Origin of the sequence: Marinomonas colpomeniae (assembly GCF_014803385.1) — a bacterium.
GTDB classification, from domain to species: domain Bacteria; phylum Pseudomonadota; class Gammaproteobacteria; order Pseudomonadales; family Marinomonadaceae; genus Marinomonas; species Marinomonas colpomeniae.
This window is the reverse complement of the sequence record NZ_JACYFC010000002.1, coordinates 731,727-847,069: the sequence shown is the minus strand read 5'-3', so window position 1 is coordinate 847,069 and position 115,343 is coordinate 731,727. Positions and strand designations below refer to the sequence as shown.

The window sequence follows — 115,343 nt, the reverse complement described above, 5'->3', positions numbered from 1 at the left end:
GAGATCGGGGGTGGTTATCTTTGGGCTATTCCTTACCCTGTTTGGATCTTCCTATTACTCGCCATTGCTTATCATATTGTACTAAAACACAGTGCCTTTGGACGTCATGTTTGTGCAGTGGGTTCTAATTCAAAAGTCGCTTCTTATTCGGCTATTAAAGTCCGCTGGGTCTATTTTCTTACCTTCCTAATTGCTGGCTTATCAGTAGGTATTGCCGCCGTACTTTTAGCCTCACGTCTAAACTCAGTCAGCCCTGGTGATGCGGGACTTTTTTATGAATTAGATGCCATTGCTGCGGTAGTCATTGGCGGTACCGCATTGTCTGGTGGCAAAGGAACCATATGGGGAACAGTCATTGGCGCCATTATCCTCGGCATCATTAACAACATGCTGAATTTGATGGGCATATCACCTTATTTACAAGGCATGGTGAAGGGTATGGTTATTTTAACAGCGGTGCTTGTCCAGTTTAAAGGCGATCGCTAACAGCTTCGTTTTTCTTCCTATGACCCTTTGATGAAGTTCATAAGAAGTAAAACAAGAATCTGAGGAAAGCAGTTGTTTTCCTCATTATTAAATCAATGTAAAACGGAGAGTATCCATGAAATATAAAAATAAAATCATGAGAGTAGTCGCAGTGTTTACGATGCTTTTTGCCTTTACTGGCACAAGCTATGCGGCCAAATACAAAGTCGGTGTCAGTGTGCCATCTGCCGATCACGGTTGGACAGCAGGCTTACTTTGGTGGGCGAATAAAGCAGTGAAAGACTTAGAAGCAAAAGAAAAAGACATTGAGTTTTTTGTTGTTGCCTCTAGTTCAGGTTCCAAACAAGTCGGTGATGTAGAAGATTTAATGATCAAGGGTATTAATGCTTTGGTCATTCTTCCTCATAACCCAGCGACATTACAAAAAGTCATTGAAGAAGCTTATTCTGAAGGTATTTACACTGTGGTTGTTGACCGTGAATTGGCAACACCCGCTCAAGATGCCTTCATTGCTGGCGATAACTCCGGCCTTGGTCGTGTTGGTGCTCAATGGTTAGCTGAAGAAATGTCTGGTAAAGGCAATGTTGTTGTTATTGAGGGTATGCAAATTCCTATCAATACTCAACGCGTAGACGCCTTTAATGAAGTCATGTCAGCCTATCCAAAGATCAAGATCCTAGATTCTCAACCCGGTGATTGGTCAACTCAAAAAGCATTGGCGGTAATGGAAAACTTCTTACAGAAACACCCTAAAATTGATGCTGTTTGGTGCCAAGATGACGATATGCTAAAAGGTGTTTTAAAGGCCATTGAAGAATCTGGCCGTACCGATATCAAAACTGTATTAGGCGGTGCTGGCTCTAAAGACATCATCGAAATGATCATGCATGAAAACAAAATGGTGCGTGCGACCGTAACCTATAGTCCATCAATGATTGCCTCAGGTATTGCGCTTGCCGTACATGGTGTGAAACATGAAAAACCAGGTTACTTATTTAACTCTCCATCTCGCGTTATTTTAGGTGCTGATCTTGTTACAAAAGAAAATTCGGCTGATTACTACTTTAAAGATGCTGCTTATTAAGAAAGCATAAATAAAACCATTAGGGCTTACCGCCCTAATGGTTGTTACTTTAATCATATAAATATTCTGACTATTAGCCACTGCGCTAAATAGGACTTTTTGTTAATATATCGTTTATTAATAACCCTCTTTAAAAAGGCAATGAATTTGGGCTTCGTTATACATTTTCTCTCTCTGCGATTGGACATTTATGGCTACTGTTAAAGATGTCGCAAAGCTAGCAGGAGTCTCTACTGCAACGGTTTCACGGGCTTTGGCCAATCCAGAAATGGTCTCACCCGTTACTCGTTTAAAAGTAGAAAAAGCCGCTGCGAATGTCGGTTATTCCCCTAACGGTCTTGCTCGCAGTCTGCGCAAAAGTGAATCCAAAACCATTGTTGTCGTGCTACCAAATATGGAAAGCACCTTCTTCTCTGACGTCATTCATGGTATCGAAGCGCTTGCACACAAAAATGGCTACAAATTACTCATTGGCGACGCCGGCAATGAATCTTCACGCCTACGTAGCTACTTTGAACTGTTCGAAAGTAAACAGGTAGATGGCGTATTGTCGTTATCGTCAGATGTGCCGGAGTCTTTGATTCTAAATAGCGCTGGTGAAGTGAAATTGCCTATAGTTATTGCTGGCGAATATTTTTCTGACATTCCGGTTCCTACAGTACATATCGACAACCATTACAGCGCAAAAAAAGGCGTCGAATATCTTATTATGATGGGTCATTACAAAATAGCCTGTATTACGGGGAAAAGAGACAAGCTGATTTATAACGCTCGGGTAAATGGTCATAACGAAATAATGAAAAAGTGGAAACTGCCTATTATTGATGACTATATATTAGAAGGTGACCTTACTTTCATTGCCGGATACAACTTAGGAAAACAATTATTGTCCTTAAAAAATAGTCCCTCAGCCATCGTTTGTCATAGTGATGAAGCGGCGATTGGTGTACTAAAAATAGCAAGAGAAATGAACATTAACGTCCCCGAAGAACTATCCGTAATAGGGTTCGATAATCTTGCATTAAGTGAATATTGCGAGCCAGAATTAACCACTATTAATCAGCCAAGGGAGCTGATCGGTGAAACATCCATGAAGCTGTTACTCGATATATTATCTGGAAAAAAACCGAACCCAGAAATGACCTTACCTACTCAACTAATAGTACGAAAAAGCTCTTGCCCACCACCTATAGAACAGAGATTACAAATCGACCTGTAATGATAAATGGTACGTTAACGTCTTTATAAAAGGATATTTGCTTTGAACCCAACACTTGATCTAAGAAAAGTGCAACGCATCACACTCAATAATGCACAGCTGACAGTAAACATCCTGACCTTAGGTGCCAGTATTCAATCGGTCTATTTAAAAGGTTATGAACACTCATTAGTACTCGGGTCTTCTAAAATTGATGATTACCTTAACGCAACCAAATACTTTGGTGCTGTCGTTGGGCGAGTGGCAAATCGCGTTGCCCATGGTCACGCTCTGATTGACGGAAAAAGCTACAATTTACCGCCGACGTTACCAGAGAAACACCATTTACATGGCGGTGTAAATGGGACGGGCACTAAAGTTTGGTCAATCATTCAGCAAACAGAAGACACGGTTCAGCTACAGACAAAACTCGCACATGGTGAAATGGGTTATCCAGGGAATATGATGGTGAATGTGTTTTATCGGTTACTCGACAGCACCTTAGAAATGGAAATCCAAGCCTCAACAGACCAACTAACGATTTGTAATTTTGCGGGTCACAGCTACATTAACCTTGATGGTGTTGGCTCTATTCTTGATCATCAACTTAGTATCAAAGCCGATCATTATTTACCAACAGACAAAGAAGTGATTCCAACAGGAGAAGTTACTCCTACAGCAAACAGTGCCTTCGACTTTAAACAGCTACGAACAATAGGTCGTGATGATTACCCGGAATTAGACACCAATTTTTGCCTATCTTTAGCCAGTCGTCCAATACGAACGGTTGCGACACTAAAAGCACCATTGACGGGTATCACCTTAAATTACCAAACCACAGCACCTGGATTACAGGTATACGATGGTCGCCATATTCACTTATCGGCAGAATCTAATATCAACTCAGGTGAATTAAACGCTTACGCCGGTCTTGCCTTAGAAGCACAACATTGGCCGGACGCTATCAACCAGCCACACTTTCCATCTATTTTGCTCGCTCCAGAAAATACTTATCAACAAATAACACGATATGCTTTTAACTAATAAAATCGAACCGACTTATCACGGTTCGTTTTATTTAGCGTTACAAAGGTTCCCTTCTTAGCTACACAATAATCATTTAAGTAAGCATCCTATTCCTCAATATTAGACACCTCCGACAACTTTATTTCCGCACTCACACTCAGCTCTAAGCTCTAAGCTCTAAGCTATTTAACTCACAAACTACATACCTAAAAACCCTACACAGACATAAAACTGTCAAAAATCGTTAAACAAAGCTTCACACGAAACAAATAGTATTTCGATCGACAGAAATTAAACACTTTAGGGTTTCGGATGATAAATCAGATATCAAAAAGACAAAAAGACATTCTTGATTTACTAAAAAATCATGGAGGTAAGGTCTCAAGTGCTGAACTAACCGAGCACTTTGATGTGTCTGTTCAAACTATCCGTAAAGAGCTAAACCGACTCAGTGAATTGGCTTTAGTGAAACGAGTTCATGGTGGTATTTGCTTACCGGTACAGAGCAATAATTTGTCTTTTTCCAATCGGCAGATTATCCATTTAGAAGAGAAAAAAGACATCGCAAGAATGCTGATTCAATTCTTACCGGAAGGTTGCAGCATATTTTTAGGCATAGGAACAACACCGGAACAAATTGCCAGACATCTTATTCATCATCCAGGGCTGACAGTGATAACCAATAACTTAAATGCCGCCATTGCTCTATGTGAAAACCCTAACATTCAAACCCACATGGTAGGTGGACGCATCCGCGCTACTGATCAAGATGTTGTTGGAGAAGATGCAACACACTATTTCAGAAAATTCCAGGTCAACTATGGAATATGTGGTGTCGGCGGAATGTCTAGTGCTGGCGACTTACTCGATTTTTCACCGGAAGAATCTCATCTATCTCAAGCAATTTTAGAAAATTGCGAACAACGGATTTTAGTGGCTGACCACCATAAATTCCAACGTAGCGCACCCGTCAAAAGCAGTCACCTTAGAAATATCGACATGTTCTTTACCGACCAGATTTCCACTGAATTAGCCCAGCTTTGTCAGCAACTGGAAGTGAAAGTTGAGTCGAGCAGTAATCAATCTTTGAGGCAACTATGAGTTTTTTAAGTATTTCTAATTTGAGCAAAGACTATGCTCAGCATTGTGTGGTGAACGATATCAGTTTCTCCATTGAGCAAGGGGAATTCATTTCTTTGCTTGGTCCAAGTGGTTGCGGTAAATCCACCACCCTCAATATGATTGCAGGCCTTGAAGTGCCTTCTAGAGGTCAGATTCATCTCGGGCAAAATGACATTACCCACCTTCCTCCAGGGAAGCGAGGCTTGTCTATGGTGTTTCAGTCTTATGCCCTTTTTCCACACCTGTCGGTAAAAGAGAATATTTTATTTGGTTTAAAAGCCCGCCGAGTCGACAAGCAAGAACAATTAAAGCGACTGAAACATGCCATTGAGCTTGTCGGTCTGGAAGAACATATTAATAAAAAGCCAAGTCAGCTATCAGGTGGTCAATGTCAGCGCGTCGCATTAGCAAGAAGCATTGCCTCACAAGCGCCACTTTGCCTAATGGATGAGCCGCTTTCGAACCTTGATACCAAGCTTCGTAATGAAATGCGCAATGAATTACGCCATCTACAAAAGTCCTTAGGTTTGACGGTTGTGTATGTCACCCATGATCAAATTGAAGCCATGAGCATGGCAGACAAAATCATCTTACTTAATCAAGGAAAAGTGGAACAACAAGGTTCACCTGAGAGCTTTTATCAAACCCCTGAATCTACTTTCGTCGCTCGCTTTATTGGTCACCCTCCAATGAATCTTATTACCAGTCATGAGCACATTATTGGTGTAAGACCTGAACACATCGAAGTACAGAATGTAGGTCATAAAGCCAAGATCAAAAACAGTGATTACCAAGGCGCAGCCACTGTTATTAATGTCGACATTATTGACGGCCCTTTTCACGGATCAAAAAACATCCAATTGTCCCTTATGGGTAAACACCAACTAACCGAAGGAAGTGACTTAACCATCAACTGGTCTGAACAAGAGCAACATCTATTTTCCAAATCAACTGGCAAGCGTATTGCCGGTATATAGCATTATCAAAACCAACCAGAAAGGAGCTACTGCAATGCGTACAAACATTAAAAAACTTCTTACTTTAGGAGCAATAGGCCTGAGTTTTTCAGCCTTAGTGCAAGCTAAAACAGAGTTAACCATGTATTACCCTGTGTCCGTTGGTGGCGCGCTAACGAAAGTCGTTGACTCTATTGTCGATGATTTTGAGCAAGAAAATCCTGATATTGATGTAAAAGCCATTTATGCAGGCAATTACAACGATGCTCGAGTAAAAGCGTTAGCCGCCTTAAACAGTGGTCAACCTGCTCAATTGTCAGTGATGTTTTCTATCGACGTCCATGAACTGATGGACCTAGACGCGATTGTTCCTTTTGACGATGTAATCTCTACGTCGGCTGATCGTCAGTGGTTAAAAAGCTTCCACCCTGCTCTTATGGAAAACGGCATTGTGAATGACAAGACCTACGGCATTCCTTTCCAGCGCTCCACAATTGTTATGTATTACAACAAAGACCTATTCCGTGCCGCTGGTCTTGATCCAGAAAAAGCGCCTAGTAACTGGCAAGAGCTTGTTGAAATGGGCAAAAAACTGACCAAGAAAGACAGCAATGGCAATGTTACTCAGTGGGGCGCGATGATCCCTTCTACCGGTTACCCATATTGGATGTTTGGCGCTTTGACGAAAGAAAAAGGTCATAAACTAATGAACCAGGCGGGTAACAAAACCTATTTCGATGACCCTAAAGCCATTGCCGCTCTTGAGTTCTGGAAAGACTTAGGCAACAAACATCAAGTCATGCCGAAAGGAATGATTGAATGGGGAACCTTACGTCAGAATTTCTTAGAAGAAAAAACTGCCATCATGTGGCATTCAACCGGTAACTTAACCGCAGTTAAAAAAGCAGCAAACTTCGACTTTGGCGTTGCAATGTTACCAGCGGATGAAGAACGCGGCTCACCAACGGGCGGCGGTAACTTTTACTTATTTAAAAATGCGACTACGGAAGAAAAACAAGCCGCGCTTAAGTTAGTGAAATTTATGACCTCACCAAAGCAAGCCGCTAAGTGGAGTATAGAAACAGGTTACATGGGTGTCAGCCCTGCTGCGTATCAAACCAAGGAACTGGCTAACTATGTAGAATCCTTCCCACCTGCTGCGATCGCTCGCGATCAATTGAAATACGCAACAGCAGAGTTATCTACACACCAATCTGGTCGTGTCAGAAAGCTATTAGATGATGCGATTCAATCTGTATTAAATGGTCAGCAAGACGCAAAACAAGCGTTAACCTCTGCCCAAAAACAAGCCGATCGAATCTTGTCACGCTACCGTTAAGTCTCGCTAGCGTTGAATACCACTCTGAATACAGCGGGGCTAGCAATAGCACCGCTATTGAGATCATTTATGTTTAAAACCTATAAAGCCCAAGCTTGGCTGCTCTTGGCACCAGCACTTATACTCTTAGTTGCCTTTACCTATTTACCCATAGGCAACACCATTTGGCGCAGTGTTTTTGGTTTTGGCGTACAAATGGGAAATCAAGCCAGCCCAGAAAATTATGCTCGTTTACTCGATGATCCAGTTTTTTGGCAAGTTTTGAAAAACAGCGCTTTATACGCTTTGATCACAGTACCCGCTTCCATTTTCTTCGCGTTAAGCATGGCTCTTTGGGTCAATGGAAAAATCGCTGGCACAGGTTTTATGCGTCTTTCCTTTTTCACACCAACTATGTTGCCGATGATTTCTGTAGCGAACATTTGGCTATTATTTTACAGCTCGGAAATTGGCTTATTTAATGCCGTTTTAGGATGGTTTGGTGTCTCTGGCGTCAACTGGTTAGGCAACCCTGATACCGCGTTATACAGCTTAATGACCATGACTATTTGGAAAGAAGCAGGATTCTTTATGATTTTCTATCTTGCCGCTCTGCAAACCATTTCACCCGATTTATACAAGGCCGCAAAAACGGAAAACGCATCCAGTCTTTATATCTTTAGACGCATTACTTTTCCTTTGCTTATGCCCACCACTTTATTTGTCTTTGTTAACGCTTTGCTGAATTCATTTAAGCTCATTGACCATCTATTCATTCTCACCAAGGGTGGCCCAAATAATGCGACAAATCTCTTGTTGTATTACATTTACGAAAACTCATTTTCTTTTTTCGATACCGCTTACGCATCAGCATTAACGGTGATTTTACTGCTCATATTAATTGTTATGGCGCTCATACAATTTGGCGTGATTGAACGTCGCGTGCATTACTAAATTGCCAGACTATAGAGATTGATAATGAATAAAACACTGACACTTTTATCTTCTAGTATCGCTTGGGTATTGGCATTACTTTGGATTTTTCCTTTGCTTTACGCTTTTTGGGCCGCTTTCCATAGTGCGGAATACACCACAAATTTTGTCTTGTTTGCTCCCTTGGAGTTAAGCAATTTTGAAAAAGCCTGGTCTCAAGCACCTTTTATGCGCTACATGTTTAACACCTTTGCCATCAGTATTTTGACATTGGCAGGTCAGTTAATCGTCTGTACCTTGGCGGCTTATGCCTTAGCTCGTATTAAGTTTCGCGGTCGCGCATTTGTCTTCAGCTTGATCATTATGCAGCTGATGGTGACACCAGAAATACTCATTGTAGAGAACTATCAAACGCTAGCTCAGCTCCATGCCATTGATACGTATTTGGCCGTGGCGATTCCCTATATTGCCAGCGCCTTTGGTATTTTTTTATTGCGCCAAAGTTTTAAATCCGTGCCAATGGACCTAGAAAACGCCGCAAAACTAGAAGGATGTAGCCTTTTACAAATCATTTGGAAAGTCTATGTGCCGCTGGCGAAACCGACTTACGTGGCTTATGCATTAGTTTCTATCAGTACACATTGGAATAATTTCTTATGGCCATTAATCGTCACCAATACGGAAAACAGTCGTCCGCTCACTGTCGGTTTGTCTATTTTCGGTGCGCCTGAATCAGGTGTTGATTGGGCTATTATTTGTGCCGGCACACTGATTTCTATTGCGCCACTCTTACTGATTTTTATTATTTTCCAACGTCAGTTCATTCAGTCATTTATGCATGCAGGAATCAAATAATGCGTCTATTAAGCTGGAATATTCAATCGACCAAAGGCTGTGACAATGTGTTTGATAACGGCCGAATCATCAAAGACATTCAAGACTTTGGTGACTTAGATGTGATTTGTTTACAAGAAGTTGCTCGGTATATGGTGCCGTATAATAATGACGATCAAAAAAGTCTGATTGAAGAAGGTTTTTCGGGTTATCACAGTACTTGGGCAGCGGGGTTTAGTCGTCCTCTCGCCAATGGTAAAAATCAAGAGTTTGGTAACTTAACCTTAGTAAAACAAGGAACTCTTTTAGATAAGCGCATTCATCAGCTACCCAATCCATGTGTTTCTCCCGCCATACAAATACCGAGAAGCGTAGCGGAAACTGTGATCCGTTATAAGAGCACAAGTATCACCTTATTGAATACACACCTTGCCTATCACTCAGAACTAGAATCGACACAACAAATTGACTATTTAACTCAACTACGTGACCAAGTACTCAGCCATAAATTATCAACAACGACTTTAAGTTCATCCGATAACGACGCCTATCATTCTGCTCAAAAGGGCCAACACGTCTTATTATGTGGAGACCTTAACATCGCTTTAAACAGTCCCAAGTACCTAACAATGACGAATGATATGGCTTGGTTAGACTGCGCTAATGTCGCAATAAAAGATGCAAATCATTTAGTTCGACAACCAACTTGTGGCATTTTCGATACAAGCTTATGGCCAGAAGGCGCTCATGTGCGTGACTACTTTCTTTGTTCTTCAGGATTAGACGACAAGATCAAAAACATGGAAGTAAACACCTCAACAATGGCTTCTGATCACCAACCTATTTGCCTCACTCTAGAAGATTAAAATACTGATGAATAACCCTACACAGTTACCAGCAAACCTTACCAACACAATCAAAGTCGTCTTTACCGATGTCGATGACACACTGACGTTAAATGGAGAAATTCCTTTAGAGACGATTCAGGCCTTACATAATTTAAAGCAAGCCAACATTCTTGTTGTACCTGTTACTGGTGCCAGCGCAGGATGGTGTGATTGCCTGCTAAAAACCTTACCGATCAAATACATAATAGGAGAAAATGGCGCTTTCTTTATGGAACAAGGAGACCGCGGTCATACGTTGCTCACTTACTTAAAAGCACCTCACCAAGTACAAGAAGACCTTGAAACGTTAAAAACACTGACCAAGGAACTAAATACTCTTTACCCAGATATCAGCTTTACCCAAGACCAAAACTTTCGCATGACCGATGTGGCATTAGATATCGGACAAGCGGTCAAAGTGGATTTTTCACATGCTAAAGCCGCAACCGAATGGTTAAAAGAAAAAGGCGTAAACGCCAAATTGAGCTCTATTCATATCAACACTTGGATTGGCGAACACAATAAAGCCACCGGAGCGATGGCTTGGCTCAAAGGTCAAAACATTCAGGTTGAGGACACCATATTCATCGGCGATTCAACCAATGACGAAGCCATGTTTCAAACCATTCCGCTATCTGTTGGTGTCGCCAATGTCGAAAAATTCCTCCCGACTTTGATGTATAAACCGACTTATATCACCTCTAAGAACGGCGGTTTGGGTTTTGTGGAATTAGCTAATTCATTGATAACTTGATCAATATTATAAATAATAGGTTATGCGCTATGTGCTCAGTTAACAACTTTAATTAGCTTTCTAACTTACGATATAAGGAACGGAGGCTTATTCCTGCTATTTTGGCGACAGCTTCTTTATCACTATTATGGAAGGTCATTAAATCTGATAAATAACGACTTTCTGCTGTTTTCAAATCAACCCATTCCTTGTCGATGTTATGGATGCCTTTCAAGCCTGATTGTTGTGGTGCGGAAAAATCACCTTGTTGACTTAGTTCATTATCAATATACAAACACTCTTGAATAGTGCTACGTTCAATAAGGTTAGTGTCTGTCAGAATAACAGCTCGATTTAGGATATTACTTAACTCCCTAATATTGCCAGGGAAATTGTATCGCCTTAATACCTGTAATGCGGAATCAGTCAGGTGATATTCTTTGCGTTCGCTTATGCGTTTGAGCAAGGTATTGATTAATAAAGACAGATCATCTTTTCGCTCCCTTAATGAAGGAACATAAATAGGAAAAACGTTAATTCTATAATAGAGATCTTGACGAAAAGTACCTTCTTTTACCATTTGAGAAAGGTTTTTATGTGTTGCACAAACTAAACGAAAGTTGCTGTGCTTAATAGTTGAAGAGCCTATAGGTCGAAAAGATCCTGTTTCAATAAGACGCAATAGTTTCACCTGCATAGAAAGCGGCACATCACCAATCTCATCCAAAAACAAAGTTCCGCCATTGGCTAACTCAACCAAGCCGGTACGATTGTTATTCGCGCCAGTAAAAGAGCCTTTTGTATGGCCAAATAACTCACTCTCAAACAAAGAGTCCGTCAGTCCCGCACATTCTAATGTCACCAACGCATTTTTAGCCCTAGTACTGCCCTGATGCACTGCGTTTGCCACCAACTCTTTACCACTGCCTGATTCTCCCAACAATAGTACCGATGCATTACGACTGCAGACTCGGGTTATTTTCTCCAGCATTTGATTAAACGCTTTTCCATAGCCAACAAGCTTATTACTCACATCCTCAGCACTAGCTGCGGATACTGCACGTAATAACTCAACGAAGAATAACAAGTTGCCTTGATTGTCATGGATAGGCAACATTTCTACATCAACATGCTCTTTGCCTCTTGGGGTTTGATGTATATGTAAAACGCGTTCTTTATGTCCTGTATGAAGGACAGCAGACAAGGGACAGTCCTCACCAGCTTCATCACAAGGAACGGTATAACCATGAGAAACTTCAAAGCAACGTGGTTTTTTTTGCAATGAAACTTCACCAAAGGCCTCACGATAGCGTTGATTAATTGCAAGTATCTGATAATCAATAGACACCAGAATCGCCGGACAGTCGTAACCCTCAAGCATACTTGCTAAAACCTCATAAGAAGGTCCATCAGATACAATCACATCCATAGAAATGCCATATTTGTCAAAAAATTAAGTCAAATATGACAAAACACCTAACATTAGTCAAAACTAATCTAGAGAAAACGATCGATTAGAAATATATAAATCAATAAATTCAATAGCTTAGAATTATTTTTTTATCTTGGCATATTTTCTGCTCTATCTAAGTTAATAAACCGATTTACGGTTACTAATTAACAACTTAAAAAGGGGTTTCAAATAATGACTAACAAGATAACAAAACCTAATGTCGCTGCTTTTTTTGATAAAGACTCTAATACATTCTCTTACGTGGTTAAGGATCCAGATTCATTTAGTTGCGCCATCATAGACAGCGTTTTAGATTTCGACTATGCATCAGGTGGCACTTCTTATAAGGGTGCCGATGAAATAATAGATTATGTGACGACCCAAAAGCTAAATGTCGAATGGCTAATTGAAACTCACGTTCATGCGGATCACCTTTCCGCTGCGCCCTATTTACAAGCAAAACTAGGCGGTCAAATTGGTATTGGAAAACAGATTACAGCAGTACAAGACACCTTTAGCACCGTCTTTAATGAAAGCGCTGATTTTAAACGTGATGGCTCCCAGTTCGATCACTTATTCAGTGATGGTGAACAATATAAAGTAGGTTCAATGGATTGTGTAGCAATACACACTCCAGGACACACACCTGCCTGCTTCACTCACACATTAGGAGACGCCGTGTTCGTTGGCGATACCTTATTCATGCCAGATGCAGGGACAGCTCGCGCTGATTTCCCAGGAGGGGATGCTGGAATTTTGTTTGATTCCATTCAAAAAATCTTAGCCTTACCTGAAGATAATCGTATTTTCATGTGCCATGACTATTGCCCAAATGGCCGTGAATTAGAATATGAAACAACAGTAAAAGCACAACGCGAACAAAACATTCATGTTAAAAGTGATATTAGTAAATCTGTGTTTGTTGATTTACGTGAAGCAAGAGACAAAACATTGGCTATGCCTCGCCTTATTTTACCTTCTCTTCAGGTCAACATGAGAGCAGGACACATGCCAGAACCTGAGGATAATGGCTTGTCTTACTTCAAGATTCCACTAAATGCTTTTAAGTAAATCATGCAGGTAAAAGCCTACCCATTATAAAAAACTAAAAAAAATAATGAGAGAATAGCCATGATACGCAAACAAATTACAGATAAATATTCAGTGTCTGAGCAGATCACCTTAGTTGATGTAAATACTTTAGCAAAGTCTGGTGTGACGCTGATTATATGTAATCGTCCAGACAACGAAGAAGATGGTCAACTGGCATTTGCAGATATTGCCTCTCGCGCAAAAGAGTTAAACATCGGTGCCGTTCACATTCCTTTTGCAGGTGGGAAAATGCAAGCAGCGGATGCTGAGTTGTTCAAGCAAACTCTCGTTGGAGCCCATAACACTCATGCGTACTGCCGAACTGGTAATCGCTCAAGCTTAATTTGGCAAGCGGCTTATCCAGAACAGGCAGAAACACCAAAAATAGAAACAAAGAAGCCAGAATATGATGTCGTTATTGTCGGTGCGGGTACAGCAGGTATTTCTACAGCCGCCAGTTTATTGAAGCGCAAACCAAACTTACAAATCTGCTTGATCGATCCTGCTGAAAGCCACTTTTATCAACCTGGCTGGACACTAGTTGGTGGTGGCGTATTTAAAGCTGGGGAAACTCGTCGCAATATGGGGGACGTGATTCCAAATAAAACGACGTGGCTAAAAAAAGCGGTCAAAACTTTTGTACCAAATGACAATAAAGTCATTCTTGAGAATGACCAAGAAATCACTTATCGCTTTTTAGTCGTTGCTGCAGGAATAAAACTCGATTGGGAAGCCATCGAAGGATTATCAGAAACATTAGGCCGTAATGGTGTCACTTCTAACTACCGTTATGATCTAGCACCTTATACATGGGAGCTTTCAAAGAACCTTAAAAGCGGAAAAGCGATTTTCACACAACCTCCAATGCCGATTAAATGTGCTGGCGCACCTCAAAAAGCGATGTATTTATCTTGTGACCATTGGTTTAAACAAGACTCGCTTAAAAATATTGATGTCTCATTTTACAATGCAGGTGGTGTGATATTTGGTGTATCTGAATATGTGCCAGCTCTTGAAAGCTATATCGAAAAATATCAAATTGATACCAATTTCAGCCACAATCTAGTTAAAGTGGACGGTCCAAATAAACGAGCTTATTTTGCTTCGAAAGATGAAAACGACCAACCAATCATAATTGAAACAAAATTTGATATGTTGCACGTTTGCCCACCACAAACCGCACCAGATTTTATTCGCAACAGTCCTTTAGTAGATGATGCGGGTTGGGTTGATGTGGATAAAGAAACCTTACAACATACCTCTTTTGACAATATCTGGTCGCTGGGTGATGTATCCAATACACCAAATGCAAAGACTATGGCAGCCGTTCGTAAACAGGCTCCAGTGGTTGCACAGAATATTTCTGATGTCTTAGATAATCATAAAATCAGAGCGATTTATGATGGTTATGGCTCTTGCCCACTGACGGTTGAAGTCGGAAAAATTGTCTTGGCAGAATTCGCTTACGGAGGAGTCGTGATGCCAACGTTTCCAAAGTGGCTTAACGATGGCTCTAAAGCAACCACCTTAGCTTGGATCTTGAAAAAAGACATTTTACCTCCTTTTTACTGGCACGGCATGTTGAAAGGGCATGAGTGGTTTGTTAAACCAATCATGCGAAAAGAGTGAGAATATCAAAATGATTGTTGAACGTTTTTTTCCTGCTCTATCTTGGTTAAAAAGCTATAACCGAGTGCAATTTGGTCAAGATGCCACAGCGGCGTTCATAGTCACCATGCTACTGATTCCTCAGTCATTGGCTTACGCAATGCTGGCTGGGGTACCACCAGAAGTTGGTTTGTATTCTAGCATTCTGCCATTAGTGCTTTACGCCATATTTGGTACCAGTTCATCATTATCAGTTGGCCCTGTTGCCGTGGCGTCATTAATGACAGCCACGTCATTGGCGGTCATTGCAGAACAAGGCAGTGCAAGTTATTTAACGGGAGCGATTACACTCGCATTATTATCTGGCGCTATGTTGGTCACCATGGGAGTAATGAAGCTAGGAATGATCACCAATTTACTGTCTCATTCGGTGATCTCTGGCTTTATTTCTGCTTCTGGCATCATCATCGCTTTAAGTCAGCTAAAGCACATTTTTGGCATTCAAGCTCATGGCGACAATGTCGTAACACAATCTCTCAGCATGCTAGAAAATATTAGCCAATTTAATCCAATGACATTTGTTGTAGGGTTATCTGTTGTCACGTTCCTATTATTGGCACGCCGCTATGCCAAGTCGTTTTTCATTATGCTTAAAGTACCTGAAACTTACGCCGCATCTTTGGCAAAAACAGCGCCTATTCTGGGTGTATTATCCAGTTTAGCGTTAGTTTACGTTTATGACTTGCAAGCTCAAGGTGTTGCTATTACAGGAACTATTCCAGCTGGACTACCCCATTTGAGCTTATCTTTGCCTTCGTTTGAACTAATAAAAAGCTTGGCTTTACCTGCCTTAATGATTTCCATCATAGGTTATGTTGAGTCAATTTCTGTAGGGAAAACATTAGGGGCAAAACGCCAAGAAAAAGTTAAACCAAACCAAGAGTTAATCGGTTTAGGCACAGCAAATATAGCGTCCGGCATCTCTGGCGGCTTCCCTGTTACGGGTGGTTTTTCTCGTTCCGTAGTGAACTTTGATGCGGGCGCAGTAACGCAACTTGCCGGGATTATGACGGCCATCGGCATCATGATCGCCTCACTCGTTTTAACACCTATTTTGTACTTCTTACCTAAAGCAACCTTAGCTGCAACTATTATTGTCGCTGTAACAACGTTAATCGATTTCTCTATTTTGAAAAAAACATGGGCTTTTTCTCGCAGTGATTTTTATGCGGTTTTAGCGACTATTGTGATAACACTATTAATGGGGGTAGAAGTAGGGGTCGCATCTGGTGTGGGCTTATCTATCCTATTGCACTTATCTCGCACCTCTCGGCCTCATGTAGCAGAAATAGGCTTGATTGAAGGAACAGAGCATTTCCGTAACGTAAAACGCTATGAGGTGAAGACATCACCCAATCTACTTTGTTTACGCCCTGATGAAAGCTTGTTTTTTGTGAATGCCGCCTTCCTTGAAGACAGTATTCTCGACAGCATTAATCATCGTCCAGATATAGCCGATGTTGTTATCCAATGCAGTGCCGTCAACGAAATTGATTTCAGTGCATTAGAAATGCTTGAAGCGCTCAATAATCAACTCAAAACACTGCATATCAAACTATCGTTTTCCGAGGTAAAAGGCCCAGTAATGGATCATTTGGAATGCAGTGGATTTTTACAACATCTCAGTGGAAAAGTGTATTTAACACAATATCAGGCATTTAATGATCTTGTTAAAAATTCTTAAGAAGGTGGGGCTCTAGCAATCTAGATTTATGCCATCCATAAAGTGATCTTATAGGTGACATAAAGACTCCACTTTAAACCCCATAACAAACCGATGAAGTCAGATTTTTAAGCGCTTTAACTATGGTCAGAGGCACATCAGCACTGGTACTTGGTGTGACCTCAGAAGGTACACCTTGCCAACGAGTTTGTAGTTTTCCTACTTCACTATCAAACGCAATATCTGTGTACATTACAGACTCCATAGGGTCTGCAATTAATTTCACTTTAGTGGAGTCTAATCCCACTGTAGCGAGTGCCAACATAGCGCTAATATTACTACTTTTAGGAAATAGGCTTGCGGATTCTCGTGCAGTGCCTTCAAAGAAACAAGTAGGCACTTTGATAGCATCAAGATCAACAAAGTTTTCCGCTGGCGTGCCCTTCCAAGAGTTCACAGGCTTCGTTTGCGTGATCGAAACATCATTTACTTTAGACAAAGACGCCGCCGACATCCAATCAACGGCAGGTAAAGCACCGGATGAAAGCAAGAGCTTAGAGCCTGATTTTTCTGCTGCCTGAATAAATGCATTCAACACACGATCATCTGTAAAAAGCCCAATACTTGAGACTAATAGATCTATCCCTTTTTCTAGTATTTCGACACCATATTGTGAAAGTGTTTCTTGACCAGCAGCTTCAATAATAATGTCAGGTTTTGTGGCGAAAAATACGTCACTACTGTCTGTGATTAATAATTTAAAATATTCTGATTTATCTGCATTAATTGTTAAATATTTTTCTTTATTTCTACATAAAAGAGAAACCAATTCAGCCTTTCCAACCTCTCCATTTTCTATGCTGTTTGCTACATGTTGACCAATAGCACCCAAGCCAATAATTCCGACTTTCAATTTAGTGTTCGATTTCATTTTAATCCTTTACTGCGCAATAATAACAAGCGCGACATAACATTGAGTACTTACCATTACAGAGGTATTAGATTTACGGTTAAAACATCGCACTAGGAAGCGCCAGACTTAACCATGGAACATAGGTAATAATCATGAGACCGATCAGCATGATGATGAGAAATGGTATGCAGCCTCTGAAAACCTCAAACAAACCCATTTTTGAAATAGTGACCGCGACAAAAAGGTTAAGGCCAACAGGTGGTGTTATCATGCCAACCGAGTAATTCACTAGATTGATAATCCCGAAATGCACAGGATCGATGCCGACTTCTGAAGCGATTGGCGTCATCAAAGGCGCCAATACAATAATCGCGGACGCACTATCCAGAAAAAAGCCAGCCACCAACATAATCACATTAAGTAATGCGGTAATAACAAAAGACGAGTCACTCAAAGATAAAACAGAGTTCGCAAGTAATGAAGGCATACCAATAATCGTTAATAGCCACGCAAAGGCAGAAGCACCTGCGGTGATCAATAACAAAGCACCTGAGGTTAATCCTGTATTTTGTAGGATTTCCCATAAATCTTTCGCGCTCACTTGTTTATAAATCACCATGCCAACAAATAAGCCATAAACACACGCCACCGCAGCCGATTCTGTCGCCGTAAAAATACCGCTATAAATGCCACCCAATAAAATAACCGGAAGCCCTAAACCCCAAGCGGAGCCTTTAAACGCCTCGGTAACTTCCGCTAATGTCGGAAATGGCGCTCTAGGGAAGTCTTTTCTTTTTGAGTACACAGTGCAATACGCGATCAACAAACCGCCCAATAACAAGGCAGGAAGAATACCTGCGGCGAACAATTGACCGATACTTGTCGAGGTGACAGAACCATAAATAATCAGCGCGATACTTGGAGGAACAATGGGTCCTAATGTTCCGGCCGTTGTCAGTAATCCAATTGCAAATCGCTTGCTGTAGCCCGCCTCAACTAGCGCAGGAAACATGATGCTACCAATGGCAACTACTGTGGCAGGACTGGAGCCAGAAATAGAACCAAAAAACAAACAAGATAGTACAGCTGCAGACGCTAAGCCTCCCGGCGCCCAGCCAATAAGGACTTGAGCAAGCTTAATAAGTCGAGTAGATAAACCACCTACTCGCATTAATTCAGCAGCCAAGATAAAAAACGGAATAGCCATCAATGAGAAATTATTTATACCGGAAAACATTCTCATCGGAACAATGGTTGGGTTCATTGTTCCTGTTAATTCCATGGCACCGATAACGGAAAACGCCAGTGATCCATAAATGGGTAAGCCTAATAGCAGCAATAATAAAAACAGCGGAAAAAGGAGCGTTGCCATGTAAAATTCTCTGTATTAAAAGTGGTTAATTAATATGGTCGTTATTGATTGCTATCGTTGTTTCATTGGATTCACCAAATACAGAACACATAATGCCTGCGTATCGAATTACTTGAAAAAACGCCGTAATGGGAATGAATGCATAGATAAAAGCAACAGGGATTCTTAACGCTGGGGATAATTGACCACGAGCCAATGTACCTAAAAACAGAACACCACCGTAATAAAGCAAAGTAAGAGCGAAGAGTGCACCAATAACGGCTGCAATAAAAACAAAGAACTTAATACAAGATTTTGGAATAGAAGACTTTAAAATATCGACCGTAATGTGACTTCCCTTTCTTATTCCTAAGCTGGTCGAAAGAAAACTCATAGAAATAATAAGATATAAAATTGCTTCTTCTGCCCAAAAAATAGAATCGTTTAGCGCATAGCGAAAAAACACTTGAGTAAAGGTAAGAAGCGACGCAACGGCCAAAATACTGGCAATGAGGAAGCCTTCTATTTTATCTAAATGCTTATTGATTTTTTCGAACATTAACGTCTCTTTTTAATGGTTTTTCTGGGAGTGACATTAAGACATTAAGACATTAAGAGACTCTATTTTAAAAATAGAGTCTCTTAGCAATCACTAGTTCTTAATTTCTTGATAAACAAGGTCTAACAAATCAGAAGTAACGGTTTTACGAAATTCTTCATGAACAGGCTTACTTGCTTCAATGAATGCCTCCATTTGAGCTTTAGACAAGGTAGTTACTTGTGTGTATTTCTTAATATTATCCAACGCAGAAGCCTCTAACTCATCCGTCAATGTACGAGACACGCCACGAGCATAATCAAACGCATCCGTCATCACGACTTGTAGGTCCTCTGGAAGAGACTCCCACGCTTGTTTATTCACAATAGTCGCATAACCATGATAAGCGTTAGACGTCAGTGTCATGTACTTTTGAACTTCATAAAACTTCTTACTGGTAATATTTGCAATAGGATTCTCTTGCCCTTCTATTACACCTTGCTGAAGACCGTTATACACTTCGGTGTAGGCCATCGCAGTTGGATTGGCATCAAAGTTACGATACGTACTTAACAAGATAGGCGACTGCATGGTTCTCATTTTGAGACCTTTAAGATCAGTAGGCTCTTCGATAGGACGAACGTTATTCGTCATATGACGGAAGCCAGCGCCCCAAAAATTCACCGCATGCATGTCATGATTTTCTAATGTGTCTAGAATTTTACGACCTGCTGGTCCATCCAATACCTTCATCATGATTTCTTTTGATGGCAACAAGAATGGAAGATCAAGAATTTGGACACGAGGCTCAAAGTTACCCAAAGTAGCAGTAGGCGGCATCGCTATTTGAACCATATTCATTTGTAATTGTTCAATAATTTCAACGTCTCCACCAAGCTTAGCTGCTGAAAGTACGTTTATGTCAATGCGACCATTAGATTTTTCTTTCACTTCTTTAGCAAAAGCTAGGGCTGCCTGTCCATTTGGCGTTTCATCGATTAATACATGTGCAAAGGTAAAATTAAATTCAGCTGCCAATGCAGATGTACTCATTAATAATGCGAGCGCTGCGATTAAAGGTTTTTTCATCATGATATGCCTACCGAGTTGGGTTGATTTTTCTAGATTCTGAGCGTTAATCAGTGCATCTACTTCGAGATAAAAAGTAGGCTTATGCCACCGTAAAGGCAATAGCATTTTATTTACAACAACTGTAAATATTTTTACAATAACTGTTCGATTCCTTCTTTTATAGTGGCAATAAGAAACTCAAAAAGAGCACCAAATCTGTGCAAATACAATTATTAACGCCCTATTTTGGTTGGTTTATAGTATTTCGTCGTATTCTGAACCTTGCTAACACTGATATTTTTTTTACATTAATGAGCATTTCATAACAAGACACTATATGAATAAAAACCTACTAACACCATGATTTCATGAAATAAAATAGCGTTACCTTGATCTCATAAAAAAGGAAAAAAGTGTGAGCGACAACACAGATTTATTAGCTATTAATTGGAATGACCTAAAGTATTTTCTAGCACTTTGGCGCTACAAAAGGCTCTCTTTAGCAGCAACTAAAATCGGCTGTACGCATGTCACCATTGCCAATCGAGTCGAACAACTTGAAAAAGCGATTGGAACAAAACTTTTTTTTCAGAACAGCAAAGGATTTCACCTGACCACAGCGGGAGAGAATCTGATTCCTTATGCAGAGAAATGTGAAAGAACCCTGCGCTTGGCGAATGAAAACTACAGAAACGTACAAGAAATTCGTTCCAAAATCCGCATCGGTGTTACAGAAGGGTTTAGTAATTATTTCCTTTCCAGCCGTTTACCGGCTTGGATTAAAGATCAAGGTATCGACATAGAGCTTATTTCATTGGCGGGTAGTACCTTTATTACCAGCGGCGAAGTCGATATCAGTATCACAATCGGTCCGCAAAAAGGATCGAATATCATTCAGAAAAAACTCACTGACTACACGCTCGGCTTATTTTCAACACAAGACTACTTGTCGAATAATGATCCAATAGAAAAAACGTCCGACCTGTTAAACCATCATTTTATTGGCTACATTGAAGATCAGGTTTTTTCTGATTTATTGAAATACCAAGGTGAAATATCACCAAACCTAAACTTCATCTATAAATCGACAACTATACATACTCAACATAAAGCGGTAAATACAGGGTTAGGTATTGGTATCCTTCCACACTTCGTCGCATACGGAGATCCCAATATCACGCCAGTTTTACCCAAAACACTGCTTCATAGAGAGCTCTGGATATCAACAAGTAAGGATCTTCACAAATTTAGAGATCTGAAGCTTACTTGGGACTTTATATTGAATGCATGTGCAGAAGAAAAGCATCGATTTATGGTTTAATAAAGCTCAACTTCATTCTTAAACAAGCTTATTTCTGAGGTGCTGTTGCATGAAGTTATTCGCTGCCCAAATATCAACCATAGGCTCATGCGTATTGGGTTGTACATGTGCGTATGGAAAAGGACCGAACTCAGGGGTGATGGTAAAACCGGATTGACCTCTGTTTTTTGCAAGGTCGATCACTTTTTGCCATAGTTTTACATGGTTCTCTACATGCCCCGCCCAAAGTTCATCCTGTGGATTGGTAACCTGTGGACCTTCTTCGAAACCGACTCTCGCATGAATATGATGTACGTGAGAAAATATTTTTTCTAAACGTTCCAATTGATCATTCAAATCAGATTCATGGACCACCATCCAATGACTAATATCCAAGTTCAATTTTAATTCTGGTAATGCATCGATGATTCTTTCTGTATCAAATGTACTGAACGTGGGTCTAAATCGATGCGTTTCATGGGTGATGGTTATGTTGTGCTTTTGTTCGAGTTTTAAAGCATTTTCAAATAGACGTAAATTGTCTTTCAAGCTAAAAATATCGCGCCCAGTATGGGAATTAATCAGCACAGGTTCAAACTCAACCGCACGTTCAATTTGAGTATTCATACTTTCTAGATGATCTTCAACCGTGTCACCAGCCGTACCAATACCCGTAATAATGCTCAGCCCAAGTTCAGCATGTGCTTCTCGCACTACATCGGTATCAATATCAAAAAATGGTAAGAACAACTCGGTACCTTGATAACCATCGGCATGAGTGCGTTTTATGAGCTCGTTAAAGTCATGCTCGTTATTGCAGGGTGCTTCCCAAAAAGATTTATGGAAGTTAAGTTTCATTTGAATATTCTCGTATAAGTAAACAGCGTCCAAGTGAACGGTAATTTAACATACCTGCTTATATTCAAATAAAGAATTTGGTCTTTTGTTTTGAACACGATAAAGTGAAAATCAAATAAATGATTTATACACATTGCACGTAAAGGAATATGAAATGGGACTTTGGAATTGCTTCTCCAAAATACAAGAAAATACCAACGATCAAGAAAGCTCTAGCTCCCTTAGCCTCAAACCGCTCACACCTGAATACGACAAAAATCATCACAATAGTTATGTAGACAGAATAAATGCTGCTTTTAAAATCTCAGAAGTGCGTAATATAGCGCTATCAGGAAATTATGGCGTCGGTAAAAGTAGTATTCTTCAAGAGGTAGCAAATCAACACAAACATGACATAGTTGAAATATCTCTATCGACATTAGCCCCCATGAAAACGACTGAGGGCAATACTGATGAAACAAAACTAGAAGAAACAACTACCAATAGAATTCAACAGGAAATCGTAAAACAACTCCTGTATCGATTAGAGCCTCAGAAGGCACCACATTCTAGATTTCAAAGAATCGAGCGATTTAATTTAGTACGAGAGCTCTGTCTTTCACTTGTAATTGGTATCGCAGCAGTACCAATCTTCATATTGATGAGTTGGACGGATAAAATTTCAAAGGCCTTCTTATCGGTTGTCGATTTAGGCCTGTACTCTCATTTAATTATTTTAGCATTCACTATATTAATAGCATTCGGAATTCGATGGTTAACCCATGGTCGTATGCGTATTAGCAACGTATCAGCAGGAGCGGCGACTATTTCATTGGATGATAAATCCGGATCTTATTTCGATCAATATCTTGATGAGATAGTGTATTTCTTCGAAGTATCTAAAAAGAACATCGTAATTTTTGAAGATATAGACAGGTTTGAAGATTCACATATTTTTGAAACGTTACGGTCTTTAAATACGCTTTTAAACAGCGCACCTCAAATCAAAGAAACGATTCGATTTATCTATGCAATCAAAGACAGTATTTTTGATTTGTCGAACTCGAAACAAACCGCAGAAAAGCCACATTCGGCTATAAAAGACGCAGTTCAAGTCTTAGAAAAACTCCATTCGACCATTACAACTATAGAAGACGCTGCTCAAGACGCAGTACAACAAACAGCTCGTACAAAATTCTTTGACCTTATTATCCCTGTTGTACCATTTATTACTCATCGAAGTGCAAGAGACCTTATAAAACAGATATTAGAAGACGAACTCTATAAAAACATCAATCCAGAGCTTATCAAGATTGCGGCTCGTTATGTTCCAGACATGAGACTACTGAAGAATGTACGTAACGAATTCATCATTTTTCGCGAGGAAATTTTTACAGATGACAGCAAACAACTAAATCTAAGCGAAAGTGACCTCTTCGCAATGATGCTTTATAAAAGCACTCATTTAGCGGACTTTGAATTAATTCGTTTAGGAGAAAGTAAACTTGATAAAATTTACGATGCTAGTCGAAAGCTAATAACAGAAAATATAAACCGTATTGAAAAAGAAATAATGCAACATAAAATAGATCTTGAAAATCTATCTCGTAGCAGTATTCAGAAACGAAGTGAACATCTAGGGCTTCTACTAATAACTTATATAAACAGAGTTTTAAAATGCTCCAACCAAGCAACAAGTAGTGGTCAATTAAAGTTAAATAATGAAAGACTATCAATTGATGACTTGAAATCAGTTGATTTTTGGTCTGACTACACTAATCAAAAAGATAAGGCTAAACTTTATTGGACTCCCCATAACTATAATCAAACTTTAACCTTTGAGCTTATAGATATTGAAGAAGCCCTAGGTACTAGCTTGTCTCCTAGTGACTGGAAAGCAGCTGATAAAAAAGAGTTCAGCATTTCAATTGATAAAAAGAAAAATGAATTGGAATTTCTTCGTAGTGCAGATATATATCACATTTTAAAACAGTCAACATTTACGCTAGACGCAAAATCTCTAGATACAATAATTAAAGAAAATCTATCAAAAGAGCTAGCTTACCAGCTTATCAAGTCAGGTTATATTAACCGTAATTTCACTCTGTATACATCAACATTTCATGATGACAACGTATCCCCTGCTGCTCAAAACTTTATCATTCATAATGTTGACCGTAATGTCATGGACGAACACTTTCTACTCACGGATGAAGACATTAAAGCCATAATAAAAGAGTGTGGTCAACAGTCTCTAAGTGAGCCTTGCCTGTATAACATTTCTATTCTGAATTACCTATTAAGGAACTATTCATCAGACACTGATATTATGATTAGAGCTTTGATGCAGTTTGGAGAAAAAGAAAAGCAATTTTTGCAATTATTCCTAAATGGAAAAAATGAATACGTTGAGCTAATCAAAAAGCTCACACCTGAAACGGAAGAAACACTGCATTTCCTAATCAATGGAATAGAGTTAGATGATCAAAAACGACTTAATCTAATCGATTTGTCACTAGAAAATTTAGACTCTGAAACACATTACAACATAGACGATTCTGTTTCAGAATACTTAGAAACGCACTACTCTATGCTATCAACTCTTATAAGACCATCAGATAAAACAATCCCAGAGAATATTACGTACATATTTGCCGACGCTTCAATACGTATTCCTGAGTTAAAACTGTTATCCGAAACTATGCAGCAAGCGTTTGTGTGCAAGAATCTTTATACCATCACTAAAGAAAACTTAATCATCGCACTAAGAAACAATGAAATCCTCGCGCTAGATATTGCTTTAGAAATTAATGAAGACATTTACAACTACCTTCTAACAGATATCAAAGGTTACTTGGATTCAATAAATGGATTTTCCAAATCTGTAAACTCAAATAAACACTTCATAAAAATAATAAAAGATATTTATCATTTCGACCCTGATTATTTAGACGACATAATAAATCAAGCGTCGGATACATGTATTGTTGAAGACCTTAAAGCTGACACAGAAAATACTTGGCAGACATTAGCAAAGCTAAATCGCTTTCCAGCTACGTTTAACAACATCAATAACTACATTAATAGTGTCGGAAGCATTGACGAAAACCTAGAACAAGTTTTAATTAATAGTAAGGAAATATCGCATAATGAACAAATTGAAGAAGAGCATCGAGTAGAACTTGCAAAGAAAATACTTAATGCGAACAAAGCTAAACTTACAAATCAGCTAAGAGTAAAGCTTTCCAATAGCTTGAAGAAATTCAAATATTACATCCCTGCGATAGATCTACCCGTGGAGAAGGGAGAATTATACGCTCTTCTCCTTGGCAACAACCTAATCAGTGATTCAGAAAAATCTTATACGCATTTACTTGAAACAGATTGGTCGACTAGAGAGTCCTACATCCATGTTTCCAAAAAGTTTGTGTCCTACATTACTCCTGAGCTTTTAAAAAGTGACTTAGGACCTCTTCTGAAGAGTAAAAAGATCTCACTAAGCGTGAAGCAATCTATTGTTGAACGTGCGGATGAGTTCATAAATGAATGCAGCAATAATTGCTTAGTAGAATTGGCTAAATTTTCTATTGAACATAATCATAATTTATCTATCGATGTCGTAGAAAAAATGGCTAACAGTCACATTAAAGACAAAGATATCATTCTCTTGTTAAGCCCTCATCTAAATTCTACTATGGACAGTGAACAATTATTTAGAATATTAGGAGCATTAAAAAATAATTACCCTCAACTAATTTCTACAGGTAAAGATAAGCCTAAAATACCTAAAACTGCTGAAAACCAAAAATTAATTAACACTTTGCAAGCGCTTCAAATTGTAAGCTCATTTAAAGATATTGGAGATGGACTAATTCAAATTTTCAAACGTCACAAGTAAGCAGGATTCAGACATAGCTTACATTTTAGCTTTACATGTTAATTATTTAAAAGAATCCCCATAGCGCTCTCACGTTATGGGGATTCCTTTAAAGCTCTAACAAACAATGACAACTAAAACCTAACCAAACTCACAGCCTCTATAATGTCTTTGAGTTGCTGTTTAATAACGGGGAGTTTTTGCTCATCCAGTTCATAACGCCCTTCTTTCAAAACAGCTTCGTTTAGATAGGTAGCTTGAGACAGCTCTAACTGAATCGCGTGGATGTTGTTTTCTGGCTGACCGAATTGACGAGTGATATAGCCGCCTTTAAAACGTCCATTTACCACTTGTGTATAGTGGGGTTGGATGATCTGTGTAGCGATATTTGCTAAGGATTCATGGCAAGATTTGCCTTCGTTGGTTCCCCAGTTGAAGTCTGGTAAAGTCCCTTCAAATAGCATAGGCACTTGTGCGGCGATGCTGTGTGCATCAAACAAAATAGCGTAACCAAATTTGACTTTTAGTCGAGCCAGCTCTTGCTCTATCGTCGCGTGATAAGGCTTCCAGATTTGATCTTTACAAAACAATTTATGTGCATCACCAGGTTCTTGCCCTTGATTGAACACAGGGCTGTCTGCGAATAAAATATCAGGAAACAATCCTGTGGTTTTACTTTCATAAAGCGGTTTGTCGTCATAAGGTCGATTAAGGTCAATCACATAACGAGAGTAATTCGCCTTTATACAACTGACACCTAATGACGTAAAAAAATCATACAGTTCAGGAATATACCAATCCGTGTCTGGCAATATTTTAGCTTGTTTGGATAAGCCAGCGTCCACTTCTGCCGTTAAGTTCAAACCCGAATGCGGCATACTGATAAGCAAGGGAGAATCGCCTTGTGTGAACTCAAACGCCGGTACGGTTAATGGATGATTCATATCACTCTCCTTGCAGCTCTTTTCCTAAATGGACACGATTCTTAACTAGGTTGCCACCTAACCAATAACTAAGTTCGCCCGGGCTTTCAACGTCCCAACAAACAAAATCCGCGACTTTACCGATTTCTAAGGTACCGTGAGTATCGCTCATTCCCAATGCTTTTGCGGCATGTATCGTCGCACCCGCTAATGTCTCTTCTGGCGTTAATCCGAATAAAGTACAACCCATGTTCATCATCAACCGCAAAGACAAGGCTGGCGATGTGCCAGGATTTGCATCCGTGGCAATGGCCATAGGAACACCATGTTGACGTAATAAATCGATTGGTGGTCGTTGCGTTTCTTTCAAGGTGAAAAACGCACCCGGTAACAACACAGCAACCGTGCCAGATTCTGCCATGGCGATCACATCTTCTTCTTCAATGAATTCAATATGATCCGCTGACAAGGCTTTGAATGACGACGCCATGCGCGTGCCGCCCAAAGACGAAAGCTGCTCTGCGTGAATTTTCACTGGTAAACCAAGACTTGCTGCTGTTTTGAAATAACGCGCTACTTGCTCTGTACTAAAAGCGATTCCTTCACAAAAGGCGTCTACGGCGTCGGCCATACCAAGCCTTGCAACTTCAGGTAATACGGTGTCACACAAGAAATCAATGTAGGTGTCTTTGTCATCATATTCCGGTGGCATAGCGTGCGCTGCTAAACAGGTTCGTTTAATCGTGACAGGGTTTTCATTACCTAAAGTGGTCGCCACGCGCAGCATTTTTAGTTCGCTCTCAAGAGACAAACCATAACCAGATTTAATTTCTACCGTGGTCACACCATCGGCCATCAAACTTTTTAAACGACGTGTCGCGCTACGAACCAATTCTTCTTCACTGTCTTCTCGTGTTGCTTTTACAGAAGACGCAATACCACCACCCTGCTTGGCGATATCTTGATAACTTACTCCGTTCAAACGTTGCTCGAATTCACCCGCTCGATTTCCACCAAAGACTAAATGTGTATGGCAATCAATTAATCCTGGCGTAATCCATCCACCATCGAGATTGTGTTCTTCTTGCGCTTGATAAGCGGGAAGGTTTTCTGCTTTTCCTAGCCAAACAATACGACCACCAGCCACGCCTATCGCCGCATTTTCAATCGCACTGTAGCGGCCATCTTTCATGGTCGCGACATTTGCGCCAAGCCATACACTGTCTAAAACAAGTGGCGTATCATTTGTCATTGTAGAAACCTTTTCTAATACCTTTCACTAATAGATTTTTTTACGATGTGTTGCGCGACGCTAAGACGAGGCAAAAGTAGACGAGATAGCGGAGTGTATCGTTATACATGAGCATTTCGAGTCTATTTTTAACAAAGTATTAGCAAGCGCAGTAATCGTTCTGATTATAAGCTTGGGAGCAAACCTTCTGGCATAGTGTCGTTGTGAGCCGCTTCTAATAGAAGCTCATTGGCTTGCTCAATATCAGTCGCAAAATAACGGTCTTTGTCGTAGAAAGGAACACGAGCGCGTAACGTGGCGCGGGCTTCTTCAAGACGTAGCGTCGATTTAAGTGGCGCACGGAAATCCAGTCCCTGTACCGCAGATAGAATTTCAACCGCCAAAATACCACGGGTATTTTCTGCCATGTCTTTCAAGCGGCGTGCCGCAAAGGTTGCCATAGACACGTGATCTTCTTGGTTAGCTGACGTTGGTAAGCTGTCTACTGACGCTGGATGTGCATAGGATTTGTTTTCACTTGCCAATGCCGCCGCCGTTACTTGCGCAATCATAAAGCCAGAATTTACGCCGCCATTATCAACGAGGAAAGGAGGCAATTTACTTAGATTCGTATCGATCAACAATGCCATACGACGTTCTGACAAACTGCCGATTTCAGCAATCGCTAAAGCAAGGTTATCTGCAGCCATTGCCACAGGCTCTGCGTGGAAGTTACCACCAGAAATGATGTCGCCACTTTCTGCGAATACCAATGGGTTATCAGACACCGAATTCGCTTCAATACACAACACTTTTGATGTGCTGCGAATTTGCTCCAAACATGCACCCATTACTTGTGGCTGGCAACGTAACGAATAAGGGTCTTGTACTTTTTCACAACCCTGATGTGATTCGCCTAGTTCGCTGGTCTCACCTAATAAATGACGATACGCCGCAGCCGCGTCGATTTGCGTTTGATGCCCACGAACTTGGTGAATACGATCATCAAACGGACTACGACTACCAAGCGCAGCTTCAACAGAAAGCGAGCCACACACAACAGCAGACGCGAATAAATCTTCCGCTTCAAACAAACCTTCTAACGCAAATGCGGTAGAGGCTTGAGTACCGTTCAATAACGCTAAACCTTCTTTTGGTGCCAAGGTAATAGGGTCAAGACCTGCAATAGACAATGCCGCTTGACCAGAGATAATTTCACCACGGTAACGCGCTTTACCTTCACCCAATAAAATCGTACTCATGTGAGCCAAAGGTGCTAAATCACCCGACGCACCTACTGAGCCTTTTTTCGGAATACAGGGGTAAACTTCTTTGTTGATCAAAGTAAGCAAGGCTTCCAAAACAGTTAGGCGTATACCTGAGAAACCACGCGCTAAACTGTTCACTTTAAGCGCCATAATCAATTTAACGGTTTTGTCTTCCATTAATGCGCCAATACCAGCGGAATGCGACAAAACAATGCTGCGCTGCAACTCATCTAAATCTTCTGGTGCAATACGTGTGTTGGCTAACAAACCAAAACCTGTATTGATGCCGTAAACTGTACGATTTTCAGCAATGACATCATTCACGACTTGGGTGCTAGCATGAATGCCTGGTGTCGCACTTGGATCTAGGCTCAATTTCACAGAACGGCGGCTGATTTGACGTAATTCATTTAGAGTCAATTGACCCGGTTTTATCATTAGTTCAAACATGTTCTCTCCAGTATCTATGCGATGCTCTGCAATCATTTTTTAAGTATATATTCGTTTAAGACATGATCTGTGTAATAAGCGTTATGAGAGTTTTTTTTACGAGGCGCACGGAGCACAGAAACCGGAGTGTATAGTTATACATGAGGATTTCGAGCACCGTGCAACAAAGTAAAAAAGAGTCGCAATAGCTTATTTCGCTTGATCACCAGTGATCATTGGTAAGTTTAAGCCCTGCTCTTTCGCACATTCGATGGCAGTTTCATAACCCGCGTCCGCATGACGCATAACGCCTGTCGCTGGGTCATTATGAAGTACGCGTGCAATACGCTCTGCGGCATCATCACTACCATCACACACAATCACCATGCCTGAATGCTGAGAGAATCCCATACCAACACCGCCGCCGTGGTGTAAAGACACCCAGGTTGCGCCAGACGCTGTGTTTAATAATGCGTTCAATAATGGCCAATCTGATACCGCATCCGAGCCATCTTGCATGGCTTCCGTTTCACGGTTTGGGCTGGCAACAGAGCCAGAATCCAAATGATCTCGACCGATAACAATCGGAGCCGACAACTCACCGCTGCGAACCATTTCGTTAAACGCTAGACCAAGCTTGGCGCGCTGCCCAAGACCTACCCAGCAAATACGCGCTGGCAAACCTTGAAATTGAATACGTTCGCGTGCCATGTCTAACCAATGATGCAAATGCGCGTCGTCTGCGATCACTTCTTTTACTTTTGCATCGGTTTTGTAAATGTCTTCTGGGTCACCAGATAATGCAGCCCAACGGAATGGACCAATACCACGGCAGAATAATGGACGAATGTAAGCAGGGACAAAGCCCGGGAAATCAAACGCGTTTGCTACGCCTTCTTCCATCGCCATTTGACGAATGTTGTTACCATAATCGAAGGTTGGAACACCCATTTTTTGAAAATTCAACATAGCTTGAACATGAGTCGCCATGGTTTTCTTTGCTGCGATCACGATTTCAGCAGGTTGAGTTTTTGCTTTTTCACGATACTCTTCCCAGCTCATTCCCGTTGGTAAGTAACCATTCAATGGATCATGTGCTGATGTTTGGTCAGTCACCATATCTGGACGTACACCGCGCTTTACCATTTCTGGCAAAATGTCTGCTGCGTTACCGCATAAAGCAATGGATACGGCTTTGCCTTCCTCTGTGTATTTTTTGATTCGCGCTAGAGCGTCATCCAAATCCGTTGCTTGTTCATCCACATAACGAGTACGCAAACGGAAATCTATGCGGCTTTGCTGACATTCGATGTTCAATGAACAAGCACCCGCCATGGTTGCGGCCAATGGTTGCGCGCCACCCATTCCGCCTAAGCCTGCTGTCAGTACCCAACGGCCTGTAAGGTTTCCATCGTAATGTTGGCGACCTGCTTCGACGAACGTCTCGTAAGTGCCTTGCACTATGCCTTGGCTACCGATGTAGATCCAAGAGCCTGCAGTCATTTGGCCATACATTGCCAAGCCTTTTGCGTCTAACTCATTAAAGTGTTCCCAGTTCGCCCAATGTGGCACTAGGTTCGAGTTAGCAATCAATACGCGTGGTGCATTGCTGTGGGTTTTAAAAACACCAACGGGTTTACCAGATTGAACCAATAGTGTTTCGTCATCTTCTAGTTCTTTTAGAGATTCAACGATTTTGTCGTAGCTTTCCCAGTCACGAGCAGCGCGACCGATGCCACCATAAACAACCAATTCTTCTGGGTTTTCTGCTACATCAGGATCAAGGTTATTCATCAACATACGCATTGGCGCTTCTGTAAACCAAGATTTCGCTGTCAGCTTAGTGCCTGTTGCGGCCCTTACTTCACCAGCACGAAAACGCTTTTGGTTTACTTCTTGTTGAGTCAGTGTTTGCTTCGCCATTTCAATCTCCTGAAAATATAAATTCAATTAAGATGTATATACAATTAAACACAAGATAAAATCTAAAACTTGTTAAGGCAAGTTTTTTCCCATTTTTTAATACATTTCTTTTCTATATATGAAGAAATAATGGGAGAAAAAGTCAAATTAACGGCTCTTAAAATCTATGCCTACCCATTCAATAAAATCCAGCAATATGAAACACAGAACGTCTTTAAATTATATTTGTATATACATTTATTTTTGCATTACACTGAACCAACAACTTTTTACCGATAACACATCAGAAATAAACCGTTTAGGATTTGACCGCGATGACCCAAACAATAACCAGCACTCATTCTGCCAAACAAGTCTACTTTGCCAAGCAAGCTCTACTTTCTTCCGGCTGGGCGAATAACGTGCTTTTTACAGTCAACAAGGGTTGCTTTGAATCCATTCAACAAGGCCAACAACCTAGCCAAGATGCCACTGTTTTATCTGGCCCAGTGTTACCCAGTTTAGCCAATGTTCACTCGCATGCTTTTCAACGAATCATGGCCGGTGCAGCGGAAGTAAGCTTAAATCCAAATGACAGTTTTTGGAGCTGGCGGGATTTGATGTACAAAATAGTGCAAAAGCTGACACCAGACGATACTCGAATCATTGCGACTCAGCTTTACATCGATATGCTCAAAGCGGGTTATACACAAGTCGGCGAGTTTCATTACTTACACCATGACATTGGTGGCAAGCATTATGGCGAACAAGGTGAAATGTCGAACCAAATGATCTCAGCCGCAGATAAATCAGGTATGGGGCTCACTTTATTGCCTGTTCTGTATTCACACTCTGGATTTGGCGGACAAACACCTAATGCTGGACAGGCGCGCTTTATTCATTCCACTGAAGATTACCTAAAATTGCATCAGGCCTGCGAGACCAAACTAGCAAACCACGCAACCCATAAACTCGGTATTTGTTTTCACTCACTTCGCGCGGTAACTAAACCGCAAATAGAAACTGTATTGGCCAATTTAAGTACTTCTATGCCAATTCACATTCATATTTCTGAACAACAAAAAGAAGTCCAAGACTGTTTAGATTGGAGCGGAAGACGCCCTGTTCAGTGGCTACAAGATGAGATTGGTTTAAGCGAAAGATGGTGTTTGGTTCATGCTACTCACCTTGATCAAAAAGAGCTGCAAGCCATCACCACCAGCAATGCTGTGGCTGGATTGTGTCCAACAACAGAAGCCAACCTAGGCGACGGTATTTTCCCAGCGGTTGAGTTTGAACAAGCCAACGGTCGCTGGGGGATTGGCTCAGACAGCCATGTGAGTTTGTCGATTGTCGAAGAGCTACGGACATTAGAGTATGGCCAACGCCTACGAGATCAAAAACGTAATCGTTTGTATAATTCAACAAACAATCATCCAGAACAATATCGTGTAGGTGACCATTTATTCAAACAAGCCTTGTTGGGTGGGAATCAAGCTTGTGATGTTTCATTAGGATTAACAGAAGGCAATCGTGCGGACTTTATTGTACTTGACGCTAACAATCCGTTTCTTGCCGCCAGCATCAGCTCAGGTGAAAACAACAGCATTCTAAATCGTTGGCTGTTTGCCTCAAATGAAAACCTCGTAAGAGACGTCTTTGTGGCAGGTCTGCAGCGCATTAAAGATTTCCATCATGCACAAGAAGAAAGCAGTCGCCTTGCCTTTATCCAAGTGATTAAAAAGGTGATGTACGATGCTTAAAGCAAACAAAAATTCAAGCATATCGATTATTAAACAAAGCGATTACAAGCGTATGCCATGGAAAAACGGCCTTGGTGAAACACTTGAAATTCATCTAGCGGAAGATGCTGATGGCGTACGTTTTCGTATTAGCCAAGCGGCTGTTGTTGCAGACGGTGTGTTCTCTGACTTCAATACCATGTATCGAACCCTAGTCTTATTATCTGGCAATGGTATGACGTTAAGACACGCCCCCTCGAAAGATATTCAGCAGGATTCAATCATTAAAAATATATTAACAAACATTCTCGATATCGCTCAATTTCCTGGTGGTGTAGAGACTCATGCCACGCTGAAAAAGGGTTCAATTGAAGATCTGAATATCATAGTACGAGAGGCGGACACAAAAGCAGACGTGATATCCTGTTTCGCACCTCATACAATTGAAGCAACTACTCATGAAGAGATTTTATTCGAAGGGTTTTATGCGAATCAGGATTGTATTTTCTCTATCGAAGAAAACGCCACAGAGACAGATTCAGTTACTTTAAACGCTCAAGATTTTATTCAATTTAAAGCAAATAGCATCATGACATTACTGTCAGGCAGTGGCGTTTTTATTCAGGTGCTTTCGCTATCTAAGTAATCACTATTTCTAAAAAATACAGTCTATCTAAAAGAGCTTTAGCTCTAAAAGAACATCTATCGTCCAAAATGACCAAATAACTGGAAGCGAGAGCCTGGGTGCAAAAGTCTTGCGACAGTGACAATATCATCACCCGCCCATGTACGTCGCTTAATCTGTAAGCAGGGTTCATTGGCCGATATTTGCAAACGTTCACACTCTAATTTATTCGGTAAAATCGCTTCGACTAGATGCTCGCCTTCTGTCATTGGTGCTACTTTCATAAGATAAACATAGGGAGTATTGGTCGAGAAATCTTGTTTATCGTATTCTGGAGCAAGGCTTTCATTCACAATTCTTTCTTCAATTTGAATAGGCAGATCATTTTCGAAATGCAAAATTATTGAGCGGAAAATTTTGTGATTGGTACGAGCTCCCAACGCCATTGCCTCTTCTACAGTCGCGTGTGATGTTTCCAATACCAATAATTCAGAACGATGTTTATTGCCACGAATAGCGATTTCTTCAGCAATATTGTGTACTTCAAACAAGGCTGAGTGCGCCTTTTTTTCCGCGACAAAAGTCCCTAACCCTTGGTGCCTAACCAACAAACCTTCAGCGGTTAATTCACGCAGCGCCCTATTGACTGTCATACGACTCATACCAAGCGCTTTAACCACTTCCGCTTCTGACGGAACACGTTGATTTGCTTCCCACTCACCAGAGGATATCTTTAGCGAAATGGCTTGCTTTAATTTGGCATAGATAGGCAGTGGCGTATCTGGCAAATCAGAAAATAAATTTTCTAGCAAAGACGAAGGTTTATTAGTCAAAGTGAATTCCGTTTAATCATTAAGTGAAAGTACATGCTAAGAATTACATTGTATCTCGCATTTACTATCTTAGGTAATATTTGCTTCTGATGCGTTGAGCTAAACCACGTAGAACTCAACTAATACTACCTTTGATGGGTTTAGATTATTAAGAGAAGAGAGAGCCTTTCCTACCATAGATATGGTATTCAAGGCTTTCTGCGTAATTCATTAGAGATTATTTTTTTGAATAATATGTGTAATCTGGCATTAATTCAGAACCTTTTATTTAGCGGATGCTTTTAAAATTTTACTAAGACAATCAATAAACTGTTCATTTTCTTCCTTAGCGCCAATAGAAACACGAATATACTCTTCGTAGCCTTCTTCTAACCAAGGTTTAACAATCACACCATAACTTAACAAACGTTGAGCCAGCTCAACGCCATTCCAATCAGTGGCGAAAAACAAGTAGTTCCCTTTCGACGACTTAGGAGACAAGCCTAAATGAATTAATTCAGATGCCATTTTTTCACGCTCGACATTATTCCAAGCAATGGTTTTCTCTAAATTTTCATGATCATGAAAAGCCGCAATAGCGGCTTTTTGAGCATATCGATTCACATTGAAAGGTGTTCTTAATTTATGAACGTAACCTGCTAATGCTGTTGGATAAAAAACCCCATAACCGATTCGTAAACCTGCCAAAGAGTACGCCTTAGAGAAGGTTCTTAATAGTACAAATGGCTTTCCTGATGCTTTTAATAACGACAACACATCTGGATAATCTTCGTCATCTTTTGCATATTCATAATAAGCTTCATCAAAAATAAGTAATGTCTCATGACTCACACTGTCGATAATGAGCTGGACTTCTATGCTATTAAGACTACAACCAACAGGGTTACAAGGGCTGGCGATAAAAAATAGCTTGGGATTTTCTGTACGCAACATAGTGGTTATTTTGTCGAGGTCAAACTCTAAATCATCCGTTAGGTGAGCAATTAGCATGTTGGCACCACAGGCGACTGGGTAGCTAATATGTAGTCCGAAAGAAGGCACAACCGTCATAACTTTATCGCCAACTTCCACAAAAACCCGCGAAATAATACTAAGCAAGTCTTCTGAACCATTCCCCACCACAATGGAGTCTTCTGACACATCAAGGTCCTGTGCCAGCACTGCACTTAAGACTTTGCAGTATGGATCTGGGTAATGACTGAGGTTATCAGCGCCCAGTAATGCCTTCAAAACGGCAGCAGAAGTCGGAAACGGATTTTCATTACTGGCCAACTTAGCGATTTTTTCAACTTGATACTTTTTTTTCAATTCCTCGACTGATAAGCCTGAATTATAAGCTCCTAACCCCATAACATTTTTATTCACTAGATGATCAACTGACAATGCGCTGCTCATTTTTCCCCACCTATAAAGTAGTCAATAAGAAAGTAAGACTTTCTCATTAGATGTATATACATATTAAAGATATATCTTTATTTACTCTATTTGTCGATTATTTTTTAATAAAAAAATGGATCTTAAAAAAACCTAGAAACACTCGTAGGGCACAGAAAATATAACTAAAAAAATATTGAAGCAACAAAACGTAAGCTAATAAAAAGCGAACCAAAATAGCGCATTGAATCAATCAACCCATCATATCGCACCAGATATATGCGGCATTAATGTCACATGTCATTTATGATTATTTTAAAAAAAAACAAAAAACCTACATCATGGTAATTAAATAAATTTATATGCTATATATTAAAATACATGGCACGATATATGTATATACAACTTAGAGTTTGAATAGCCATAACTTACAAGCTATTTTCAAATGAAGCGTTAAAGAAATACTTTTAATTCGACAGCAAACGTTCGTGTAAATTATTAATAATGGAGATCTCCAACAATGAAAGCCAACAGAATAGTGACACCGTTAAAAATCGCGTTATTTAGTTTAGCTACAACCCTTGCAGCAACTACCGCTCATGCAGATGTTTTATCTGATGTGAAATCCAAAGGTGAGTTAGTCATCGGTACTGAGCTTCAATTCGCTCCATTCGACTTTTTAGTTAATGGTAAACATGAAGGTTTAAACAAAGACTTCTTCACAGAAGTTGGAAAAGAATTAGGCGTAAAAGTCACTTATATCGACTTACCTTGGACAAGCGTTTTACCGGGTTTAGAAGCGAACAAATACGATATGGTTGGTGGTCCCGTGTCTATTACGGCAGCAAGAATGAAGCGTTATAGTTTCTCGAACGCTATTTCAGACGCCTCTGTCGCGCTATTAAAGCGAAAAGGTAATACGAAGATAATGAAGTCTGAAGATATTGCAGATATGAACGTTGGAGCAGGACAAGGCTCTGCACCAGCCGCTCAACTAGAAGCATTTTCAAATACACTGAGTAAACCAGCAAACATCAAACTTTATGTAGATAACAACCAAGCCTACTCTGAAATCATGACTGGCCGCGTTGACGCTGTAGCGAATTCACTACCAAACATTGCGTATATTGCAAGCCAACATAAAAACTTTGAAGTGGTTATGCCTCCTTTCGGCACCGAAGCCTATTCAGGTTATGTTTTCCGTAACGATGACGAAAGCAAAAGCCTAATAGAATCGATCAATAAAATCATGGCTAAAATGACTAAAGATGGTCGTATGGCTGAGATCCAGAAAAAGTGGTTTGGAATCGCTATTGAGTTACCACAAACACCAATCGTGCCAAAAATTTAATTGTTCGCGGAGCTGTAAATGCTAGATTTTTCTACGCTCCTCCCAGCTTTACCTGTGTTATGGGAAGGGGTACAGATGACTGTACTCCTTTCCATCTCAGCTCTGACGTTGGGGTTAATTATAGGTACGATAATGTGTACCGCTCGTTTATCAAACAGCACGCCATTACGTATTTTGACTAAATTGTATGTATCGTTTTTTAGAGGCGTACCTTTACTCGTTCAGTTAATGCTAAGTTATTATTGCCTGCCTTTAATCGGCATCAATACGCCAGCGCTACCGACTGCAATCGTTTGTGTCGGCTTATGTAGCAGTGCTTATATTACGGAGATTTTACGAGGTGGCTTTCAAAGTTTGTCACCGGGCCAAAAAGAATCCGCCATCATGGTTGGCTTAAACCGTCTTCAAATAGTTGCATTTATTGAGCTTCCTCAGGTTATTCGGTTAACCATTCCGGCTCTCATTAATGAAGCTATCATCTTAGTTAAGGCCTCATCATTAATATCCGTCATTGGTATTGTTGAACTGACTCGTGTCACGCAGAATTTAGCCGCGAGTAATTTCCAGCCTTTTGAATTTTATCTTACCGCTGCTTTGGTTTATTTCATTCTAAACAGCACCATCTCTGTGTTAGGCCTGTGGGTAGAAAGACGCATTAACAGTAGGTCAATCGTATGATGACATTTGACGCTCAACTCATCCTTAACCATTTACCCGATATCGCTAGCGGTTTTGGCATCACGATTTTATGTACTCTTATTGCCTGCTTTATCGCCATGCTACTCGGTTTAGTCGTCGCCTTGGGGTTAATGTCTAAGGCAAAAATTCTTCGTTACCCTGTTCGCCTTTATGTAGAAATAATACGAGGTACACCTTTTCTCATCCAATTATTCTTACTCTATTACGGCGGCCCGTCTATAGGCCTTTATTTAGAACCGATTGAAGCAGGCATATTTGCCTTAGCTTGTAATGGCAGCGCTTATTACGCAGAGCTGTTTCGAGCGGGTTTTAACGCGATTCCAAAAGGTCAGTTGGATGCCGCCAAAATTATTGGCTTATCACGACTGCAAATAATAGTACGTATCCAAATTCCACAGATGATGGTCTTAATCATCCCTGGGCTGGTTAATGTATCGATTATTCTAGGTAAAGAAACGGCGATTCTTTCCATCGTTACCGTACCTGAGTTGGCTTTTGTCCTAATCGGTATCGGTGCTGAAACCTACGCCTACGCCGAAACACTAACCGTATTAGCAGTCTCTTATCTCATTTTGGCTGAATTAACATCACGGTTTGGCGGTTGGACAGAAAAACGTTTAAGCAAATATATGGAACGATCAATATGAATAAACAAACACAAGACTCTCCTATCGTTGAAGTTCAAAAAATGAGTAAAAACTTTGGCACCACTCAAGTATTGAAAAACGTTGATCTGAAGGTACAACCTTCTGAAGTAATGTGTCTAATTGGCCCTTCTGGATCAGGTAAAAGTACCTTACTTCGTTGCATAGCTTTCTTAGAGCAATATTCTAGCGGCAACATTTATATTGAAGGCGAAATGCTTGGGTATAACGACGACACGGATATAAGAAAACTAACCTCCACGAACGAGCTTAATCACGTAAGGCGTAATATGGGCATGGTCTTCCAACAATTTAACCTTTGGCCTCATATGACGGCATTGGGAAATGTTACGGAAGCATTGGTCCGAGTGAAGAAGTTAAGTCGACGCGAAGCCGACGAAAAAGGCCATGCTATTCTTAAAAAAGTAGGTCTAGCGGAACGTGCATTACATTATCCAGCACAGCTTTCAGGCGGACAGCAACAACGTGTTGCGATTGCCCGTTCGCTCGCCATGGAACCCTCGGTCATGTTGTTTGATGAACCAACGTCTGCTCTTGATCCAGAACTCGTCGGTGAAGTGCTTCAGGTAATGAAAGATCTCGCGAAAGATGGCATGACGATGATTGTTGTGACCCATGAAATGGGGTTTGCAGCACAAGTTGCCGATACCGTTGTGTTTTTAGATCAAGGGGAAATTCTTATGAAAGGTTCGCCTAAAGAGATATTCCAAGGTGAAAAGCCTCCAAGACTAGAACAATTCTTGAAAAACTACATGGACAGAAATGCATTTTGGGAATGATGTTTGCTTGTCATTTTTCTCATAACAAGTACACAAAAAAACTCTATTTCCTTCCAGTAAATAGAGTTTTTTTACGATGTAAAAACGTTTCAGCGCATTTAACTTCCTGCTTTAGTACTCATAGCCAACACCTCCTCACGACTCAGTTTGCCTGCGACGCAATAAAGATGGTCACCACTTTGAACAAGAGTGTCTCTGCGTTTGATCACAATGACGCCATCACTTTCGAAGGTATGACTTTCAAGCGGTTCGATGAAATTTTGAAGGCCATAAGTACATCCGGCTTTCTGGCCTTTTTCGACCCAGCTACCCAGTTCGTGTAAAGGCTCAAATAAACCGCCATGCGCTGCGGTAATCATGGTGCAATTTGAGGCTATATCGACAAAACACGTCCCAGAACTGTCATTTGGCACGTCAGATAAAAATGGATGATCATGTGCAATCACATCATTTTTCACCAGTACTCTCATGAGCCCTGCCCAACCGATATTAAATGCGGCTGGGCAGACGGTACCAGCTCCGCCCAGTTCACATGAAATAAATGGAACACCCGCTTGATAAGCACTGAAATCGATATCTGTGCCAGCCTCTGTTGGAGGAAGAACCATGGTAAAAGGCGCGCCAAATACTTCCATTAATTCAACATTACGACGATGCAAATCGGGATTTGTATTTGCACATAAAAAACCTGTATTTACGTAGGTTGATGTTGAACCACCTGAGTGAAAATCAACAGCAAGATCAGTAAGAGGAAATAGATGTTGAACGATAAATCCCGCGATGGCTTTGGTAGGGCCAGAATCAGGATCGCCGGGAAACGAACGGTTAAGGTTTCCACCGTCTAACGGTGACGTACGTGTGGCCGCTCTAACGGCTGGGCTATTTAACGCTGGCAGTATAATTAACCGACCATTAATAGATGATGGATCTATTTCTCGAATCAGTCTTCTTAAAATACATTGCCCTTCGTATTCATCTCCATGATTACCTGCGGTCAGCAATACGGTCGGTCCTTCGTCCCCTTTTTGCATTCTTTCTCCTTTTGGCTTTCTTGTTCCTTTTATAATGGCAATAGGAATAGGGATTGCGCTAAAAGCATGTTGATGGCTCGAATAATTAAGGTTTATGTTACCAAACCTTTTACCCGGACTGTCTAAATCTATGTTGCAGTTTAACGGTCCGTACGACAAATTTGTGACGGTGGTGCCCATAATAATACCTTGCCTATGCCAATTTAAAGACGTCCATAAAACGTCATTCGAGCGGATTCAGATAATTCGATATTTGGTTTTGAATTATACGCTAATACCACCAGCATACGAGTAATCGCACCTTCTGTTGGCGTTACTCTGTGCATCGCATTGCGTCCACGAAACATAACTAATGTGCCTGGGCCTGCGTGCAATATTTTACTTTCTCGTTTGCCATCTAATACTTCTGCTACGCCTTCGTAATTCATTTCACCCGCATCCGCATCGCGCATATTTTCTATGTATTCAAACACGCCACCCGCTTCTGGACTCTGAAATAATAAAGTGGTCGCAAAAGAGGATTCATCAAAATGCCAACCTAGCTCTTGTCCTTCACTCGCATAATGCAGATTGATCGACGATAACGGATCGGCGTAGTTATAAAGCTGCTCTTCTCCAAGCACCGCCGCTAGAAACTTACGGAAGTTCTCTGAGTCATAAAGTGTTCTAAGTGGTGAATCAGCAGCAATTTGATCGTCTGTAATACAACCCTTAGACGATTGAACCTGTCTATTACGAGGATGATCTGCAGGGAATTCAGGATCTGACGGTTTAAGAAAAACGTTGTGGCTGTCTTTAGAGTAATAAGCCTGTTCTTTTTTGGCCTCACCTTCTTCAATAACCTGTTTGATGGCCGCTGCAGATAAAAAGTCAGGTAACACTAGAGCACCGTGTTCATCCAACGTTTGCTTACATTTTTGATGAAATGAGACGTCATTAATTGGGTACTTTTGCAGTTGAATTACTTGCTCTAGATCCATTTCAAATTCCTTTATAATTTTACGACTTCGAAAAGAATAAGTTATGGATGACACGATTAATAACGATATATTCTTAGCACATCATTAAGTTATACTTACTGATAAAATATCGCACACAAATAAGACTTATTGACTATGAAGCCTACTCAGTTGCCTCCTTTAGGAACATTAATTGCATTTGAAGCCGCCGCTGAATATGGTAGTTTTGCGAGTGCCGCTAAAAAACTTTTTGTAACGCCCGCAGCGATTAGTCAAAAAATTCAAGTACTCGAACAACACCTAGGCGTAGTGCTGTTTGATCGCTCTAAAATGGGTGTAAAGTTAACCCATGTTGGAGAAAACTATCTTGTATTCGTACAAAAAGGCCTCGAAAAGCTCCGTTTAGGGCAACAGCAAATCAAGCAATTTAGTAACCCAGATGTTTTAACAATTACCACTCTGCCTTCTGTAGCGACAAAATGGTTAATGCCTCATGTTTTGCAGTGGATGGATCTAAACCCGGGTTTAGAAATACGAATTGAAGCTAGTCATAAGAAAGTCGATTTTAACCAATCAGCATCCGATATCTGCATCTGTTTTGGTGATCAAGATTATTTAGGATTCATACAAGAGCGACTTTTCACTGACTCGGTTTCATTAGTGATTAGCCCTACGTTATTAGAATCTGTAGAGCATTCTGATGATGAAAAAGCCTACCTTCAATCCATTTTAAAATTGCCTATGATTCATGTCGACTGGGGCGATCACAATGACAACTTACCTGATTGGAATGACTGGCTAGATGCCGTTGATTTGAATATCACAGCGCCCAATGGAGGACCACACTTTAACCTTTCAAGTATGGCGATAGAAGCCGCTCTACAAAGTAGAGGCTTATTATTAGGCCAGAAAATGCTAATAAACACTGAACTGAAAAGTGGCCAATTAGTGAAACTCTACGATATTAACCTACCCCTTAAACAATCCTATTTTATTGCCTACCCTAAACGCACGCTCAATAACCCAAATGCAGTGGCTTTTATAAATTGGTTAAAATCACGTTAAGAGCAATAACGATCGAGAAAAGTGTATTGTTCAATTTTTTCTTGCTATAGCGTTAGATTACGAGGCAGGTATACGCTCGATTCCACATATAGTAGATGAGATTATCATATCTAAGAAACCGCGATGTATTTCTTAAAAAAAACAAAGAGTTACATACTTTTTTTCCGCCAAAAATTAGGTGTGAAACCTGTAATCCGCCGAAAAGCTGCAGAGAATTTACTAGGGTTAGCGTAGCCAACTTGTAATGCTATCTCTGTGATAAAAACGGATGTGCTAGTTAAAAGGTGTTTCGCATATTCTATTCTTCGAATAGTAAAGTAGGCATATGGAGCAAAACCTGTTGATGCCTGAAATGAGCGAGTAAAAGAACGAACATCTTGCCCTACTAAATCAGCTAATTCCGTTACTCTTATATCATCGCTAAGTCGGCTTTCTATTAAATCTAAAACCCGCTCTAATTTTCTTCTATTTAATGGATAAACTATTGGCTGCTGTGTTTTTTTAGGTTTGAAATCTATCAGTCTGTTTAATAATGTATTGATGCCTTGTTCAAAAAATGCGCCTGATAATCCATGTACTTCTGCATCTCTCCATAATGCGGTCATTACCGCACTTAACAATGGATCATTATGAAGTTTGGATGCTGCAGGAATAAGGTTATCTACATTAATCGAGCCTTCATTTTCTAATATGAATTTATCAAGGTTAATAGCAATGCCTAACATTTGAGTTGTAGGCCAATAACCCGAAGCAATCGTTTTGGGTAATGCTAAAGCAACGGTTCCTGGTCGCAATACACCTTCCAAAGACGGCCCATCCCCTTCTCTTTTCATACGTCCTATATGTCCAGTACAAAGGTTTAGCATTAGAAATGGTGAAGGATTCACTGAAAAGTTACCCTCAGACGCAACAAAATCAGCATGCGCTAATAAAAGACTTCCTTTTTTATCTGAAATAGAAAGTGACGGAACCCCTCCTAAATCAGACATTCGACTATTCAAGTCATTTAATGCAGTCTTTGATGTATTGTTTTTTAACTGATGTAGCATTCATCTCACCTAGAAGTATCCTGATTATGCACAATACTTCGGTCTATTATTAGAATAAATAATGTTGAATAACAGAATACCATTAATGAGAATGATTATCGACAACATAAGATGACATGTATTCTATTTCTACTGTTTATTGATTCAGATCCATTAAAATAGAGGGCTTGACTCCAGCTGAATGGTGAAAATATTCTGCTTTTATACCGTACACATTTTCAAGGTATGAGCGTTGTAGAACCTTTTCAGGCTTGCCTTTCGTTACAATACTTCCGTTATTTATTAAAACTAATTGATCTGAAAAACTAGCCGCTAAGGACAGATCATGAATCACTGCCAATACACCAATATTACGTTTTGTAAGTTCTTTGGCTAAGGACAACACATGATATTGATGAAACACATCGAGACTTGAAGTCGGTTCATCAAGGAAAAGATAGCGCGCTTCTTCTTGTTCATAAGGCATCCACAATTGTGCTAGCACTCTAGCAAGTTGCGCACGCTGTTGCTCTCCACCTGATAGAGTAATGAAAGTACGCTCCGACAGGTGACCTATTTCCATGAAATCCATCACCTCAGAAATAATATTTTGTTTTTTCAGTTTAGACACTTGCTCTTCATATATGGAACAGCCCATTGAAACGATTTCCATCACAGTAAAACCAAACCCAATTTCATAAGACTGAGTCATGACGGCTCGGGTTTTCCCTAATAGAACAGGAGTGAACGAACCAATAGGCTTTTTATTAATAAGTATATTGCCACTAGTTGGGAGAATGTCACCAGAGCAGGATTTCAATAATGTGGATTTTCCAGCTCCATTAGGGCCAATAAGCACAGTGAGCTCATCGGGCTTAATCGTTAAATCAATGCTGTTTAGCAGGTTTTTATTATTAATAGTGACAGACAATGATTGTATTTCAACACTCATAACAAGTTTCCTTTAAATCTAAAATATTAATATCGACTTGCTTGTCTATATAAAACGAATAAAAAGAAAGGACCACCTAATGCACTAGTAACCAAGCCAATAGGAAGCTCTGCAGGGATAATAACAACACGTGCAATCACATCAGTGATAGTTAAAAAGCTCGCTCCGAGCAACATGCTGACAGGAAAAAGAAAACGATGATCTGGACCAATAATAATTCTTACTAAATGAGGAACAATAAAACCAACGAAACCAATCATTCCACTAATAGATACTGATGCACCGACAGCAATAGCAGTAAACAGAAACACTTGTTTCTTGAGCCCTGACACAGAAACACCGAGGTGCTGAGCTTGCGCTTCGCCAAGTAAATACAGATTAAGAGGCTTAGCCAGCCGACTAAGACCAACAAGGCTGATAGAAATTAAAAACAATACAGGTAATATTAATGACCAACCATTTCCTCCTAAATTTCCCATTGTCCAAAAAGTAAGCTCTCTAAGTTCACTGTCACTACTGACTAATGTCAAAATACCAATAAAAGAACCAACAATCGCATTTACTGCGATGCCAGATAACAACAAAGTAATAATGGTGAATTGGCCTTGACGATTACTCACTCTGTAAATAATCGTACAAACACCAAGACAACCAAGCATGGCTCCCAGTGGAAGAGCATAAGAACCAACTAGATCCATGACTTGAGGAAAAATAGAGTCGCCTATAACAATCACAGTTACGGCTCCTAAAGCACCACCACCAGCGACACCAATTAAACTAGGGTCGGCTAATGGATTTCTAAAAAGCGCCTGCATGGCAGCACCGCATATACCAAGAGCAGCACCGACGCCAAGAGACAATAAAGTTCTGGGCAACCGAATTTCAAATAAAATTCGTGTACTTAATGAATTATGCTCAAGTGAAAAACCATGGCTAAAATAAGATAGGACATCACTCATTGAAATAGAGACAGCACCAATAGTTATGGCTAATAATGCTGAAAAAAACAGTAACCCCAAAGTAAAAGGGATCGCCATAATCTGTCGTTTTCTTCTTTGCTTATTCAAAGCTAAAACTTCTTGCATGACTTAGCGCTCTACCATTGATGGCAGATCATCTCGCGGGTAACGAAACTCATAGCCCTCTGGCAAAGGGAAATCCTTATGAATCACAGTACCTAATTCAACAATTGCTTGAGGTGTGCGGGGACCAAAACCAAGGAGATAAATACCATCTATTATATAAACAGCTTTATTCTTCACTGCTTTCATATATTTGAAGTGAGGAAGGTTGTCCATTTGCTTAAATGTATCTTGTCTCCGATTCATAACAATAATTACATCTGGATTTAATTCCAATGCGGACTCTGGAGAAAGCTTTATCCACCCTTCATAATCGGCCAATACATTTATTGCGCCCGCCTCTTCAACCACAGTGTGAGCAGGTGTAGCACGACCAGAAGCAATGGGAGCGCCGTTTTCAAGTGTGAGGAAAAACAACACTCTAGGTGGTGTGTTTTTTGCCGATTCAGGAAGGTGTTGCTTAGCGTAAGCAAGGGCATCAAGGTCAATTTGCATATCCTCTAAAAGCACATCACCTTTGTCTTCAACACCCAGTAACTTCGCAATGTACATAACTTTTTCTTGCAACGTTTTAATTGTGTTATCTTTTTCTATTATGTCTATTTTTACGCCGATCGAGCCTATTTGCTTAAGTGCTTTAGTAGGCCCTGCATCCTCCTCCCCTAGAAGCAAGTCAGGGTTTAAAGAAAGAGCACCTTCTACAGAAATGTTTCGGACATAACCTAATTGAGGGAATTTTTTAGTCTCTTCAGGAAAGTTACTCGTAGAGTCCACTCCAACAATACGACTTTGCTCCCCAAGGCGATAAATGATTTCGGTGATAGAGCCACCAGCAACGGCGATTCGCTCAGGAGTAACTGCATTAACCGCAGAACTAGTCAAAGCAATAAAACAGCTTATAAATAATAACCGATGCACCATCACATTTAATCCAGTAAATCAAAAAAATAAATGATAACCATTACTATTAGTATGTCAACGATATCTCAATATCAGTCCCGCTTATGGAGTATTTTAAACACTTATGGAGTAGCTTGAGACTAACTATCTATTTAATATTAATGATAATTATTATCATTAATATTGGAGATGCCATTAATGCTCAAAAATACTGCACTCATAACGCTATGCTTACCGCTCATCCTTACCTCAGAAACAGCAAGAGCAGAAGAAAATAGCGTAACTCTGTCAGATAAAACCTTTACTTTGGATACCATTGTTGTAAACGCTGGTTTACTCGATCAATCAATATTAGACAGTGCTGAAAGTGTTGAAATATTCAACGAGAACACACTAGAAAATCAGGCTGGATTGACGACTGTTAAAGATGTATTAGAAGCAACGTCTAATGTATCTGTAACAGACGGAACAGGCACTGTCGCTACGGTACGTGGTATTGACGGTACTGGTGCTGCTCAAAACGCAATTGCCCTTTATGCCGGAGGTAGATCGAGATTAAGCTACGAAGTAGACAATAGACCCATGTCTTTCAATGAAGTGGCATATAGTGATATCAATTTATTTGATATCGATACAGTAGAAGTATTACGCGGCCCACAAAGCACTCTAGTTGGTCGAAACGCAATGGCTGGCACCGTAAATATAAAAACAAATGACCCGCTATTTAAAGATGAAACTATTTTGCGAGTAGCCGCTGGAAACTACGATACTCAGCAATTATCTGCCGTCGTAAATAGACCAATAACGGAAGACTCTATTGCTTTTCGTCTTGTCGCAGATTGGACAAGAAAAAGTTCTTCGGTTGAGTATGAGGCTTATGATGGTGTAGACAAACCTGGTCTTTATGAAAGTGTTAATATCCGAGGCAAACTTCTTGTTGCTCCTGAAACAGACAATAATGCAAGATTACTAATAGGCTTATCGCATACCGATTACTCTGGTCCAGCTAACGAAGTTATTTCTGAACCCTATGAAGATAAGGTTTCAAACGCCGTTAATCAGCCTCGACATAATCCTATAACCAACTCAGTTTCTGTGGATTATTCTCAAGACCTTACATCTGCATTTCAATTCAAGTTAAATGCATCAGTAACAGATGTAGACTTCACTCGTACAACCGAAGTGGACAAAACAAATACCACTATTGATACCCGTGAATATGTCTTAGAACCTCAAATCTATTATGATGATGAAAAATTGAATGCCGTGGCAGGGCTCTATTATTACAACGCACGAGAAGAGCAATTTTCAGAACTATTTAGTGTAGGAGACCTGCATTATGAAGACGATACAGATACTTTCAGCGCCTATACCGAAGGCTCTTTCGTCTTGTCAGAAAACATAGCCTTGTCGTTGGGTTTACGTTACGAGCAAGAATCCAGAAAACGTAATGGTGGTGCCTACAGTAGTGGCGTAACAGCTGACGACTTTAGCCACAATGAAGATTATTCAGAATTTTTACCTAAAATTGGCATCAACTGGCACCAATCAAAAAATAACAGCTGGGGGGCCCAAATATCCAAAGGCTATAATGCCGGCGGAGCGGGTTGGACACTTGACTCCAGCACCTATGCGGTTAATGACTATGAGTTCGAAGAAGAAACCTCTTGGACTTATGAAATTTATGGACGACAAACACTTTTAGATGGACGTGTTAGTAGCACACAGAATCTGTTTCATACTCGTTACGATAATCTACAACTGGCCTACAGCACAACTGGCGACTGGGGTAATGATAGTGCGTATTCCATTGTGAACGCTGACAAAGTAAATACCTGGGGATTTGAGCAAGGCTTAACCGTATTTATTTCTGATCAATTCACAATCTCAGGCACCGTAGCATTATTAAATACGGAAGTGGCTAAATTTTCGGAGGACACAAGCTTAGAAAGCAATGAACTCGTTACTGCTCCGACCATTACATCTAGTCTCAATTTGAATTGGCATAAAGATGCATGGCAAGCGAATTTGAATCTACGTTACTCCGACAGTTATTTCACTTACCTATCAAACGAATCTGAATCAGAAACAGACGCTTATGTTGTCGCTAACGCTAAAGCTTCCTACACAATTGGTAACGCTATGTTATTTGCCAGTATAGATAACCTATTTGATAACGATGCAGTGATCTATCAACGCTCAGATTCAGATTCTGCTTATGCAGATTCAGCAGTGCTACTGCAGCCGAGAACTTTCTTAGTTGGTATTCAGTATCAGTTTTAACACGGTAATAGGAACGAGAATGGGCTCTTTAACACTCGATCAAACTCATTGGCCTTTGGCACTAACAATCGCACAAGAAAAGTTAACCTTTGAACAACACATCGAATCTTTAGAAGGTTGGAATACCTGGTTTGAGAGAAACGAACCTTTCCATGTCATTAGGTTTTATGCAGATAAAGCCTCTCTTGAGCAAGCTTCTGGTGTCGGTAAAGCGACACTAGAATGGATGAAAAAAGGGGCGGATATAAAGTTTCATACTCTAGTGAAAAGTATGTCAATTATTGTTCCTCCTGATCAATATCATCGTATGAGCAAAATGAATGTACCCAAGGTCTTTGGAATTCCAGGTGGTATTTTCCCTTCACTTGAAGAAGCATTTATATGGCTTAGTGAGTCACCCGATGACATTGATTTATCTGGAATTAAAGGAGATTGGAAGAGCGCAGTAAAAAAAATGATTGAAGCTCTATAACAATATTAAGCAAGATCGTCAGATATCAAAATCCCCTATTAGATTACTCATAGGGGATTGTTCCTATTATCTTTCTATAACTAAGTTATGACTTAAATGAGTCAACAAAAGACTAAATTAAAGAAGAGTTGTTGGTCACGGCCAAAAAGCGTCGAAAAATCATCACCGAGTACATTAAGAAAGTACAAAAATCCAGCCTGAATTAATCGTAGTGTTCTTATTTTTATTAAGTGGCTATAGTTATTGTATCTCGATCACTACACCATTTTATGGTGCTGAATTTTCCAAGGTTCTCGGGACATTCTTTTACTTCAGAATGTTTTTTACGCTCTTCTATTATTTTTTATAATTCTCCAAGTCTTCATTGCCCCCTTCTTTTGCAGAAAATCATTCATTTCATTTCTTGATCACAAAGAGAAAAAAACACAAAAAAGAGAGTAACGTGATTGAAAATGGTGAGTAGCTATGAAGTGTCGAGATATGCACTTTACATTTTTAGAAAGTAAAATAAATGGTACGCCCGAGAGGATTCGAACCTCCGGCCTTCGCCTCCGGAGGGCGACGCTCTATCCAGCTGAGCTACGGGCGCATGACTGTGGCTTTATGTGTTGTAGTTCGATTCACGAGCTACAAAGCCAAGTGGAATTGGAGTGCGTATTCTAATGGAATACACGCAGGTTTCCAGTGATTAATCACAGAAAGTATCAGATAACCGGTATTTTTATATCTGCTTATGTCATTTACCTTGTTGAGGAAGTCGAGGATAATTCTTTTTTACTTTTTCCTCCTTTATTTCCATAAGGAATGTTTAGACATGCAGTTCCAACAGGTTATTTTCAGTCAGATAGCAGTTTGTGTTCTTGCTTTTTTCGCTATGGGTTCCAGCAGTTTTGTATTAGCGGAACGTTCTGGTGATAAGGTGTTTAATACCTATTGTATTGCCTGCCATATGAGCGGTGTTGCTGGTGCGCCTAAGTTTGGTGACAAAGCAGATTGGCAATCACATATCGAAAAAGGTATGGAAACGTTATTAGCTAATGTGACTAGCGGCATTAATGCCATGCCGCCAAAAGGTTTGTGTTTTGATTGTAATGACGACGAAATACAAGGTGCTATCCAATACATAATAGACAACAGCCAAAACTAATTCGTTTGGCTTTTATTGGGTCATTCGTTAGTCATTTAACATCGCTTTTAACGCTGACAAAGAAGCTTGTCCTCGCTCTTTTTTAGCCGTTTCTCCTTCATCACCTCGCCCTTCCCAAATAAGATCTTCTTCTGGTAATTCATCCAAGAATCGACTCGGTAGACAGTCGATTTCTTCACCGTATTGTCGACGTTTAGCCGCCATGGTAATGCATAAGGTTTTCTTAGCGCGAGTGATACCAACATACGCCAGTCGCCGCTCTTCTTCTATATCGTCGTTTTCAATACTGTTACGGTGAGGGAGAAGTTCTTCTTCACAACCGATTAAAAAAACGTGAGGGTATTCAAGACCTTTTGAAGCATGGAGCGTCAGTAGCTGTACTTTATCTTCGTCTTCATCTTCTTCTTGACGCTCTAGCATATCAATCAATAGAAGCTTACTAATGGCTTGATCTAAGCCTGCTGTTTCATCTTCTTCCCACGCGGATTCCATCATGCGTTGGATAGAATCTAATAAGAAACGTACGTTTTCTATTCGACGTTCAGCCGCCTTGGTCGATGAGGTTTGTTCCTGAATCCAGCCGTAATAATCCATGTCATGAATCATTTGTTCAATCACAGGTACGGGGGAAGCGCCTTCTAAACGTTTGCGTAAAGTAGACATCCAACGTTCGAATTCTTGTAGGCTTTTCAACGAGCGCCCTGTGATCTCTTCTTCAATTTCTTTGTAACCTGACGCTTCAAATAAGCTGACGCCATGTGCAGTGGCAAGGTTACCAACTTTTTCTAATGTCGCAGGACCAATCTCTCGGCGCGGCAGGTTCACAACTCGCAAGAAAGCGTTATCGTCTGACGGATTCACTAAAAGACGAAGATACCCCATTAAATCTTTAATTTCGGCTCGAGAGAAAAACGAGGTACCGCCATTCATTTTATAAGGAATACGATAAGCCTGTAACTTAATCTCTAATAAGCGCGCTTGGTGATTGCCTCGATACAAGATAGCAAAATCACGATATGGAATATCATGCCGCAAATGCCGAGATTGAATTTCAGCCGCAACGCGTTCTGATTCTGAATCTTCGTTTCGTGTCACCATGACTCGTATCGGGTCACCAATACCAAGATCACTCCACAAGGCTTTGTCGTATACGTGGGGATTGTTAGCGATCAGGGTATTAGCCGCTTTCAAAATGGTTTTTGTTGAACGATAATTTTGTTCTAGTTTGACAAGTTTTAAATTCGGGTAATCAACAGACAAGCGTTCAAGGTTTTCAGGTCGAGCACCACGCCATGCATAAATCGATTGGTCATCATCTCCTACCAAGGTGAAGCAGCGACGATAACCTGCAAGCAAGCGGATCAATTCGTATTGGCTGCCATTGGTGTCTTGGCACTCATCCACCAGCAAATAACGAACCTTCTTCTGCCAGCGTTCACGCAAATTTTCATTGGCCATCAATAAACTAACAGGCAAGAGTATTAAGTCATCAAAATCTACCGCGTTGTAAGCGCGCAAATAACGCTGATATTGTGCATAGACTTGCGCCGCCAATAAGTACTCTTCTGTGTCCGCATTGGTCATGGCTTCTTGTGGTGTGGTTAGGTCATTCTTCCAATTCGAAACCGTATTTTGACAATAAGCCGCGGAATCAGTTTGTCCGTTAAATTCTTTATCTAAAATCTCTTTGATTAAGCTAAACGAGTCTTGAGAATCGAATAAAGTAAAACCTTCTTTTAAACCAGCCAGTCTGTATTCTTTACGAAGAATACGTAAACCCAAATTATGGAAGGTCGAGATGCTCAGGCCTCTACTTTCTTGCTTGGACAAAATACTCACAACCCGCTCTTTCATTTCTCGGGCGGCTTTGTTGGTAAAGGTTACGGCAATAATACTGTTGGCTTTATAACCGCAGGTTTGAATCAAATAGGCGATTTTAGTGGTGATTACACTGGTCTTTCCTGAACCTGCCCCGGCTAATACAAGCAAAGGTCCATCGATCTGTTTAACGGCGTCTAATTGACGTTCGTTCAAACTACGAAGACGTTGAGATATGGATGGAAGCGGTTCACTCATGAAAAGACTCGGGATAAAAAGAGGATTAGAAAATACAACTAAGTGTACCCGACATTTATTCGGCTAGCACGAACAGAACGAGATGGATTCACCCTAAAAAAACACAACAACGAAAGGCAAAAATAAAAAAGGGATGCACAAACGGCATCCCTTTTACTTACTGAGTCTAATAGATTTTATTCAGAGGTATCTTTAGTAATTGGTCGACGACTCCAATAACTCGCCAACAAAGAGCCTGAGATGTTGTGCCACACACTGAAAAGAGTGCCTGGTAAAGCCGACATAGGCGTAAAAAATTTAACTGCTAAAGCAGCGGCCAATCCTGAGTTTTGCAAACCTACTTCAAAGGCAATAGTACGGCAAACTTTAGCATCAAAACCTAACAAGTAAGTTACCCAGTAACCCAGAGTCAAGCCAATCGCATTATGTAGAATAACGGCTGCGGCAACGATTAATCCCACTTCAACCAGTTTAGAAGAACTTAACGCTACAACGATCGCAATAATCAACACAATCGCAAACATAGAAATGTATGGAAAAATCGGTTCAGCTTTACGAACAAGCTTAGAAAAAAGCGTATTAATCACCACACCAGCGGCAACAGGAAGCAATACAATTTTAAACAAGCTAATCAACATAGATATCACAGGAACATCGACGCTTTTCCCGATCATCAAAGACACAAGAAAAGGTGTTAATAACACACCGATTAAGGTTGAAATAGCTGTCATAGAAATCGACAAGGCTGTATCACCTTTTGCTAAATAACACATAATGTTGGACGACGTTCCGCCTGCAACACTACCTACTAGTAACATACCGATCGTCAATTCCGTATCAAAACCAAATATCATCGCAATACCAAATGCAGTAATAGGCATGACTAAAAACTGCAGTAATACACCAACACCAACAGCCTTGCTGCTTTTTAATACTTTTTTAAAATCCGTTGGATGTAAGGTAAGACCCATGGCTAGCATGATAACCATAAGTAATGGAACGATTTGTGTTTTTAGCCCAACAAATAAATCTGGCTGAAAAAAAGCAAGTGCAGAAAGCAAGATTGCCCAAAGAGGAAAAAGCTGGATAACCATAATATAAAACTCCATTTATGCGACGCGAATTTGACCTTAATCAACCAAACCGAATGCGCAATGTTTATTAATTATTATTAGTCCACTCAAGATTATTAACGATGGTTTTGAACAAACGACCGCATGAGAAAAGAGATCTCAAACATAAGCCATAAAATGGGAACAAGATTGTAACGAAATGAAAACGGTTAAAATAGTTTTTATCAAATTAAGAAAGAATCATGACGAATCCAATGCATTAATAGAAATTACTGGCGACGCCTATTAAAAGATCGTTATGCTGATATCAGCACAAGACAATCACGCTTTACTGAATAAATACGTTCTAAAATATGAATCACGAGACATCAAAATGACGGATAACAAAATAGCCATTATTGGCGGTGGACTCAGCGGTCTCTATGCCGCGTATTTACTTGAGCAGCAAGGCATAACAGATTACGTTCTGCTGGAAGCTCGCGATGTTTTGGGTGGACGTATCAGCAGTGCTTCTATAGGCAGCGCATCAACTACAGACGGTGCATCAGCTACAGATAAGGTTGATCTTGGCCCTACTTGGTTTTGGCCAGATTTCCAACACCAATTGGATTCATTAATTGCAGAATTGGAGCTAGAACGTTTTAACCAATATGACACTGGCAATATGGTTATTGAGCGCTCACCTCATGAAGCACCCGTTGTAATGAGAGGATACGCAACTTCTCCACCATCAATACGATTAATAGGTGGCATGGAAGCACTGATTCACAAACTCCACTCAAAGCTTAGTAACACTCAGATTCTGCTTGGCAAAACAGTCTCTTCCATTCAAAAAACAAACAAGAATATAGAAATCTGCTTTCAAGACACAGCAGACCCAGATGTTATACATTCTACGTTTGTGCAATATGTTCTATTAGCAATACCACCTCGTTTGGTTGAGAACAATATTGATTTCGTTCCCGCACTGCCTAGCTCTTTAGCAAGCCAGTGGCGTAACACGGCAACATGGATGGCAGGGCATGCAAAATATATCGCGGTTTACGATACGCCATTTTGGCGAGAAGCAGGATTGTCTGGAAGCGCTCAAAGCAGACTCGGTCCCATGGTAGAGATTCACGATGCTTCTATGCCAAACGAAAGTGCTGCCCTATTTGGTTTTATCGGCGTTCCAGCAACAGCTCGTAAAAGCCTAACGAATGACCAACTAAAAGCTCACTGCCTGAATCAACTTATTCGATTATTTGGAGACCAAGCCTCAACGCCCAAATTAACCGTATTAAAAGACTGGGCTCAGGATCCATTTACAGCAACATCTCTTGATTTTGATGAAGCAGGTCATCATGGCAGCGCGCCAGAAATGATGGCAACAGACAGTCCGTGGCAAGGAAAATTAATAGGGATTGGCAGTGAATGGTCCGCTCAATTTCCAGGTTATGTTGCAGGTGCGATTGAAGCCGCAACAGCAGGCGTTTCAGAATATATCCATCAGACGACGCAGGCTGAAAAGTAAAAAGCGGTATTAAATCCGACTTACTGTTTGTTAATCAGCAAGCCGGCTACTTCCATTAAAAAACACCTCGTTTAATACAACTAAATACGTTTTCTCTTTTTAAAAGATAACTATCATAAAGCTTACACATTACTTGAACGATTGCTCAAAATAAACATTGAACAAGTGTTCAACTGAATCTATAGTGATCGCAACTTCAAGGAACAAAAGTTCCGATTGAACAAATTTCAACTTAGATAAGTAGAGAGAATTATTTATGTCAAACTTCAAAATCCACACAATCGAATCCGCTCCAGCAGACAGCAAAGCCATCTTAGAAGGCGCGAAAGCTCAAATGGGAACTATCCCTAATCTTCTAGGTACAATGGCTGAATCACCAAGCACTCTTAAAGCTTACAACCTTCTAAATGAGCAATTCACAAATTCTTCTTTTAATGCAGAAGAGTTAACCGTTGTATGGCAAACCATTAATGTTGAACATGAATGTCATTACTGTGTTCCAGCACACACAGCTATTGCTCATTCAATGAAAGTGGATGCGGCACTAACGGATGCTTTGCGCAATGGCGAAGCAATGCCAACAGCGAAGCTACAAGCGCTTCATGATTTCACATTGAGCATTGTTCGCAATCGTGGCAATGTTTCTGAAGACGATCTAAAAGCATTCTTCGCAGCGGGCTACGCACAACAGCAAGTTCTTGAAGTCATCCTTGGCCTGTCTCAGAAAGTGATTAGCAACTACGTTAACCATGTTGCGAAAACACCTGTAGACCCAATGTTTGAATCTTTCGCTTGGTCTAAAAAATAAGCTCTAAGAAATAAGCTCTAAAACACACGAATAGAAATACACGAAACAAGCTTGTTTCTTCTATTATTGAAGAGACAAGTTTTCGTTTATTAGCTGCGTCAATTTTTTGATAAAATCTAATAATCTTACGCAACATCTTTAGGAGTGATGATAATGGAAAACCAATACACACCACCAAAAGTCTGGACTCATGATGCTGAAAGTGGCGGTAAATGGGCCAGTGTAAACCGCCCTACATCAGGCGCGACTCATGAAAAAAAATTGCCAGTTGGTGACCATGCTTTACAGCTGCATTCATTAGCAACACCAAATGGCCAGAAAATCACCATCATGCTGGAAGAGCTTTTAGCATTAGGAAAAGACGCAGAATACGACGCTTTCCTTATTAATATTGGTGAAGGTGATCAGTTTTCATCTGGCTTTGTAGAGATCAATCCCAACTCCAAAATCCCAGCACTTGTAGATAAAGCGAATGGCAGTGCGGAACCTATTTTTGAGTCCGCTTCTATTCTGGTCTACCTTGCTGAAAAATTTGGTGCATTGCTGCCAGAAAGTGGCGTTAAACGCACACAAGTAATGAACTGGTTATTTTGGTTACACGGATCAGCACCTTATTTAGGTGGCGGCTTTGGGCACTTTTACGCTTATGCGCCAGAAAAATTTGAGTATCCGATCAACCGTTTCACGATGGAAACCAAACGCCAATTGGATGTTTTAAACAAGCAATTAGCGAAACACGAATTCCTTGCTGGTGACGAGTTTAGTATTGCCGACATTGCTACTTGGCCTTGGTATGGCAATCTGGTTCTCGGCAACGTCTACGATGCACAAGAGTTCCTTCAAGTAGAAGAGTACACCCATGTTTTACGTTGGGCGAAGGCAATCGAAGCCCGTCCAGCCGTACAACGCGGTCGTATTGTTAACCGGAGCTGGGGTGAACCTTGGGAACAAGTTCCAAATCGTCACAGCGCGGCTGACATTGATAAAGTGTTAGCACTGAAACCTGAGTAAAACCTAAAGATAATAGAAAAAGTGAAAAGCCAGTAATCTGACTGTTACTTGGCTTTTCATTTTTCAGACACGCTTTATTAAGGCTTTCTCCAAGCTAAAAAGTCACCAGTAAAAAATGAGCCATGAGTAAACAAACAAAATTTAATCGCGACGACGTGATCGAAAAAGCCAAAAATCTCTATTGGGAAAAAGGCTATCACGCAACGTCCATGAGAAACCTGCAAGACGTCATAGATATGCGCCCCGGTAGCATTTATGCAGCTTTTGGCAGCAAAGAAAATTTGTTTAAAGAAGCACTCAATCGTTATGCACAAGAAGGTTCTGATCAGCTTGCCAACAGTATGGCGCAAGAAGAAACAGCGCTAGGCGGTTTGAAACGATTTGTTCGCAATGTGACGCTGTGCAACAAAGACACTGTCCCCAGTGGCATGTGCATGATAGTCAAAAGTGTCGCGGAACTAACACAGGACGACAATCCAGATTTACTTGCCTGCGCAACGGCTATTTTAGAAAGTGTGGAAAGCTCTTTTGCTCTTATCTTCCAACAAGCGATCGATAACGGAGAAATCAGCGAAGATAAAAAACCAGCTGAATTAGCTCGTTATTTACAGGTTCAAATCATGGGTTTAAAAACCTATGTACAAGCAACAAACAATCTAGAAGCCATCGAAAAGCTGATCGATGATGTATTTGCAGGGCTGAGCTAACGCGTCAACGTATCGCCCAGCACTTCCATTTTTAGCCTAGCACTTCCATTTATAACTCAACATTTCAACTTACAACCAATGCCTGCACGGAACGGGCATCACAAGGATAAACACCATGAAAGATAAAATTAAACTGGATATTGTGTCTGATATCGTGTGCCCATGGTGCATCGTAGGTTACAAACATTTAGAAGCCGCCATTGATGAATTAGGCCTGCAAGATAGAGTTGAAATCGAATGGCAACCGTTCGAACTGAACCCAAATATGCCAGCACAAGGCGAGAACTTACGTGCTCATGTATTACGTAAATATGGCGCGACACGTGAAGACAGTGACAAAGCTCGGGCAAACATAAGTGGTTTTGGCGCTGAATGTGGCTTTAAGTTCGATTACTTTGAAGAAATGAAAATGGTAAACACTCGTGACGCACACAGTCTTCTCGACTTCGCTCACGAGCAAGGTTTGCAGCATGAGTTAAAACAGCGCCTATTTTCTGCCTTTTTCACCGAGCATAAAGACATCTCTGATCATTCTGTGCTTTTGGCTGAAGCTGAAACTGTTGGCCTAAATCCAGAGCAAGCTAAATTAGCTATAAATGATACTGACCGCCGTGATGCTATTGAAAGGCTTGAAAGACAGTGGCAACAACAAGGTATTTCAGGTGTACCCACTGTTATTTTCAACCGCAGTAGCGCAATGACAGGGGCTCATCCACAAAGTAGCTATAAAGACGTGTTGAAAGAATTGGCTGGGCTCTAAATTAATCAATAAATAAGAGCCGAGCGAACTAGTCCATTGCAGGAAGATAAATCTCACTGCAATGGTTCACTAACCTTACCAAGAAGGTCTAAACAAGATGAATAAAGCTCGCAACATCGACGTACTGCTTTTTGACGTAAATGAAACCTTGCTGGATATCACAACGCTCGAACCTTTTTTTCTTCGTGTGTTCAACGATCCATCTGTGTTAAGAAATTGGTTTGCCGAACTTGTTCTTTATTCTCAAGCCATAACGATCTCAGGACTCTATGAACCTTTTGGTAGTCTAGCTGTTGGTACATTGAACATGATCGGAGCTAATCACAATGTTTCAATTTCCGACGATGATGTGAAAGAATTCAAAGCATTACTCACTAATCTTCCACCACATCCTGATGTGATACCGGCTTTAGAACGTTTGCAAACGGCAGGCTTTCGTTTAGCCACTCTGACAAATTCTGCACCCACGACATCACCTACATTATTAGAAAAAGCAGGGATTAATCATTTCTTCGAACATCAATTTAGTGTCGATACTGTACGTGCTTTTAAACCTCATCCAGCGACTTATCATCATGCAGCACAGGAGTTTGGTGTTGATCTAAATAGAATATGTCTTGTTGCCTGTCATTTATGGGACACGATAGGCGCGCAAGCAGCTGGTTGTTCTGGCGCTTTTATCACTCGCCCAAACAATAATATGTTGATCGCCGGCAATGTGCCTCAACCTAACTTTATCGCTGAAGATATTATGAATCTTGCAGATCAATTGCTCGCAGTTAAGAAGACGCTGCCATAGCAAGGGTCTTCTCCATTTTCCTGTAACTTAACGATTCCATTAAGTGTGCTCTCGTCACATTCGAATCGCTTAAATCCGCTAAAGTTAATGCCACCTTTAACACTCGGTGGTAAGCCCGCGCAGAAAGTTTTAAGGCCTCCAACGCTTGTTGCATAAAATATTTGTCGTCATCACTTAGTGCACAAATACTTTCTAACTGTCGCCCACTGAGTAAAGCATTTTGTACTCCTTGTCGCGCTCTTTGTCTGGCAACAGCGAGCTCAACCCGTTGCCGAACAATTGCGCTGCATTCGCCCTCCTCTTCTGCGTTTACTAAAATAGTAGATGGCAGCGGCGGCACTTCTACGTGTAAATCAATCCGGTCTAAAAATGGCGCAGATAATTTTTTAAGGTATTTCTGGCTGGCGCTAGATTGGTAGTAGTCTTGTCCACCAGTGTAGGCTTCATTACTGGCATTCATCGCGGCAACTAACTGAAATCGAGCTGGAAAAGTAACCTGTCCACGGGCTCTGGATATATGTACCTCTCCGTTCTCTAACGGCTCCCTTAATACTTCCAATACTTTGCGATCAAACTCTGGAAGTTCATCTAAAAATAAAACGCCACAATGAGCCAAAGACGCTTCTCCAGGTTTAGGAACGGAACCCCCTCCTACTAGCGCAGCAGCCGAACAAGAATGATGAGGTGAACGAAAGGGACGTTCAGACCAATACCAATCTAGCCCCATTTTTCGTCCTGCAACAGATTGGACAGATGCAACAGCCAAGGCTTCTTGCTCTGTCATCGCTGGCATAATACTGGGTAATCTTGAAGCCAGCATGGTTTTTCCTGTTCCAGCAGGACCGATAAAAAGTAAGTTATGGCCACCAGCAGCCGCCACTTCTAATGCTCGTCTTGCCTGATATTGGCCTTTCACATCACGCATGTCTTTATGATCTAAAGGTAAAGGCTCTGGTGGCTTAGAGACGCAAGTAGGTAATTTAGCTAACTTTAAAAGATGTGCTGTCACTTCGGTTAGATGCTTGGCAAATACAGCATCACTTTCCACCAGAGCGGCTTCTTGTTGGTTATCTTCTGGTAAAATAAGCTGTCGATTAGATTCGTGACAAGCAATAGCAGAGGGCAATAAGCCTGGAATACCGCGAATGTCACCAGATAGCGCAAGCTCGCCGATAAATTCAATGTCTCTCAAATTTAACTCGCCTAATTGACCTGATGCAACCAAAACGCTGATAGCGATCGCAAGGTCGTAGCGTCCACCTTCTTTAGGAAGATCAGCTGGTGCTAAATTAATAGTGACTCGGCGGGTTGGAAACTCAAAATGGCTATTAATTATCGCACTTCGCACGCGATCTTTGGCTTCTCGTACAGCCGCCTCAGGTAATCCGACTATATTTAAGGAAGGCAACCCATTTGAAATATGGGTCTCAACAGTAACTAAAGGGGATGCCACACCCACGCGGGCACGGCTATAAATAGTCGATAAACTCATGATCACTCCTTGATCTTGTTATGTATTTATCATCACGAGCAATCCGGCTCGTTGTTTTCTACGTATTAATCACTTACCTATCAGGTTTTATGTATTAAACAATATATACCCTATAAAAAAAGGCGCTTCAATAAGCGCCTCATATTTCAATTCTTTAGAAAGGTCTAAAACTGACTATGCATCATATAAATCCAAATAAGTTACTTCTATCTAAATGGACATCTACATCGCCAACCCATAAAGAAAAACATTTTATCGTGACTGAGTTGATTCGTGACGAACAAGACAAAGTTATTGAATGTATTATTGAAGCTGTGATCAATAAAAATCAGTATTCACTTCATTGGCAAGCGTTATCATCCACAGATAATTGGAAGCAAGGTTGGAAGTAGTTGGCTCTATACCGCAACCGGCATTATCCACTTATTTTTTTGATTCCGCTTCTAGTTCACTTAAACGTGCTTCTAAAGCAATAAGCTTTGCTCGATATTTTGCTAGCATGGCTTCTTGCACTTCAAACTCTTCACGTGTGACCAAGTCCATCTTTGTTAAGGTATTACGAGCAACTTCGTGTAATTGTGCTTGTATTTCTTCTTTCGGTAATTTACCAAGTGTTTCTGCTGCTTGTCCTAATCCTGTACCTAATTGCTTAATAAATTGGTCTATCATGTCATTCTCATTCGTTGTTTTGCTTATTACTTAATAATACGCTGGTTTACTTAATAGTATGTACAGTATAGAGGTCGATGAAAGGTGCAAACAAGCCATCTTACTCATCAATTTATAATGAATGAGCAAGATTAAAGCTCTCTGCATCCTATAAACGATTAAAAAGAGCATAGTTTTTTACTTTATAGACCATCACTCTGCCTCCTTTCTGTGCAAAAACTCACTATTGTTTGTTTCTTAAAGACGATATTTAGAATATAAAACTAACAGAGTGACTTGAAAACCATGCATTTAATCAATTGAAAGTATGATTCTAGAGGCTTACAGGTCAAAAAAATGCATCCAGAAAACATCATTGCACCAAATTAAAGCAGCAATACAGACTCACCCCAATATACGGCACAAAACAAAGCACACTCACATTCTTTTTAATTCCAAAAAACCAACATAATCCTTACAAAGCCTTACAGGTTAAGGCTGCGCCAATATATGGCACGCATTTTGAATAAAGTCACCTACCTGCGATACACAATAATACTGACTTTTAAAGGAGACAGTGGGTATGAAGCTTATAACTGCCATCATCAAACCATTCAAATTGGATGATGTTCGAGAAGCACTTTCTGAAATCGGCGTTCAAGGTATCACCGTGACAGAAGTAAAAGGTTTCGGACGTCAAAAAGGTCATACGGAACTATACCGTGGCGCTGAATATGTAGTCGATTTTTTACCTAAAGTAAAAATCGAACTTGCTATTGCAGACGACATGACAGACCAAGTAGTAGAAGCTATTACTGGTGCTGCGAACACTGGAAAAATTGGCGACGGTAAAATCTTTATCGTTAACCTAGAGCAAGCGGTTCGTATTCGTACCGGCGAGACTGGTGTAGAAGCAGTTTAATCACTGCTCGAATCTTACAAGCCTTAGGGGGGCGAAACATGCAAGATCAAATTTTTCACTTACAATATGCCATGGACACGTTTTACTTTTTAGTGTGTGGCGCACTAGTTATGTGGATGGCAGCTGGATTTGCCATGTTAGAAGCGGGTTTAGTACGCGCTAAAAACACCACTGAAATTCTAACCAAGAACGTGGCCTTGTTTGCCATCTCTTGTATTATGTACCTAGTTTGCGGTTACTCTGTCATGTACGGTGGCGAGTGGTTCTTAACTGGCATTCAAACTGTAGATGTAAACTCTACTTTGTCTGATTTTGCTGGCCGTGAAGATGGCTTCGAGGGTGGTTCTATCTACTCTGGCGCATCTGACTTTTTCTTCCAAGTTGTATTCGTAGCAACTGCAATGTCCATCGTTTCTGGTGCCGTTGCTGAGCGTATGAAGCTTTGGGCTTTCCTAGCATTTGCTGTTGTCATGACTGGTTTCATTTACCCAATGGAAGGTAACTGGACTTGGGGTGGCGGTTCTGTATTCGGTTTGTTTAGCCTTGGTGATTTAGGTTTCACTGACTTTGCAGGTTCAGGTATCGTACACATGGCAGGTGCTGCAGCAGCATTAGCTGGTGTTCTAGTACTTGGCGCTCGTAAAGGAAAATACGGCCCAAACGGTGAAATACGTGCTATTCCTGGTGCTAATCTACCTCTTGCTACATTAGGTACATTGATTCTTTGGATGGGTTGGTTCGGTTTCAACGGCGGCTCTGTTTTAAAACTTGGCGACATCGCAAGTGCTAACTCTGTTGCTATGGTATTCTTGAATACAAATACAGCAGCTGCTGGCGGCGCAATCGGCGCACTTATCCTAGCTCGCATCTTGTTTGGTAAAGCAGATCTAACAATGCTTCTAAACGGCGCATTGGCTGGTTTGGTTGCTATCACTGCAGGTCCTGATACACCTTCTGCTTTAGGCGCGACTTTAATTGGTCTAGTTGGCGGTATGATCGTTGTTGTTTCTATCCTTACTCTAGACAAACTAAAAATTGACGATCCAGTGGGCGCTATCTCTGTTCACGGTGTTGTTGGTCTTTGGGGCTTGCTAGCAGTACCTCTAACAAACGATGGTACAACATTCGGTGGACAAATCATTGGCGCACTGACTATCTTTGTTTGGGTATTCGGAGCCAGCCTAGTAACATGGTTGATTATCAAAGCCGTTATGGGTGTTCGAGTTACTGAAGAAGAAGAATACGAAGGCGTTGACCTTTCTGAATGTGGTATGGAAGCATACCCAGAGTTCAGCAAGAAGTAATAGCTACACCATTACAAACCAAGCTTTCTAATCTAAAAAAACCCTCGCCTCGGCGGGGGTTTTCTTTTTTCAGCGATTAAAATCAAATTTAATGCGCTCAAAGATGTCACTTTGCTTTACATTCAGTAAACTGAAAGAATAATAAAGAAGAGAGAAATAGCCCCATGGCCAAAGCAAAAACAGCCTTTGTATGTAATGAATGTGGATCTGACTACGCGAAGTGGCAAGGCCAATGCCAAGCTTGTAAAGCATGGAATTCGCTATCGGAGATACGTCTAACCTCGAGTAAAACACCTGCTAGAGTCTCAGCTAGTCAAGACCCTCGCTATCAAGGTTATGCTGGGGCAATAACCGGCATTCAAAGCCTATCCGATGTCGATTTAACAGATGTACCTCGTTTCAGTTCAGGTGCGAGCGAGTTTGACCGCGTACTTGGCGGCGGCTTGGTTCCCGGTGGTGTTGTTCTAATTGGTGGACATCCTGGCGCAGGTAAAAGCACACTGTTACTCCAAACCATGTGCTGGCTAGCGCAACAACAAAGTGCCCTATACGTTACAGGTGAAGAATCTCTACAACAGGTGGCAATGCGAGCTCAACGTCTTGGCCTACCTATGGACAATTTAAAAATGCTGTCTGAAACCAATGTGGAAGCAATTTTAAATACAGCCCAACAACTCAAACCTAAAGTAATGGTTATTGACTCCATTCAGGTTATGCATCTTGATGGTGTGGAATCCGCGCCTGGTAGTGTTTCTCAAGTACGAGAAAGTGCGGCCGTGTTGACTCGCTTTGCAAAACAAACTCAAACGGTCGTATTACTTGTTGGTCATGTAACGAAAGACGGTTCACTGGCAGGACCAAAAGTACTCGAACATATGGTCGATTGCTCAGTGCTACTTGAAGGTTCAGAAGACTCTAGATTCCGTACACTGCGCGGCATGAAGAACCGCTTTGGTGCAGTCAATGAACTTGGTGTTTTTGCCATGCTCGAAAACGGTTTGAAAGAAGTAAAAAACCCAAGCTCTATTTTCTTAAACCGAAGCAATCACCCAACCGCAGGTAGTCTTGTTGTTGTTATTTGGGAAGGCACTCGACCTTTATTAGTAGAACTACAAGCTTTGGTTGATGATTCACCACTTGGCAATCCAAGACGCGTCACTGTCGGGTTCGATCATAATAGATTAGCCATGCTCTTAGCCGTACTGCACAAACATGGCGGCTTATTAACGTCAGATCAAGATGTGTATTTAAACGTGGTTGGTGGCGTCAAAGTGTCTGAAACCAGCGCAGATCTCGCGGCTATTTCCGCTGTAGTATCCAGCTTCAGAGATAGGGTTCTGCCACATGACTTAGTTGTAATGGGTGAAGTCGGATTATCAGGAGAAATACGCCCTGTAGCATCTGGTCAGGAACGTATCAGCGAAGCTGCCAAACACGGCTTCACGAGGGCTGTCGTACCAAAAGCAAACTGTCCGAAAAAGCCAATTAAAGGCATGACAGTGATTGGTGTGGAACGCTTGTCTGAAGCGCTTGATGCGATCTTTGAAAACTAAGCGCTCTTTCGTTAAAGTCAAACAATCTTATATTGGCTGTTAGTCATTGGTAACTGCCATCTTTTCTAGTTCGAAAAGATCCGCCAATGGCTCATCTTCCATGCCATAAGGCAATGCTTTAATGGAATCAGCCTCCAGTCTTTCTTGCCGCGCTTTTATTAAACGCAACCGTCGATGCTTACAAAGATCGAGTACGTGATAGCGAGCTTCATTCGATAATGAAAACCAATGAAAACGCTCATCTCTACTACGTAAGCATCCTTTGCAAAAACCCTTTTTACTGTTTTCGCACACACCTTTACAGGGGCTTTCTATAACAAACAGTTCAATCTGTTCCATATTACCTCCCCTGAAAATAAAGCGTTTTAATATCCATACTTCACTTAATAGATTTTTAGATACCATAACATAAAACAATACTAGGCTAAAAAACGACCTGCTCCTATGCGCTTATTTTCATATTTTGATTTGTGTAATTAGAAGATAAAAAAATGGCCACCTATCACGAGATGATAAGCAGCCAATAAAAAATACTTCTATCACGTAGATAGAAATACCTGGGATCGATATGTAAATCTAACAACAGTATTAAACTGAATTAAAACTTACATGCTCTGTTCGTTATGGAAACGAAAAGCTTTTACCTTCTCGAACACCAGCCGAAGGCCAGCGCTGAGTAATAGTTTTACGTTTTGTGTAGAAGCGCACCGCATCTGGACCATACGCATGTAGATCACCAAACAAAGAACGCTTCCAACCGCCAAAGCTGTGATATGCCACTGGTACAGGCAATGGTACGTTAATACCAACCATTCCAACTTCAATATTATCGGAGAAGTAACGTGCCGCTTCACCGTCACGAGTAAAGATACAAGTACCGTTACCGTACTCATGGTCGTTAATTAACGCCATCGCTTCTTCCATGGTCTCAACTCGAACCACTTGTAGAACAGGGCCAAAAATTTCTTGCTGGTAACTTTCCATGTTTTTAGTAACACCATCAATTAGTGTTGCACCAACAAAGAAGCCATTTTCGTAACCTTCTACTTTTGGGTTACGACCATCAACAACCACTGTCGCACCTTGAGATTCAGCACTATCAATATAGCCGACAACCTTATCTTTATGCTCTTTTGTAATCACAGGGCCGAAGTCATTTGTTTTATCAGAACATTCACCGATTTTAAGCGGTTTCATTGCTTCAACCATTTTGCTTATTAAAGTATCACCTGCTGCTTTACCAACTGCGACAGCAACAGAAAGCGCCATACAACGTTCGCCAGACGAACCAAATGCCGCGCCAAGCAACTGGCTAACTACATTGTCCATATCTGCATCAGGCATAACAATCGCATGATTTTTTGCACCACCAAGAGCCTGGCAACGTTTACCATTAGCACTGGCTTTGCTGTAAATGTATTCAGCAATTGGTGTAGAGCCCACAAAGCTCACTGCTTTTATGCGTTGATCTTCTAACAGAGTATCAACTGCTTCTTTATCACCATTGACCACGTTGAATACGCCAGCAGGTAGACCCGCTTCATGTAAAAGCTCAGCAAGGAACAAAGCAGTACTTGGATCACGTTCAGATGGTTTAAGGATGAAAGTATTACCGCAGACAATCGCCATTGGAAACATCCACAACGGAACCATTGCAGGGAAGTTAAACGGTGTAATACCAGCAACAACACCAAGAGGTTGGAATTCACTCCAAGAGTCAATATTAGGGCCAACATTTTTACTGTGCTCACCTTTCAATAACTCAGGTGCACCACAAGCGTATTCTACATTTTCAATACCACGTTGAAGCTCACCCGCCGCATCGTGACAAATTTTACCGTGTTCAGCGCCAATCAATTCACAAATACGATCAGCGTGTTTCTCTAACAAAGCTTTGTAATTGAACATAACGCGAGCACGTTTTAGCGGCGGTGTATTACGCCATTCTGGATAAGCTGCTTGCGCGACAGTAATAGCTTCTTCAACTGTTGCTTTTGATGCGATGGCAACCTGCTTTGTCACTGTGCCTGTTGCAGGGTTAAAAACATCTTGATTACGCACTGATTCTTGTGACGGTTTACCACCAATCAAATGTCCGATAATTTCCATGAGCACTCCATAATAATTAAGCTAAAACGTTTTTCTCGATGCTTGAGATAAATATAGTCAACAAAAACAATCTGAGATAAAAACAATGTGTATTGACTCTACTATGCCAGAGTAATAGATTATAAATAGTATAATCTATTAACGCTTAGTTAATCATTTACTTAACTAATTAATTTATTTAAATGAAGAGCCATTCAATAAGCAATAAAAATGGGCAAGGTATATAAATGAAGAAGTTTCAAAGTCAGGTAAGCGATGCTGACCTTAGGGTTTTACGCATTTTTCGGACAGTCGTGGAATGTGGTGGTTTTTCGGCCGCTGAAGTTGACCTAAACATTAGTCGTGCGGCCATTAGTATCGCTATTTCTGATTTAGAAACCCGTCTTGGCTTTCGTCTTTGCCAGCGCGGCAGATCAGGCTTTTCCCTAACTAACGAAGGTAGCCAAGTTTACGATCACACCTTACAGCTTTTGTCTTCTATTGAGGATTTCCGTACACATATTAATGCTCTTCATCAACATTTAAAGGGCGAGTTAAACATAGGCATCACAGATAACCTTGTTACCTTACCGCACACACGTATCACCAGAGCCTTGGCTGGTTTAAAAGACAAAGGACCGCAAGTCTCTATTAACATTCGTATGATTCCACCTAACGATGTAGAAAGAGGCGTGTTAGATGGAACGCTGCATGTGGGTATTGTGCCTGATTTAAAAATCCTCAATGGATTAGACTATAGTCATTTGTATCAAGAAGAATCTAAACTCTACTGCAGTGACACACATCCGCTTTTCAATATGGACGATAAAAAAACATCCAAGACAGAACTTAAAAACTTTGATGCTGTTCTCCCTGCCTATGCTCAAACACCAGAAATAAAAACCCAACACCAACCTCTAACAGCCAGCGCCACCGCCACAGACCGAGAAGGTATCGCGTTTCTCATTTTGACTGGTCGTTACATTGGTTTTTTACCAGATCACGTGGCAGAACGATGGATTCGAGATGGTCGCATGCGTGCTATTTTGCCAGCCCAATGCCATTACGTAACACAATTTTCTTCGATAACTAGGAAAGGCGCACGCACCAACCTCGTTTTAGAAACTTTTCTAAAAGAACTCGAAAAAACACAATAATCTTTCTTTTTTATAATTCTTATTTCACAACGCCAACATAAACAAATAACCATGCTAACTCTTAGAGATATTCCATTACGGTAATATCTTTAATATATATTTAAAAATTTATATCCAAGTAGAAGAGATATAAAATACTTTCATCTTACTATTTCCAGATAATTTACGGAGCAATGAATGAATCGCGTAAAGCGCATAAATATGATGGTTGGTTTTGTAGTAACCACAGCGTTATTAATCACTGGCTGTTCAACAAGTGAAACAGATGTCACTGTAGAAAAAGAAATCATTCGTCCAGTCAAACTTCTCGCCATAAAATCAACAGATGCGGTAAATATCCGTCGCTTCCCTGCTGAATTACAAGCCAGTGAAGAAGTCGATTTGGCTTTCCGTGTAGGCGGCCAGATTATCAAGCTAGATATAACGTCCGGACAACGAGTTAATAAAGGAGATTTATTAGCCACTCTTGATCCGACTGACTTTCAATTGCAAATTGAATTAGCTCAAGCAAACCAGCGATTAGCAGAAGCACAATTCAAACGAATTCAGACGATGTTAAAGCAAAATGCAACAACACGTTCTCAATATGACTCTTCAAAAGTGACATTAGATCAAGCTGACAACGCGCTTCAAACCGCAAAGAATCAACTTAAATACACTAAGGTTTATGCTCCTTTTGACGGAGTAATCGCTTCTGTCTATACAGAAAAATTTCAATACGTTGGTGCAACACAAAAGCTGATGCACATACAAAACATCGATAAATTAGAAGTAGATTTTCAAGTACCTGAAAACCTAGTTGTTAGCATTCGTTCAACGAAATTAAACTACGCCCCAAGAGTTATTGTGGACGTTGCTCCTGAAGACACATTATTCGGCATTTATAAAGAACATAAAACGACGCCAGACCCAAACACCAAAGCATATGATGTGACTTTGAGCCTAATACGTGAAGACAACAAAGAGCACACTCTTTTACCTGGTATGACAGCAAATGTTGATATGGATTTAAACCAACTATTAGGTGAAGTAAAGCATTTCACTGTGCCAGTTGAAGCCGTATTACGTCATGAAAACACAACAACAGGACAATCAGAAAGTTCCGTTTGGATTTTCAATGAAAGCACTCAAAAAGTAGAAGCTCGTGCAGTAAAACTTGGTGTTCTACACGGTGACTCTATTGAAATTTTAGAAGGGCTTAAAGAAAACGATCAAGTAGTTACTGCAGGCGTTCACACTCTCACAGATTCAATGCAAGTTCGTCCTTGGACACGTGAGAGAGGTCTATAATGGATATTGCAGCGTATTTCATGAAACGTAAAGTTACCAGCTGGATGGTAACTTTGATTCTACTGATTGGTGGTGCTTTGGCTTTCACTAGTCTTGGTCAATTAGAAGACCCTGAATTTACGATCAAAGATTCTTTGGTCATCACTACTTACCCTGGCGCATCGCCAGAGCAAGTTGAAGAAGAAGTTACTTATCCAATTGAACGTGAGCTTCAGAATTTGCCTTATGTGGACAAAATCAAGTCCACTTCAAAAGCAGGTTATTCAAAAGTTCAAATTACCATTAAAGACACTTATCGCGCCAAGGAATTGAAGCAGATTTGGGACGAAGTTCGTAAGAAAATTCGTGACATTTCAGGTACTTTTCCAAGCGGTGTTAGCACCCCAATGGTGTTGGATGATTTCGGCGATGTATACGGCGTAATGCTTGCTATTCATGGTGACGGCTATCCATATAAAGACCTAGAAAACTACGTTGATTACGTTAAGCGTGAATTGGTTCTAGTGGATGGGGTCGCCAAAGTGAGTGTTGCTGGCGAGCAAAATGAACAGGTTACGATCGAGATTTCACGATCTAAACTAGCAAACATGGGCATCGCGCCTAGCCAATTACAAACATTATTGGCAAACCAAAACAGCGTATCGAATGCAGGACGCGTTAAAGTAGGCAGCGAGTACATTCGTATTAGTCCAACGGGGGAATTCAACGATATTTCTGAATTAGAAAACCTGATTGTTGGTAAACCAATTGATGGTAACTTAATTCGTCTAAGTGACGTTGCTACGATCAAACGGGAATATACTGACCCACAATCTCACCTGGTGAATTTCAATGGTGCAAAATCATTACTGTTAGGCATCTCTTTTTCTTCTGGTGTTAACGTAGTAAAAATTGGTGAGCACTTAGAAACACGCATTGAAGAGTTAAAATACCAGCAGCCAATTGGTATGGAAATGGATGCGATTTATTTCCAGTCAAAAGAAGTGGATCGTTCTGTTTCTAACTTCTTATTGAATCTTGCAGAAGCAGTCGGCATCGTTATCCTCGTGCTATTGATTTTCATGGGCGTTCGTTCTGGTATCTTGATTGGTTTGATTTTGTTGTTGACCATTCTTGGCACTTTTATTGTAATGGATTACTTCAAAATCAACCTGCAAAGGATCTCGTTAGGTGGGTTGATCATCGCGCTCGGGATGCTGGTGGATAACGCCATTGTTGTGACCGAAGGCATACTCATCGGTTTGCAACGCGGCATGACAAAAGTCCAAGCGGCAAGTTCCGTAGTAAAACAAACCAAGTGGCCTTTGTTGGGCGCTACTGTTATTGCGATTACCGCTTTCGCACCGATCGGCTTATCTCCAGATGCGGTGGGTGAATTTGTTGGCTCTTTATTCTATGTATTGTTGATTTCACTATTTTTGAGTTGGATTACTGCGATCACGCTGACACCATTTTTCTGTGACTTATTTTTCAAAGAAACCATTGCAAAAACAGATAACAATGAAGAAGAGCAAGCAAAAGTAGACCCCTATAAAGGTTTCATGTTCACAGGTTATAAATGGCTATTAGACAAAGCCATGCATTATCGTTGGACAACCGTTGTCTTGTTGCTTGCTTGCTTATTTACTTCTGGCTGGGCATTCCAATTTGTGAAACAAGCTTTCTTTCCACCCTCTACCACGCCAATGTTTTACATGGACGTGCAGATGCCAGAAGGCACTCATATTGAAGACACATACAAGAAAGTTATCGCCATTGAAAAAGACTTGTTAAAAGATGAACGTATCGAGTACGTCACATCAACAACAGGTCAAGGTGCTCTCCGCTTTATGCTGACTTACAACGCAGAGCAAACGAACTCAAGCTATGCTCAGTTTATTGTTCGCACTAAAGACAAAGACATCATTCCACAGCTATTGACTGACCTTTACTTCAAAATGAAGGAAGACTATCCAGAGTTAGAAGTGAAATTGCAGCGTCTGCAATTAGGGCCAGCAAGTGGTGCCAAAATTGAAGCACGCATCAGTGGACCAGACCCTAAATTACTACGTCAGTACAGTGCTCAGGTACAAGAAATATATCGTGCAGATGGTGGATTAGAAAGTATTAAAGACAATTGGCGCCAGCAAGTTAAGGTACTTCGCCCTATCTTTAACGATGCTCAAGCACGTCGTTTAGGCATCAGTAAGACAGATTTGGATAATGTGTTGCTAACCAACTTCACTGGTTCTCGTATCGGCTTATACCGTGAAGGCACAGATTTATTGCCTATCATGCAAACCGTTCCTGAAAACGAGCGTTTGTCTATTGACCAAATTAGAGACTTACAGATTTACAGTCCGTCTTCTGGTTCATATGTAACGCTTTCAACCTTAGTATCAGGTTTTGAAACTACGTGGGAAAATCCAATCATCGAACGTCTTGATCGTAAACGTACGATTACCGTTATGGCGGACCCAAATATTCTTGGTGATGAAACCGCTATGGCTGTATTTGGTCGTATTCGTGGCGATGTTGAAGCTATCGAATTACCTCCAGGCTACAGCCTAGAATGGGGTGGTGAATACGAAAGCAGTACAGATGCACAAGCTAACATTTTCAGCGCGCTGCCAATGGGTTACCTGTTCATGTTCATCATTACCGTGTTGTTATTTAACTCGGTTCGTGTGCCGCTGACTATTTGGTTTTGTGTGCCTTTGGCCTTGATTGGTGTATCCACTGGATTACTTGTGATGAACTCAGCATTTAGCTTTATGGCTTTGCTAGGCTTCTTGAGTTTATCCGGTATGACAGTAAAAAATGGTATCGTATTAGCCGATCAAATTAATTTCGAACTTGAACAAGGCACTGAAAAATACGAGGCAATTTTCAACTCAGCTGTTAGTCGTGTGCGCCCTGTTTGTATGGCGGCAGTGACGACTATTTTGGGTATGATTCCATTATTGTTTGATGCATTTTTTGAAGGAATGGCGGTTGTTATTTCGTTTGGACTAGGGTTTGCAACCATTTTAACCTTGATTGCAGTACCTGTATTTTACTCGCTTCTTTTTCGCGTAAAATATCGTTCACACCGTGATTTCTAGTTATTCTATTCACTGAAAAATGAGACGAAGCCTTGTTAAGTTAACACTTCAAGGCTTCTTTTCTCTCTACTTTATAGAGAAGTTTATGCTCCTAAATGACATTTTAAAATTAGACATCAAGCTACTCGTTGCTTTTACTACCATCATGGAAGAAGGCAGTGTTTCTCGTGCCGCTGAGAAGTTAGGGGTTACTCAGCCTGCCCTTAGCAAAAGCTTACAGCGATTAAGAGATGTGTTTAAAGATTCCTTATTTACTCGACAAGCATATGGGTTAACCCCCACAGCACGAGCGGCTGAATTACACGATATGATTCAACCAATTTTAAACTCACTCTCTGAGTTAATGAGTCCAAACGCTTTAGATTTAAAAAATCTAGATCGCCGCTTTAAACTTCGTGTTGATGAAGGAGATTTAGAAAATTTTATCGAACCGCTGTTAGCCTCAATACAAGATGAAGCACCAAACGTAAGGCTGGCGATCACCGCGTGGGGAGACTCACAGTTTGACGAATTAATCTCAGGTCATGTTGATCTTGGCATTATGCGAATAAATGACACACCGGGAAATATTCGCAGCAAACTGGTTGGTCACATGGAAGCATGCATTCTACTTGGCGAAGCTCACCCTTTGTTTCACCAAGAAATGGTGTCATTAAAAGAACTACTTGAGCACAAAGTGGTGAAACCAAATTGGCGCCACAATCGGAACAGCTCTTTTACAAGAACAGAACAAAAACTGAAACAACAGGGCTATATTCTTAAACCGACATTAGAAACAGATAGCCTAATGGCAACCATGCAAGCAGTGAAGCAAGGCATGGCGCTAGTAACATCTCGATCTATTGGTGATTTGTTTTTAAAAATCATGTGCAAAGACAACTGTATGATTCCGGTGAAAATCTTACCTATACCACAGGAAGTCATTGATTTAGATGAGAACGCAGGGCGACTTCCTATTCATATTTTATGGCATGAACGCTTCAATAACGACCTGGCCCATCGCTGGTTAAGAGAACAGATCATTCACTTTATGCGTGAATCACCTTGGATGCATCCACCCAATTGATTTATCTATTAAATGCTCCCTACCTTGCTTTCTCATAAAGACTATCCCTAGTTACGTTCGGCTTTTAACCATTCAAAGCGTGGGATACTCTCTCCATTTATATCGACACTTTCTTTAAACATACTTAACGGTCTAGCCCACCAATCAAACTCACCATACAAGGCTTGATAAATCACCAAGCTTTCTTCAGTTTCACTGTGTTTTACCACACGTTCGACCCAATATTTTGCACCTTTGTAATGCTGATAAACGCCTTTTTTCATTTTTTAACTCTCTATACTTTTAAAAAATCGACTATAACAAGCCAATATCCAGAAATACTTGTCGCTAATTAGAAAGTTTTACTCTTACACCCTTCCTATAACTCAGCAATAATACTGAACACATAATCGCCTAATTAACTGATTTCAGGATTTTTATATGTATCTAGTACGCACTGTGGATTTTGCAGATCTTCCCGCACTAGAACGTCTTGCTCAACAGGCAGGTATTGGCATCACAAATTTTCCAGCAAATAGAGAGCGCTTAAATGATAAAATTGCATCGTCGCGTCGCTCTTTGCAAACAGATGTCATACAGCCAGGAGATGAATCCTACTTGTTTGTTTTGGTTGATACCAGTAAGGATGAAATTGTCGGTTGTTGTGGCATAGACGCTATCGTTGGTAATGATGCTCCTTTTTACAGCTATCGTATTGATGAAGTAGTACACGCTTCACCTCAATTACAAATCCACAATCGTATTCCTGCGCTTTTTTTATGCCATGATTACAGTGGCACTAGTCGACTTATTGCCCTAGTGGTTGATAAAGCTCACCAAAATGCGACGGCTATGGCACTGCTATCCAAAGCTAGATTGCTCTTTATTGCACGTTATCCAGAGCGTTTCACTAAGCGCCTATTTGTCGAATTACGTGGTGAAAGTGATAAACATGGTTATTCGGCCTTTTGGGATGCGCTTGGAAAACACTTCTTTTCCATGGATTTCCAAAAAGCCGATTATCTTTCTGCAATAAGTAATAAACATTTTATCGCTGATTTGATGCCACGCTATCCCATTTACGTTCCAACATTGCCTGAAGCTGCACAGGATGCGATTGGAGTTATACACGAAAAGTCGAGCCAAAGTGCAGATATACTTTTGGAAGAAGGTTTTGAATTTCGTGGCTACGTGGATATTTTTGATGCGGGTCCAACCATTGAAGCTCGTACAGAAAATTTGAATACCATCGCCAATCAAAAATCAGGTAAGGCATTAACACTGACTGAGATATCAAAAGGCGCGATGCACATTGTCTCTGCTGGTCACTTAGAATCTTTCCGAGTGACAGCCGCTCCTGCTGAACCACAAGCTGCGGGGTTAGGCCTAGAGCAAGCAACCCAAGAAAGGTTGGCTGTTTCACCGGGCCATCGCATTCAATGGGCTACACTTTAAACACTGTTTTTATTGTGTATAACAATGTTGTTGTCTTCATTGAAATAACATTATCTAACAATTACACGGCAATTTTACTGGATCTTAGAGGATTACAATCATGATGGTCATACGTCCTATTAATCAAAATGACCTGAAGTCGCTTTATCGACTTGCAGAAAAAACAGGGATAGGCTTTACCTCTTTGGTCGCAAATGAAGCCACTCTACAAAAAAAAATCAATGGTGCCGTACGCTCATTCTGCAAAGAGAATGTTAGCTCACCAACAGACGAAGACTACTTAATGGTGCTTGAAGACACAACCACAGGCGATATCGTTGGTACATGTGGCATATTGGCAACGGTTGGTTTAGAAGAGCCGTTCTACAGCTATCACTTAGGCACAATCACTCATGCATCAAGAGAACTCGGCGTTCACAATGCGGTTCCGACTCTTATATTGAATAACGACTTCACAGGTTTCAGTGAGATATGTACTTTATTTTTAGAAGAAAACTACCGTCATTCTAAAAACGGGCAGCTACTATCTAAAGCGCGCTTTATGTTTATGGCGCAGTTTCCTGAGCGCTTTACAGAGAAGGTCTTTGCTGAAATGCGGGGCGTAAGCGACGAAAATGGCGTATCACCTTTGTGGGAAAGCCTTGGCCGTCATTTTTTCTCTATCGACTTTGTACAAGCTGACGAACTTACTTCCCAAGGCAACAAACAATTTATCGCTGAATTAATGCCAAACAATCCGGTTTACGTCAATTTACTACCAAAAGAAGCTCGAGACGTTTTAGGACAAGTTCATACAAACACTGCACCAGCTCGTCGCCTTTTGGAACAGGAAGGTTTTCGTTACGAAAACTATGTAGATATTTTTGATGGCGGCCCAAGTTTAGAAGCCAGAGTCCAAGACATTCGAGCAGTTCGAGACAGTCGCTTGTGCCTTGCTAACATTGGCCAACCAAAAGGAGCAGGAGAAGGCAGCTATTATCTTGTATCCAACGCTAAAGTGACTGACTTTCGCTGTATCTTAATTCAAAGTTCGATACCGCCAGATACTGCTATGACTTTAACTCAGGAAGAAGCAGACAACCTTTGTATCAAAACCGAAGATTCTATTCGTATCGTTGAATTATCATCTAATTCTTAAAAGGAGTGGTCACTATGAATCAAGCCATATATATCAATGGCCAATGGCTACAAGGCGAAGGCAATATTTTACGTTCTATCGATCCTGCCGATGCCAGTCTAGTATGGCAAGCGAACACCGCCACAGTTCAGCAAGTTGATTTAGCCATTCATGCCGCACGCGATGCTTTTCCAGCATGGGCAAACCGCCCTCTTGAAGAACGTCTTGCTATTATTGATGTCTTTGCAGCCTTAGTAAAAGAAAACAGTGAAGCCATCGCTACCGTCATTAGCCGGGAAACTGGCAAGCCAATTTGGGAAACGCGCACAGAAGCGGCTGCTATGGTGGGTAAAATTGCCATATCAAAACAGGCTTATCATGAACGTACAGGTGAGAAAACCACACCTATGCCAGGCGCAACAGCGAAATTACGTCACCGTCCACATGGTGTCGTTGCGGTATTTGGTCCTTACAATTTCCCGGGACATTTACCGAATGGTCACATAGTTCCAGCACTTATTGCGGGTAATACGGTTGTCTTCAAGCCAAGCGAACAAGCGCCCGCAACATCGGACCTTATTATTCAACTGTGGGAACAATCCGGTTTACCTGCAGGTGTACTGAACTTGCTTCAAGGCGAAAGAGAAACAGGTGTTGCTCTAGCGAATCATCAAGGTATTGATGGCTTGTTCTTCACCGGTAGCCCACAAGTTGGTCACATTCTACATAAAGATTTTGCCGGACATCCAGGTAAAATTTTGGCATTAGAAATGGGTGGAAATAACCCTCTATTAGTTTCTGAAAAAATTGCAGATCAACGAGCGGCGGTTCATGAAATCATTCAATCTGCTTTCATCTCAGCCGGACAACGTTGTACTTGCGCACGCCGTTTACTTTTACCAAAAGGGACTCATGGAGATACCATTTTACAATCACTGATCACAGCAACTAAAGCCTTACGAATCGACCGTTATGACGCTGATGAGCAGCCTTTCATGGGGCCAATTGTTTCAGCACAAGCTGCTGATGGCATGCTACAAGCCTATCAAAAACTGATAAAACTGGGCGCAGAGCCCTTGTTAGAAATGACCCGAGGTGACAGCAAAACTGGCTTTGTCACTCCAGGTATTATTGACGCGACTAACATGCTTGATGATTTACCAGATCAAGAGTACTTCGGCCCTCTACTTACCGTGATTCGTTACGATTCATTGGGTCAAGCTATGACTATCGCTAACAATACTCAGTTTGGTTTATCCGCTGGTTTATTATCAAATGATAAAACCGAGTATGAGTGGTTTTTACAACATAGCCGTGCTGGCATTATCAATTGGAACCGCCAAACTACAGGCGCATCCAGTAATGCACCTTTCGGTGGCACTGGTGCAAGTGGCAACCACAGAGCGAGCGCTTACTACGCTGCTGACTATTGCGCTTACCCTGTTTCAAGTATTGAAGCAGACAGCTTAACCATGCCAGAGAAACTAGGCCACGGTTTAACCATTTAAGTACTAGCAGTGATCAACAATGGACAGAGAAGTTATTATGAATAAAGCAACAGAAGCCAATTTTGACGGTTTAGTGGGACCAACTCACAATTACAGCGGCCTTTCTTTTGGTAATGTCGCTTCATTGAATAACTCAACTCGTGCCTCCAACCCGAAAGCCGCAGCGAAACAAGGCTTAACCAAAATGAAAGCCTTGGCGGATATGGGTTTTGTGCAAGGTGTATTAGCACCACACGAACGCCCACATATTCCTACCCTACGCAAACTTGGCTTCGCAGGTTCTGATACAAAAGTACTAGAACAAGTGACTAAACAGGCTCCTAAATTATTAGCGGCGGTAAGCTCTGCTTCCTGTATGTGGACAGCCAACGCAGCCACAGTCTCGCCAAGTGGAGATACCAGTGACGGGCGTGTCCATTTCACACCAGCAAACTTGATTAACAAGTTCCATCGCTCTATTGAGCATGAAACTACAGGGGCGATACTACAAGCCACATTTAAAGATGAAATACACTTTTCCCATCACAATGCTTTACCAAACGTCGATCATTTTGGTGATGAAGGTGCAGCCAATCACACTCGTTTTTGTGATCAATATGGTGAGCAAGGTATCGAATTCTTTGTTTATGGAATGGAAGCATTTAACCAAGATTCGCCTCGGCCAACCAAATTCCCAGCCCGTCATACTTTAGAAGCGTCTCAAGCGGTTGCTCGCGCTCATGGTTTATCTGATAAACAAGTGGTTTACGCACAACAAAACCCTGCGGTCATCGATGCTGGCGTTTTCCACAACGACGTCATTGCTGTTGGTAATAGAAATACGCACTTTTATCATCAGGAAGCGTTTCTAGATACTGCAAAAATGAAACAAGACTTACTAAAAGCTTGGGGCGACAGAGCATCTCAATTTCATCTTATTGAAGTGCCAAGCAATCGAATATCTATAGAAGATTGTGTTCAGTCTTATTTGTTTAATAGTCAATTATTGAGCCGTGGCGATAACGATATGGTACTTGTGGTTCCGGGAGAATGCGAAAATAATAGCACCGTTTGGAATTACTTAAATGAATTGGTGGAAGGACAATCACCAATCAATGAAATCAAAATGTTTGACCTCAAGCAAAGCATGAGCAACGGTGGTGGTCCAGCGTGTTTGCGTTTACGAGTCGTATTAACGGACGCAGAATGTAAAGCGGTAAATCCATCAACCTTGATGAGCAACACATTATTTGAACGCTTAAACCAGTGGGTAGACAAGCATTATCGCGATGAGTTGAGAGAAGCAGATCTAGCCGACCCCCAATTATTATTGGAAAGCCACACGGCGCTTGATGAATTAACACAAATTCTCAATCTCGGTAGTGTGTACGAATTCCAGAGATAAGTAGAAAAAATTAGGCAATAAAAATGGCGAATAATATTTCTATTATTCGCCATTTTTTCATTTCAAATAAAGTTACTTTAAAAACAAACAATAAGATCTAGTAATTCAAACATTAGGCATTAAAAATGCTCGCCGTTTTCATAGTAGTTTTTGCCTTGATGATCATGAAACAAAACAGCTATATCCTGCCCGCTGTCTACAAGCGGTCGAAATAATTCTTCGAAAATCAATGCAACTTTTTTCTTAATATCATCGCCTCGATCAAACCACAAAACCTCAAAAAATGGATACGCAGGAGAAGCGCCACCCACAGCAAGATAAGTAGTTGATTGATACTCGAGGGTAAAATGAGAATTCGGTGTATCAGTTACTTCCGCTAAATTTTCAATCAGAATGTCCGACACTGTCTCTAATTCATCAAAAGATAATCCACGAACACGGATATGAGGCATACATACTCCTAACTAATAGCTATTCATAATTTACTGATAAAAAATGAAGGTTTTTCAATAATAAAGCATGTCTTATTTCTTAGTAATCATCCACATAATCAAATGAATGACTCTCTACCACCAGATCATCAACCACGATGTCTACACTCCACGTCCCATCAAATCCTGGTAACAATCGCTTACTTGACCATACTCGCCATCTATCGCCACCAATATCAAAGGCAACATCAGCCTGTGCATCGCCATCCAACTTCCATCTATGGACAACTTGACTACCAGACATATCTCGTAAATCAGTGAAAAAATACACATTCTGAATTTCACCATACTCCACTTTTACGGTAGGCCCTATGTCATCAATTGGTTCTCTGTCGATGACATCTGTAGAAAATTGAGCACGAGCAATAGTGCCTTCTGCCCAAGCAGGAAGAGACATCATGGAAATAGATAAAATACTTGTGAAAATGAATCGAGTTAACACTTGCCACATAAAAAGTCCTTTCGTGTCTTTAAGCCAAAGACCAATAAAAATTAGACATCATAAACATAACAGCTCTAACAGCAGCACTTCTATGAATATACCCTATAGATAAATTTAGCTTAAAAAAGCGTAAGAAGAATGAGAGATTTGTGTAATTTTGCAAATTCTCTCATTCTTTATGCTGTATGACTGAAATCTGACAGTAAAAAGGAAGCATTTAAGTGTCTTGACGATTAACCAGTGGAGTAGAAAATGTATATTCCATGTCCCAAGGGAATCGAATCCAAGTATCTTGACTTACTTCGGTGACAAAAGTGTCAACTAATGGTTTACCAGCAGGCTTCGCATAAATGGTAGCAAAATGTGCTTTTGGTAACATTTCACGTACTTTTTGAGCTGTGCGGCCAGTATCAACAAGATCGTCAATTAGGATGAAGCCTTCACCATCACCTTCAACACCTTTCAGTATGTTCAGCTCACCTTGTTTAGTAGCACCCTCACCTTTCTCACCATCTTCGTAGCTAACAACACAAATCGTATCGATTAAACGAATGTCCATTTCTCGACACAAAATAGCAGCAGGAACCAAACCACCACGAGTAATCGCAATAATACCTTTCCAGGGACCTTGCTCGAGTAAACGCCAAGACAGGGCACGTGCATTACGGTGTAACTCTTCCCATGAAACAGGGAAATCTTTTGAATAAGGGGTCATGTGGTTCCTATGATTCTATAAGTGGAAGTTAGTCGTTAGATCAGTCAGCTTACAGCTTCAAAGTGACTCTTTCTTGACTTTAAAATTTAAAGCGTGGATTTTAACGGCATAGGCAACCCTGCCGCAACTAAAGTTACCCGATTGGTCAATTTAGCCAAGGCTTGGTTCATTTCACCCGCTTCATCCGCGAATCGTCGTGCTAAAGCATTCATCGGCATAATACCCAAACCGACTTCGCTGGAAACCAAAACTAAGTCACCTTGAAAATTTTCGACGACGCTTAATAGTGCTAATTTCTCTTTAACTAAACGCGCTTCGTCTTCCAAGCAAAGTAAGTTCGTCAGCCACAAGGTAAAACATTCAACAATCACGGCTTGGTTTGGTGAATTAAGTGAGTTCAAAACATCCGCAAGCGCTAACGGTTCTTCAATCAAACGCCACTCTGCAGGACGATTCTCTTTATGCCGTTGAACGCGCTTTTCCATGTCGTCATCCCACACTTGGGAAGTTGCCACATAACACACTGGTTTACCTGAGGTGGCCACTTGCTCTTGAGCAAAGGCACTTTTACCACTACGAACTCCACCAAGCACTAAATGCTTCATGCTAGCTCTCCTCTTTTGAACTCAATATTTCCCGCACTTTTTAATAACCGAATAAGCGCTCTATCTAGCATTTCCATCTCACCCATTGCAGGCAGTGCTACTCGGATCCAACCTTCACCTAAACGAGTGTGAATGCCAACCTGATGCAACATAGTAAAAACCTGCTTAGCATACTCATCACTGCCTAGATGCCAAGTAATAAATAAGGCATTCAGCGTACTGTCTTGGGAATCAAAAATAGTATTAAATTTCGGCATAACGCGTTCGATAAAAGCAGATTGACGCTGTTTCAGAGAGACAAATGCTTGTGTTTGCCATTCCACATCAGAAAACGCCAAACTCACTAAATGTAAACTTGGTGTCGCCACAGGCCAAGGCCCCATTAAATTTTTTAAAACCTGCTGCCATTTGTCAGCACAAAAAACGAAGCCAACCCGAGCGCCCGCCAAACCAAAGAACTTACCAACCGATCTCAGCACAAATAAAGGCTCAGGCCATTGATCGTTATTTCGTTGAGCCAACAAACTAAGCTCTGGACAAGAATCAACAAAGGCTTCGTCTACGATCAGGCTCGCACCTTGCTGTTCACTATGATCAACCAGAGCAGACAATGTTTCTGTCTTCGCCCACTCGCCTGTCGGATTATTAGGCTGAATGATCACTGCAACCGCAAACGCTTGTTCAAACAAGGAATCAATCGAATCGTAATAAGCCAATTCGAATCCCCACTTTTGCCAAGCAAAAGCGTGTTCTTGGTAACCCATTCTCGGCACAAAAACGATGTTATTTTTTAGTGATCGGCTTGCTTTAATGAGAAGGCTTTCTTTTATTAACAAAGGTAAAGATTCAATAATATGCTGCGAACCAGCTCCAACTGCATTCGGACGATGCCCGTAATACTTTTCAGCGGCATCCAATAAAGCAGTTTGATCAGGTAACGTCATCCAAAGTTCAGGATCTATTGTAGGAACCGGCCAAGGTTCACGGTTACAGGCGGAAGACAGGTCTAACCAATTCAGCGCATCATTGCCTACTTTTCGCTGCCAATAGGCTAAATCACCACCGTGTTTTGGTGAAGCGGCGTTGAGTTTCGAAGGTTTTTTATCTGAAGAAACGTCACCTGAAAAAACTATACTAGAAGACATATAATCAACCCCCACAAATACACGCTTTTATCCACCAACAAAATAGCATCGTTCAAATGTTTAGGCTCTGGTTTATTACTGTCCCCTGACGTTTCATCACTCTCTTCGTCACCAAGAACGGGTCTGGTTTCCGTTTTACCGAAATACTGAGCTTCGCCACCTAATAAAATACCTAAGGCACCGGCACCCGCCGCCATAACTGGGCCAGCGTTTGGACTTTTCCAACGTGCAGAGGCTCGGCGAGAACTGCGAATCGCTTTATGCCAGTTGCCACAAGCTGCGTAGCTGTAAATAACCAATCGTGCTGGCACGTAATTCAAAACATCATCAAAACGTGCGGCAAACCAGCCAAAGTACAAAAGATCTTCGGTTTTATAGCCCCACATGGCATCCAATGTATTCGCTAGTCGATATAACAACACACCCGGCGCGCCGAGTATCAAAAACCAAAAAATCGGTGCAAAAATCGCATCGCTGCCATTTTCTAACACTGATTCAATACCCGCTTTTGCCACGTCGGATTCATTTAGCGCTTTCGTATCTCGACTGACGATATAACTGACCGCGAGACGTGCTTCATCGAGTTTTTCAGGTGTCAGAGGTGAAGAAGATAAAGGCTGATAAATCGCCAACGCATGCTCTCGTAGACTTTGCCAACCAATCGCGAAATACAGCACGACAACAGACAAAAGGTTATCTAGCCAATCAGGTAATAACCAAAACATAGCCAATAAAATAAGCAGCCAAGGCATCACGGCCAGTAACCAAGCCAGAATGCCGCCAATACGTTGTCTTTGTTGATCGGCTTCCAAAGGTAGCTGAGTATATTGACGACAAAGGTCTACCCAGCGACCAAACCAAATAAGCGGATGCCAATTTTTCGGCTCGCCCAATAAGCGGTCAAGCACCAAGGCTGCCAATAAAATTAAACTTGTGGTCGACAATATTCCAAAGAAATCAGTAAAAATACTGTCTGAATGAGAAAGGATCATAAATATAGGTCGTTTTTTCACTTAATAAGATAACAAGGTAAGGTAGAATTCTATCATCTTATTGATTTAAAGCGTGATGAACTGAATGCCAGCTTTTAGTTTAATGGTCCAAGGCACCACCTCGGACGCAGGAAAAAGTACCCTAGTGACAGCACTGTGTCGCTTGTTTGCTCGACGTGGCATTCAAGTCGCACCCTTTAAGCCACAAAATATGGCCTTAAACAGTGCAGTGACAAACGATGGCAATGAAATCGGACGTGCACAAGCCGTACAAGCCTACGCAGCCGGCTTAGAACCTCACGTAGACATGAATCCTATTCTGTTAAAACCAAACACAGACACGGGCGCACAAGTCATTATCCAAGGCAAAGCCATTGGCAATATGAACGCCGTTGGCTATCATGAATACAAGAGTGTCGCCAAAGAAGCGGCGCTAGACTCATATTATCGACTGGCGGCACAATACGACGCCGTATTGATCGAAGGAGCTGGCAGCCCAGCCGAAATCAATTTACGCGCTCGCGATATCGCCAACATGGGGTTTGCAGAAAGCATTGATTGCCCAGTAATCATCATTGCCGACATCGACAAAGGCGGGGTATTTGCTCACCTTGTTGGCACATTGGATTTACTCAGCCAGAGCGAGCAAGATCGCGTCATTGGTTTTGTCATCAATCGCTTTCGTGGTGATATTAGTTTGTTGCAATCCGGTTTAGATTGGTTAGAAAAACGTACAGGCAAACCCGTTTTAGGCGTTTTGCCTTACCTCACAGGTTTCCATCTTGAATCCGAAGATGCCGTCACCAAAAGCCCACTTAAAACTGATGCAGACACGAAACTCAATATCGTCATTCCAATCATGCCACGCACCAGTAATCACACAGATTGGGACGCGTTACGCCTTCACCCCGATGTGCAAGTCACTTTAGTTGGCGCTAACGAAGCCATTCCACCTGCAGACTTGATAATCTTGCCCGGTAGCAAAAGCGTACAAAGTGACCTCTCCTTTTTACGTAACCAAGGCTGGGAAAACTATTTGAACAAACATCTAAGATACGGTGGAAAAATCATTGGGATTTGCGGTGGTTTTCAAATGCTGGGTGAAAAACTGCTGGATCCATTAGGATTAGAAAACCAACAGGCCAATACAGAATCAGCGGGGCTTGGCTTTATTCCAATGGAAACCGTCTTAGAGGAAGACAAAAAACTCAAACAACGCCAAGGAACTCTTAATCTAGACATTTCTAACCTAGATACCCCAAACCTAGACAAGCATATTAGTCAACTTACTGGCTATGAGATTCATTCTGGTGTGTCGCACTTCTCAAATAAAGTAAACCACTTTGCGACCCTAGAAAACGGTGAAGAAGAAGGTTTTGTCTCAGAAGATAACAACATCATTGGCACTTATCTCCATGGTGTATTTGATCACCCAGAAGCACTCAACGCGTTATTAGAATGGGCCGGCGTCAACCAAGCCCATCACTTTGACTACGACCAACTCCGCGACAGCGAAATCAACCGACTCGCCGACAGCACAGAAATGAATATGAACATCGACGAGTTAATTAAAAAATGTAAGACCTTTAACTTGTGACTTAGAGTTTACTCTAAAACATATCCATTAGGGTTGTTGCTTTGCCAGTGCCAAGCATCTCGACACATTTCTTCTAACGACAGTTGTACTTCCCAACCAAGTTCGTCAGCTGCTTTTTGCGGATCAGCATAAAACTCAGCAATGTCACCAGCACGTCGCGGCATAATTTCGTAGGGGATTTTTTTATTAGATGCCTTTTCAAAAGCACGTACTACATCTAATACACTAGAGCCTTTTCCTGCACCTAAGTTATAAGCATCAATGCTTTTCACAGCCTGACTTGCAAGCTTTTCAAGTGCCTTGATATGCCCCAATGCCAAATCCACCACATGGATATAGTCTCTTACACCAGTACCGTCTGGTGTTGGGTAATCGCCACCAAATACACTTAAACTTGACCGTTTCCCCACTGCCACTTGAGTAATAAAAGGCATCAAGTTATTAGGAATCCCGTTTGGGTCTTCACCAATCAAACCACTTGGATGGGCACCTACAGGATTAAAATAACGCAGTAACGAGACATTCCATCTAGGATCAGATACAAAAGCGTCTTGAAGAAATTGCTCGATCATAACTTTTGTTCGACCATACGGACTGGTTGAATTCAGCGGAAAATGCTCTACATAAGGAATCGGATTGTGCTCACCATAAACCGTAGCGGATGAGCTAAATACAAAATCAAAAACATTATGACTTGCCATCACATCCAACAAATTCAAAGTTCCAGTTAAATTATTATGATAATAAGACAAAGGAATTTGAGTGGATTCTCCAACCGCTTTAAGACCTGCAAAGTGAATAACTGCATCAATATCATGGTCAATAAAAATAGAGTCAAGTGCGGCTTTATCAAGTAAATCCACGTGATAAAAATCCACATTTTCACCAGAAATAGCATGAATTCGATTTAGTACTTCCGCATTGGAGTTACATAGATTATCAACCACAACAACAGAATAACCCTGCTGCAACAATTCAACACAAGTATGACTACCGATAAATCCTGTGCCACCTGTTACTAAAATCGTCTTCATACTTAATCCTTTTATTAAATCTTAAAACTATTTAATCTTTTTTATCAGCTTGACAACCTAGTCTACGATACATTTATTAAGTGACTTATCAGGGTGAAGCAATTCTTTTACCTTCATAACGATGTAGTACAATTTGGAAACAAAAAAACAATACCTTCGCCAGTTATGCCTTCGATTTTTTCACAGTAAAATCACTCTGGATTCAAAAGAACATCCTATTAGCAACATGTTTGACATAAGACCTCTCTAAATTAGACATAACAACTTTTATTATGCGGTCAGTCATTTTACAAAGTATTGTCTTCTATCAGATCACTTGTCAAAGCTACACCTGCTTTTATGTCTTTATTCGCCACAGTGCCGATCACGTCGTATAAATACTTAGGAGCCAAACCATAGCCAGGCCGGATACTTCTGATATTGTTATGCGTAAAAAGCTCACCTTTGGCAATATCTTTAACAACATAAAGTGAGCGCCTAAAGATAGCATTACCTTTCTCACTTTCTTTTCGTTCATAATTCACTTTGCCAAGTGCTTTCCAAGCGATTTTGCTGTCTCGGCATAGTTGTATTAATTCTGGTTTTTCTAAAGAGAAACTGTCGTCAGGACCACCGCCACTTCTATTTAAGGTAACGTGTTTCTCTATTAAACACGCTCCCAGAGCCACGGATGTTATCGCTGTTGTATTGTCTATTGTGTGATCTGATAAGCCTGTAAGCACATCAAACCGTGCTGCCATATCAGGTATGGTGGCTAAGTTGTAATCTTCCGATGGGGCAGGATAACCACTGACACAATGCAAGACGATAAGCTCTTTACACCCTGCGTTTTGAGCTGTCTCTACCGCTTCACGAATTTCTTCTTCGCTCGCCATACCGGTGGAGATAATCATTGGCTTACCGGTTTTCGCAACGTATTCAATCAATGGTAAATCAATCGCTTCAAAAGAAGCAATTTTATACGCTGGAGCATCCAGTGTTTCTAACAGATCAACCGCAGTAAAATCAAAGGGTGAACTGAAGATCGTGATGCCTAATTCCTTTGCTTTCTCAAACAATGGCTTATGCCATTCCCATGGCATGTGAGCTTCTTCATATAAGTCATAGAGCGTCTTTCCATCCCACAAGCCACCTTTGATTAAAAACTCAGGGGATTCGCTTTTCATGGTAATGGTATCTGGTCGATAGGTTTGTAGCTTTATAGCGTCCGCACCACACTCTTTCGCCATTTCCATTATTTTGTAAGCATTTTCTATGTTGCCATTATGGTTCGCTGACATTTCCGCGATGATATAAGGGGCGTAATCTGGGCCAATTTTTTTGCCATCGATGGTAATAAATTCGTTCATATGTACCTCATTCTATTGACGGCCGAATATAATTTTCTTCATCTATTTTTATATAACCTGCTCGATGAAAAAGCGCATGGGATGCAGTATTTTCTTTGAGTACCACAGCATTGATACTAATGCTTGGATGTTGCTTGTCTAATAGACTCAAAGCTTGCTTTGCGAACCCTTTACCAAAGTGAGTCGGGGCGATAAAAATAGAAAGAATGTAAGTATTACTCTTGGTCATATCCAAACGGACAACACCCACAGCTTCTAGATAATCTTCGGCTAGATCCACTCTTTCAATGATGTAAAAATAATCGTTTGAATTAGAGACTTTCTTTTCCATCCAAGCCTGATGCTCTGCTAAGCTCGGCACAGATTTGTTTAAAGCATACTGTCTTGTTTCAGGTGCGCACTGCCATTCAAACACTTGCTGCGTATCCTTTAACGAGGCACACCTTAATTGCAATACGTCATCAAAAAGTAGCGCGATATTTTCGACAATACGATCCACGCCTAAGCCATCACATAATGCAAGATTCGTTTTCTTCATCTGATCATAATTAGCCAATAGCTGTTGGTATGCACTCTTTAAATCTTTATCAATGGAGTCTAGATCTATACTAATGGCGGCACCGACATCAGAAAGTTTTTTACAAATGGTAAGTTGGTTATCCGCTAATGCAATGATAATACTGGGTATACCTAAACACGCGCGCTCCCAAGAAGTGGAACCGGGAGCTCCTATAGCCATGTCATATTGAGCCATAAATTCCGCCATATTTTCGACAAAATCAATATGAGTAACCCAATCTTCTTCTTGTTCCGCGACCCCCTTAACTGTTTGATAATGTGGAGCCCGCGCACTTAGCAAAACAGTCACCAAAGGAGGCTCACGGAAGTCTCGCTTCAATGCTTTTAAGACTTGCCATGTTGCATTGGGCGCATCCACACCACCCATTGAAACCAATACTCGAGGTCTACCTTCAAAATCTTTTGATTTAACAAGAGCACCAGTGTGAAGTTTGGCAAAATCAGGATGGATGATGGCGTAGTCAGTCCCAGATAAAACTTGGGAAGTTGGGTTTAAAGGTTTGTATTCATTGGGATTTCTTAATAATGTTTGATCGACGATCAGGTCTGCAGCGTGCTCTCTGACTAAATCATCAATCACCATGATTTTACCGTGAAACTGAGATTTAACGATCTGATGCCATTTGATTCCAATGCCATAATGATCAACAACAACCAAATCCACATGGCTTAACTGTGACATACAATCTTGTGCATCTTGCCACTCCTCAACCTGTAGCCAAGCGGCATAATCGGATGTTGTTTTTGGTTCTAACCAATGCAAGGGCTGACTTAATTCACAGACAGAAAAACCACGTTTTTTAATAAGGCGAATAAGGTCGCCTTTCTGGGGGCGTGTTAGGAAAGTCACCCCATGACCCGCTCTTTTAAGTGCGTCCGCCAAGACCAAACAACGCATTACATGACCACTTCCTATATGCAAAGAAGCGTCAGTACGAATAACAACCTTTAACATTCAATAACTCGATATAAGGCTTCTGCCAGCTCCCAGTCTTCTTGAGTATCGATATCCTGTACTCTTTTACGAGGTAAAAGCACCGCCTTCGAATTTGAACCAAAGATAGGCTCTTTATTTAAAAATGCTTGTGCTTTGCCCCAGTAAAACTGGCCAGCGTCATGGTACGCATCTTCTAAATCCTGTGAGCGAGTATTTAAGTGTTCAGGATGAAACATCTCGACTCTATCTTGCGGATTAATTTTTAAAGCACGTTGTATTGGAAATGCATAACTGGTCGCACTAAACGCGTAACGGACGTTATCGCCAGCAAGTGCAGACAAGCCCTCTTTTATACTTGATGCACTAATGAAAGGAGCTGTGGCATAAATACAACAAGCATTTTCAATATCCATTTGATTTTGCTGACACCAGGTTAACCCATGGGCGATAACATCTAATGTTGTTGCGTAATCGTCAGATATCTCTGCTGGACGCATAAAAGGCACTGTTGCACCATATTGCAAAGCAATGGACGCAATCTCTTCATCATCCGTCGATACCAACACATGATCAAAGCAACCACTCTTTAAGGCCGCCTCTATGGAATAAGCAATCATAGGCTTTCCGTGAAATGCCTTTATATTTTTGCGTGGAATTCGCTTACTCCCACCACGAGCAGGAATGATGGCTATATTCATTACTTACCCATTAAAATATCAGTTAATTTACAGATCACTTCGTCTTGCTGTTCATCTGTCATGCCATGAAACATAGGCAAGGAAATAGCATTCGTGTAGTAACTTTCAGCCTGAGGAAAGTCCCCAAGCTTAAATCCCATTCGCTGATAATAAGGCTGAAGGTGAACGGGAATGTAATGCAGATTCACACCAATACCTTGTGCTCTTAATTCATCAAACACGTATTTATGTGTTTTAGAAATCCTAGACAAATCTATGCGAATAACAAATAAGTGCAGACCCGAATAGGTATTTGGTAATTGATAAGGCAAGGTGATTGGCAAATCATTAAGCTTTTCATAATAGCGTGATGCCAAACGATGACGAGTCGCCACGAACTCTTCTAACCGCGCCATTTGTGAAACACCCAGAGCCGCTTGCAATTCTGTCATGCGGTAATTAAAACCTAACGTAACTTGTTCATAGTACCAACTGCCATGGGGCGTATTTTCCATTAACGATTCATCGCGCGTAATACCATGACTTCTATAAAGCGCCATTTTATTCGCAAGTGTGTCATCATTCGTTAATGCTGCGCCGCCTTCGGCGGTAGTGACTATTTTTACTGGATGAAAACTAAATACCGTAATGTCACTAAACTCACATGAACCGATTGAACTGTCTAGATAACGCCCACCAATGGCATGGGAAGCGTCTTCAATCACCTTGAAACCGAATTCAACCGCCAACACATGAATCGCTTTCATATCACATGGTTGACCACATAAATGCACAGCGACCAATACTTTAGGCAAACGATTTTGTTCTTTGGCTTCAATTAGTTTGAGTTTAAGAGCCTGAGGACATAAGTTGTAAGTTGCTGGATCAATATCAACAAAATCCACCCCTGCACCACAATATAATCCACAATTAGCCGATGCGACAAAGGTAATAGGCGTTGTCCATAATATATCTCCAGCACCTAAATCGAGCGCCAAACAAGCAATATGCAAAGCAGAGGTAGCACTATTCACAGCAAGTGCATAGTCAGCACCCGTTGCATTTTTCAATGCCTTCTCAAAAGCAGGTACCTGTGGACCTTGCGTCAGAAAATCAGATTTGAGCACATCCACAACAGCATCAATGTCTGCCTGAATAATATCCTGCTTTCCGTAAGGTATCATTGAGTCACTCCTATGCTTTAAATGCTGGATCGACATGCTCTTTTACTAACGCACGTAAACTCTCAACCGTTTCCCACTCTGTGTTCGTTCCTGAATTGTATTTAAAGCCAAACGGAACCTTTTGCGCATTATGGTGAGCTAAAAACTGGGCTTCTGAATACATATAAGAAACAGAAGGTAAAATCGCATACTTATCGCCTAAATCAATCGTATTAATTGAGTCAGTTTCTGTCAGCATTTCTTCATGCAGTTTTTCACCAGGACGAATGCCAACGATCTCTGTTTTGCACTCTGGTGCAACCGCTGCTGCAACGTCTAGAATTTTATAAGATGGGATCTTTGGAATGAAAATTTCGCCGCCCAGATGATGACCAATTGCAAACATCACCAAATCAACACCGTCTTGTAATGAGATGTTAAACCGCGTCATTTCTTCATGGGTAATCGGCAATACACCGTCTTCTCGTTTACTTAGGAAAAAAGGAATCACAGAACCACGGGACCCCATAACATTGCCGTAACGAACAACACTAAACTTAATGTCTTTTGAACCTTTGATATTGTTCGCAGCAGCAAAAAGCTTATCGGAAGCAAGCTTGGTTGCCCCATAAAGGTTAATAGGGGCACAGGCTTTATCTGTTGATAACGCGACTACATTCGTAACGCCACATTCCAGAGCCGCACGTATCACGTTTTCAGCCCCATCAATGTTGGTGCGAATGCATTCAGTTGGGTTGTATTCCGCTGTATCAACCTGCTTAATCGCGGCGGCATGTATAATCACATCAACACCTTCACATGCCTGTTTCACACGCTCTTTGTCTCGAACATCGCCAATAAAAAAGCGTAATTGTGGAAATTTAGTAGGAGGGTAGCTTAAACGTAATTCAGATTGTTTGAGTTCATCGCGGGAAAAAACAATAATTTTTTTTACATCGGGATAGCGAGCCAATATGGTTTCGATAAACTGCTTGCCAAAAGACCCTGTGCCACCAGTGATAAGGACCGTCTTATTGTTTAACATTAAAAATCCTTTATTTACAATTAACGGCTAAAAAGACATAAGTAGCCATTTTTCATTATCAACGCGCTAATGACTTATTAAATATTAGTATTAGAGGAATACCATCATAAGGTACAACAAAGTCCTTTGTTTAAATTTTTATGTATTTTATTTTCACCATGACTTAGCGTCCATATCGATCACAAAAACAAACGATAGCATCTTCACCTTTTTATGCTTTCTCGGAACCTTACACAACCACCCCGTGTTCTTCACTGTGTCGATGGATTTTTATATTTAGCTTTTTACCTGCCTTTATTACAATGCGCTTCACTTTATATCGGTGACCAAGGTAAAGAGGCTTTCAGAACCATGACCTCAATTTCCTGAAAACTTTATTTAACCTAGGAGAACACACGACTCAGCCAAAACTGCAAAGTTAAAAAGTGTACTTTGGGGAAGGAACTACTGCCTAATAAACTAAGGTAGGTTCCCTACATGCCTAAATAAAGCAAACAAAGCTAAAAAAACACTACTATCAAGCATTTTATTTCCATAAAATACCACGTCTTTTAGTTTAGTACTCTTTTCTATTCTAATATTTTAAGAACATGTATATAACCGCTCTACTTTTATTGTTTGTATGGTTAGAACATGGTGAATTATATTGAACGTACATTTTTCAAAGGTTGTTTAAGTGATTTTAAGAGAAGTCTTTTTTGTTTTTGTTTGGTTTTTTGCAGGGCTCACTTTTGCAATATCAATTGGCATTCCAAATGGCTATGGAGTTGCGACTTCATTAATATTTATTTCATCCGCTAGCTTAATATATTTGAAACCTAAATTTTTCGAGCTAGAAGATGATGATAAGCGTCTTATTTATGCTTTTCTTGCTTTCGGACTAAGCATGTTTGCTTTTGTTCTAATTGATGGTTTTAGACTAAGAGACTTAGATCGTCCTTCAAGATTCATTCTTGTTTTACCTGTGATGCTACTCTTACTACAAGCTAAAAACCATCAAGTCTGGCTTTGGTATGGCGTTGTCATTGGTAGTATTTTAGGGTTTGGCTTAGCTTATTACGAACGTCAAATTTTAGGCTATCCACGAGCCAAAGGTGGAGAGTACCCTATTATGTTCGGTGATACTGGCATGATGTTGGGAATGTTGAGTTTTGTGGCATCGACTTTTTTTCTATCTCATAAGCGACATTTCTGGTTGGCGCTTTCCTTGATAGGTGGTCTGTGTGGTATTGGAGCATCAGTTTTATCCGCATCTCGTGGTGGGTGGGTTGCACTACCATTAATAGGTTTTTTTATATTTTGGCAAAGCCGCTTCTTATTGAAGAAAAAAACTTGGTTAATAATTGTCTTGATACTAACTACTCTTTTATCTTCTGCCGTCTTGTCTCCAAAGACAGGAATAAAACAACGTATTAATGAAGCTGTTAGTAATATTAATCATTATGGAAATGGTGTTGAAACATCAGTCGGTATGCGTTTTGAAATGTGGAAAGCCGCTTGGTACATGTTTCAAAGGTCCCCTGTTTTAGGTGCTGGTAAGCACAGTAGTATTACCGAAAAAGAGTGGCTTGTAGAAGAGAAACTCATAAACCCTAAGTTAATAAGATTTGGACATGCTCATAATGAATTTTTTAATGCTCTCGGTTACAGAGGAATTGTTGGATTAGCATTTCTTCTAATGGTTTATTTGATCCCATTACGCCTTTTCATGAAGAAAATAAACCAATATAAAGATGATTGGAATATAAAACCCTACGCTATGGCTGGGGCTTTAGTTCCCATGTGCTATATGGATTTTGGATTAACTCAAGTTATGTTTGCCCATAACATTGGTGTGATGATGTATGCATTTCCTATTGTTTATTTTTGGGCGGCTTTACGTTGGGCCGAACGAGAGCGTTTAGGTAAGTGTTAACACCCTCTCCCATTTCAATAATAACCTTTGCCTTAAAGACAATGAAACAAGACAGCTATATCTTGCCTACTATCGTCAACAGTGACGGCAAGACATAGTTTTTTAAAATCAAAGGATTTTTTGTCTAACTTCGTCTCTTTATTATTATCAAAAACTCTTTATTTTTCCGAACCCACTTAAGAACTAACCTGCAATATATCTATTACGCGACTTCTCTTGGCGATGTAATTCGCTTACCTTCATATCTGCGCAATACCACTTGGAAACGAAAACATAGTATCGTTGCTAGTAAGATAAGACCTGCTCCTAGCCCAATATAAAACCCTCTCAATGATAACGTTTCTGACCAAGGACTGTAATGAGACAACCAATACCCAAACGGCATACTCAAACCAAATAAAGACACACCGAAGGCAATCATTGAAGAACGAGTATCACGGAAGCCTCGAAGCGCACCAGTAAAGATGGTTTGCAACATGTCAGGAAATTGATAACAAGACGAAATCAACAAAAGGCTCGCAGCCAATGCCACTACTTCTGCATTGTTACTGAAAATATATGGAATCTCGTTATGAAAATACTGTGTGATCGTGAAGCATACAGAGACATACACAAAGCCCAAGGACACAATTACTCGAATACGTTTTTTAACACCTTCCACGCCTTCTTTTGACATAGCCTTAGCAACAACTATCGCGGTTACCGCACTCATCGCCATCATAGGCGTAAACAAGAAAGAGGTGTAAGACATGATAATTTGACCTCCACCCAGAGCTAAGTCGCCGAAAGACGAAATCAACCAAGTCATAGAAGAAAATAAACCAACTTCAAAAGAAAATGCCAAACCCGCTGGTGCGCCTACGTTGAGCAAAATATTAAATTTTCGAGTGTAACGCCACACCAAACGAGTGAATAAAGGTGATTTATTAATAAATCGATCGTAAACAAAAAAGAATGTAACCGCTAAATACAAAGACAAAGACGACGCTAATGCGGCGCCTTCCGCCCCTAATTCTGGAAAACCAAATTTGCCAAAAATCAGCACATAGTTAAATAAAACGTTTAATACCAACCCTGTACTTGCCACAAAAAGCGGAAAACCAGGGCGGCCTGCCGCTTCAAACAAATTTTTATACGCTGTCATTAAAGCCAACATAGGCAAAGCTGGCGCGAAGATGTACAAATAATTCACGGTGACCTGACGCGTTTCGTCTTCTGTCGCCATCATGCTGGCAAGGTGAGGTAATACAAGAACAACCAATAAGCTCGCCAGTATTCCAAGACCAACAGACAATCCAACCGCTTGTGACATATAAAGGTTAACAAGTTTAGGTTGTCGACCATGTAAATGACGGGTCACCAGAGGCGTAATACCAAATGTTACGCCAATCAAAAAACAACCAACAGGTAACCACAAACTCGATGCCAAACCCACTGCCGCCAAATGCAACGCGCTGTAATGCCCTAGCATGATGGTATCGACCACGCTAATGGACAATTCCAACGTCATCGTCAGTACCATGGGGAACAATAAATGAAGGACTTCTTTTAACACAGGAAAACGCTTAAACACACATCACCGCCGCTTACTAAAAACATCAATCCATAAGTCCTTATCAAGAGGCTTTCCAAGGAAATTTCCCAAGGTAGCTTTCGAAAAAACTTTATACAAAGGTAGGCGCGGTAATTTATCATTTAGAAGCAAATATTGCATCGCTCAATGAGTTTATTTTAATCAAGGCTTTCCCTTGAGTTCGATTGCTTTTAACAAGGAATATCGAGAAAATATAATCTACCTAACCTACTGTCTAGGATGACTTTTTACGTATGACAATTCTCGCTACTCTTGGCCCTTTACTCATCGCGCTGCTTTTTGGTTACTGGGTAAACATCAAATTATTCTCACCTGTTCGTGTCGCAAAATGGTTAGAGCAATTGGTTTACGTCATCTTAGGCTTAATCGGCTTTAGTCTTGGTGCATTAGATAATCTCGCTGAAAAACTGCTTGTGGCTGGCTACCAAGCTGTTGTTATGTTTGTGTTAATCAGCATTATCAGTTTGTCAGGCCTGTATTTAAGTGGCTTGCGCTTTGGCGGCACACACGCTGAACATTTATCACAGAAGCCAAAAAGTAAACAAAGCCATGCCTTAATGGATGCGGTAAAAACCATTGCTTGGGTCATTGCTGGTATGGTGATTGGTATGTTCAGCAAAGATTGGATAACAGGTGTCGACGAACTGGTTACTTATCTTTTGTATTTTCTACTATTTTTAATTGGTTGCCAGCTAAGGCAAGGCAATTACAAATTGCGCAAACTGTTTTTAAATTCTCAAGGTGTGATCATCGCACTGGTTACCATAACTACGACGTTAGTTGCTGGTTGGATTGGTAGTTGGGTATTAGACCTTACTTGGAATCAAGGGCTTGCCGTTGTTTCTGGATTTGGTTGGTATAGTTTGTCAGGAATTTTAATCACAGGTTTAGGCGATCCAGTGCTCGGCACCACTGCATTTTTACTCGACCTTTGCCGTGAGATACTTGCTCTGATGCTTATTCCTTTTCTAGCCAGATTAAACAGCCATATGTCGGTTGGTTACTCCGGAGCAACAGCAATGGACTTCACCTTGCCCATGTTAGGAAAATTTCACGGCGCGCAAATCGTTCCCGTGTGTATTGCCAGCGGTTTTATTATGAGTATTCTTTGCCCAATACTGATTCCCTTATTTTTAGGTATATCATCTTAAGATTACAGATGACTTTTATAGATATAAAATGTCAACATACCGTAAAAACCAACAGATAAACAAAACAGCTTTAGCAAACACCGTCATGGCTGTGTAAATACGATTGTCTAGCAAGAGAAGTGCAGATTAGTCTTGTTTCACGTTTTGTACTTTGTGGAACTTCTTTCTTTTTTGAAACTCAAACAAAGTGTACAGGTGAAGGAGTCGCTTTGATAAAGGGATAACATAAAATTGGCATAAACAACCTACCTTATGTTAGAACAGTATCAACAGATTTGGTTTTACGAAGTACAAAGCGTATATCATTGTTTCTGCTTTGCTTTTGCGCATAAAATACTAATCGAAACAGTATGCAAATCAAATTCGGTCTGAATACTTTAGATCACTAAGTGATAAATCAACAAAATAATGGAACACTTTCTTATGAAAAAAACTCTTATTGCAGCACTAGTTATGTCTTCGGTTTCTGTTGCATACGCAGATGACAGCACCATCACTCTAGATTCAAAAGAACAACGCCTTGGCTATAGCATTGGTACTATGTTTGGCGCTCGTATGGCTCAAGATTTTTCTGAATTAGACATGAAGACATTCATGGCTGGCTTTCAAAATTCCTTCGATGGTACAGAAGGTCAAATGACAATGGATGAAGTAACAAAAACCATCCAAGACTACCAACAAGAGCAAGCAGCGACAGCACAACTTGAACAAGAAAAATTAGCCGCAGAATCAATCGCTGCTTCAGCAGCTTGGTTATCAGAAAAAGAAGCTGAAGATGGCGTGATCAAAACAGAGTCTGGCTTGCTTTATAAAGTCATCTCAAAAGGCGCTGGCGATATGCCAACAGCTGAAGATACTGTAAAAGTGGACTACGAAGGCAGTCTAATTGATGGCACCGTATTTGATAGTTCTTACAATCGTGGAGAATCAATTACCTTCCCTCTTAATGGTGTAATTCCTGGCTGGACGGAAGGCTTACAACTTATGCCTGTTGGCTCAAAATATGAATTATACATTCCATCTGACCTAGCTTACGGCCCTGGTGGAACTGGACCAATTCCAGCAAATGCAGCACTTAAGTTTGTGGTTGAACTACACGAAATTCAAGAAACTAGCGTTGCCGAGTAATAGTTAATTAAACAGTAAAAAAGAGAAGCTAGTATTATGATACTAGCTTCTCTTTTTATAATATTCTGATACCTCAATAACTGACTCAAACTACTGTTAGTTACTCCCACTTTAACAAAGCTTACCATCTAGTTTTTACACAGCTATTTTTCCAATCCATAATGGTTTATCAAAATCATAGATATAAAATTCTTATACAGATTTTTTTGGATAACAAACCAACTATGCTCTATTAACTCGGGTATCAGTACTATGATCTCTAGGTACTTATTTGTTAACATTAAAGCTTATAAAAAAATATACATAATAGACAGAATGAGAATTTAGTGAAAAACGGACCTACATTAAAAGAACACAGCACATCTCTAACCATTATATTAAGGGGTCTAGATGTAACAATCCTATTTTTAGCCGGAACTCTCAGTTTTTGGCTAAAATTTTCTCATCTCGATATGAATATAATGTATAAAAATGTTCTTCTCCTTGGTGTTTTACTTGGAGCTGCTAGCCTCTCTTTTTACGGAGCCTACCGCACATGGCGAGGAGCGCCTTTTAGTTTCGAAATAAAATGCATTTTGAGCTCGACAGTAAGTGCATTCTTGCTACTTATCATTAGTGGTTTTATGACACAGTCTTCAGATTTATTCTCAAGAATTTGGATTTTCAGCTGGCTACTTTCATCTACAATATTAATTTTAGCTTACCGTTTTGCACTACGAAGTACTCTTGGAAAATTAAGGAAAAAAGGCTACAACATTCGAAGAGTGTTAATTATAGGTGATGGAGAGCTAGGGCAAAATGTTGCAAATAAATTGAGTCAGCACTCTGAAATGGGACTTGTTGTAAAAGGCTTTATTAATAACGGAGATAAAACAGCAAAGGATCTATTAGTTAAAAAAATTCCAACATTAGGCGATCTAAATGATATCAATAAATTAATTAATGAGCTACATATAGATCAAGTATGGATTGCACTGCCTATAAGTGAATTCGCATGTATGGAAAAAGTCCAGTCGATATTGGCTACAAGTCCAGTAACTATTCGCATGGTACCAGATATCTTTGGTTTTCAATTACTAAACCACTCCATGACAGAAGTTGCTGGGTTACCTGTAATTAACCTCTCAACATCTCATATGCTAGAAGGAAAAAACCGTCTATTAAAATCAATAGAGGATAAAATACTTTCTAGCATAATTTTAATAGGTATCAGTCCTATTCTGTTGGCACTCGCTATAGGTGTAAAACTTTCATCACCAGGTCCAATTTTTTATAGACAAGAGCGAATTAGTTGGAATGGTCGTTCATTCGGAATGCTTAAATTCCGCTCTATGGCGGAAGATTGTGAAAAAGACGGTGTCACTTGGGGAGGAGCAAGTAGTATGTCGGTAACAAGATTCGGCGAATTCATACGTAAAACAAGTTTAGATGAATTACCCCAATTCCTTAATGTATTAAAAGGTGACATGTCTATTGTGGGCCCGAGACCAGAAAGAACTATTTTTGTGGAGCAGTTTAAACACGAAATCCCAGGGTATATGCAAAAACACATGGTAAAAGCAGGAATTACAGGTTGGGCTCAAATTAATGGGTGGCGCGGAGATACAGATCTAAAAAAACGTATTGAGTATGATCTTTATTACATCGAAAATTGGTCAGTATGGTTTGATATAAAAATTATTTTCTTAACTTTTTGGAAAGGCTTTATTCATAAAAATGCCGCTTAATTCGGCACTTTTATGCGTAAGCTATCGAGTTTCAATATCTCTCACGAAACTAGATATCTTCTTCTTAAAGTTCTCCTTGCTAAAAATTTCAACGTATTCTCTAATATCTGAGGATTTAAAATCATCAGAGCACTCTTCAAATAACTGAACCGCATTATTTAAAGAATTTTCTGTTTGATATTCAAAAAAGACACCTGAAATACCTTCTTTCACAGTTTCTAAAGCACCACCCTTCTTAAAAGCAATAACAGGCCTCCCAGAAGCCATGGCTTCTAACGGAACAATCCCAAAATCTTCCACACCAGGAAAAATAAGCGCCTTGCAATTCGCTAATAAGTATTTAATTTCATCAAAGGGTTTACGACCAAGTATTTCAACGTTATCACTTGCTAATTTCTTAAGTTCCTCAAATTGTTCACCTTCACCCACTACTTTTAGATTGCGACCAGATTGATTAAAGGCACGTACAGCAAGATCAGCCTTCTTATATGGAACTAACTGACCTAAAAGTAAATAATAATCTTCGGGCGCACTATAAGAAGGCTGAAATGCGTCAAAGTCAACAGGAGGGTGAATTACATCTGATTCTCTATGATAAAAACTTTTAATTCTACCAGAGACGAACTCACTATTTGCGATAAAATGGCTAACTGACATAGAACTCAATTGATCCCAACGGCGAATATAATGCAATAATGGCACCATTAATAAACGTTTAAACCAACCACAGCGACTACGATACTCATGATACATATCCCATGCATAACGCATAGGCGAATGGCAATAACATATATGAGGTTGCCCAGGTGCCGGTATAATACCTTTAGCAGGGCCTGATTCACTTGAAATTATTAAATCATAAGAGGACAAATCAAATTGCTCTAACGCAAGAGGCATGAAAGGAAGATAATTCTGATAAAACCGTTTGGCAAATGGGAGACGACTAATAAAGCTTTCTTTAACAGAGTGCTGGCTTATCACGCTATTTTGAAATACTTCAGGTTCATACACATGAGTAAAAATATCAGCTTGAGGATAAAGTTCACACAAAGCCTCTACCACCTTTTCTCCACCACGAGGGTTTAACAACCAATAATGTACAATGGCAACTTTCATTTTCCCTCCAAAATAGGGAGTAACGCTTTATCCCATAACATACGAGATTTATCCCATGAAAATTCTTTCGCTCTAATTAACCCTTTTTCACTCAGGGTTAAACGTAAATTCTTATCATTAGAAATAGACTGTAACGCCATCTTAATGGAATCAATATGATAAGGATCAACTAAAATTGCAGCACCTCCTGCAACCTCTGGCATAGCAGTAATATTCGAAGTTATCACAGGCGTTCCTACCGCCATAGACTCTAAGATAGGCAAACAAAACCCTTCATATAAAGTTACAACAACAGTAGCAAGAGCTCCCTTATAATAATTAGGTAATTCATCTTCATCTATACCCGAAAGAAAAATAACATGACTAGATAGTCCTAAATTATCAATCAATAGATTCAACTCTTTAGTAGGAGAACAAGAAATTAAAAGATCAACTTCACACTGAAGTGACGACTCTGAAAAAGCCTCAATAAGGCTTATCAAGTTTTTATGGGGTTTATTATTACCGATATAGAAAAAATAGGGGCGAGGCCTGGCGATAGGAACTACATCTGCATGATAATAATCATGGTCGACTCCGTTTGGGACAACTGCTATTTTTTCTAAAGGAATATCAGCCCATTCTGCTAATTCTTTACGAGTAAACTCAGAAACAGTAAAAACTAATGGAGCACTTTTAATAGCTCTTTTGACAATGAAATTATAATAAATTTTATTTTTAAAGCTTGAATATTTAGGAAATTTCAAATGCATTAGATCATGAAGCGTAACAATAGCCTTTCCTTTTGAAAAGACAGGAGAATTATATCCTGGCGTAATAAAGAAATCATTCTTCAAAATTATTTTGAAAAGGTAATATATATCCTTTATAGAAAAAACGTCGGATAAATCACCCTTTAAAAAACGGCATTTCTTTAAGCTGTTTGAAGACTTCATTTCTTTGCAAAAACGACCAATACCACCACTTTTTAACCATCTAGTATCAAATACAACGTTTTTTTTCATTAGATATTATACCTGAAACACAACCCATAAAAGCCCAAAGAGATAACTTTAGATAGCTAGATTCAATAGACAATGTAAGAAAAAATACAAAAATTATTATAAATAAAACAGAATTACTGCCTCTAGAAAAATCTTTCAATAAAAGAAAAGATATATATAAACAGAACCCAATAAAACCGGTACCACCTAGAGCTCCCATTTCAGAAAATGCTTCCAAAAAAATATTAATTGCAGGAAGCCCTATGGGGTTAAAAACATCTATACTGATCGAAAAACCTTTTTGAGATTTATAATCTATTAGTGAACTATAATCTATTAGTGAGATATAGTCCTTATTAACAAACCTGTAATTCCCTCCCCCTACTCCTCCAGGAAAATAATCACAAATAAATGCCCAGACTAATTGTATCCTAGGGATTCGATTCCCCATTCTCGAAAAAATTGCTTCAAGTTTATTTTCGGACTCTAATATGTTATTAAGTGTAACTGAAATTAGATTGTCAGGAGAAATAAAATAAAGAATGAACAAAGAAAAAAAACCAATAAAAAAACCAGTAGAAATAATTTTTATTTTTGACTTTAGATAAATGCCTTTATAGAATATAAAAAACATTGTAAACATCAAAATCAAAATCAAAATCAAAACTGCAGATTTGGTAATTAACAAAAGAGCTAGAATAAAGAACAAGTCCTTCAAGTTAAATTTCTTATTGAAGAAATCATGAAAAACGAACCCTAAATAAGGGATAGATGCTATTGAAAAATAAGATGGTTCATAGTAAAAAAAACTGTATCTATAATCATATGTATGAAAAAAAGGAAAAAGAAGCAAACAAAAAACTATCTGAAATCTAAAGCTATATATGTATATTTTTTTTATATTTTCAAAACCATACTGTTCCGATATTACCTTAAAAAATCCGTAAACAAAAAAGAAGTTAAAAACCACCCAAATATTATAAAAAATACCAACATGTGTTTTAGAACTATTTAATAAAGAAAGAGTTCCACCCAGAAAAATTAAAAACAAAAAAAACAATTCGGGAAAAGAAAATAATATTTTTCTCTTCAGTAAAAAAACAACCCCAGACACTGAAAGAAAAATAAAAACAGGCTTTAAATTAACGCCAAAAAAAGAAAGACTAAGTTTATCCGCCCCTAATAAAGAAACAATTAAAACCAAGAAAAAAAAATTAAAAGAATTCACTTTTTATGAAGCTTTTTTAAGAAACTTAAAACTTTTTTTAAAATATATCTTAAAGTACTATCAACAAAATAAAACTCTCTTTTTATAAAATTTAAATTTTTTCTTTGAGCACGAACTTCTTCATCAAAGTTCAACTTGGTATTTTTACCACTTATCCCACCATCAGCATAGTCAACAAGAGTCTCATTTATAAAAAATAGCGTCGAGTGTGGCAAAACTCTCAGCCAAAACTCATAATCCATACGAACTTTAAAAGTCTCATCATATAAGCCATATTGATCAAATAGTTTTTTTGAAATAAAAGAGGCTTGATGTGAAATCATAGATTTTTTATTAATAAATGAAGTATTCGATACTACTTTTTTAGGTATCCTAGAATTTGAAAACCTTGAAAAAGCGGTAACAACATCTGAATTTGAGTCAACAATAGCATGTACGAATTTTAAAAGAGAATTATCATCTATAAAAGAATCTCCTGAGTTCATATAATTTATATAATCACCTTTTACTAATTTAGTCCCTTTATTAAAAGCATCGCTGATACCCGTATCATTCTCACTAATAAAAACATCAATATTATCTTTATACTTTTCAAGTATAGTTTTGGTACCATCACTAGAAGCACCATCAACAACAATATATTGAATATTTTTATATGATTGTTCCAAAATGCTTTTGATCGTCTTCTCTATATTCTCAACATCGTTATAAACAATAGTAATAATACTAATCAGTGGTAAATCCTGATTCCCTATAAAATTCATACTACATTCTCAAATTATCTATATTTTTACAAAACGACTCATAAGCATCTCGAACCCCAATATCCAGCTTAATTTCAGCTTCCCATCCTAATTGACGAAGTCGATCGACATCCATCAACTTCCTCGGTGCACCATCAGGTTTACTTGGATCGGTTTTGATTTGTCCTTCAAACTCAATCACATTAGCAATAGTTTGAGCTACCTCTAGAATAGAACAGTCAATTCCAGTACCCACATTAATATGACTCTGCATCGGTTCCACATGATTACAATAGATTGATTTATCTAAGTTCATTATAAAAACACTAGCTTTTGCCATATCATCGACATGCAAAAACTCACGTTTTGGCATACCAGTCCCCCAAATAGAGACATCACTTAAACCTTGCTCTTTTGCTTCATGTATACGACGAATCAAAGCTGGAATTACATGGCTATTTTCAGGATGATAGTTATCCCCTGGTCCATAAAGATTGGTTGGCATAACACTACGATAATCTACACCATACTGCCTATTATAGGACTCACACAACTTAATACCAGCGATTTTGGCAATGGCATATGGCTCATTAGTAGACTCTAAATATCCGCTTAATAATGCAGATTCTTGCATAGGTTGTTCAGCAAGCTTAGGGTAAATACACGAAGAACCTAGAAACAAAAGTTTTTGCACTCCATGAGTAAAGGCTTGATGAATGACATTCGCTTCTATCATTAAATTTTGATAAATAAATTCGGCTGGATAAGTGTTATTGGCATGAATACCACCAACCTTTGCAGCAGCCAAATAGACCATATCAATATTTTCTTCTGCAAAAAAAACAGCGACTGCGGCTTGATTTGTAAGATCCAACTCTAAGGAAGTACGAGTTATAATATAGCGATAACCTTTTCTTTTCAGCTGTCGAATAATAGCCGAGCCAACCATACCACGATGACCTGCCACAAAGACTCTTGAATCTAGGTTCACCTATTAATTCTCCTGTGCCACAGGTACTTCATAGCCATTCGCTTTCATAAAGGCATGTTGCTTAGCTATTTTAAGATCTGCTGAAACCATTTCAGAACACATTTCTTGCACCGTAATCTCTGGTGTCCAACCTAGCTTTTGCTTCGCTTTACTTGGGTCACCTAATAAAGTTTCTACTTCAGCTGGACGAAAATAACGCGGGTCTATCTGCACCACAACATCACCAACTTTCAACGATGGCGCATTATCGCCTTCGATAGCTGTGACAATAGCTTTTTCATCAACGCCTTGGCCTTCAAATTTCAACTTAACACCTAACTCTTGAGCAGACCATTTGATAAACTGACGAACAGAGTATTGAATCCCAGTAGCAATCACAAAATCTTCTGGCTGCTCTTGTTGAAGCATCATCCATTGCATACGCACATAATCTTTAGCATGACCCCAGTCACGCAATGCATCCATATTCCCCATGTATAAACACTTCTCTAAACCTTGTGCGATATTTGCCAAACCACGAGTAATTTTACGAGTAACAAAGGTTTCACCACGACGCGGTGATTCGTGGTTGAACAAGATTCCGTTACAAGCGTACATGCCATAAGACTCGCGGTAGTTAACCACGATCCAGTAAGCATACATTTTCGCCACAGCGTATGGAGAACGTGGGTAGAAAGGCGTGGTTTCTTTTTGCGGTGTTTCTTGCACTAAACCATACAATTCTGAAGTTGATGCCTGATAAAATTTGGTTGTCTTTTCAAGACCTAGAAGACGAATAGCTTCTAAAATACGCAACGTCCCCGTACCATCGACATCAGCCGTATATTCAGGAGCTTCGAACGATACAGCAACGTGAGATTGAGCCCCCAAATTATAAACTTCATCGGGCTGAACTTCCTGCAAGATTCGAGTCAAGTTGGAACTGTCTGTTAAATCACCGTAGTGCAGTTTCAACTTTGGGTTTGGTTCATGAGGGTCTTGATACAAATGATCAATTCGCTGAGTATTCAACGAAGAAGCACGGCGCTTAATTCCATGAACTTCATAACCTTTTGCTAATAAAAACTCCGCTAGGTAAGAACCATCTTGCCCCGTAATACCTGTAATAAGTGCTTTTTTCATACGACCCTACATATTCATCAAAAATTAATATTGTCAATAAAATAATTTTCATTGAAAAATAGAAAACATTTTATATTTTTTAAAACTTAATCTTCCAAATTATTTGTCACATTTATATAAAAAATTAAAAACTTCTTAACAAGTGTAAAAATTGATTGGCTAAAAACTTTGTTCGTTCCTCAACAGAGGAAGACGATGCAGAAATATCATTAAATTCACTTAGTTCCAAAACCGTAGCAAGTGATTCAGGATCATACTTATCAAAGAAAATCCCGTCCGGAATTTGCTCTAAATGAACATTTAGATTAGACAAAACAATTTTTTTCCCAATGCTTTTACATTCTTCGACAGTTGAACTCCAACCTTCAAAAAGAGAAGGGTTTATAACGACTTCAGAGAATTTCATTAAAGAAAAAACATCTTCATAATTTACAAGCCCTAGAAGTTTAATATTATTTTCAAGTTTATTATTATGAATAAAATCTTTAATTAAATTTATATATTCTGGATCTCGTATATCTTCAAGACTACCAGTACAAACCAAGCAAGGATTCATGCCTTTTTCAAACAATATCTTTATTGCTTCAAATGCTAATAAATGATTTTTATGTTTCCAAAACTGATTAGGAATATAGTAATACTTTTCGGGTAAATTATACTTCAATTGTAATTTGATTTTATCAGACTCTAAGATTTCAAAAAAAACTTTACTTGGCTGAGAAACAAATTGAAGAACATGTCCTTTATTTTTAAATTTTGGTGAAAAATTTTCAAAATCATTTAATGCATCATATGAACTTAAAATCACACCATCACTTTCTTTAATTAATTTCTTAAACATTTTCTCCCTTTTCTTGATCTCATTGGTTGAAAACATATTGGGCAAGTGAACATGTTGGAAATCAGGTATCCAAGATAAAGATTTTATACCTGGAATCCTAGTAATATATGAGTGGGAAACAATATCAATTCTAGATTTTTTAAGTGAAATCCCAAAAATTCGATTAGTTCCTATTATGCGAGATTCAATTTTAGATAAAAACCAAGTAGTAGATTTTCGAGTCAGAACATCCAAAAGGATAATTTCGTTAACATAACCTGTATAAACTGATGTAATCTCGGAGTTATGATTTCTGGGAAGAAAAATAACAACTTCTATCTCTGCGCTTAAATATTTATTTAATGCAAAGAAAAGATTCTTGTAATAATTAACTCCTCCCATCCAACCTTTATCTGACGGTGGAAAAAAACCAACTCTCAACTTACTGCTCATTTGCCCATCCGATATATTCCTCTAAACCTGAATTGAATTTTTTAAAATCAATTGAGACAACAGATTTAATTTTTTCAGCATTTGCCCAATAATATATCGGGTTCCCTTCATTCTTTTCGTTATTAAAATCAATTTTTATTTCAGATAATAACAGGTCACGAATAAAAAAAACGACGGCACTAATACTATATTTAACTCCAGTTCCACCATTAAATATTGAAAACATTTCTTTTGTTTCAAGTAGTGCTTCAAACAATCTTACAACATCATCGATATGGATAAAGTCTCTAGTTTCATCGCCAGTACCCCAAAATTCAACAGATTTATCAGCATTTTTTATTTTACATACAGCATCCCATAGCAACTGCTTTTTTAAGCCAATACCATACACTGAAAAAAGCCTAAGAATTGAAATTTTAAGGTTATATTGTTTAGAATAACTTTCACACAAGTCTTCTGAAAACTTCTTATGATATCCGTAAGGAGAACACGGTTTTCCAATATAATCCTCTTTAATAGGGCTGTCAGCTTGTTCACCTTGTACAGCAGGACTTGAGGGATAAATTAAATGAGCAGATGTATTATATAACCTAATAAATTCAAGTACTTCAAGCGTACCATCAACAGTCTTTTTGTAGTCTAAATACGGATTAGAGATTGATGCGCCAACTGAGCCACTACCAGCACAGTGGACAATAACATCAAAAATTGTTGTAAACTGTTTTATTGCATTTACTGAAATACCTGAATCACACCAATAATCTAAGCCATAATTGCTAAGCTCATTTGATTTTATATAGCCATGACCAATTCCATAGGTTTGGAAGCCAAGGTTTTTAAAATATCTTGCTGTATTAGACCCAACAAAACCTTTCGCACCTGTAATGAGTATTCTTTTCATACTTGATTCATTTTTTTTATCATATCATGCATATCTGAGTTAGTTTTCGACTTATTTTTAAATAAAAAACTTAAACCTGATTTCCTAATAATTCTTTCAATAAAAAATATATATTTAGGTATTTTCTTTTTAGACAGTATATGTAGGTCTTTACCATTAGATGCTAAAAAATAATTATATTTTTTAGCTATGAATTCTAAACTTTTATACGAAAAAATAGACACATGCTGCCCATGCTCAAGACAATAATACCACCACTTATCAGGATGTGGTGCTGGAGTAGACACCAGAGTAGTTGAAAACAACACGAAATCGGTTAACTTAAAAATGGCTTCGATATCTTCTAGAGGGTTAACAAAATGCTCAAAGTTTTCAAATGACGTTACGCCTGCGTAGCGTAACTTATTAATATCGCCCTCAAAACCTCTTGCAACTAAATTATCAGCATATTTATCATACCAATAAAAATCATATCCTTTATCGCGCATCAAGCGTACAAAAATACCATAACCACCACCATAATCTAGAAAGCAATCATTCTTATCGTGAAACAAACCAAAGATTAAAGATGCTACTTTATTGAATTCATGATTGCGAGACATCACCCCTGTATCTGAAACACTCAAAGCCGCAGAATAGGCCTCATCAATCCAGTAAGGCTCTTCTGTTTGCACAAATTCACATTCAGGGCACTGGAAGTACTGAATATCATACTTATTAAGTATCTTTGCATGATGCACAAATATCGTACTAACTCCGCATATTTTACAATTCACATTAAATCTCCGAATTTAGATGTAGCAGCCATTTTCGGCATTATAAAACCTTTTCCTTCCTGCCTAAGGACTTTAATATAGTCGTATTCTAGTGGCATTAAAGCTTCTTTATCAGCATCGAAAAATTCAACACTAACCCACTGCTTAATTTTGAAATCAAAACGCTTTATAACTTTACAAGGGTTACCAACAGCAATACTAAAAGGAGGAATATCTTTAGTTACAACGCTAGCCGCACCAATAATGGAACCATGACCAATAGTCACTGCACCAAGAACATTTACTCCAGCACCAACCCATACATTTGCTCCTATTTTTTGAATATCTCGGTTAGTTGTTCCCGTCAAAATATAAGGTCTCATTGGATCACTATATATATGATTATTGCCTAAAAACTTACAATCATTGCTAGTCATCACAAAATCACTAATAATAATTTTCAAACTTGAGCTCAGAAGATTTCTTCGACCAATATAGCAATTATTACCAATTATTATATGGTCAACATTCTCTTCTTTATCATTGACATTAAGCCAAGTTTGTTCACCAATTAGTGTGTTTGTACCAATCCGTACATGCTGCCACCCTAAAACATGAACACTCTTATCAACATAAGATTTTTTGCCTACATTCTTCTTATAAAATAAAAGGTTAATTTTGGAAATAACAATAAACAAAAGCTGTTTTTGCTGGGCGGTTAAAATCTTCTTAAGAGTTTTTTTCAATTTATTTTTCAATCTACTTAAAAGATTCTGGTTATTTTTTTTCTTTAAAATTTGTTCTACTAATAAACTTATATTTTTTTTAACAATAATATTGTCTGTTAAAATGTAATTAAAACCTATTAAAGGCTTATCTTGTTGTGCATCACCGCAGTGAACACCACTTCCATCATAACCAATATTTTGCACCAATCGCTTAGCAGGATAGAGCGTCAAACCATTTTTTTTAAAAACAGATGAATACCAAGAGATAGCCCAAGAGTCTATTTTATTATGATGCTGTTTAGAAAGCATTTCAGAATAAAAACAACTATCGTTAAAATTAAACCGTTTCCTCAAAGACTCTTTTTGTAGCTGAATAATTAAGTCACCATTCTTGTTATTGAAGAAAGACCATTTATCTTTCCACGTAGCCCAACTCCATGAACTTGTTATAGGGAGAAAATAAGTGCTATCAACGTCAGTGACAACGTCATCTGTAAATGAATAACCTGTAATGCTAAATACGTTTTCATGACCGTTATATTTATATAAGGCCTCATTCATAAATTTCAAAAACTTTGGGCTTGTGACTAAATCATCTTCTAGTACTATTACTGTACCGTAGTCATGCACGACCTTAGTAACACCATCAGTAATCGAGTTGGCTAATCCCCAGTTTTCTTCGCGTTCAATAATAGTAACGGTTTTAAATCCAATTATAGTTATCAAGTAATCACGAACATTTTTTACTTGAGGAAAATCATTATCATTCTTAGACGAATCGGAATAAATAATTAAATGACTATCCTCTGCTAATTCATTTTTTTGCAAAGCTTCAACAGTTTTCTGAGTATGCCAAGGTCGGTTATATACAAATAATACAATGGGAGCCAATGTCATATACAGTCCAAAATCGATGATAAAGATGTTCGTGATATAGCTAGATCTGACACTATATAATCAGGTGTAATATAAGGGGATTCATTTATTAAGCGTCCTAAAACACACATAAGATCACTCTCATTTTCAATATAATAAAGTCCATTTTTATTCATTAATGACTTATATCCATTTAGGGAATTCACATGCATGAAAATGGTTGGAACATAAAAGCTTTGAGCCTCAAATGCAACAGTTGAATAACCTGTTAAATGTACATCCGTCAGCTTCAACAGCTCATATAGCGGCGCCTGTGAAGTGAATTCAATCTCGGTATTTTCATATTGAGCAATGCTTGTACGTAATTCCTTAGAAATAGCTAATCTAGGGTGATCCCTAAAATGCCAAACTACATCACTAGAGCTGTTGGCAATAGCGCCAAGCAAAAAAGATGGGAAATATGCATCGCCCTGTAAAGAAATCAAAATATGAGTCTGATTTTTTTTATAAAACATTCCGATATTTTCAACCGTGCTCTTTTGTTGGCTAAGATAAGTCATCCATAAATTCCCACCCACAATCGCAGTATGTTTCTTGCTTTTCATAGCCCATGACTCAATTCTTTTTTTAGGAATCCCCCCCCACATCCAAAAAATGTCTGGTATTAATTCATATCCCTTTTGAGGAATATTTTCCCAGTGCGTATACATTGGGTGATAATCATTTTGCGCACCATGTTGATAGTCAATAGTTTTAATTCCGAGACGTTCACAGGCTAAACACATAGCCATAGCCTCTAAACGATAAAATACAGTTAACACTACTATTTTAGGTTTGTAGCATTTCAATATCTTCATAAATACTTTTGATAACATATTTAAATAAATCAGTTCAGAATTCAAAGAGATTTTAAAACCAAACTTTTCCTCTATAGCTTTATTAAAATCTAAATCTTCAGTCTTATTAAAGTTTTTAAAGCGAGCAAAAATATTAAATTTTATTTTAGTAAGCTTAATTATAAAATCAAGATAAGTAATATTTAGATTAGTATATTTTTTGGAACCCACCCAATCTATATCACTTAACTCTAGGACTTTTATTTTATAATCACTAGAAAAAAAATATTTAAAACTATCTGCATATCTATTAAAGTTAATCCCATCAATTAAATCTTCAGATTCAGAAAGACGAGTAAAATAAATCACATCAGCATGTTCATTTCTTACAGGTTTCTTCCTATAAATAAGAAATGAACGTAAAAAAATTTTAAATTTAGTCATCGTGTTTAACTTGATTTTTTCGCTAGAGCTTTTATCTACAGAATTATTTTTTTCTAATATCTTTAATCGTATATATGGCCATGGATTAAAATCAAAACATTTAATTTCCGAAATATTTATAGCCTTTTCCAAATCAATTATTTTTTTAATAAATAAACTTAAATCCATCCAGCTATAACACCTATAAACTTCTACTTAAAATATGAATATTATAAAAAGTATATTAAAAAAATAAACGCTCTATAGAAGAGCGTTCACAAGGTATTTATTAGATACAATCTTTATAACCAGAATAATATGTACTCATAATATTTTTTTACCAAACTCATCAGTCATCAGTATCTCTGCAATTTTAAAATCAATAGCATTATCAATATCAACAGATCTATCTTTGCTCATGATATATGGAGCGCCATCATCATATATAGTTTTAAGAGATGAAGATCTTAAGCTATTTATAGGCCTAATATATATTGCGCCGTTAGGGTGGAACATAGGAACTTGATCTTGACTGCGAGTGTTTCCTGTAATCATTGGACTACTTTTTAGAACTGGCTCCCAAGATGTACCATCCGTTGTGAATGAAAATGAGACTGCGAAATCATATTCCACAGCAGAAAAGACAGGTTTGCTTAGCCTCTCGCTTAGGCTAATAGCATTATCAATATCCTGATATGTTCGCAATGGCATTGTAGGCAAGGCCATTAAAAAATTGCCTTGACGATCACCGAAAATTTTGTCAACGCTATTTTTCAAATAATCAAATATCTTAACTTTATCACCAGCCTCTTCTTCACTTCGGTCGTCTAAAGTCAATTTATCTGAACTGATATATTTTTTGGCTAAATCCCAATACTCTTTTGAATCAGTAGAAAAAATAACTTCAGAAATTTTTTCAGATTTTACACAAGCTTCTAACGTCCAAACCAGTAATGGCTTACCATTAAGTATTTTAATATTTTTATTTGGTAAACGCTTTGATCCGGATCTAGCAGGTACAAATGCAACATAGGACATTATTTTTCATCCTTCTGAAATTTTTCCCATGCGCCTGAAATTTGACTATAAATTTCTTGAACTTCTAAAAACTCACTATCAGATAAATGCTTTAAAGGCATTCGATCTTTACGACTCATTAACCCCGCAGCTTCAAGCAATGCTTTATTAGTACGATGCCATCCATACTTTTTAACAACGCCGCCAAAGAATGGTTTCTCTAATTCATTAATAATAAAGTCTTGTGTGGCGGTGTCTTTATTAAGGCATGCAGTCCAGAAATCTTCAGCAATTTTTGCATCAATTATAGATATACCGTTTAACCAAGCTGTTGCGCCATGCTTCATCAACTCTCTAAAGCGTTCTTTGCCGCCACCTGCGATCATCACTTTAATTTGAGGCTCTAATTTAAGTGCCTCAAGCGTAACTTCCAACACTTTAGCATCTTCTTTTAGTGCTGCTATTTGAGGGATCTCAGGTAAACGAGCAATTAAGCTAGATGGCCAATGCATTTCTTTACCATTAAAACCGGACAAGAACGGCATTTCATGTACCAGTAAAGCGAAATCACTTTTTCGCCCAATATAGTCATAGTGTTCTAATATTTGATCATCAAAAAAATGTTTCTCACGAACTATTAAAGATATCAGATCTGCACCAGAATCTTTTGCATGCAAAGTGAATTCCAAACTCTCTTGAGTAGAACAATGAATTGGGTCGCCAACAATCACAACATTATCTTTGTCTAATTTCTTTAACGTCTTGGTACAAAATTCATTAAACTCCATAATTTCAGAATGTTTCATCTGAGAATATCTAGAGTTATAGGCCATAGCATAAAAGCGTCGTGCCCCTCGTTTGTATAAAATATTTAAATACTTTTCCAACACCTCATAATCGACTTCTTGTTCTTCAGTATCTTTAAAAGGTGTAAATATTGTATAACTAGGTCCAGTTAATCTTTCTTTTAGTTCTTCAAACATAATATTCTCAATCTATTGTTAGTTAAAAGCTTCTTCGAGGTAACTTAAAGCCTGCCAAAAACCTTCTCCTGCGTTTTTATGGCCCTGCCAAACCTCTGGTATAAATTGCACATTAGGCAAAAGTCGTTCTATAAGTTCACCCAATCGTTTAAAATCGACATCGCCTTCACCTACAGTTATCCCTTCTCCATCAGGACCTTTCGCATCAACAATATGCATATGAACTACATAAGGAGCAATTTTTTCTACGAATTCATAAAGGTCCCAACCATAATAGTTACATGCCATCATCGTATGAGACACATCTAAACAAACTTTGTATCCCGTAGCATTGCAAAATGCAACAATTTCATCTGCATTAACAAATAGGTTATGAAAGCTTTGTCCACCGAAGTGCCACGGGAACGGAGGCATAGTTTGTATCGCCAAAGTTATGCCATCAAAGTTAATATCATCTAAGCTTTCTTTAAGAATTCGGTATTTTTCAGTCACCTCTTGTGGAGCCAAAAAACCTTCACTATTCCAACCTCCAGCGTTCAACACGAGAGCGGGTGATACTGTATTAGGAAACCTTATCTTTACTCTGTTAGAGTGATCAACAACTTTTTGAAGTTCAAGAATAGAGTGTTTACGATACTCGTCATCATTTGACGCCAAATCAAGTAAGTGATCTTCCTTAAAAAGTTCAGGGGCATGGATTGCGATACCTAAATCAGAATGATTAGGCAGAAGTGAATCTAGATCGACTTCTAAATCTTTATATGACAAATGAAATTCAACAAAATCTAAATTAACTCCGCTAGAAAGCTCAGAAAAATCATGGTAACGAACAGGAATACCTACAGGGCGATTAAACGTATAAATCGCTTTTTTCTTAACAATCCCATCTAAATCACTATCGAAAAAGAACCCACCTTCTTCAACATCTCGAGGTGAAGCGAGACCGATCAAATCAGACATCCGATTAGGTTGCAAACCTTTACCCGGGCCTTTAATTAGCAAATCACCTTCCTTAATGATTTCCCCTTTTGAGATGCTTCTCTGAGCAGACACGCTTTTCGCAAGTACCTCTCGGTTCATTAACTCACCTTGCGTTAATTCTCGAATTGAAGAATATCCCATAGACTCCTCAACTGCTCGGATGTCATTTACCATCGCAGTCAACTCATCTGGCAACAAGCTCACTTTATGATCATTACCTTCCAACCC

101 protein-coding genes, 1 tRNA gene and 1 pseudogene (1 of these 103 only partly in view) are annotated in these 115,343 nt (G+C 39.8%); 49 read left to right on the top strand and 54 right to left on the bottom strand.

Features of this window, described 5'->3' with window-relative positions; all coding sequences use genetic code 11:
* The 11 genes from IF202_RS09140 to IF202_RS09090 form a co-directional block, all read left to right on the top strand.
* Positions 1-486, top strand: the 3' portion of a protein-coding gene (locus IF202_RS09140; RefSeq protein WP_191594559.1) for an ABC transporter permease. It extends 474 nt beyond the left edge of the window; 486 of the gene's 960 nt are visible here — the last part of the coding sequence; its start codon lies beyond the left edge, outside the window; it ends in the stop codon at positions 484-486.
* Between the two features lie 115 nt (positions 487-601).
* A complete protein-coding gene (locus IF202_RS09135) occupies positions 602-1,570 on the top strand; it encodes a substrate-binding domain-containing protein (RefSeq protein ID WP_191594558.1) in 969 nt (322 codons plus the stop codon).
* A gap of 190 nt (positions 1,571-1,760) precedes the next feature.
* Complete coding sequence (locus tag IF202_RS09130) at positions 1,761-2,789, top strand: LacI family DNA-binding transcriptional regulator (RefSeq protein WP_191594557.1); 1,029 nt, start codon at positions 1,761-1,763, stop codon at positions 2,787-2,789.
* Between the two features lie 42 nt (positions 2,790-2,831).
* Positions 2,832-3,812 carry an aldose epimerase family protein gene (locus IF202_RS09125; protein WP_191594556.1) on the top strand — a complete coding sequence of 327 codons (981 nt, stop codon included), beginning with the start codon at positions 2,832-2,834 and terminating at the stop codon, positions 3,810-3,812.
* A gap of 294 nt (positions 3,813-4,106) precedes the next feature.
* A complete protein-coding gene (locus IF202_RS09120; RefSeq protein WP_191594555.1) occupies positions 4,107-4,895 on the top strand; it encodes a DeoR/GlpR family DNA-binding transcription regulator in 789 nt (262 codons plus the stop codon).
* Entirely contained in the window at positions 4,892-5,893 is a 1,002-nt protein-coding gene (locus tag IF202_RS09115; RefSeq protein ID WP_191594554.1) for an ABC transporter ATP-binding protein, read from the top strand. Before IF202_RS09120 ends, IF202_RS09115 begins: the two co-directional genes overlap by 4 nt.
* A 34-nt stretch (positions 5,894-5,927) precedes the next feature.
* Complete coding sequence (locus IF202_RS09110) at positions 5,928-7,211, top strand: ABC transporter substrate-binding protein (RefSeq protein ID WP_191594553.1); 1,284 nt, start codon at positions 5,928-5,930, stop codon at positions 7,209-7,211.
* Between the two features lie 69 nt (positions 7,212-7,280).
* Positions 7,281-8,144, top strand: coding sequence for a carbohydrate ABC transporter permease (locus IF202_RS09105; RefSeq protein ID WP_191594552.1), 864 nt, complete (start codon positions 7,281-7,283; stop codon positions 8,142-8,144).
* 24 nt (positions 8,145-8,168) lie between these two features.
* A complete protein-coding gene (locus tag IF202_RS09100) occupies positions 8,169-8,978 on the top strand; it encodes a carbohydrate ABC transporter permease (protein WP_191594551.1) in 810 nt (269 codons plus the stop codon).
* A complete protein-coding gene (locus IF202_RS09095; protein WP_191594550.1) occupies positions 8,978-9,823 on the top strand; it encodes an endonuclease/exonuclease/phosphatase family protein in 846 nt (281 codons plus the stop codon). The genes IF202_RS09100 and IF202_RS09095 overlap by 1 nt, the downstream gene beginning before the upstream one ends.
* A gap of 7 nt (positions 9,824-9,830) precedes the next feature.
* Entirely contained in the window at positions 9,831-10,598 is a 768-nt protein-coding gene (locus IF202_RS09090; RefSeq protein WP_191594549.1) for an HAD-IIB family hydrolase, read from the top strand.
* A gap of 52 nt (positions 10,599-10,650) precedes the next feature.
* Here the strand turns inward: IF202_RS09090 and IF202_RS09085 are convergent, their stop codons facing one another.
* Positions 10,651-12,006 (bottom strand): sigma-54 interaction domain-containing protein, encoded by a 1,356-nt coding sequence (locus tag IF202_RS09085; protein ID WP_191594548.1) that lies wholly within the window; start codon positions 12,004-12,006, stop codon positions 10,651-10,653.
* A 216-nt stretch (positions 12,007-12,222) separates the two neighbouring features.
* Here IF202_RS09085 and IF202_RS09080 point away from each other — a divergent pair, with 216 nt between their 5' ends.
* Genes IF202_RS09080 through IF202_RS09070 form a run of 3 tightly spaced genes read left to right on the top strand, consistent with a single transcriptional unit; the run spans position 12,223 to position 16,474 of the window.
* Positions 12,223-13,101, top strand: a complete 879-nt coding sequence (locus tag IF202_RS09080) for an MBL fold metallo-hydrolase (protein WP_191594547.1) — start codon at positions 12,223-12,225, stop codon at positions 13,099-13,101.
* 60 nt (positions 13,102-13,161) lie between these two features.
* On the top strand, positions 13,162-14,751 hold the full coding sequence (locus tag IF202_RS09075) for a bifunctional protein tyrosine phosphatase family protein/NAD(P)/FAD-dependent oxidoreductase (RefSeq protein ID WP_191594546.1): 1,590 nt from the start codon (positions 13,162-13,164) through the stop codon (positions 14,749-14,751).
* Between the two features lie 10 nt (positions 14,752-14,761).
* Positions 14,762-16,474, top strand: coding sequence for a SulP family inorganic anion transporter (locus IF202_RS09070; RefSeq protein ID WP_191594545.1), 1,713 nt, complete (start codon positions 14,762-14,764; stop codon positions 16,472-16,474).
* A 73-nt stretch (positions 16,475-16,547) separates the two neighbouring features.
* On the opposite strand, the gene IF202_RS09065 is transcribed toward IF202_RS09070, so the two are convergent.
* The 4 genes from IF202_RS09065 to IF202_RS09050 all read right to left on the bottom strand — a co-directional run bounded on the left by IF202_RS09065 (position 16,548) and on the right by IF202_RS09050 (position 20,347).
* Entirely contained in the window at positions 16,548-17,384 is an 837-nt protein-coding gene (locus IF202_RS09065) for an aspartate dehydrogenase (protein WP_191594544.1), read from the bottom strand.
* 79 nt (positions 17,385-17,463) lie between these two features.
* Complete coding sequence (locus IF202_RS09060; protein WP_191594543.1) at positions 17,464-18,738, bottom strand: TRAP transporter large permease; 1,275 nt, start codon at positions 18,736-18,738, stop codon at positions 17,464-17,466.
* A gap of 25 nt (positions 18,739-18,763) precedes the next feature.
* On the bottom strand, positions 18,764-19,276 hold the full coding sequence (locus tag IF202_RS09055) for a TRAP transporter small permease (RefSeq protein ID WP_191594542.1): 513 nt from the start codon (positions 19,274-19,276) through the stop codon (positions 18,764-18,766).
* A 93-nt stretch (positions 19,277-19,369) separates the two neighbouring features.
* Positions 19,370-20,347, bottom strand: coding sequence for a TRAP transporter substrate-binding protein (locus IF202_RS09050; protein ID WP_191594541.1), 978 nt, complete (start codon positions 20,345-20,347; stop codon positions 19,370-19,372).
* A gap of 394 nt (positions 20,348-20,741) precedes the next feature.
* Between IF202_RS09050 and IF202_RS09045 the strand changes: the two genes are divergently transcribed.
* The gene (locus IF202_RS09045; protein ID WP_191594540.1) at positions 20,742-21,647 is read left to right on the top strand and encodes a LysR family transcriptional regulator; all 906 of its coding nucleotides are present in this window, start codon (positions 20,742-20,744) and stop codon (positions 21,645-21,647) included.
* Between the two features lie 18 nt (positions 21,648-21,665).
* On the opposite strand, the gene IF202_RS09040 is transcribed toward IF202_RS09045, so the two are convergent.
* The gene (locus IF202_RS09040; RefSeq protein WP_191594539.1) at positions 21,666-22,484 is read right to left on the bottom strand and encodes a sugar phosphate isomerase/epimerase family protein; all 819 of its coding nucleotides are present in this window, start codon (positions 22,482-22,484) and stop codon (positions 21,666-21,668) included.
* A gap of 154 nt (positions 22,485-22,638) precedes the next feature.
* Here IF202_RS09040 and IF202_RS09035 point away from each other — a divergent pair, with 154 nt between their 5' ends.
* A complete protein-coding gene (locus tag IF202_RS09035; protein WP_191594538.1) occupies positions 22,639-26,361 on the top strand; it encodes a YobI family P-loop NTPase in 3,723 nt (1,240 codons plus the stop codon).
* A 113-nt stretch (positions 26,362-26,474) separates the two neighbouring features.
* Here the strand turns inward: IF202_RS09035 and hutG are convergent, their stop codons facing one another.
* The 4 genes from hutG to hutU form a co-directional block, all read right to left on the bottom strand.
* Positions 26,475-27,284, bottom strand: a complete 810-nt coding sequence (hutG, locus tag IF202_RS09030) for an N-formylglutamate deformylase (protein ID WP_191594537.1) — start codon at positions 27,282-27,284, stop codon at positions 26,475-26,477.
* Between the two features lies 1 nt (position 27,285).
* Positions 27,286-28,515, bottom strand: a complete 1,230-nt coding sequence (gene hutI / locus IF202_RS09025) for an imidazolonepropionase (RefSeq protein ID WP_191594536.1) — start codon at positions 28,513-28,515, stop codon at positions 27,286-27,288.
* 164 nt (positions 28,516-28,679) lie between these two features.
* A complete protein-coding gene (gene hutH / locus IF202_RS09020) occupies positions 28,680-30,212 on the bottom strand; it encodes a histidine ammonia-lyase (protein ID WP_191594535.1) in 1,533 nt (510 codons plus the stop codon).
* A gap of 189 nt (positions 30,213-30,401) precedes the next feature.
* Positions 30,402-32,114, bottom strand: a complete 1,713-nt coding sequence (gene hutU, locus IF202_RS09015; RefSeq protein WP_191594534.1) for a urocanate hydratase — start codon at positions 32,112-32,114, stop codon at positions 30,402-30,404.
* Positions 32,115-32,428: 314 nt separating this feature from the next.
* On the opposite strand from hutU, the gene IF202_RS09010 reads away from it, so the two are divergent.
* Both IF202_RS09010 and IF202_RS09005 read left to right on the top strand, forming a co-directional pair.
* The gene (locus IF202_RS09010) at positions 32,429-33,856 is read left to right on the top strand and encodes a formimidoylglutamate deiminase (RefSeq protein ID WP_191594533.1); all 1,428 of its coding nucleotides are present in this window, start codon (positions 32,429-32,431) and stop codon (positions 33,854-33,856) included.
* Positions 33,849-34,481: a HutD/Ves family protein gene (locus tag IF202_RS09005; protein WP_191594532.1), complete on the top strand. Its 633-nt coding sequence runs from the start codon at positions 33,849-33,851 to the stop codon at positions 34,479-34,481. The genes IF202_RS09010 and IF202_RS09005 overlap by 8 nt, the downstream gene beginning before the upstream one ends.
* 56 nt (positions 34,482-34,537) lie before the next feature.
* Here IF202_RS09005 and hutC read toward each other — a convergent pair whose 3' ends face one another.
* Both hutC and hisC read right to left on the bottom strand, forming a co-directional pair.
* Positions 34,538-35,293, bottom strand: coding sequence for a histidine utilization repressor (gene hutC, locus IF202_RS09000; protein WP_191594531.1), 756 nt, complete (start codon positions 35,291-35,293; stop codon positions 34,538-34,540).
* Between the two features lie 264 nt (positions 35,294-35,557).
* Positions 35,558-36,688, bottom strand: coding sequence for a histidinol-phosphate transaminase (gene hisC, locus IF202_RS08995; protein ID WP_191594530.1), 1,131 nt, complete (start codon positions 36,686-36,688; stop codon positions 35,558-35,560).
* Positions 36,689-37,187: 499 nt separating this feature from the next.
* On the opposite strand from hisC, the gene IF202_RS08990 reads away from it, so the two are divergent.
* The 4 genes from IF202_RS08990 to IF202_RS08975 are packed head-to-tail and all read left to right on the top strand — an operon-like array spanning position 37,188 to position 40,161.
* On the top strand, positions 37,188-38,018 hold the full coding sequence (locus IF202_RS08990) for a transporter substrate-binding domain-containing protein (RefSeq protein ID WP_191594529.1): 831 nt from the start codon (positions 37,188-37,190) through the stop codon (positions 38,016-38,018).
* A gap of 18 nt (positions 38,019-38,036) precedes the next feature.
* On the top strand, positions 38,037-38,696 hold the full coding sequence (locus IF202_RS08985; protein ID WP_191594528.1) for an amino acid ABC transporter permease: 660 nt from the start codon (positions 38,037-38,039) through the stop codon (positions 38,694-38,696).
* Positions 38,693-39,364, top strand: a complete 672-nt coding sequence (locus IF202_RS08980) for an amino acid ABC transporter permease (protein WP_191594527.1) — start codon at positions 38,693-38,695, stop codon at positions 39,362-39,364. Before IF202_RS08985 ends, IF202_RS08980 begins: the two co-directional genes overlap by 4 nt.
* A complete protein-coding gene (locus IF202_RS08975) occupies positions 39,361-40,161 on the top strand; it encodes an amino acid ABC transporter ATP-binding protein (protein WP_206705430.1) in 801 nt (266 codons plus the stop codon). The genes IF202_RS08980 and IF202_RS08975 overlap by 4 nt, the downstream gene beginning before the upstream one ends.
* Before the next feature lie 98 nt (positions 40,162-40,259).
* On the opposite strand, the gene IF202_RS08970 is transcribed toward IF202_RS08975, so the two are convergent.
* Complete coding sequence (locus IF202_RS08970) at positions 40,260-41,192, bottom strand: succinylglutamate desuccinylase/aspartoacylase family protein (RefSeq protein WP_191594526.1); 933 nt, start codon at positions 41,190-41,192, stop codon at positions 40,260-40,262.
* 203 nt (positions 41,193-41,395) lie between these two features.
* The gene (locus tag IF202_RS08965; protein WP_191594525.1) at positions 41,396-42,172 is read right to left on the bottom strand and encodes a HalD/BesD family halogenase; all 777 of its coding nucleotides are present in this window, start codon (positions 42,170-42,172) and stop codon (positions 41,396-41,398) included.
* Between the two features lie 135 nt (positions 42,173-42,307).
* On the opposite strand from IF202_RS08965, the gene IF202_RS08960 reads away from it, so the two are divergent.
* The gene (locus IF202_RS08960; protein ID WP_191594524.1) at positions 42,308-43,216 is read left to right on the top strand and encodes a LysR substrate-binding domain-containing protein; all 909 of its coding nucleotides are present in this window, start codon (positions 42,308-42,310) and stop codon (positions 43,214-43,216) included.
* 149 nt (positions 43,217-43,365) lie between these two features.
* Here the strand turns inward: IF202_RS08960 and IF202_RS08955 are convergent, their stop codons facing one another.
* The 4 genes from IF202_RS08955 to IF202_RS08940 all read right to left on the bottom strand — a co-directional run bounded on the left by IF202_RS08955 (position 43,366) and on the right by IF202_RS08940 (position 47,199).
* Complete coding sequence (locus IF202_RS08955) at positions 43,366-44,265, bottom strand: helix-turn-helix domain-containing protein (protein ID WP_191594523.1); 900 nt, start codon at positions 44,263-44,265, stop codon at positions 43,366-43,368.
* Positions 44,266-44,401: 136 nt separating this feature from the next.
* On the bottom strand, positions 44,402-45,196 hold the full coding sequence (locus IF202_RS08950) for a heme ABC transporter ATP-binding protein (RefSeq protein ID WP_191594522.1): 795 nt from the start codon (positions 45,194-45,196) through the stop codon (positions 44,402-44,404).
* Positions 45,197-45,222: 26 nt separating this feature from the next.
* A complete protein-coding gene (locus IF202_RS08945; RefSeq protein ID WP_191594521.1) occupies positions 45,223-46,281 on the bottom strand; it encodes a FecCD family ABC transporter permease in 1,059 nt (352 codons plus the stop codon).
* Positions 46,282-46,284: 3 nt separating this feature from the next.
* A complete protein-coding gene (locus tag IF202_RS08940; protein WP_235963426.1) occupies positions 46,285-47,199 on the bottom strand; it encodes a heme/hemin ABC transporter substrate-binding protein in 915 nt (304 codons plus the stop codon).
* 177 nt (positions 47,200-47,376) lie between these two features.
* Here IF202_RS08940 and IF202_RS08935 point away from each other — a divergent pair, with 177 nt between their 5' ends.
* Both IF202_RS08935 and IF202_RS08930 read left to right on the top strand, forming a co-directional pair.
* A complete protein-coding gene (locus IF202_RS08935) occupies positions 47,377-49,461 on the top strand; it encodes a TonB-dependent receptor (protein WP_191594519.1) in 2,085 nt (694 codons plus the stop codon).
* Positions 49,462-49,480: 19 nt separating this feature from the next.
* Positions 49,481-49,933, top strand: a complete 453-nt coding sequence (locus IF202_RS08930) for a hypothetical protein (RefSeq protein WP_191594518.1) — start codon at positions 49,481-49,483, stop codon at positions 49,931-49,933.
* 512 nt (positions 49,934-50,445) lie between these two features.
* On the opposite strand, the gene IF202_RS08925 is transcribed toward IF202_RS08930, so the two are convergent.
* Positions 50,446-50,522: transfer RNA gene (locus IF202_RS08925), tRNA-Arg, on the bottom strand.
* 225 nt (positions 50,523-50,747) lie between these two features.
* Here IF202_RS08925 and IF202_RS08920 point away from each other — a divergent pair.
* Complete coding sequence (locus IF202_RS08920; RefSeq protein ID WP_191594517.1) at positions 50,748-51,080, top strand: c-type cytochrome; 333 nt, start codon at positions 50,748-50,750, stop codon at positions 51,078-51,080.
* 27 nt (positions 51,081-51,107) lie between these two features.
* On the opposite strand, the gene rep is transcribed toward IF202_RS08920, so the two are convergent.
* Complete coding sequence (rep, locus tag IF202_RS08915) at positions 51,108-53,156, bottom strand: DNA helicase Rep (protein WP_191594516.1); 2,049 nt, start codon at positions 53,154-53,156, stop codon at positions 51,108-51,110.
* Between the two features lie 176 nt (positions 53,157-53,332).
* On the bottom strand, positions 53,333-54,250 hold the full coding sequence (locus tag IF202_RS08910) for a bile acid:sodium symporter family protein (RefSeq protein WP_191594515.1): 918 nt from the start codon (positions 54,248-54,250) through the stop codon (positions 53,333-53,335).
* A gap of 277 nt (positions 54,251-54,527) precedes the next feature.
* Between IF202_RS08910 and IF202_RS08905 the strand changes: the two genes are divergently transcribed.
* The 6 genes from IF202_RS08905 (at position 54,528) to IF202_RS08880 (ending at position 59,827) form a co-directional block, all read left to right on the top strand.
* The gene (locus IF202_RS08905; protein ID WP_235963380.1) at positions 54,528-55,742 is read left to right on the top strand and encodes a flavin monoamine oxidase family protein; all 1,215 of its coding nucleotides are present in this window, start codon (positions 54,528-54,530) and stop codon (positions 55,740-55,742) included.
* Between the two features lie 256 nt (positions 55,743-55,998).
* Positions 55,999-56,550 carry a carboxymuconolactone decarboxylase family protein gene (locus tag IF202_RS08900; protein ID WP_191594514.1) on the top strand — a complete coding sequence of 184 codons (552 nt, stop codon included), beginning with the start codon at positions 55,999-56,001 and terminating at the stop codon, positions 56,548-56,550.
* Positions 56,551-56,703: 153 nt separating this feature from the next.
* Positions 56,704-57,561: a glutathione-dependent disulfide-bond oxidoreductase gene (gene yghU / locus IF202_RS08895; RefSeq protein WP_191594513.1), complete on the top strand. Its 858-nt coding sequence runs from the start codon at positions 56,704-56,706 to the stop codon at positions 57,559-57,561.
* 122 nt (positions 57,562-57,683) lie between these two features.
* Complete coding sequence (locus IF202_RS08890) at positions 57,684-58,268, top strand: TetR/AcrR family transcriptional regulator (RefSeq protein ID WP_191594512.1); 585 nt, start codon at positions 57,684-57,686, stop codon at positions 58,266-58,268.
* 115 nt (positions 58,269-58,383) lie between these two features.
* Complete coding sequence (locus tag IF202_RS08885) at positions 58,384-59,028, top strand: DsbA family oxidoreductase (protein ID WP_191594511.1); 645 nt, start codon at positions 58,384-58,386, stop codon at positions 59,026-59,028.
* 97 nt (positions 59,029-59,125) lie between these two features.
* The gene (locus IF202_RS08880) at positions 59,126-59,827 is read left to right on the top strand and encodes a haloacid dehalogenase type II (protein ID WP_191594510.1); all 702 of its coding nucleotides are present in this window, start codon (positions 59,126-59,128) and stop codon (positions 59,825-59,827) included.
* On the opposite strand, the gene IF202_RS08875 is transcribed toward IF202_RS08880, so the two are convergent.
* The gene (locus IF202_RS08875; protein WP_191594509.1) at positions 59,808-61,319 is read right to left on the bottom strand and encodes a YifB family Mg chelatase-like AAA ATPase; all 1,512 of its coding nucleotides are present in this window, start codon (positions 61,317-61,319) and stop codon (positions 59,808-59,810) included. The two genes, IF202_RS08880 and IF202_RS08875, sit on opposite strands and share 20 nt — an antisense overlap.
* 176 nt (positions 61,320-61,495) lie before the next feature.
* On the opposite strand from IF202_RS08875, the gene IF202_RS08870 reads away from it, so the two are divergent.
* Entirely contained in the window at positions 61,496-61,711 is a 216-nt protein-coding gene (locus tag IF202_RS08870) for a TIGR02450 family Trp-rich protein (RefSeq protein ID WP_191594508.1), read from the top strand.
* A 31-nt stretch (positions 61,712-61,742) separates the two neighbouring features.
* Here IF202_RS08870 and IF202_RS08865 read toward each other — a convergent pair whose 3' ends face one another.
* Positions 61,743-61,988, bottom strand: coding sequence for an accessory factor UbiK family protein (locus IF202_RS08865; protein WP_191594507.1), 246 nt, complete (start codon positions 61,986-61,988; stop codon positions 61,743-61,745).
* 562 nt (positions 61,989-62,550) lie between these two features.
* On the opposite strand from IF202_RS08865, the gene glnK reads away from it, so the two are divergent.
* From glnK to radA, 3 genes are all read left to right on the top strand, one after another.
* Positions 62,551-62,889: a P-II family nitrogen regulator gene (gene glnK / locus IF202_RS08860; protein WP_024023270.1), complete on the top strand. Its 339-nt coding sequence runs from the start codon at positions 62,551-62,553 to the stop codon at positions 62,887-62,889.
* A 38-nt stretch (positions 62,890-62,927) separates the two neighbouring features.
* Positions 62,928-64,193 carry an ammonium transporter gene (locus tag IF202_RS08855; protein ID WP_191594506.1) on the top strand — a complete coding sequence of 422 codons (1,266 nt, stop codon included), beginning with the start codon at positions 62,928-62,930 and terminating at the stop codon, positions 64,191-64,193.
* A gap of 164 nt (positions 64,194-64,357) precedes the next feature.
* Positions 64,358-65,746: a DNA repair protein RadA gene (radA, locus tag IF202_RS08850; RefSeq protein ID WP_191594505.1), complete on the top strand. Its 1,389-nt coding sequence runs from the start codon at positions 64,358-64,360 to the stop codon at positions 65,744-65,746.
* A gap of 39 nt (positions 65,747-65,785) precedes the next feature.
* On the opposite strand, the gene IF202_RS08845 is transcribed toward radA, so the two are convergent.
* Entirely contained in the window at positions 65,786-66,085 is a 300-nt protein-coding gene (locus tag IF202_RS08845; protein WP_191594504.1) for a DUF1289 domain-containing protein, read from the bottom strand.
* Positions 66,086-66,367: 282 nt separating this feature from the next.
* A complete protein-coding gene (locus IF202_RS08840; RefSeq protein WP_191594503.1) occupies positions 66,368-67,855 on the bottom strand; it encodes a CoA-acylating methylmalonate-semialdehyde dehydrogenase in 1,488 nt (495 codons plus the stop codon).
* 227 nt (positions 67,856-68,082) lie between these two features.
* Between IF202_RS08840 and IF202_RS08835 the strand changes: the two genes are divergently transcribed.
* The 4 genes from IF202_RS08835 to IF202_RS08820 all read left to right on the top strand — a co-directional run bounded on the left by IF202_RS08835 (position 68,083) and on the right by IF202_RS08820 (position 74,430).
* Positions 68,083-68,991, top strand: a complete 909-nt coding sequence (locus IF202_RS08835) for a LysR family transcriptional regulator (protein ID WP_191594502.1) — start codon at positions 68,083-68,085, stop codon at positions 68,989-68,991.
* A gap of 177 nt (positions 68,992-69,168) precedes the next feature.
* The gene (locus tag IF202_RS08830) at positions 69,169-70,281 is read left to right on the top strand and encodes an efflux RND transporter periplasmic adaptor subunit (RefSeq protein ID WP_191594501.1); all 1,113 of its coding nucleotides are present in this window, start codon (positions 69,169-69,171) and stop codon (positions 70,279-70,281) included.
* Complete coding sequence (locus tag IF202_RS08825) at positions 70,281-73,364, top strand: efflux RND transporter permease subunit (protein ID WP_191594500.1); 3,084 nt, start codon at positions 70,281-70,283, stop codon at positions 73,362-73,364. Before IF202_RS08830 ends, IF202_RS08825 begins: the two co-directional genes overlap by 1 nt.
* 85 nt (positions 73,365-73,449) lie before the next feature.
* Complete coding sequence (locus tag IF202_RS08820) at positions 73,450-74,430, top strand: LysR family transcriptional regulator (RefSeq protein ID WP_191594499.1); 981 nt, start codon at positions 73,450-73,452, stop codon at positions 74,428-74,430.
* Between the two features lie 47 nt (positions 74,431-74,477).
* On the opposite strand, the gene IF202_RS08815 is transcribed toward IF202_RS08820, so the two are convergent.
* The gene (locus IF202_RS08815) at positions 74,478-74,693 is read right to left on the bottom strand and encodes a DUF1653 domain-containing protein (protein ID WP_191594498.1); all 216 of its coding nucleotides are present in this window, start codon (positions 74,691-74,693) and stop codon (positions 74,478-74,480) included.
* Between the two features lie 157 nt (positions 74,694-74,850).
* On the opposite strand from IF202_RS08815, the gene IF202_RS08810 reads away from it, so the two are divergent.
* From IF202_RS08810 to astB, 4 genes are all read left to right on the top strand, one after another.
* Complete coding sequence (locus tag IF202_RS08810) at positions 74,851-75,864, top strand: arginine N-succinyltransferase (protein WP_191594497.1); 1,014 nt, start codon at positions 74,851-74,853, stop codon at positions 75,862-75,864.
* Between the two features lie 100 nt (positions 75,865-75,964).
* Complete coding sequence (gene astA / locus IF202_RS08805) at positions 75,965-77,002, top strand: arginine N-succinyltransferase (protein ID WP_191594496.1); 1,038 nt, start codon at positions 75,965-75,967, stop codon at positions 77,000-77,002.
* 14 nt (positions 77,003-77,016) lie between these two features.
* Entirely contained in the window at positions 77,017-78,489 is a 1,473-nt protein-coding gene (gene astD / locus IF202_RS08800) for a succinylglutamate-semialdehyde dehydrogenase (RefSeq protein WP_191594495.1), read from the top strand.
* Positions 78,490-78,526: 37 nt separating this feature from the next.
* Entirely contained in the window at positions 78,527-79,873 is a 1,347-nt protein-coding gene (gene astB / locus IF202_RS08795; protein ID WP_191594494.1) for an N-succinylarginine dihydrolase, read from the top strand.
* A 119-nt stretch (positions 79,874-79,992) separates the two neighbouring features.
* On the opposite strand, the gene IF202_RS08790 is transcribed toward astB, so the two are convergent.
* The 6 genes from IF202_RS08790 to cbiB form a co-directional block, all read right to left on the bottom strand.
* Positions 79,993-80,325, bottom strand: a complete 333-nt coding sequence (locus tag IF202_RS08790) for a DUF1904 family protein (protein WP_191594493.1) — start codon at positions 80,323-80,325, stop codon at positions 79,993-79,995.
* A gap of 79 nt (positions 80,326-80,404) precedes the next feature.
* A complete protein-coding gene (locus tag IF202_RS08785) occupies positions 80,405-80,815 on the bottom strand; it encodes a DUF2914 domain-containing protein (RefSeq protein WP_191594492.1) in 411 nt (136 codons plus the stop codon).
* Positions 80,816-81,023: 208 nt separating this feature from the next.
* Positions 81,024-81,521, bottom strand: coding sequence for a xanthine phosphoribosyltransferase (gene gpt, locus IF202_RS08780; protein WP_191594491.1), 498 nt, complete (start codon positions 81,519-81,521; stop codon positions 81,024-81,026).
* Between the two features lie 86 nt (positions 81,522-81,607).
* On the bottom strand, positions 81,608-82,126 hold the full coding sequence (cobU, locus tag IF202_RS08775; RefSeq protein WP_191594490.1) for a bifunctional adenosylcobinamide kinase/adenosylcobinamide-phosphate guanylyltransferase: 519 nt from the start codon (positions 82,124-82,126) through the stop codon (positions 81,608-81,610).
* Positions 82,123-83,271: an aminotransferase class I/II-fold pyridoxal phosphate-dependent enzyme gene (locus IF202_RS08770; protein ID WP_191594489.1), complete on the bottom strand. Its 1,149-nt coding sequence runs from the start codon at positions 83,269-83,271 to the stop codon at positions 82,123-82,125. Before IF202_RS08770 ends, cobU begins: the two co-directional genes overlap by 4 nt.
* Positions 83,256-84,263 carry an adenosylcobinamide-phosphate synthase CbiB gene (gene cbiB / locus IF202_RS08765; RefSeq protein WP_191594488.1) on the bottom strand — a complete coding sequence of 336 codons (1,008 nt, stop codon included), beginning with the start codon at positions 84,261-84,263 and terminating at the stop codon, positions 83,256-83,258. The genes IF202_RS08770 and cbiB overlap by 16 nt, the downstream gene beginning before the upstream one ends.
* 85 nt (positions 84,264-84,348) lie before the next feature.
* Between cbiB and IF202_RS08760 the strand changes: the two genes are divergently transcribed.
* Positions 84,349-85,860: a cobyric acid synthase gene (locus tag IF202_RS08760; RefSeq protein WP_191594487.1), complete on the top strand. Its 1,512-nt coding sequence runs from the start codon at positions 84,349-84,351 to the stop codon at positions 85,858-85,860.
* A gap of 8 nt (positions 85,861-85,868) precedes the next feature.
* Here IF202_RS08760 and galE read toward each other — a convergent pair whose 3' ends face one another.
* The 7 genes and pseudogenes from galE to IF202_RS17790 form a co-directional block, all read right to left on the bottom strand.
* Positions 85,869-86,894: a UDP-glucose 4-epimerase GalE gene (gene galE / locus IF202_RS08755; RefSeq protein ID WP_191594486.1), complete on the bottom strand. Its 1,026-nt coding sequence runs from the start codon at positions 86,892-86,894 to the stop codon at positions 85,869-85,871.
* A 287-nt stretch (positions 86,895-87,181) separates the two neighbouring features.
* On the bottom strand, positions 87,182-88,243 hold the full coding sequence (gene pseI / locus IF202_RS08750; RefSeq protein ID WP_191594485.1) for a pseudaminic acid synthase: 1,062 nt from the start codon (positions 88,241-88,243) through the stop codon (positions 87,182-87,184).
* A gap of 7 nt (positions 88,244-88,250) precedes the next feature.
* The gene (gene pseG, locus IF202_RS08745; protein ID WP_191594484.1) at positions 88,251-89,777 is read right to left on the bottom strand and encodes a UDP-2,4-diacetamido-2,4,6-trideoxy-beta-L-altropyranose hydrolase; all 1,527 of its coding nucleotides are present in this window, start codon (positions 89,775-89,777) and stop codon (positions 88,251-88,253) included.
* The gene (gene pseF, locus IF202_RS08740; protein WP_191594483.1) at positions 89,771-90,457 is read right to left on the bottom strand and encodes a pseudaminic acid cytidylyltransferase; all 687 of its coding nucleotides are present in this window, start codon (positions 90,455-90,457) and stop codon (positions 89,771-89,773) included. Before pseF ends, pseG begins: the two co-directional genes overlap by 7 nt.
* On the bottom strand, positions 90,457-91,620 hold the full coding sequence (gene pseC, locus IF202_RS08735; RefSeq protein WP_191594482.1) for a UDP-4-amino-4,6-dideoxy-N-acetyl-beta-L-altrosamine transaminase: 1,164 nt from the start codon (positions 91,618-91,620) through the stop codon (positions 90,457-90,459). Before pseC ends, pseF begins: the two co-directional genes overlap by 1 nt.
* A 10-nt stretch (positions 91,621-91,630) precedes the next feature.
* Positions 91,631-92,644, bottom strand: a complete 1,014-nt coding sequence (pseB, locus tag IF202_RS08730; RefSeq protein WP_191594481.1) for a UDP-N-acetylglucosamine 4,6-dehydratase (inverting) — start codon at positions 92,642-92,644, stop codon at positions 91,631-91,633.
* Between the two features lie 229 nt (positions 92,645-92,873).
* Positions 92,874-92,963, bottom strand: a pseudogene (locus tag IF202_RS17790) (hypothetical protein); the annotation flags it as partial.
* A gap of 357 nt (positions 92,964-93,320) precedes the next feature.
* Between IF202_RS17790 and IF202_RS17695 the strand changes: the two are divergent.
* Complete coding sequence (locus tag IF202_RS17695; protein ID WP_328797213.1) at positions 93,321-94,559, top strand: O-antigen ligase family protein; 1,239 nt, start codon at positions 93,321-93,323, stop codon at positions 94,557-94,559.
* A 202-nt stretch (positions 94,560-94,761) separates the two neighbouring features.
* Here the strand turns inward: IF202_RS17695 and IF202_RS08715 are convergent, their stop codons facing one another.
* Positions 94,762-96,132, bottom strand: coding sequence for an MATE family efflux transporter (locus IF202_RS08715; RefSeq protein WP_328797212.1), 1,371 nt, complete (start codon positions 96,130-96,132; stop codon positions 94,762-94,764).
* 254 nt (positions 96,133-96,386) lie between these two features.
* On the opposite strand from IF202_RS08715, the gene IF202_RS08710 reads away from it, so the two are divergent.
* From IF202_RS08710 to IF202_RS08700, 3 genes are all read left to right on the top strand, one after another.
* On the top strand, positions 96,387-97,304 hold the full coding sequence (locus IF202_RS08710; protein ID WP_191594480.1) for a lysine exporter LysO family protein: 918 nt from the start codon (positions 96,387-96,389) through the stop codon (positions 97,302-97,304).
* Between the two features lie 423 nt (positions 97,305-97,727).
* Positions 97,728-98,432 carry an FKBP-type peptidyl-prolyl cis-trans isomerase gene (locus IF202_RS08705; RefSeq protein ID WP_191594479.1) on the top strand — a complete coding sequence of 235 codons (705 nt, stop codon included), beginning with the start codon at positions 97,728-97,730 and terminating at the stop codon, positions 98,430-98,432.
* A gap of 326 nt (positions 98,433-98,758) precedes the next feature.
* Positions 98,759-100,159, top strand: a complete 1,401-nt coding sequence (locus IF202_RS08700) for an undecaprenyl-phosphate glucose phosphotransferase (protein ID WP_191594478.1) — start codon at positions 98,759-98,761, stop codon at positions 100,157-100,159.
* A gap of 21 nt (positions 100,160-100,180) precedes the next feature.
* Here IF202_RS08700 and IF202_RS08695 read toward each other — a convergent pair whose 3' ends face one another.
* The 14 genes from IF202_RS08695 to IF202_RS17470 all read right to left on the bottom strand — a co-directional run.
* Positions 100,181-101,275, bottom strand: coding sequence for a glycosyltransferase family 4 protein (locus IF202_RS08695; protein ID WP_191594477.1), 1,095 nt, complete (start codon positions 101,273-101,275; stop codon positions 100,181-100,183).
* A complete protein-coding gene (locus tag IF202_RS08690; RefSeq protein WP_191594476.1) occupies positions 101,272-102,279 on the bottom strand; it encodes a glycosyltransferase family 4 protein in 1,008 nt (335 codons plus the stop codon). Before IF202_RS08690 ends, IF202_RS08695 begins: the two co-directional genes overlap by 4 nt.
* A complete protein-coding gene (locus tag IF202_RS08685; protein WP_191594475.1) occupies positions 102,257-103,486 on the bottom strand; it encodes a hypothetical protein in 1,230 nt (409 codons plus the stop codon). Before IF202_RS08685 ends, IF202_RS08690 begins: the two co-directional genes overlap by 23 nt.
* A complete protein-coding gene (locus tag IF202_RS08680; RefSeq protein ID WP_191594474.1) occupies positions 103,483-104,250 on the bottom strand; it encodes a glycosyltransferase family 2 protein in 768 nt (255 codons plus the stop codon). The genes IF202_RS08685 and IF202_RS08680 overlap by 4 nt, the downstream gene beginning before the upstream one ends.
* Before the next feature lies 1 nt (position 104,251).
* Positions 104,252-105,220 carry a GDP-L-fucose synthase gene (gene fcl / locus IF202_RS08675; protein ID WP_191594473.1) on the bottom strand — a complete coding sequence of 323 codons (969 nt, stop codon included), beginning with the start codon at positions 105,218-105,220 and terminating at the stop codon, positions 104,252-104,254.
* 3 nt (positions 105,221-105,223) lie between these two features.
* Complete coding sequence (gene gmd, locus IF202_RS08670) at positions 105,224-106,342, bottom strand: GDP-mannose 4,6-dehydratase (RefSeq protein ID WP_191594472.1); 1,119 nt, start codon at positions 106,340-106,342, stop codon at positions 105,224-105,226.
* A gap of 124 nt (positions 106,343-106,466) precedes the next feature.
* Positions 106,467-107,615 (bottom strand): glycosyltransferase family 4 protein, encoded by a 1,149-nt coding sequence (locus IF202_RS08665; RefSeq protein WP_191594471.1) that lies wholly within the window; start codon positions 107,613-107,615, stop codon positions 106,467-106,469.
* Positions 107,605-108,516 (bottom strand): SDR family oxidoreductase, encoded by a 912-nt coding sequence (locus IF202_RS08660; RefSeq protein WP_191594470.1) that lies wholly within the window; start codon positions 108,514-108,516, stop codon positions 107,605-107,607. The genes IF202_RS08665 and IF202_RS08660 overlap by 11 nt, the downstream gene beginning before the upstream one ends.
* Positions 108,513-109,190 (bottom strand): class I SAM-dependent methyltransferase, encoded by a 678-nt coding sequence (locus IF202_RS08655; protein WP_191594469.1) that lies wholly within the window; start codon positions 109,188-109,190, stop codon positions 108,513-108,515. The genes IF202_RS08660 and IF202_RS08655 overlap by 4 nt, the downstream gene beginning before the upstream one ends.
* Before the next feature lie 98 nt (positions 109,191-109,288).
* Positions 109,289-110,896 carry a glycosyltransferase gene (locus IF202_RS08650; RefSeq protein WP_191594468.1) on the bottom strand — a complete coding sequence of 536 codons (1,608 nt, stop codon included), beginning with the start codon at positions 110,894-110,896 and terminating at the stop codon, positions 109,289-109,291.
* Positions 110,893-112,323 (bottom strand): hypothetical protein, encoded by a 1,431-nt coding sequence (locus IF202_RS08645; RefSeq protein ID WP_191594467.1) that lies wholly within the window; start codon positions 112,321-112,323, stop codon positions 110,893-110,895. The genes IF202_RS08650 and IF202_RS08645 overlap by 4 nt, the downstream gene beginning before the upstream one ends.
* 135 nt (positions 112,324-112,458) lie before the next feature.
* Positions 112,459-113,172, bottom strand: a complete 714-nt coding sequence (locus tag IF202_RS08640; RefSeq protein ID WP_191594466.1) for an acylneuraminate cytidylyltransferase family protein — start codon at positions 113,170-113,172, stop codon at positions 112,459-112,461.
* Positions 113,172-114,134, bottom strand: a complete 963-nt coding sequence (locus tag IF202_RS08635; protein WP_191594465.1) for a dihydrodipicolinate synthase family protein — start codon at positions 114,132-114,134, stop codon at positions 113,172-113,174. Before IF202_RS08635 ends, IF202_RS08640 begins: the two co-directional genes overlap by 1 nt.
* 18 nt (positions 114,135-114,152) lie before the next feature.
* The coding region (locus tag IF202_RS17470) for a TIM barrel protein (RefSeq protein ID WP_235963378.1) at positions 114,153-115,343 on the bottom strand (1,191 nt) is incomplete at its 5' end.

Coding starts and splice junctions, on each gene's coding strand:
- IF202_RS09135 (WP_191594558.1), top strand. CDS start 602: ATGAAATATAAAAATAAAATCATGAGAGTAGTCGCAGTGTTTACGATG.
- IF202_RS09130 (WP_191594557.1), top strand. CDS start 1,761: ATGGCTACTGTTAAAGATGTCGCAAAGCTAGCAGGAGTCTCTACTGCA.
- IF202_RS09120 (WP_191594555.1), top strand. CDS start 4,107: ATGATAAATCAGATATCAAAAAGACAAAAAGACATTCTTGATTTACTA.
- IF202_RS09115 (WP_191594554.1), top strand. CDS start 4,892: ATGAGTTTTTTAAGTATTTCTAATTTGAGCAAAGACTATGCTCAGCAT.
- IF202_RS09110 (WP_191594553.1), top strand. CDS start 5,928: ATGCGTACAAACATTAAAAAACTTCTTACTTTAGGAGCAATAGGCCTG.
- IF202_RS09105 (WP_191594552.1), top strand. CDS start 7,281: ATGTTTAAAACCTATAAAGCCCAAGCTTGGCTGCTCTTGGCACCAGCA.
- IF202_RS09100 (WP_191594551.1), top strand. CDS start 8,169: ATGAATAAAACACTGACACTTTTATCTTCTAGTATCGCTTGGGTATTG.
- IF202_RS09095 (WP_191594550.1), top strand. CDS start 8,978: ATGCGTCTATTAAGCTGGAATATTCAATCGACCAAAGGCTGTGACAAT.
- IF202_RS09090 (WP_191594549.1), top strand. CDS start 9,831: ATGAATAACCCTACACAGTTACCAGCAAACCTTACCAACACAATCAAA.
- IF202_RS09085 (WP_191594548.1), bottom strand. CDS start 12,006: ATGGATGTGATTGTATCTGATGGACCTTCTTATGAGGTTTTAGCAAGT.
- IF202_RS09080 (WP_191594547.1), top strand. CDS start 12,223: ATGACTAACAAGATAACAAAACCTAATGTCGCTGCTTTTTTTGATAAA.
- IF202_RS09075 (WP_191594546.1), top strand. CDS start 13,162: ATGATACGCAAACAAATTACAGATAAATATTCAGTGTCTGAGCAGATC.
- IF202_RS09070 (WP_191594545.1), top strand. CDS start 14,762: ATGATTGTTGAACGTTTTTTTCCTGCTCTATCTTGGTTAAAAAGCTAT.
- IF202_RS09065 (WP_191594544.1), bottom strand. CDS start 17,384: ATGAAATCGAACACTAAATTGAAAGTCGGAATTATTGGCTTGGGTGCT.
- IF202_RS09060 (WP_191594543.1), bottom strand. CDS start 18,738: ATGGCAACGCTCCTTTTTCCGCTGTTTTTATTATTGCTGCTATTAGGC.
- IF202_RS09055 (WP_191594542.1), bottom strand. CDS start 19,276: ATGTTCGAAAAAATCAATAAGCATTTAGATAAAATAGAAGGCTTCCTC.
- IF202_RS09050 (WP_191594541.1), bottom strand. CDS start 20,347: ATGATGAAAAAACCTTTAATCGCAGCGCTCGCATTATTAATGAGTACA.
- IF202_RS09040 (WP_191594539.1), bottom strand. CDS start 22,484: ATGAAACTTAACTTCCATAAATCTTTTTGGGAAGCACCCTGCAATAAC.
- IF202_RS09035 (WP_191594538.1), top strand. CDS start 22,639: ATGGGACTTTGGAATTGCTTCTCCAAAATACAAGAAAATACCAACGAT.
- hutG (WP_191594537.1), bottom strand. CDS start 27,284: ATGAATCATCCATTAACCGTACCGGCGTTTGAGTTCACACAAGGCGAT.
- hutI (WP_191594536.1), bottom strand. CDS start 28,515: ATGACAAATGATACGCCACTTGTTTTAGACAGTGTATGGCTTGGCGCA.
- hutH (WP_191594535.1), bottom strand. CDS start 30,212: ATGTTTGAACTAATGATAAAACCGGGTCAATTGACTCTAAATGAATTA.
- hutU (WP_191594534.1), bottom strand. CDS start 32,114: ATGGCGAAGCAAACACTGACTCAACAAGAAGTAAACCAAAAGCGTTTT.
- IF202_RS09010 (WP_191594533.1), top strand. CDS start 32,429: ATGACCCAAACAATAACCAGCACTCATTCTGCCAAACAAGTCTACTTT.
- IF202_RS09005 (WP_191594532.1), top strand. CDS start 33,849: ATGCTTAAAGCAAACAAAAATTCAAGCATATCGATTATTAAACAAAGC.
- hisC (WP_191594530.1), bottom strand. CDS start 36,688: ATGAGCAGCGCATTGTCAGTTGATCATCTAGTGAATAAAAATGTTATG.
- IF202_RS08990 (WP_191594529.1), top strand. CDS start 37,188: ATGAAAGCCAACAGAATAGTGACACCGTTAAAAATCGCGTTATTTAGT.
- IF202_RS08985 (WP_191594528.1), top strand. CDS start 38,037: ATGCTAGATTTTTCTACGCTCCTCCCAGCTTTACCTGTGTTATGGGAA.
- IF202_RS08980 (WP_191594527.1), top strand. CDS start 38,693: ATGATGACATTTGACGCTCAACTCATCCTTAACCATTTACCCGATATC.
- IF202_RS08975 (WP_206705430.1), top strand. CDS start 39,361: ATGAATAAACAAACACAAGACTCTCCTATCGTTGAAGTTCAAAAAATG.
- IF202_RS08970 (WP_191594526.1), bottom strand. CDS start 41,192: ATGCAAAAAGGGGACGAAGGACCGACCGTATTGCTGACCGCAGGTAAT.
- IF202_RS08965 (WP_191594525.1), bottom strand. CDS start 42,172: ATGGATCTAGAGCAAGTAATTCAACTGCAAAAGTACCCAATTAATGAC.
- IF202_RS08960 (WP_191594524.1), top strand. CDS start 42,308: ATGAAGCCTACTCAGTTGCCTCCTTTAGGAACATTAATTGCATTTGAA.
- IF202_RS08955 (WP_191594523.1), bottom strand. CDS start 44,265: ATGCTACATCAGTTAAAAAACAATACATCAAAGACTGCATTAAATGAC.
- IF202_RS08950 (WP_191594522.1), bottom strand. CDS start 45,196: ATGAGTGTTGAAATACAATCATTGTCTGTCACTATTAATAATAAAAAC.
- IF202_RS08945 (WP_191594521.1), bottom strand. CDS start 46,281: ATGCAAGAAGTTTTAGCTTTGAATAAGCAAAGAAGAAAACGACAGATT.
- IF202_RS08940 (WP_235963426.1), bottom strand. CDS start 47,199: ATGGTGCATCGGTTATTATTTATAAGCTGTTTTATTGCTTTGACTAGT.
- IF202_RS08935 (WP_191594519.1), top strand. CDS start 47,377: ATGCTCAAAAATACTGCACTCATAACGCTATGCTTACCGCTCATCCTT.
- IF202_RS08930 (WP_191594518.1), top strand. CDS start 49,481: ATGGGCTCTTTAACACTCGATCAAACTCATTGGCCTTTGGCACTAACA.
- IF202_RS08920 (WP_191594517.1), top strand. CDS start 50,748: ATGCAGTTCCAACAGGTTATTTTCAGTCAGATAGCAGTTTGTGTTCTT.
- rep (WP_191594516.1), bottom strand. CDS start 53,156: ATGAGTGAACCGCTTCCATCCATATCTCAACGTCTTCGTAGTTTGAAC.
- IF202_RS08910 (WP_191594515.1), bottom strand. CDS start 54,250: ATGGTTATCCAGCTTTTTCCTCTTTGGGCAATCTTGCTTTCTGCACTT.
- IF202_RS08905 (WP_235963380.1), top strand. CDS start 54,528: ATGCTGATATCAGCACAAGACAATCACGCTTTACTGAATAAATACGTT.
- IF202_RS08900 (WP_191594514.1), top strand. CDS start 55,999: ATGTCAAACTTCAAAATCCACACAATCGAATCCGCTCCAGCAGACAGC.
- yghU (WP_191594513.1), top strand. CDS start 56,704: ATGGAAAACCAATACACACCACCAAAAGTCTGGACTCATGATGCTGAA.
- IF202_RS08890 (WP_191594512.1), top strand. CDS start 57,684: ATGAGTAAACAAACAAAATTTAATCGCGACGACGTGATCGAAAAAGCC.
- IF202_RS08885 (WP_191594511.1), top strand. CDS start 58,384: ATGAAAGATAAAATTAAACTGGATATTGTGTCTGATATCGTGTGCCCA.
- IF202_RS08880 (WP_191594510.1), top strand. CDS start 59,126: ATGAATAAAGCTCGCAACATCGACGTACTGCTTTTTGACGTAAATGAA.
- IF202_RS08875 (WP_191594509.1), bottom strand. CDS start 61,319: ATGAGTTTATCGACTATTTATAGCCGTGCCCGCGTGGGTGTGGCATCC.
- IF202_RS08870 (WP_191594508.1), top strand. CDS start 61,496: ATGCATCATATAAATCCAAATAAGTTACTTCTATCTAAATGGACATCT.
- IF202_RS08865 (WP_191594507.1), bottom strand. CDS start 61,988: ATGATAGACCAATTTATTAAGCAATTAGGTACAGGATTAGGACAAGCA.
- glnK (WP_024023270.1), top strand. CDS start 62,551: ATGAAGCTTATAACTGCCATCATCAAACCATTCAAATTGGATGATGTT.
- IF202_RS08855 (WP_191594506.1), top strand. CDS start 62,928: ATGCAAGATCAAATTTTTCACTTACAATATGCCATGGACACGTTTTAC.
- radA (WP_191594505.1), top strand. CDS start 64,358: ATGGCCAAAGCAAAAACAGCCTTTGTATGTAATGAATGTGGATCTGAC.
- IF202_RS08845 (WP_191594504.1), bottom strand. CDS start 66,085: ATGGAACAGATTGAACTGTTTGTTATAGAAAGCCCCTGTAAAGGTGTG.
- IF202_RS08840 (WP_191594503.1), bottom strand. CDS start 67,855: ATGGAAATTATCGGACATTTGATTGGTGGTAAACCGTCACAAGAATCA.
- IF202_RS08835 (WP_191594502.1), top strand. CDS start 68,083: ATGAAGAAGTTTCAAAGTCAGGTAAGCGATGCTGACCTTAGGGTTTTA.
- IF202_RS08830 (WP_191594501.1), top strand. CDS start 69,169: ATGAATCGCGTAAAGCGCATAAATATGATGGTTGGTTTTGTAGTAACC.
- IF202_RS08825 (WP_191594500.1), top strand. CDS start 70,281: ATGGATATTGCAGCGTATTTCATGAAACGTAAAGTTACCAGCTGGATG.
- IF202_RS08820 (WP_191594499.1), top strand. CDS start 73,450: ATGCTCCTAAATGACATTTTAAAATTAGACATCAAGCTACTCGTTGCT.
- IF202_RS08815 (WP_191594498.1), bottom strand. CDS start 74,693: ATGAAAAAAGGCGTTTATCAGCATTACAAAGGTGCAAAATATTGGGTC.
- IF202_RS08810 (WP_191594497.1), top strand. CDS start 74,851: ATGTATCTAGTACGCACTGTGGATTTTGCAGATCTTCCCGCACTAGAA.
- astA (WP_191594496.1), top strand. CDS start 75,965: ATGATGGTCATACGTCCTATTAATCAAAATGACCTGAAGTCGCTTTAT.
- astD (WP_191594495.1), top strand. CDS start 77,017: ATGAATCAAGCCATATATATCAATGGCCAATGGCTACAAGGCGAAGGC.
- astB (WP_191594494.1), top strand. CDS start 78,527: ATGAATAAAGCAACAGAAGCCAATTTTGACGGTTTAGTGGGACCAACT.
- IF202_RS08790 (WP_191594493.1), bottom strand. CDS start 80,325: ATGCCTCATATCCGTGTTCGTGGATTATCTTTTGATGAATTAGAGACA.
- IF202_RS08785 (WP_191594492.1), bottom strand. CDS start 80,815: ATGTGGCAAGTGTTAACTCGATTCATTTTCACAAGTATTTTATCTATT.
- gpt (WP_191594491.1), bottom strand. CDS start 81,521: ATGACCCCTTATTCAAAAGATTTCCCTGTTTCATGGGAAGAGTTACAC.
- cobU (WP_191594490.1), bottom strand. CDS start 82,126: ATGAAGCATTTAGTGCTTGGTGGAGTTCGTAGTGGTAAAAGTGCCTTT.
- IF202_RS08770 (WP_191594489.1), bottom strand. CDS start 83,271: ATGTCTTCTAGTATAGTTTTTTCAGGTGACGTTTCTTCAGATAAAAAA.
- cbiB (WP_191594488.1), bottom strand. CDS start 84,263: ATGATCCTTTCTCATTCAGACAGTATTTTTACTGATTTCTTTGGAATA.
- IF202_RS08760 (WP_191594487.1), top strand. CDS start 84,349: ATGCCAGCTTTTAGTTTAATGGTCCAAGGCACCACCTCGGACGCAGGA.
- galE (WP_191594486.1), bottom strand. CDS start 86,894: ATGAAGACGATTTTAGTAACAGGTGGCACAGGATTTATCGGTAGTCAT.
- pseI (WP_191594485.1), bottom strand. CDS start 88,243: ATGAACGAATTTATTACCATCGATGGCAAAAAAATTGGCCCAGATTAC.
- pseG (WP_191594484.1), bottom strand. CDS start 89,777: ATGTTAAAGGTTGTTATTCGTACTGACGCTTCTTTGCATATAGGAAGT.
- pseF (WP_191594483.1), bottom strand. CDS start 90,457: ATGAATATAGCCATCATTCCTGCTCGTGGTGGGAGTAAGCGAATTCCA.
- pseC (WP_191594482.1), bottom strand. CDS start 91,620: ATGATACCTTACGGAAAGCAGGATATTATTCAGGCAGACATTGATGCT.
- pseB (WP_191594481.1), bottom strand. CDS start 92,644: ATGTTAAACAATAAGACGGTCCTTATCACTGGTGGCACAGGGTCTTTT.
- IF202_RS08710 (WP_191594480.1), top strand. CDS start 96,387: ATGACAATTCTCGCTACTCTTGGCCCTTTACTCATCGCGCTGCTTTTT.
- IF202_RS08705 (WP_191594479.1), top strand. CDS start 97,728: ATGAAAAAAACTCTTATTGCAGCACTAGTTATGTCTTCGGTTTCTGTT.
- IF202_RS08695 (WP_191594477.1), bottom strand. CDS start 101,275: ATGAAAGTTGCCATTGTACATTATTGGTTGTTAAACCCTCGTGGTGGA.
- IF202_RS08690 (WP_191594476.1), bottom strand. CDS start 102,279: ATGAAAAAAAACGTTGTATTTGATACTAGATGGTTAAAAAGTGGTGGT.
- IF202_RS08680 (WP_191594474.1), bottom strand. CDS start 104,250: ATGAATTTTATAGGGAATCAGGATTTACCACTGATTAGTATTATTACT.
- gmd (WP_191594472.1), bottom strand. CDS start 106,342: ATGAAAAAAGCACTTATTACAGGTATTACGGGGCAAGATGGTTCTTAC.
- IF202_RS08665 (WP_191594471.1), bottom strand. CDS start 107,615: ATGAGCAGTAAGTTGAGAGTTGGTTTTTTTCCACCGTCAGATAAAGGT.
- IF202_RS08660 (WP_191594470.1), bottom strand. CDS start 108,516: ATGAAAAGAATACTCATTACAGGTGCGAAAGGTTTTGTTGGGTCTAAT.
- IF202_RS08650 (WP_191594468.1), bottom strand. CDS start 110,896: ATGACATTGGCTCCCATTGTATTATTTGTATATAACCGACCTTGGCAT.
- IF202_RS08645 (WP_191594467.1), bottom strand. CDS start 112,323: ATGGATTTAAGTTTATTTATTAAAAAAATAATTGATTTGGAAAAGGCT.
- IF202_RS08640 (WP_191594466.1), bottom strand. CDS start 113,172: ATGTCCTATGTTGCATTTGTACCTGCTAGATCCGGATCAAAGCGTTTA.
- IF202_RS08635 (WP_191594465.1), bottom strand. CDS start 114,134: ATGTTTGAAGAACTAAAAGAAAGATTAACTGGACCTAGTTATACAATA.